97 protein-coding genes and 6 tRNA genes (2 of these 103 only partly in view) are annotated in these 115343 nt (G+C 57.5%); 64 read left to right on the forward strand and 39 right to left on the reverse strand.

Annotated features, from left to right (window positions below; all coding sequences use genetic code 11):
* The 3 genes from ADIMK_RS05160 to ADIMK_RS05170 all read right to left on the reverse strand — a co-directional run.
* Positions 1 to 1538, reverse strand: partial view of a hybrid sensor histidine kinase/response regulator gene (locus tag ADIMK_RS05160; protein ID WP_036184588.1) — the 5' portion only. The gene continues 1117 nt to the left of window position 1, outside the view; 1538 of the gene's 2655 nt are visible here — the first part of the coding sequence; it begins with the start codon at positions 1536 to 1538; its stop codon lies off the left edge, out of view.
* Between the two features lie 2 nt (positions 1539 to 1540).
* The gene (locus tag ADIMK_RS05165) at positions 1541 to 2449 is read right to left on the reverse strand and encodes an ABC transporter substrate-binding protein (RefSeq protein WP_036184589.1); all 909 of its coding nucleotides are present in this window, start codon (positions 2447 to 2449) and stop codon (positions 1541 to 1543) included.
* A 197-nt stretch (positions 2450 to 2646) separates the two neighbouring features.
* Positions 2647 to 4812 (reverse strand): TonB-dependent receptor plug domain-containing protein, encoded by a 2166-nt coding sequence (locus ADIMK_RS05170; protein WP_036184590.1) that lies wholly within the window; start codon positions 4810 to 4812, stop codon positions 2647 to 2649.
* A gap of 669 nt (positions 4813 to 5481) precedes the next feature.
* Here ADIMK_RS05170 and ADIMK_RS05175 point away from each other — a divergent pair.
* From ADIMK_RS05175 to ADIMK_RS05210, 8 genes are all read left to right on the forward strand, one after another.
* The gene (locus ADIMK_RS05175; RefSeq protein ID WP_051692487.1) at positions 5482 to 6009 is read left to right on the forward strand and encodes a GspH/FimT family pseudopilin; all 528 of its coding nucleotides are present in this window, start codon (positions 5482 to 5484) and stop codon (positions 6007 to 6009) included.
* Positions 6010 to 6035: 26 nt separating this feature from the next.
* Positions 6036 to 6473 carry a type IV pilus modification protein PilV gene (gene pilV / locus ADIMK_RS21235; protein ID WP_051692493.1) on the forward strand — a complete coding sequence of 146 codons (438 nt, stop codon included), beginning with the start codon at positions 6036 to 6038 and terminating at the stop codon, positions 6471 to 6473.
* Position 6474: 1 nt separating this feature from the next.
* Entirely contained in the window at positions 6475 to 7554 is a 1080-nt protein-coding gene (locus ADIMK_RS05185; protein WP_051692495.1) for a PilW family protein, read from the forward strand.
* Positions 7551 to 7982 (forward strand): pilus assembly PilX family protein, encoded by a 432-nt coding sequence (locus ADIMK_RS21240; RefSeq protein ID WP_051692497.1) that lies wholly within the window; start codon positions 7551 to 7553, stop codon positions 7980 to 7982. Before ADIMK_RS05185 ends, ADIMK_RS21240 begins: the two co-directional genes overlap by 4 nt.
* Positions 7983 to 7994: 12 nt before the next feature.
* On the forward strand, positions 7995 to 11927 hold the full coding sequence (locus tag ADIMK_RS05195) for a pilus assembly protein (RefSeq protein WP_051692499.1): 3933 nt from the start codon (positions 7995 to 7997) through the stop codon (positions 11925 to 11927).
* 11 nt (positions 11928 to 11938) lie between these two features.
* A complete protein-coding gene (locus tag ADIMK_RS05200; RefSeq protein ID WP_036184591.1) occupies positions 11939 to 12364 on the forward strand; it encodes a type IV pilin protein in 426 nt (141 codons plus the stop codon).
* A gap of 223 nt (positions 12365 to 12587) precedes the next feature.
* Positions 12588 to 14345, forward strand: a complete 1758-nt coding sequence (locus ADIMK_RS05205) for a diguanylate cyclase (RefSeq protein ID WP_156042807.1) — start codon at positions 12588 to 12590, stop codon at positions 14343 to 14345.
* A gap of 148 nt (positions 14346 to 14493) precedes the next feature.
* Positions 14494 to 14814: a hypothetical protein gene (locus tag ADIMK_RS05210; RefSeq protein WP_036184592.1), complete on the forward strand. Its 321-nt coding sequence runs from the start codon at positions 14494 to 14496 to the stop codon at positions 14812 to 14814.
* Positions 14815 to 15421: 607 nt separating this feature from the next.
* On the opposite strand, the gene ADIMK_RS05220 is transcribed toward ADIMK_RS05210, so the two are convergent.
* A tRNA-Leu gene (locus tag ADIMK_RS05220) sits at positions 15422 to 15508 on the reverse strand.
* Between the two features lie 156 nt (positions 15509 to 15664).
* On the opposite strand from ADIMK_RS05220, the gene queA reads away from it, so the two are divergent.
* The 6 genes from queA (at position 15665) to rnr (ending at position 23725) form a co-directional block, all read left to right on the forward strand.
* Positions 15665 to 16708, forward strand: coding sequence for a tRNA preQ1(34) S-adenosylmethionine ribosyltransferase-isomerase QueA (queA, locus tag ADIMK_RS05225; protein ID WP_036184594.1), 1044 nt, complete (start codon positions 15665 to 15667; stop codon positions 16706 to 16708).
* Positions 16709 to 16740: 32 nt separating this feature from the next.
* Complete coding sequence (tgt, locus tag ADIMK_RS05230) at positions 16741 to 17859, forward strand: tRNA guanosine(34) transglycosylase Tgt (RefSeq protein ID WP_036185264.1); 1119 nt, start codon at positions 16741 to 16743, stop codon at positions 17857 to 17859.
* A gap of 60 nt (positions 17860 to 17919) precedes the next feature.
* Positions 17920 to 18258: a preprotein translocase subunit YajC gene (yajC, locus tag ADIMK_RS05235; protein ID WP_036184595.1), complete on the forward strand. Its 339-nt coding sequence runs from the start codon at positions 17920 to 17922 to the stop codon at positions 18256 to 18258.
* 67 nt (positions 18259 to 18325) lie between these two features.
* The gene (gene secD / locus ADIMK_RS05240) at positions 18326 to 20179 is read left to right on the forward strand and encodes a protein translocase subunit SecD (protein WP_036184597.1); all 1854 of its coding nucleotides are present in this window, start codon (positions 18326 to 18328) and stop codon (positions 20177 to 20179) included.
* A gap of 11 nt (positions 20180 to 20190) precedes the next feature.
* Positions 20191 to 21114 carry a protein translocase subunit SecF gene (secF, locus tag ADIMK_RS05245; RefSeq protein ID WP_036184599.1) on the forward strand — a complete coding sequence of 308 codons (924 nt, stop codon included), beginning with the start codon at positions 20191 to 20193 and terminating at the stop codon, positions 21112 to 21114.
* Between the two features lie 157 nt (positions 21115 to 21271).
* A complete protein-coding gene (rnr, locus tag ADIMK_RS05250) occupies positions 21272 to 23725 on the forward strand; it encodes a ribonuclease R (protein WP_036184601.1) in 2454 nt (817 codons plus the stop codon).
* Here the strand turns inward: rnr and ADIMK_RS05255 are convergent.
* Positions 23722 to 25050 carry a VTT domain-containing protein gene (locus ADIMK_RS05255; RefSeq protein ID WP_036184603.1) on the reverse strand — a complete coding sequence of 443 codons (1329 nt, stop codon included), beginning with the start codon at positions 25048 to 25050 and terminating at the stop codon, positions 23722 to 23724. The two genes, rnr and ADIMK_RS05255, sit on opposite strands and share 4 nt — an antisense overlap.
* Before the next feature lie 170 nt (positions 25051 to 25220).
* Here ADIMK_RS05255 and serB point away from each other — a divergent pair, with 170 nt between their 5' ends.
* Positions 25221 to 26438 carry a phosphoserine phosphatase SerB gene (gene serB / locus ADIMK_RS05260; RefSeq protein WP_036184605.1) on the forward strand — a complete coding sequence of 406 codons (1218 nt, stop codon included), beginning with the start codon at positions 25221 to 25223 and terminating at the stop codon, positions 26436 to 26438.
* Between the two features lie 53 nt (positions 26439 to 26491).
* Here the strand turns inward: serB and ADIMK_RS05265 are convergent, their stop codons facing one another.
* The 12 genes from ADIMK_RS05265 to ADIMK_RS05320 all read right to left on the reverse strand — a co-directional run bounded on the left by ADIMK_RS05265 (position 26492) and on the right by ADIMK_RS05320 (position 35092).
* Positions 26492 to 28609: an EAL domain-containing protein gene (locus tag ADIMK_RS05265; protein ID WP_036184608.1), complete on the reverse strand. Its 2118-nt coding sequence runs from the start codon at positions 28607 to 28609 to the stop codon at positions 26492 to 26494.
* Between the two features lie 102 nt (positions 28610 to 28711).
* A tRNA-Gln gene (locus ADIMK_RS05270) sits at positions 28712 to 28786 on the reverse strand.
* 9 nt (positions 28787 to 28795) lie between these two features.
* A tRNA-Met gene (locus ADIMK_RS05275) sits at positions 28796 to 28872 on the reverse strand.
* A gap of 12 nt (positions 28873 to 28884) precedes the next feature.
* A tRNA-Gln gene (locus ADIMK_RS05280) sits at positions 28885 to 28959 on the reverse strand.
* Between the two features lie 25 nt (positions 28960 to 28984).
* Positions 28985 to 29061: transfer RNA gene (locus ADIMK_RS05285), tRNA-Met, on the reverse strand.
* Positions 29062 to 29165: 104 nt separating this feature from the next.
* Positions 29166 to 30257, reverse strand: coding sequence for a redox-regulated ATPase YchF (ychF, locus tag ADIMK_RS05290; RefSeq protein WP_036184611.1), 1092 nt, complete (start codon positions 30255 to 30257; stop codon positions 29166 to 29168).
* Positions 30258 to 30271: 14 nt separating this feature from the next.
* On the reverse strand, positions 30272 to 30865 hold the full coding sequence (gene pth / locus ADIMK_RS05295; protein WP_036184614.1) for an aminoacyl-tRNA hydrolase: 594 nt from the start codon (positions 30863 to 30865) through the stop codon (positions 30272 to 30274).
* Between the two features lie 24 nt (positions 30866 to 30889).
* Positions 30890 to 31480, reverse strand: coding sequence for a 50S ribosomal protein L25/general stress protein Ctc (locus ADIMK_RS05300; RefSeq protein ID WP_036184617.1), 591 nt, complete (start codon positions 31478 to 31480; stop codon positions 30890 to 30892).
* Between the two features lie 137 nt (positions 31481 to 31617).
* Positions 31618 to 32559, reverse strand: coding sequence for a ribose-phosphate pyrophosphokinase (locus tag ADIMK_RS05305; RefSeq protein WP_156042809.1), 942 nt, complete (start codon positions 32557 to 32559; stop codon positions 31618 to 31620).
* A gap of 75 nt (positions 32560 to 32634) precedes the next feature.
* Positions 32635 to 32709, reverse strand: a tRNA-Gln gene (locus ADIMK_RS05310).
* A gap of 98 nt (positions 32710 to 32807) precedes the next feature.
* Complete coding sequence (lolB, locus tag ADIMK_RS05315) at positions 32808 to 33374, reverse strand: lipoprotein insertase outer membrane protein LolB (RefSeq protein WP_036184623.1); 567 nt, start codon at positions 33372 to 33374, stop codon at positions 32808 to 32810.
* Positions 33374 to 35092: a tetratricopeptide repeat protein gene (locus tag ADIMK_RS05320; RefSeq protein ID WP_036184626.1), complete on the reverse strand. Its 1719-nt coding sequence runs from the start codon at positions 35090 to 35092 to the stop codon at positions 33374 to 33376. The genes lolB and ADIMK_RS05320 overlap by 1 nt, the downstream gene beginning before the upstream one ends.
* Positions 35093 to 35284: 192 nt before the next feature.
* Here ADIMK_RS05320 and hemA point away from each other — a divergent pair, with 192 nt between their 5' ends.
* From hemA to ADIMK_RS05350, 6 genes are all read left to right on the forward strand, one after another.
* Complete coding sequence (gene hemA / locus ADIMK_RS05325; protein ID WP_036184628.1) at positions 35285 to 36556, forward strand: glutamyl-tRNA reductase; 1272 nt, start codon at positions 35285 to 35287, stop codon at positions 36554 to 36556.
* Positions 36557 to 36567: 11 nt separating this feature from the next.
* Entirely contained in the window at positions 36568 to 37656 is a 1089-nt protein-coding gene (gene prfA, locus ADIMK_RS05330; RefSeq protein ID WP_036184631.1) for a peptide chain release factor 1, read from the forward strand.
* Positions 37646 to 38488: a peptide chain release factor N(5)-glutamine methyltransferase gene (gene prmC / locus ADIMK_RS05335; protein WP_036184632.1), complete on the forward strand. Its 843-nt coding sequence runs from the start codon at positions 37646 to 37648 to the stop codon at positions 38486 to 38488. Before prfA ends, prmC begins: the two co-directional genes overlap by 11 nt.
* A gap of 17 nt (positions 38489 to 38505) precedes the next feature.
* Positions 38506 to 39276: a HesA/MoeB/ThiF family protein gene (locus ADIMK_RS05340; protein WP_036184634.1), complete on the forward strand. Its 771-nt coding sequence runs from the start codon at positions 38506 to 38508 to the stop codon at positions 39274 to 39276.
* Complete coding sequence (locus ADIMK_RS05345) at positions 39266 to 39673, forward strand: CoA-binding protein (protein ID WP_036184637.1); 408 nt, start codon at positions 39266 to 39268, stop codon at positions 39671 to 39673. Before ADIMK_RS05340 ends, ADIMK_RS05345 begins: the two co-directional genes overlap by 11 nt.
* A gap of 101 nt (positions 39674 to 39774) precedes the next feature.
* Positions 39775 to 40152, forward strand: coding sequence for a DUF192 domain-containing protein (locus ADIMK_RS05350; RefSeq protein ID WP_051692501.1), 378 nt, complete (start codon positions 39775 to 39777; stop codon positions 40150 to 40152).
* Positions 40153 to 40175: 23 nt separating this feature from the next.
* On the opposite strand, the gene ADIMK_RS05355 is transcribed toward ADIMK_RS05350, so the two are convergent.
* From ADIMK_RS05355 to ADIMK_RS05425, 15 genes are all read right to left on the reverse strand, one after another.
* Complete coding sequence (locus tag ADIMK_RS05355; RefSeq protein ID WP_036184639.1) at positions 40176 to 40790, reverse strand: hypothetical protein; 615 nt, start codon at positions 40788 to 40790, stop codon at positions 40176 to 40178.
* Positions 40791 to 40826: 36 nt separating this feature from the next.
* Entirely contained in the window at positions 40827 to 41783 is a 957-nt protein-coding gene (locus ADIMK_RS05360; protein ID WP_036184641.1) for an AEC family transporter, read from the reverse strand.
* A gap of 80 nt (positions 41784 to 41863) precedes the next feature.
* A complete protein-coding gene (locus ADIMK_RS05365; RefSeq protein ID WP_036185268.1) occupies positions 41864 to 42358 on the reverse strand; it encodes a SixA phosphatase family protein in 495 nt (164 codons plus the stop codon).
* Positions 42359 to 42418: 60 nt separating this feature from the next.
* Positions 42419 to 43312 (reverse strand): DMT family transporter, encoded by an 894-nt coding sequence (locus ADIMK_RS05370; protein ID WP_051692503.1) that lies wholly within the window; start codon positions 43310 to 43312, stop codon positions 42419 to 42421.
* A 181-nt stretch (positions 43313 to 43493) separates the two neighbouring features.
* A complete protein-coding gene (locus ADIMK_RS05375) occupies positions 43494 to 44012 on the reverse strand; it encodes a DoxX family protein (protein ID WP_231517003.1) in 519 nt (172 codons plus the stop codon).
* Positions 44013 to 44023: 11 nt separating this feature from the next.
* Positions 44024 to 44788, reverse strand: coding sequence for an HvfC/BufC N-terminal domain-containing protein (locus tag ADIMK_RS05380; RefSeq protein ID WP_036184648.1), 765 nt, complete (start codon positions 44786 to 44788; stop codon positions 44024 to 44026).
* Positions 44785 to 45735, reverse strand: a complete 951-nt coding sequence (gene bufB / locus ADIMK_RS05385) for an MNIO family bufferin maturase (protein WP_081849673.1) — start codon at positions 45733 to 45735, stop codon at positions 44785 to 44787. The genes ADIMK_RS05380 and bufB overlap by 4 nt, the downstream gene beginning before the upstream one ends.
* A gap of 45 nt (positions 45736 to 45780) precedes the next feature.
* Positions 45781 to 46077: a BufA1 family periplasmic bufferin-type metallophore gene (locus tag ADIMK_RS05390; RefSeq protein WP_036184649.1), complete on the reverse strand. Its 297-nt coding sequence runs from the start codon at positions 46075 to 46077 to the stop codon at positions 45781 to 45783.
* A gap of 210 nt (positions 46078 to 46287) precedes the next feature.
* Complete coding sequence (locus ADIMK_RS05395) at positions 46288 to 47775, reverse strand: MFS transporter (RefSeq protein WP_051692505.1); 1488 nt, start codon at positions 47773 to 47775, stop codon at positions 46288 to 46290.
* Between the two features lie 163 nt (positions 47776 to 47938).
* On the reverse strand, positions 47939 to 48640 hold the full coding sequence (locus tag ADIMK_RS05400) for an ABC transporter ATP-binding protein (RefSeq protein ID WP_036184651.1): 702 nt from the start codon (positions 48638 to 48640) through the stop codon (positions 47939 to 47941).
* A gap of 2 nt (positions 48641 to 48642) precedes the next feature.
* A complete protein-coding gene (livG, locus tag ADIMK_RS05405) occupies positions 48643 to 49410 on the reverse strand; it encodes a high-affinity branched-chain amino acid ABC transporter ATP-binding protein LivG (RefSeq protein WP_036184653.1) in 768 nt (255 codons plus the stop codon).
* Positions 49411 to 50661 carry a high-affinity branched-chain amino acid ABC transporter permease LivM gene (locus ADIMK_RS05410; protein WP_036184655.1) on the reverse strand — a complete coding sequence of 417 codons (1251 nt, stop codon included), beginning with the start codon at positions 50659 to 50661 and terminating at the stop codon, positions 49411 to 49413. It abuts the gene before it with no gap.
* The gene (gene livH, locus ADIMK_RS05415) at positions 50661 to 51590 is read right to left on the reverse strand and encodes a high-affinity branched-chain amino acid ABC transporter permease LivH (protein WP_036184658.1); all 930 of its coding nucleotides are present in this window, start codon (positions 51588 to 51590) and stop codon (positions 50661 to 50663) included. Before livH ends, ADIMK_RS05410 begins: the two co-directional genes overlap by 1 nt.
* Before the next feature lie 84 nt (positions 51591 to 51674).
* The gene (locus ADIMK_RS05420) at positions 51675 to 52799 is read right to left on the reverse strand and encodes a high-affinity branched-chain amino acid ABC transporter substrate-binding protein (RefSeq protein ID WP_036184659.1); all 1125 of its coding nucleotides are present in this window, start codon (positions 52797 to 52799) and stop codon (positions 51675 to 51677) included.
* A 142-nt stretch (positions 52800 to 52941) separates the two neighbouring features.
* On the reverse strand, positions 52942 to 53883 hold the full coding sequence (locus ADIMK_RS05425; protein ID WP_036184662.1) for a LysR family transcriptional regulator: 942 nt from the start codon (positions 53881 to 53883) through the stop codon (positions 52942 to 52944).
* A gap of 202 nt (positions 53884 to 54085) precedes the next feature.
* On the opposite strand from ADIMK_RS05425, the gene aptA reads away from it, so the two are divergent.
* Complete coding sequence (gene aptA, locus ADIMK_RS05430; RefSeq protein ID WP_036184669.1) at positions 54086 to 55402, forward strand: omega-aminotransferase AptA; 1317 nt, start codon at positions 54086 to 54088, stop codon at positions 55400 to 55402.
* 186 nt (positions 55403 to 55588) lie between these two features.
* Positions 55589 to 56878 (forward strand): HD-GYP domain-containing protein, encoded by a 1290-nt coding sequence (locus ADIMK_RS05435; RefSeq protein WP_036184672.1) that lies wholly within the window; start codon positions 55589 to 55591, stop codon positions 56876 to 56878.
* Here the strand turns inward: ADIMK_RS05435 and csiR are convergent.
* Positions 56868 to 57560: a DNA-binding transcriptional regulator CsiR gene (csiR, locus tag ADIMK_RS05440; RefSeq protein WP_036184675.1), complete on the reverse strand. Its 693-nt coding sequence runs from the start codon at positions 57558 to 57560 to the stop codon at positions 56868 to 56870. The genes ADIMK_RS05435 and csiR overlap by 11 nt on opposite strands.
* A 180-nt stretch (positions 57561 to 57740) precedes the next feature.
* On the opposite strand from csiR, the gene glaH reads away from it, so the two are divergent.
* From glaH to ADIMK_RS05475, 7 genes are all read left to right on the forward strand, one after another.
* Positions 57741 to 58703, forward strand: coding sequence for a glutarate dioxygenase GlaH (gene glaH / locus ADIMK_RS05445; protein ID WP_051692507.1), 963 nt, complete (start codon positions 57741 to 57743; stop codon positions 58701 to 58703).
* Positions 58704 to 58794: 91 nt separating this feature from the next.
* Complete coding sequence (gene lhgO, locus ADIMK_RS05450; RefSeq protein WP_036184677.1) at positions 58795 to 59994, forward strand: L-2-hydroxyglutarate dehydrogenase; 1200 nt, start codon at positions 58795 to 58797, stop codon at positions 59992 to 59994.
* Between the two features lie 175 nt (positions 59995 to 60169).
* A complete protein-coding gene (locus ADIMK_RS05455; RefSeq protein ID WP_036184680.1) occupies positions 60170 to 61615 on the forward strand; it encodes an NAD-dependent succinate-semialdehyde dehydrogenase in 1446 nt (481 codons plus the stop codon).
* Positions 61616 to 62181: 566 nt separating this feature from the next.
* Complete coding sequence (locus ADIMK_RS05460) at positions 62182 to 63195, forward strand: TRAP transporter substrate-binding protein (protein ID WP_036185282.1); 1014 nt, start codon at positions 62182 to 62184, stop codon at positions 63193 to 63195.
* Positions 63196 to 63315: 120 nt separating this feature from the next.
* Positions 63316 to 63864, forward strand: coding sequence for a TRAP transporter small permease subunit (locus ADIMK_RS05465; RefSeq protein WP_036184688.1), 549 nt, complete (start codon positions 63316 to 63318; stop codon positions 63862 to 63864).
* Positions 63854 to 65170: a TRAP transporter large permease gene (locus tag ADIMK_RS05470; RefSeq protein WP_036185284.1), complete on the forward strand. Its 1317-nt coding sequence runs from the start codon at positions 63854 to 63856 to the stop codon at positions 65168 to 65170. The genes ADIMK_RS05465 and ADIMK_RS05470 overlap by 11 nt, the downstream gene beginning before the upstream one ends.
* 4 nt (positions 65171 to 65174) lie before the next feature.
* The gene (locus ADIMK_RS05475) at positions 65175 to 65594 is read left to right on the forward strand and encodes a universal stress protein (RefSeq protein WP_036184691.1); all 420 of its coding nucleotides are present in this window, start codon (positions 65175 to 65177) and stop codon (positions 65592 to 65594) included.
* A 48-nt stretch (positions 65595 to 65642) separates the two neighbouring features.
* On the opposite strand, the gene ADIMK_RS05480 is transcribed toward ADIMK_RS05475, so the two are convergent.
* Positions 65643 to 66404, reverse strand: a complete 762-nt coding sequence (locus ADIMK_RS05480; protein WP_036184715.1) for a FadR/GntR family transcriptional regulator — start codon at positions 66402 to 66404, stop codon at positions 65643 to 65645.
* A 169-nt stretch (positions 66405 to 66573) separates the two neighbouring features.
* On the opposite strand from ADIMK_RS05480, the gene ADIMK_RS05485 reads away from it, so the two are divergent.
* The 16 genes from ADIMK_RS05485 (at position 66574) to ADIMK_RS05565 (ending at position 86683) form a co-directional block, all read left to right on the forward strand.
* A complete protein-coding gene (locus tag ADIMK_RS05485; protein ID WP_036184718.1) occupies positions 66574 to 67761 on the forward strand; it encodes an acyl-CoA dehydrogenase in 1188 nt (395 codons plus the stop codon).
* Positions 67762 to 67809: 48 nt separating this feature from the next.
* Positions 67810 to 69021, forward strand: coding sequence for a CaiB/BaiF CoA transferase family protein (locus tag ADIMK_RS05490; RefSeq protein ID WP_036184720.1), 1212 nt, complete (start codon positions 67810 to 67812; stop codon positions 69019 to 69021).
* Positions 69022 to 69544: 523 nt separating this feature from the next.
* Complete coding sequence (gene cyoA / locus ADIMK_RS05500) at positions 69545 to 70462, forward strand: ubiquinol oxidase subunit II (protein ID WP_051692509.1); 918 nt, start codon at positions 69545 to 69547, stop codon at positions 70460 to 70462.
* Between the two features lie 2 nt (positions 70463 to 70464).
* Positions 70465 to 72438 carry a cytochrome o ubiquinol oxidase subunit I gene (cyoB, locus tag ADIMK_RS05505; RefSeq protein ID WP_036184722.1) on the forward strand — a complete coding sequence of 658 codons (1974 nt, stop codon included), beginning with the start codon at positions 70465 to 70467 and terminating at the stop codon, positions 72436 to 72438.
* Positions 72439 to 72441: 3 nt separating this feature from the next.
* The gene (gene cyoC / locus ADIMK_RS05510) at positions 72442 to 73059 is read left to right on the forward strand and encodes a cytochrome o ubiquinol oxidase subunit III (protein ID WP_036184723.1); all 618 of its coding nucleotides are present in this window, start codon (positions 72442 to 72444) and stop codon (positions 73057 to 73059) included.
* Complete coding sequence (cyoD, locus tag ADIMK_RS05515; RefSeq protein ID WP_036184725.1) at positions 73059 to 73388, forward strand: cytochrome o ubiquinol oxidase subunit IV; 330 nt, start codon at positions 73059 to 73061, stop codon at positions 73386 to 73388. The genes cyoC and cyoD overlap by 1 nt, the downstream gene beginning before the upstream one ends.
* 5 nt (positions 73389 to 73393) lie before the next feature.
* Positions 73394 to 74281, forward strand: coding sequence for a heme o synthase (gene cyoE / locus ADIMK_RS05520; protein ID WP_255344268.1), 888 nt, complete (start codon positions 73394 to 73396; stop codon positions 74279 to 74281).
* Between the two features lie 159 nt (positions 74282 to 74440).
* Positions 74441 to 75019 carry a hypothetical protein gene (locus tag ADIMK_RS05525; protein ID WP_036184726.1) on the forward strand — a complete coding sequence of 193 codons (579 nt, stop codon included), beginning with the start codon at positions 74441 to 74443 and terminating at the stop codon, positions 75017 to 75019.
* Positions 75020 to 75270: 251 nt separating this feature from the next.
* The gene (locus tag ADIMK_RS05530; RefSeq protein WP_036184727.1) at positions 75271 to 75789 is read left to right on the forward strand and encodes an Hcp family type VI secretion system effector; all 519 of its coding nucleotides are present in this window, start codon (positions 75271 to 75273) and stop codon (positions 75787 to 75789) included.
* A gap of 79 nt (positions 75790 to 75868) precedes the next feature.
* Positions 75869 to 77962, forward strand: a complete 2094-nt coding sequence (locus ADIMK_RS05535) for a type VI secretion system Vgr family protein (RefSeq protein WP_036184731.1) — start codon at positions 75869 to 75871, stop codon at positions 77960 to 77962.
* 14 nt (positions 77963 to 77976) lie between these two features.
* On the forward strand, positions 77977 to 78831 hold the full coding sequence (locus ADIMK_RS05540; RefSeq protein ID WP_197027483.1) for a DUF4123 domain-containing protein: 855 nt from the start codon (positions 77977 to 77979) through the stop codon (positions 78829 to 78831).
* Positions 78828 to 82133, forward strand: a complete 3306-nt coding sequence (locus ADIMK_RS05545; protein WP_036184735.1) for a toxin VasX — start codon at positions 78828 to 78830, stop codon at positions 82131 to 82133. The genes ADIMK_RS05540 and ADIMK_RS05545 overlap by 4 nt, the downstream gene beginning before the upstream one ends.
* A gap of 8 nt (positions 82134 to 82141) precedes the next feature.
* Positions 82142 to 83278, forward strand: a complete 1137-nt coding sequence (locus ADIMK_RS05550) for a DUF6708 domain-containing protein (protein WP_036184737.1) — start codon at positions 82142 to 82144, stop codon at positions 83276 to 83278.
* Positions 83278 to 84414 carry a DUF6708 domain-containing protein gene (locus ADIMK_RS05555; RefSeq protein WP_051692511.1) on the forward strand — a complete coding sequence of 379 codons (1137 nt, stop codon included), beginning with the start codon at positions 83278 to 83280 and terminating at the stop codon, positions 84412 to 84414. The genes ADIMK_RS05550 and ADIMK_RS05555 overlap by 1 nt, the downstream gene beginning before the upstream one ends.
* Positions 84414 to 85550 carry a DUF6708 domain-containing protein gene (locus tag ADIMK_RS05560; RefSeq protein WP_051692513.1) on the forward strand — a complete coding sequence of 379 codons (1137 nt, stop codon included), beginning with the start codon at positions 84414 to 84416 and terminating at the stop codon, positions 85548 to 85550. Before ADIMK_RS05555 ends, ADIMK_RS05560 begins: the two co-directional genes overlap by 1 nt.
* The gene (locus ADIMK_RS05565) at positions 85550 to 86683 is read left to right on the forward strand and encodes a DUF6708 domain-containing protein (protein ID WP_051692515.1); all 1134 of its coding nucleotides are present in this window, start codon (positions 85550 to 85552) and stop codon (positions 86681 to 86683) included. Before ADIMK_RS05560 ends, ADIMK_RS05565 begins: the two co-directional genes overlap by 1 nt.
* A gap of 26 nt (positions 86684 to 86709) precedes the next feature.
* Here ADIMK_RS05565 and ypfH read toward each other — a convergent pair whose 3' ends face one another.
* Both ypfH and ADIMK_RS05575 read right to left on the reverse strand, forming a co-directional pair.
* Positions 86710 to 87348 (reverse strand): esterase, encoded by a 639-nt coding sequence (gene ypfH / locus ADIMK_RS05570; protein ID WP_051692517.1) that lies wholly within the window; start codon positions 87346 to 87348, stop codon positions 86710 to 86712.
* Positions 87349 to 87350: 2 nt separating this feature from the next.
* The gene (locus ADIMK_RS05575; protein ID WP_036184739.1) at positions 87351 to 88151 is read right to left on the reverse strand and encodes a dioxygenase family protein; all 801 of its coding nucleotides are present in this window, start codon (positions 88149 to 88151) and stop codon (positions 87351 to 87353) included.
* 215 nt (positions 88152 to 88366) lie between these two features.
* Here ADIMK_RS05575 and ADIMK_RS05580 point away from each other — a divergent pair, with 215 nt between their 5' ends.
* From ADIMK_RS05580 to ADIMK_RS05615, 8 genes are all read left to right on the forward strand, one after another.
* Complete coding sequence (locus ADIMK_RS05580; protein ID WP_156042810.1) at positions 88367 to 88675, forward strand: hypothetical protein; 309 nt, start codon at positions 88367 to 88369, stop codon at positions 88673 to 88675.
* Positions 88676 to 88740: 65 nt separating this feature from the next.
* Positions 88741 to 89331, forward strand: coding sequence for a CBS domain-containing protein (locus ADIMK_RS05585; RefSeq protein WP_036184742.1), 591 nt, complete (start codon positions 88741 to 88743; stop codon positions 89329 to 89331).
* A gap of 138 nt (positions 89332 to 89469) precedes the next feature.
* On the forward strand, positions 89470 to 93087 hold the full coding sequence (gene nifJ, locus ADIMK_RS05590; protein WP_036184745.1) for a pyruvate:ferredoxin (flavodoxin) oxidoreductase: 3618 nt from the start codon (positions 89470 to 89472) through the stop codon (positions 93085 to 93087).
* A 2-nt stretch (positions 93088 to 93089) separates the two neighbouring features.
* On the forward strand, positions 93090 to 94091 hold the full coding sequence (locus ADIMK_RS05595) for a dihydroorotate dehydrogenase-like protein (protein ID WP_036184748.1): 1002 nt from the start codon (positions 93090 to 93092) through the stop codon (positions 94089 to 94091).
* A gap of 156 nt (positions 94092 to 94247) precedes the next feature.
* Complete coding sequence (locus tag ADIMK_RS05600; protein WP_197027484.1) at positions 94248 to 94787, forward strand: SiaB family protein kinase; 540 nt, start codon at positions 94248 to 94250, stop codon at positions 94785 to 94787.
* Between the two features lie 14 nt (positions 94788 to 94801).
* Positions 94802 to 95179, forward strand: coding sequence for a DUF1987 domain-containing protein (locus ADIMK_RS05605; protein WP_036184751.1), 378 nt, complete (start codon positions 94802 to 94804; stop codon positions 95177 to 95179).
* A 4-nt stretch (positions 95180 to 95183) separates the two neighbouring features.
* Entirely contained in the window at positions 95184 to 95981 is a 798-nt protein-coding gene (locus ADIMK_RS05610) for an HD-GYP domain-containing protein (RefSeq protein ID WP_081849674.1), read from the forward strand.
* A gap of 61 nt (positions 95982 to 96042) precedes the next feature.
* Complete coding sequence (locus ADIMK_RS05615) at positions 96043 to 101100, forward strand: transporter substrate-binding domain-containing protein (protein ID WP_036184754.1); 5058 nt, start codon at positions 96043 to 96045, stop codon at positions 101098 to 101100.
* A 9-nt stretch (positions 101101 to 101109) separates the two neighbouring features.
* Here ADIMK_RS05615 and ADIMK_RS05620 read toward each other — a convergent pair whose 3' ends face one another.
* Positions 101110 to 101529 carry an Lrp/AsnC family transcriptional regulator gene (locus tag ADIMK_RS05620; protein WP_036184757.1) on the reverse strand — a complete coding sequence of 140 codons (420 nt, stop codon included), beginning with the start codon at positions 101527 to 101529 and terminating at the stop codon, positions 101110 to 101112.
* 242 nt (positions 101530 to 101771) lie between these two features.
* Between ADIMK_RS05620 and yjeH the strand changes: the two genes are divergently transcribed.
* Positions 101772 to 103037: an L-methionine/branched-chain amino acid transporter gene (gene yjeH, locus ADIMK_RS05625; RefSeq protein WP_036184760.1), complete on the forward strand. Its 1266-nt coding sequence runs from the start codon at positions 101772 to 101774 to the stop codon at positions 103035 to 103037.
* A gap of 6 nt (positions 103038 to 103043) precedes the next feature.
* On the opposite strand, the gene ADIMK_RS22290 is transcribed toward yjeH, so the two are convergent.
* Positions 103044 to 103700: a TetR/AcrR family transcriptional regulator gene (locus ADIMK_RS22290; protein WP_036184764.1), complete on the reverse strand. Its 657-nt coding sequence runs from the start codon at positions 103698 to 103700 to the stop codon at positions 103044 to 103046.
* 123 nt (positions 103701 to 103823) lie between these two features.
* Between ADIMK_RS22290 and ADIMK_RS05635 the strand changes: the two genes are divergently transcribed.
* From ADIMK_RS05635 to ADIMK_RS05660, 6 genes are read left to right on the forward strand one after another with little or no spacing between them, the layout of a single operon-like run.
* Positions 103824 to 104840 carry an HlyD family secretion protein gene (locus ADIMK_RS05635; RefSeq protein ID WP_036184766.1) on the forward strand — a complete coding sequence of 339 codons (1017 nt, stop codon included), beginning with the start codon at positions 103824 to 103826 and terminating at the stop codon, positions 104838 to 104840.
* A complete protein-coding gene (locus ADIMK_RS05640; RefSeq protein ID WP_036184769.1) occupies positions 104840 to 106627 on the forward strand; it encodes an ATP-binding cassette domain-containing protein in 1788 nt (595 codons plus the stop codon). Before ADIMK_RS05635 ends, ADIMK_RS05640 begins: the two co-directional genes overlap by 1 nt.
* Positions 106624 to 107763, forward strand: a complete 1140-nt coding sequence (locus ADIMK_RS05645) for an ABC transporter permease (RefSeq protein WP_036184771.1) — start codon at positions 106624 to 106626, stop codon at positions 107761 to 107763. Before ADIMK_RS05640 ends, ADIMK_RS05645 begins: the two co-directional genes overlap by 4 nt.
* Positions 107764 to 107765: 2 nt before the next feature.
* Positions 107766 to 108884: an ABC transporter permease gene (locus ADIMK_RS05650; RefSeq protein ID WP_081849675.1), complete on the forward strand. Its 1119-nt coding sequence runs from the start codon at positions 107766 to 107768 to the stop codon at positions 108882 to 108884.
* Between the two features lie 17 nt (positions 108885 to 108901).
* Complete coding sequence (locus ADIMK_RS05655; protein ID WP_036184778.1) at positions 108902 to 110425, forward strand: efflux transporter outer membrane subunit; 1524 nt, start codon at positions 108902 to 108904, stop codon at positions 110423 to 110425.
* A gap of 15 nt (positions 110426 to 110440) precedes the next feature.
* Positions 110441 to 110845 carry a VOC family protein gene (locus ADIMK_RS05660; RefSeq protein WP_036184780.1) on the forward strand — a complete coding sequence of 135 codons (405 nt, stop codon included), beginning with the start codon at positions 110441 to 110443 and terminating at the stop codon, positions 110843 to 110845.
* Here the strand turns inward: ADIMK_RS05660 and ADIMK_RS05665 are convergent, their stop codons facing one another.
* Positions 110846 to 111412 carry an NADPH-dependent FMN reductase gene (locus tag ADIMK_RS05665; RefSeq protein WP_036184782.1) on the reverse strand — a complete coding sequence of 189 codons (567 nt, stop codon included), beginning with the start codon at positions 111410 to 111412 and terminating at the stop codon, positions 110846 to 110848.
* Between the two features lie 135 nt (positions 111413 to 111547).
* Here ADIMK_RS05665 and ADIMK_RS05670 point away from each other — a divergent pair, with 135 nt between their 5' ends.
* From ADIMK_RS05670 to casA, 3 genes are all read left to right on the forward strand, one after another.
* Entirely contained in the window at positions 111548 to 111910 is a 363-nt protein-coding gene (locus tag ADIMK_RS05670; RefSeq protein ID WP_156042811.1) for a hypothetical protein, read from the forward strand.
* 117 nt (positions 111911 to 112027) lie between these two features.
* A complete protein-coding gene (locus ADIMK_RS05675) occupies positions 112028 to 114760 on the forward strand; it encodes a CRISPR-associated helicase/endonuclease Cas3 (protein WP_036184787.1) in 2733 nt (910 codons plus the stop codon).
* Positions 114757 to 115343, forward strand: partial view of a type I-E CRISPR-associated protein Cse1/CasA gene (gene casA, locus ADIMK_RS05680; protein WP_036184789.1) — the start only. Its footprint extends 1009 nt past the window's final position; 587 of the gene's 1596 nt are visible here — the first part of the coding sequence; its start codon is at positions 114757 to 114759; the stop codon falls past the right edge of the window. The genes ADIMK_RS05675 and casA overlap by 4 nt, the downstream gene beginning before the upstream one ends.

The following is a 115343-nucleotide window of genomic DNA, read 5'->3' on the forward strand; positions in this document are numbered from 1 at the left end:
CCATAGCGTAAGGGCAGGTCCAGCTGGATTTCTGTACCGCTACCCTCGGCGCTATCCAGCGTTATATGCCCCCCCATCAGTTCGGTCAGTCGATGAGCGATGACAAGGCCAAGGCCTGAGCCGCCGAAGCGGCGGCTGATCGAGTTGTCACCCTGTGTAAAGGCGCTGAATAGTTGGCTGATACGTGATGCCGGTATACCTATGCCGGTGTCGCTGACGGTGATGTGCAGGCGTGGGTCTGTAAGGGGCAGGCGACAGAGTTCTACTTTGACACTGACTTCACCACGCTCGGTAAACTTCACCGCATTGCCAATCAGGTTGTTGAGTATCTGGCTCAGACGGGAGGGATCTCCAATCAGGCGCAACGGCAGGTCGGTCGGTAGGTCGACGGTTAGCTCAAGTCCTTTTCCGGCCGCAGCCGGAGACTGGGCCTCGATGACGTCGAACAGGCTTTCGGCAAAGTCGAAGCTAAGGCTTTCGATATGGATTGCGTTGGACTCGAGCCTTGAAAAGTCGAGGATGTCGTCGATGATCGTCAGCAGAAGACCGGAGGTGCGGGTGATGATCTCCAGGTAACGTTTCTGTTCGTTATCCAGCGTTGTCTGGCCCAGTAGTTCGGTAAAGCCGAGCACGGATGTCAGTGGCGTGCGCAGTTCGTGACTCATGCGCGCCAGAAACTCGTCCTTGGCACGGTTGGCGTCGTCGGCCCGTAGCCGTTCTGTCTGAAGTTCGCGGTTGCGCCGTTCCAGGTGGCGAAGGGTTTGGGTCAGGCGGCGGGTGGCGCTTTCTACGCGGTATTCGAACTGCTGGTTGGACTCTTGGACCCGTGCCGCGAGTCGGTTGATACCGCTGGCCAGCGTGCGCAGCTCTCCCGTATAGCTGATCTCGGCACGGGCATCGAGCTCACCGCGCTGAAGCCTCTCGATCAGCCGTGTAAGACCCATCACCGGGCGTGTGATGCGACGTCCGAAACGGTTGGCCAGCAGCAGGGTGACAAACAGACAGATCAGCGTCAGGCCGGCTCCGCGCAGGAGTATCTCTTGCTGGCGCTGCACGGTGGGCTGCGCGGAGATCAACACCACCACCCAGCCCAGCGTTTCGCTTGCGTCAGTAATCTGTAGCAGTTCCGGGTTGTCCTGTAGTGCTGGCGTGCGGGTCGTGATTGGCTGGATAAAGTGCCATGTGCCCTTGAATTCTCGCGGCAACAGCTGGTCGCGCTCGACCTCTATATCAAAATTATTACTGCGATAGAGCAGACGAAATTTGGCGTCATAGAACAGAATGTCGGCGACTTCGTCATTGGCGATGGGGGCATTGCTCAGACTGCGCAATAGGTCCCGGTTGCCGCTGAGTACCCCAAACTCGGCGGCCGACGACATCAGGCGGGCCATGGATTGACCGCGCTCAAGCAGATCCTCGCGAATTTCTGCAACGCGTGTCAGGGTGAAGTAGCCACCGAGTATCAGTGCCAGCAAAGTCATTGGTAGTAGCGATAACACCATGACGCGGGCGCGGATGCTGAGAGTTCTCTTGATCATGCTCAGCGCGCCTCCGTCTGCTCAAGCTGCATGATCAGCTTCTCGGTAGACGGAAGCAGTAGGTCCAGATTCTGGGCTGCCGTGTGGTTGACGCTTATGCTGAATTCACGGGGGTAGGCTGGAGCCTTCAGTGCTTCGCTGTCACGATAGTCGGTAATCCATTGGGCGCACTCCTGCGCTATTTGATCCACGGTGGTATGCAGCGCAACGACGGCCCCTGCATCGGCATACTTGCTGGAGAAACCGATCAGAGGAACCTTGTTGCGCAGTGATATATAGAGAATCCATTTGGCCGCGGCACGGTTGAATACCGAACGGTCTGGCAGGGGAAGGAACAGATCGCTGCGCTCGATGATAGGCGTCAGCACCTTGACGGGGTTGTCGTCACTGCCCAAGTGCCCAACCACAGGCTCAAGGCCGAGTGCCTGGGCGCTGGCTTTGAACTGAGCTGCCTGAGCCTCGCTGTCGGGGCCTAGCACCGTGCCGATCGATTTCATGGTCGGTAACAGCAGTTTTGCCAGTTGCATCTGACGTGACAGAGGCTGGTCGAGATACAGCGCGCTTAAGCGTTTTTGCGACAACAGGGTTTTACCCGGCGTAGTCGTGCTCAATCCTTCAAAGGTTTGTGCGGGTAGAAAGGTACAGAGTACACGGGTGTCAGGATCTGCGCTATTCATGGCGTGTTCGCATGCGCGTGCACCCAGACTGACGACGAGGCGATCGCCAAGAGGTGGGTTGGCGGGCAAGGCGGCGGACTCGAGTGTGCCGCCGTAATATTCTTTCAGCGCATCGAACATCAGTGTGTAGCTACCGGTCGAGTCACTGAGCAGGACGAGCGGCGCCGCCGCTCTGGCATTGAGCGGAAGCAGTAGCGCCAGGCCTATCAGGATCCATGACAGTAGTGATTTCACACGTGCTATCCTTGCCGGTGTCCAGTCATCAGTTTTTCGCCCTTTCTCAGCGGCTGTGCGCCGGGCAGGGTCGTTATGTCTCGAAAGTACGTAATCCAGTCGTACTCGCTTTGATGTGTTATCAGTAGAGCAGGTTCAATTACGGAGTCAAGCCAGGTGCATGGCTTGACTCCTCCCTCCGAGTGTCCGCCTGTCATTTAGTCAAACTTCAGTTTCAGTTGCAGGTAGGTGCGGCGATCGAATTCGTTATACCGGTAAAACTCCTCGTAGGCCGGACCGAAAGCATTCTGGATGATCAGCGCCGTCTCCAGTTCACTGCCGTTATCGAGGTGCCACTGTTTGGCAGCGCGCAGATCGGTGCGGTTGTAGGCTTCGCGATACCCTCCCTCGATCCACTTTACGCTGTCCATGTAAAAGTGCGTGGCGCTCAGTTGCAGATCAGGAACCGGCGACCATCCGATCAGCAGTGATGCTGTGTGCTCGGGCGTCATCGTATCCTCATGATCGAATAGCTCTTTTCGTGTACCTACATCTCCGGTTCGGAACTCGTTATATAGCGTGTTGATATAGCTGTAGCTGAGCACGGCCCAGAGGTCGTTGGTGGGTTGGTACTTGATCTGGAGCTCGGCACCTTCGTTTCGCCAGTTTCCTATATTTTTGTTCAGTCGCACGCGCTGACGGCTATCCAGTTCGTCGGTGTAGGTTTCGTAGTAGCTGAAGATCGCGTTATTGACGTGTTCGTTAAACAGGCGCAGGTCCACATAGCCTTTTTGGGCCGGCAGCGCCTGATAGAAGCCTAGTTCCCAACTGCTGATCGATTCTTCCTCCAGATCCGGGTTGGGGCTGGAGTTGTAGTCGTAAAGCACTGTGTCGCTAACGTAAGGCGCATAGGCCGGGAATACGATCCCCGATTCTCCATACCGCTCGAGCAGGGAAGGTAATCTCTCGCTTGAGGAGTAGCCCAGTCGGAAACTGCGGCCGTTATTGGGTTTGAATATCACCGCGTTTCGGTATGAAAAGCCTTCTGTACTTTCGCTGCTGTATTCGTACATCACCCCGGAGACCAGTTGCCACCGATCCGTAAGGTTGAAGTTGACGGTGCCGAAGGCGCGTGACCGCTCCTCGTCTACACCACCGCCTTGCAGCAGGATTTCGCTATCGGCCGACATGTAGCGATAGCCCATACCCGCCACAATATCAGCGCGGCCTATGCGATCGGTGATCTGCAACTCCAGATCGGTGGTTTCTGCTTTCCCGTCCTGCTCGATCAGGTGGTAGGCGTTGGCTTCGATCAGTGCCTGGACATAGTCCGGCACCTCATCAGCCGGGATGGGGGCCGCGAAGAAAGGTAACCATATAGGCGATCCAACCGGTATTTCAAAGTCGGTCAGCACCTCATCGATGGTTGCGCTGGGCGTGCTGAGTTCCAGTGCGTTGTGATAGGCACTGAGCTGGAGCGTACCGTGATCGGAATAGAGCCTATTGAATTTGACGCTCTGGAAGCTGCTGTCGTGATGCCGTTTGGCAAAATGCGGGCTTTCCACATCCAGTGCACCCGTCGTTGCGGCTCCGCGATCGACACCAAATTGGAACCAGAAACTGTTGATCAGATCCGGTGTCCAGGTGGTGCTGATATTTAGATAATCCCGCGACAGGTCGTCCTGCCACTTGCCGTCACTGCCATCGGCGGCAAACCAGTCACCGGTATAGAACTCGCTGTAATGGTCATTGCCGTCGTTTTGCTCATGACTGGCGCTGAGGCGGTAGCTGAATACGCCGTTACTGTCGGCGTAACTCATGTGTGCATTGCGTGTGTCCTGGCTACCGAACAGTGTGCTGAGGTTGATACCGCTGCTGGCTGTTGGTTCCCGGGTGATGATGTTGATCGAACCCAGAAAAGCGTTGGAGCCCTGCGTTGGAACGTTGGAGCCGCGGACGACCTCGATACGCTCTATATCGTCGAGGTTGATGCTCAGAGATTCCCAGATAACAGTAGAGAGCAAAGGCAGATAGACCGAGCGGCCATCAACCATCACTTCAAGCCGGTTGGGGTAGTCGTCCGATGCACCGTGATAGGTAGTGCCATAGCTGTTTGAGTTGACGAGATAGGTTTGGAAGCCCGGTACCAGGCGCATGAGATCCGGAATGGTCTGCAAGCCTGATGCCTCGATCATTTTTCTATCGATCACGGTCAGTGATGCTGGCGCTTCGGATATCTTTTGCGGCATCCGTGTGGCGGAGGTCACCTCCGGAATGTCGATAAAGAAGTCGGCTTCATCCAATAGCCCTTCGGCGCACAGCGGTTGTGCAACAGGGACCAGAAGGCAGAAAAGTGTTAGCAGTCGCAGATCTGTTCGATTCATTGCTCGGTGCAGGCTCATTGTGGCTATTTGATCTTGAGTCCGATGTAGACGACAACCGCGCCCATCAGCACGGCTTCCAATATGAAGCCATTGTTTTGCCATATCCATTCGACCATCGGTGCCCCAACGCATGTTTCATATAACTGTTTGGAAAGTCATTTTACATTGCGATCTGCTTTTTTCCGTATCGGTGTATAAAGTAGAGCGCGTTTCTTAACCGAATTTTAATTTTTGTTAAATGCCCTTATGGTTAATTGTCGGTTAATTTTGGCGATTATATCAACGGTTTTCTGAAATCAGTACATAAAATGTATGGTGCGTATCTCTTATTCATTTAACTATTTGAATTATAAGATTAGTTTCGTATGTTGGGCCGATGGCTGCGATGCCCATTGCTGAGCGGCATCTCTTTGTGACTACCGCTCTATACGGGTTTTGTGGTATGAATGCAGATCGCTTAAACATATGCTGGAAATCAGGTTAATAATATCCTCTGCATATATTTTTATAGCGCGTTTAATCTCTTTTGATATGTGTCAAAACGTCAGGTAAGTATTGTCCCAGGTATTAATGCCATGTGACGCGTGCCGGGCGTAATATGGTCGTTGATCATGCCTTGTTGTCTTGGGTTGGCGCGGGCAAGAGAAGGGTCATAGGAAGGATATGGATATGCCGTCCTCTATACCGGTAGCCGGTACTGCTTATCGGTCGCATTTGTCAGCTTTCGGTTTCACCTTGCTGGAACTGATGGTTGCGCTCGCCATTCTGGCCATCCTGCTCGCCGTCGGTGTGCCGAGTTTTCAGAGTTTTATCCAGCGTAGTCAGCTTGATGCCTCCAGAGAAGGGTTGGAGTCGGCGCTCTATTTGAGCCGGTCCGAGGCGGTTACCCGCGCGACCCGTATCGTTCTGTGTCGCCGCAACGGAAGTGGCAGTGCCTGCGCCGACGCGAACAACTGGAATAACGGTTGGCTGGTTGCCGTTAGTGGCGGTGAGGTATTGAGAACCTGGGATGCCCCTCAAGGGAGTGTAAGTCTCACGATCGCGCAGGCGGGGGGCGGAGGCAGCACGTCTATTACGTTTGAGGCCGATGGCTCGGTCAGCGGCGACAGTGCATACAGTTTTTCGTTATCAGGGCCTGGGAATGCCTGCTCATTGTCGGTGAGCCAGATCGGCACTTTCTCGTCGGTTAACTGCTAGCGGCGATAAATACAGGGGATAGCACTATGGGGGAGAGAGGCTCTTCGCTCATTGAGATATTGGTCGCACTACTGGTGATTTCTGTTGGTCTGCTGGGTGTGGCAGGCATGCTTGCCTACACAGTCAAGGGTAGCCAGAGCTCGTACCTGCGCTCCCAGGCCACATTTCTAGCCTATGAGCTCACCGATGCGATGCGCTCTGCACCGGACGATGCGCGTGCAGGATTGTTCGATGACGGCTGTGCGGATGCGGGTGTGGCCTGTAGCTTCCGGCAGGGGTGGAATGCCAGGGTCGTTGATTGGCTCGGCGATGGTGCAGCTGGCGCTGTGTCCTGGGACGATGATCGCCTGACGGTCAGGCTGACCTGGAATGATTACCGCGGTGAGGTTGTCGATGATCAGGGAAATGACAGCACGTCGATCGACTCAGTCAATCAAACGTTCGAATTCGAGACCGAGATTTGATATGCGCAGATACAGATCGACGGAACAGGGATTCAGTTTAATCGAGTTGATGATCAGCTTGACCATCGGGCTGTTCATTCTGCTTGGCGTCGTGATCGTCTATGTCGGCGCTGTGCGTTCTCAGTCGGCTACAAGCTCATTGGCACGTATTCAGGAGCATGGGCGTTTTGCCATTGAGTACATGTCCCGCGATCTGCGCCAGGCCGGCTATACCGGTTGCAGCGAGAATGACCAGATTGCCAACGTCCTCAACGGCACGCCCTGGTGGTCCAATCTCGCCAGCGGTGCATTGCGTGGATACGAAGGGGATGAGGTCTACGATGGTAGCGCATTCGGTACCGCCGATGGTGAGCGGGTAGCCGGTACGGATGCGATCTTCATGTTGGGCGGTGACGGTGCCTATTACGAGATCGAAGACAAGCCCTCAGGCGTGTCGGCCAACTTCAAACTGGCAGACCTTCATAACCTGACGAAAGGCTCGATCGTGCTGATTTGTGATCCGCAGCAGACCACGATACTGCAGGTGACAAACAGCAATACGGCGAACCGCACGATTGTTTACAACACAGGGACCGGTACGCCAGGCAACTGTACGCAGCGGGTTGGATATCCGGTCCCCGAAACCTGTACAGCTGCAAGCGGAAACTCCTACGAGTTTCTGGGCCTTGCGCGGCTCAGCGAGTTCAAGCCTTACGGATACTACATCGGGCGAGACAGCAACGAGAGCACGGGGCTGTCGCTGTATCGGACGCGGCTGAACGTCACTGATACCAGTACTGAAGCGGGTCCAGTCTCGGAGGTCCTTATACCCGGTGTCGAGGATATGCAGATCGTCTACGGCGTCGATACGGATGGCGACAACAACATCGAACTGTTCAAGGATGCAGACGCCGTATCGGATGATGACCAGTGGAGCCAGGTGCGAGCGGTGCGTATTTGGTTGCTGGTAGCAGGCGCCACCCAGAACGTTCTCGAATCAGCACAGACGCTCAGTGCGCCCTTTGCCGCTCATGACACGTCGGACCGACGTGTACGCCGAGTATTCACGTCAACCATCGGAGTTCGGAATCGCCTGCCATGAGAGATCAGAGAGCTGGAAAAGAGTCCGGCGCGGTGCTTATCGTCGCGCTGATCATGCTGTTACTGATCTCCATTATCGGTGTCAGCGCAATGCAGTCTACCTCGATGGAGGAGCGCATGGCGGGCAACCTGTACGACCGTCATACCGCGTTTCAGGCCGCTGAAGCGGCGCTCAGAGAGGGGGAGGCGCAGTTTGTCAGTGCCTATCCGGACCTGTCGGTCGTCAGTGGTGCCATCTCTTTGCAGATGAACGGCCGTGCGGTTGCGGCGACCTACCAGCTGGAAGAGCTGGAATCCTATGAAAGCTCGCTCGAAGCGGGTGCCGAGGTCGAAACGACCGGAATGGTGGTTAGAGTAGTGGCGCAATCCAATGGAGTATCAGGTGAGCGTCCTGTGGTGCTTGAGTCCACTTATGTCATTGAAGAGTGAAGTGGTGAAAGTATGAAACGCTGGTTAGCCCTTTCTTCCTTCCTGATCGCGTCGCTGGGCTTTGGGTCTGCCCAGGCCGAGGTGTCGCAGCAACCGTTGTTCCTGGGTGGCGGGGTGCCGGGAAACCTCGCCATCGTGCCGTCGGTTGAGTGGCCTACGATCAACAGCGTGGCCAATATCGGCGCCTTCGATCCGGACAAAACCTACGTTGGCTATTTCGATTCGTTCAAGTGTTACGACTACGTCGGCAGTCGCACCGAGTCGAATCGTCGTTTCGAACCCAAAACGGTGAATACGGATCGACTCTGTGACGGCGCGAGCTCCGGCTACTGGAGCGGAAACCTGCTGAATTGGGCCACAACCCAAACCATCGACCCGTTTCGCAAGGCACTGACCGGCGGCTTGAGAGCCAAGGATGATGCCGACGATACCTGGCTTGAAAAGGCCTGGCACGATGGGCAGGGCTGGACCTTTCATGACCGCACCATAACCCGTGCCACCCTGGGATCGGATATCGATGACCTCCTGCCGTTTGGATTTGATGTTGACTCCTTTACCGTGCAGGTGGGTGGTTACGGCAAGCAGATGTTGTTCTCTTTTTCGGCTGTCAGCGGCTCAAGAGTGAGCGTAGACCGCGATTACCGGAGCAACGGCTCGGGGGCGTACTACGCGAGTGTACGGGTGCAGGTGTGTGTGGATGGGCTGCTTGAGAGCAACTGTACCCAGTATACGGACAGCAGCGGCAATATCGTGTGGAAACCAGAGGGGTTGCTGCAGGAGTATTCCGACAAAATTCGTTACAGCGTGTTTGGTTATCTGAACGATTCGAATCAGCTTCGTGATGGCGGGGTGTTACGGGCGCGACAGAAGTATATCGGCCTTCAGGCGCTGGATCCGGCTTCGGGCTGGGGTGCCAACACGGCTGTCGAGTGGGATTCACAGACCGGGGTGTTCAAGCAGAATCCGGACAGTATTGATGCCAACGCAACCGAGAGTAACTTCGGAGTAACCGTCAATTACAGCGGTGTGATCAACTATATCAACCGGTTTGAAGAGCAGGTTGGCAGTGCCGGAGATAACTTCAAATCCCATGATCCTGTCAGTGAGCTCTATTATGCTGCCACTCGTTACTTCAGGGGCATGTCAGAAGTAAGTGCTTACTCAAGTTTTTCACCCTCCCATGATAGTAGTCCCTCCTCATCCACCAAGGAACGGTGGGCCGATGGTTTTCCCGTCATCGTCGACTGGCGCGATGAAAACGACGATAAAGACCCCATTCAGTACAGCTGTCAGAAGAACGCCATATTGGGCATTGGTGATGTTAACACCTGGCGTGACCGAAACCTGCCGGGCAACAACCTGTCAGCTTCGGGAGAGCCTAGCACGCCATCGGAAGTGAGCAGCGACAACGATGTGAATGTCGCCTCTCTCCTGTCCAAAATTGAATCGCTAGAGGGGATCAATTTTGCCGAGTCTTCAGGGCGCTTGAACTCGGCCTACATAGCAGGACTCGCCCTCGATATTCACACACGTGATATTCGAGATGATTTCGATGAGCGCCAGACGGTCGAGACCTACTGGGTTGACGTGCTGGAGGACCAAACGCTTCAGGGGCGCTCGGCCAACCAGTATTGGCTGGCGGCCAAATACGGCGGTTTTGAGCCTGCCTGTCCGGATAACAACCCCAGTTGTGATCTGCCTGAAATCACCGGACCTTACGATACCGATTTGAGTAGTATGACGGATGACTGGTGGTTCACGAATGGTGAAACGCTGACCCAATCGGGCCAGAACATGAAGCGGGCCGATCACTACTTTACCGCCGGTGATGCGGAGGACATGGTTGCAAGTCTTGAGCAGGCCTTTGCCGATATCGCAGCCAGCTTGCAGAGTACATCGACCTCCCTTGCATTCGATAGCCGCACCCTGGAATCCGGTAGTTTGGTCTTTCAGGCCCTGTTTGATAGCACGCACTGGAGCGGCGATCTGGTTGCACGGTCAGCAGATACCAGTTCAGGCGTCTCGACAACTCAAGTCTGGAGCACGGCCGATACATTGGATGCGCTCAGCGACAGCGATATGAGCAACCGCAAGGTGTTTACAGCGGGAGATTTTGCATCGATCGGTACAGGTCAGGATCAAAGTCTGGCGACGCGAGCGGGGCGTAATTTTCTTTGGGCGTCGCTGACCAGCGCACAGAAATCTTCCCTGAAAACCACGACTGACGGTACAGGTGTGACCGACAGTGTTGGCCAGAAGCGGCTTGAGTATCTGCGTGGCGTTCGTGCAAACGAACAAACGGCGACAGACACCACGAAGCTCTTTCGTCAGCGGGGCGGGCGTTTGGGTGATATCGTCAATTCAGACCCGCAGTATCTGCACAAAGCCAACTTCGGTTACGCGCTCCTGTCAGGCAGTGCTCAGTACAATGATCCAAGCGGCACCGATGTGGGGGCTGCCTATACCGAATACCGTGCAAGTGATGCCTATAAGAACAAGAGCCCTGTGGTCGTTGTCGGGTCAAATGACGGCATGTTGCACGGTTTCAATGCCAGTGAGACGGCGGCGGTCGGTGGTGGCACTGAGTTGTTTGCTTATGTACCTGTGTCAGTGATGGACGAGCTGTACAAGCTTACCGAGAGCGATTACGACCACCAGTATTATGTCGATGGTACGCCTCGTCTTGGCGATGCGTGGTTGGGTACAACACTGGGCTGGCGGGCACTGGCGGTTGCGACCACGGGGGCGGGTGGTAGCGGTGTATTCGCGCTCGATATCACCGATCCGGATCATATGGCCAGTGCGGATGTGCTTTGGGAGTACACCAACCCGTTGATGGGTAAACTGAAGCAGCAGCCAGCATTGGCGGCGCTGGCCAATGGACACTTTGGTGTTGTCGTTACCAGTGGCTACGACGCGCCTCAGGACGAGGGGTATGTGTGGATTCTGGATGCGGCGGATGGTTCCCGGATCAAGCGTATCGATCTGCCTGATGCGCGAGGGCTCGGATCACCGCTGTTGCTGGACCTCGATTCCGACCGTATAGCGGATCGCATCTACGTTGGTGATCTTCAGGGACAGCTCTGGCGAATCGATATCGACAGCAGTAATCCTGGTCAATGGGGTGTGCCGGTAGCGCTTCAGGATCAAGGGTCGGCAATGCCGCTATTTACGGCCGTCGATAGCGTAGGAACTGCGCAGCCGATCACGGCACCGCTGACCGCCGCCTTCAACGGCGACGGCAAGCTGACGCTGCTGTTTGGTACCGGTGCCTACTTCCGGGTCAACGATGATGTTGTATCGAATTCCCCGCAGGTGCAGAGTTTTTATGCGCTTTATGACGAGGGTGCGGCGATCGACTCACGCGATGATCTGCAGTCTCAGGAGATCGTCATCGAAACGACTGTTGGTGACTTCGGCGTGCGGGTCATCAGCGATAACGCAGTCGATAACACGAAATCAGGCTGGTACCTCGATCTTGCCTGGATGGTCGCAAATGGCGGGCCCGGGGCACAGGGTGAGCGCGTGATCTCGAAGGCGACCATTACCGGGGATCAGGTGGTATTCAATACCATGATTCCCTCGGATGATCCCTGCGCATCCGGCGGTGATAGCTGGATAATGGCGCTGGAGCTTTCAAATGGCGGTCGAAGCTCAACCAATCTGTTCGACTACAACGGTGATGGCGTGATCGACGACAAAGACAGCGTGACAGTGACAGTTCAGGATGCCGAGGGCAATGAAACGGAAGTACAGGTTCCGGGATCAGGTCTGAGCACCGATAAGGGTATTGTGGACTCCTCCACCGTGGAGGGGACCTCCTCAGGTAGCGGCTATCGTTATGTCTGCTTCGCCGGATCGAGCGATACCACGCCCGAGTGCGTATTGATGAATGGTTCGATGAAGCTGGGGCGTGTCTCCTGGCGAGAACTGACCACAAACTAGGAGATAACCGATTGACCGCCAAGCGTAACGCGGGATTTACCCTCATCGAAGTGATGATCGTGGTTGCGATCATCGGTGTGCTGGCTTCCATCGCTTATCCCTCCTATCTGGAGTATGTGCGTGAAGCCAGACGTACCGATGCCCGGGTTAACCTGTTGGAACTGTCGCAGTTCATGGAGCGTTACCATACCGGTAATGGAAGCTATCTTAACGCCAGTGATGCAGCGCCGACGTTGCCTTTCACTCAGTCGCCCAAGGATGGCAGTACCAAGTACTACAATCTGTCGTTCAGGGCGATCGACTCAGGTTCCTATACCCTGCAAGCGGTACCAAGAGCAGGGAGTGCCATGGAGGGAGACGCCTGCGGCACACTGACCTACACCTTCGCCGGCGTTAAAGGAGCAGGCGGCGATACGGACGACTGTTGGGGGCGATAACCAGCAAAGGGGTGTTTACCCGGCGTGATATTCGACTTCAGTCATCATATTCGATCGTATAGACTGGTTCGGGGCAGCAGCTCCGAAGGTATGGGCGAATTGAGTCTGTCGGCTTGATTTGCCGGCTGGGCGTTAGAGGGTTTCGGCCATTGCCCGCCATTGCCGCTAAGTAGGATTCTTGGCGGTCAGTCGTGTAAGGATACTGGAACAGAGTCTTCCGGTTATGATCGATAGGGTTGCGAATAGAGTGGGTGACAGTGTTCAGCGCCGTTGGATGGCGCTGGCCGTTTGTCTGATATTGATGATGCTAACGGCCATCCCCACCGTTGTTCGGGCTGCCGATGCTCCCTCTTTGTCTGTCGAGAGCATACACGGCGACATCGATCTGCGTCCTTACCTGGCACTTATGGAAGACCCGAGCGGCTCGCTGGGGTTTGATCAGGTGCGGGCGGCAGAGCGGCAGGGGGCTTTCGAGACGCTCGGCGATATGTCGCCCAACTTTGGGTTTACCCAATCGGCCTGGTGGGTTCGCCTGACATTATCCAATACGACCGATTCAGCACGGCAGTTCATCATCCGGCAAGATTATCCATTGATCGATCATATCGATTTTTGGGCACCGAGCTCTGACGACGGCTGGTCGCAGACATCCACGGGTGACCGAGTCCCGTTTGCGCAGCGCCCTCTGGATAACCGTCAATTCCTGTTTCCTGTCACGCTGCCCGCGCATAGCGAGGCAAGCTACTATCTGCGCTTCCAGACCGAAGGGTCGTTGAATATCGGCCTCTACGCCCATACTCCGGATAACCTGCTCGGGCGCACGGCAGAAGAGTATCTGGCATTGGGTATCTACTACGGGGGCTTCATCGTTCTGCTCGTGTATAACCTGATCATGTTCATGACGCTAAGGGAGAAAGCGTTCGCCTACTACACGCTATATGTACTGAGCTACGGCTTATACATGTCGGTGCACAATGGTCTTAGCTTCCAGTATCTCTGGCCGGATAACAGCTGGCTGGCCAACCAGAGCCTGATCGTATTACTGGCGCTATCTCTGTTCGGGGGGCTCAGGTTTACCCGCGAGATTCTATCCACAGCCCAACTCTGCCCACGCCTCGACAAGGTCGCTTATTTGACTGAGTGGGGCGTGCTGCTTTCGCTGCTGCTCAGTCCGGTCTTGTCGTACAAAGTTATGATCATCCCCATGGCGGGGCTGACGTCGGTTGTGTGTCTGGAAATGCTGGTACTTGGCGTACTGACGTTGTTCCGCGGCTCGAGCCCTGCGCGGTATTACTGCGCAGCCTTCGGTGCTCTGCTGGGAGGCGTATTCGCCTACATGTTGAAAACCTTCGGTTTGTTGCCCCACAACGCGCTGACTCAAAACGCTTTTCAGGTTGGATCACTGATCGAGATGGTGTTGCTGAGCTTGGCAATCGGCAGCCGGCTCAACGAGATCAAGCGACAGAACAACCTGGATGCGTTGACGCGTGTGTACAACCGCCGTTGTTTCAACGAACAGATAGACGGTGAATTTCAGAAGACAGTCAGGCGCAGTCAGGCGCTATCGCTTTTGGTGCTTGATATTGATCACTTCAAACGGTTCAACGACACCTATGGCCATGCGCGAGGCGATCATGTACTCAAAGTTGTCGCTCAGATTCTATCGCGCAGTGTGCGCAAACCGGGTGCGGTCTATCGGTACGGTGGTGAGGAGTTCGCGGTGATTTTGCCGGGTACAGGTGACATTGAAGCACATGCAGTCGCAGAGCGTATCCGCCAGAAAATCGAGTCCGAGACGGCTGATTCCGAGCGCATCACTGTTAGTATCGGATCAGCAACCCAGAGTGGAGACACCTTCTGTAACCCGCAGGCGCTGTTTGATGCGGCGGATAGTGCGTTGTATTCCGCGAAAGAACAGGGACGCAACTGTACAGTTCAGTATCAACATTCCGCATTCAAGGCCGAGATCGCGGCCGTTTAAAAGCAAAACCCCAGTCGCTAGAGTCGAGTTCGTACCAACGGTTACCTGTTGAAGGTCTACCGTTTTGGTGCGTTGGGTCAATTTGCCGATTGGAGATGAATTGATATATTTTGTCTCCACCTAATAACAAAAAAAAGGTTGTTGCGGCATGCGCCTTGTGAAGGATCTCGTTGACGCCCGAATTGTCTTTTACTGGATTGACGAGACGGACAAGCGGCTTAGTCCCGATCATGCTACTTTCCGGCTCGCGCAGGAGTGGTGGAAAAGCTATATGTTTTCCCGGTATGAGGGGGATGAGCGGCGTAAGTCGATCATCGATCGTCGCAGTGATGCCGAGAAACGTCGGCGCATGGAAGAGCGTGGCAATCTTTTGTCGATCAGCCCCTATGGCCGAAGACACACCGATATTCCCGTTGACGTGGATATCGATCTGGTCGCTGAGAAGCTCAAGGTGCTTAAAGCGCCCTAAGCGGTCCAAAGCCGAATTCCAAGCAGTAGGTGTCGAATATCATTGCGTTGGATTAATCAATCCATCGATATGGAAAATCGCTCTTTCGAATAATCCATCTGCTTTCAAAGAAAGATCGCTGAGTATCGCGTACCTGTACATCAGGGTCGTTATCTGGCGCATACGATTGTGGTCATACAATGAACAATGGACGTTCAGGTATGCAATAAAACCACAATTTGTAATCACCAGAGATGAATAGACGCAATGGACGGGATATTACTCTCAACAAGGACGGGAAGGTGAGCGAAAACGAACAATTGAAGATATTTCTCGCAAGAAGTGTTCCTGTTCTTGTAGCAGCTACAGTGACACTAATTTTCGGCGATAAGCTATTGTCAGGCTGGTTTGATGGGAAGACACCGTTAGCGTTGGATATGTTGATTTGGTCAACGTATACATGGGTTGTTGCTTACTATGGACTCAGGCCGCTAACCGGGTAAGTAGAACACTGGATCGGGTGTACTGCTGTGTACTGATTGAAATTAAGTGGACAGTTTGTGGACACTGGAGAGAATGTGGACGTTGTGAAGGCTTCGTGAAGTTAAGCTAACGCTTTGATTCTAAATGGTGCCGGTGGTCGGACTCGAACCGACACGCCCGTGAAGGCAACGGATTTTGAATCCGTCGTGTATACCAATTTCACCACACCGGCACAGTGCTATCGACGCGAGGAAGGGCGTCGATGGTGAAGCAGGCCGCCATTATAAGCGGTTGTTTCTCTTCGTCAATCGTGTAAGCGTCAAGGACTGCGAAAAAGGCGAGAATCTGCTAAACTTCGCGCCCCTTTAAAATTGATACTTCCCGCCCGATGCAGGTTAAAGACTTCTATTTCGAACTGCCCGATGAGCTGATCGCACGTTATCCGCTGGAACAGCGCAGTGCCAGCCGTCTGCTGTGTGTCGACGGTAACAGCGGTGCGCTCCATCATCGTGTGTTCAGCGACATACTCGAACTGCTTGACCCCGGTGATCTGCTGGTGTTCAACGATACCCGCGTGATACCCGCCCGTTTGTTCGGTCAGAAGGAGAGTGGTGGCAAGATCGAGTTGTTGATCGAGCGCGTGACCGGCGAACATGAGGCGCTGGCGCATGTGCGCTCCAGCCGCTCGCCCAAGCCCGGTGCGCGTCTGCTGCTGGAAGGGGGGCTGATCGCGCAGGTGACAGGGCGTCGGGAGAATCTTTTCGAGCTGCATTTCGAGATTGAGGGACACCTGGTTGAAGCGTTGGAACGCTTCGGTCACATGCCACTGCCTCCCTATATGAAGCGTGAGGATCAATCCTCTGACCGTGAGCGCTACCAGACTGTTTATAACCGTAAGCCGGGCGCCGTAGCGGCACCCACAGCGGGGCTGCACTTCGATCAGCCGCTGCTGGATAAGCTGGCGGAGAAGGGCATCGAGACGGCGTTTGTCACGCTGCACGTGGGGGCCGGTACCTTTCAGCCAGTGAAGGTTGATCGTATCGAAGACCACCATATGCACGCCGAGTATATCGAGGTGCCGCCGGCTGTATGTGAGGCGGTCAAGGCGACGCGTGCCCGGGGTAATCGCGTGATCGCGGTCGGCACAACCAGTGTGCGCTGTCTTGAGAGTGCCAGCCACTCCGGCGAGATCGAACCGATGTACGGGGATACCGATATCTTTATCTACCCGGGATACCGTTTTCGCAGCGTCGACGCGCTGATTACCAATTTCCATTTGCCGGAGTCGACCTTGCTGATGCTGGTCAGCGCCTTCGCCGGTTACGATCACATGATGAATGCTTACCGAGAGGCGGTGGCCGAGCGCTATCGCTTCTTCAGCTACGGCGATGCCATGTTCCTGACTCGCCGCGAAGCGCAGGAGAACGAATGAGCGACAACACTACTCAAGGCCGCGAATGTTTCATGAACTTCGAGCTGCTTGGCAGTGAAGGCAAGGCACGACGTGGCCGGCTGACCTTTCCCCGTGGCGTGGTGGAGACCCCGGCGTTCATGCCGGTGGGTACTTACGGCACCGTAAAAGGGATGCTGCCACGCGATATAGAAGGCATCGGCGCACAGATTATTCTGGGCAACACCTTTCATCTGATGTTGCGCCCGGGGACCGATATCATCGCTCAGCATGGCGATCTGCACGATTTCATGCAGTGGCAGGGCCCAATTCTGACCGACTCTGGCGGTTTTCAGGTGTTCAGCCTGGGCAAGATGCGTAAGATCACCGAGGAGGGGGTTTCGTTCCAGTCGCCGGTTGACGGCTCGAAGGTATTTCTGAGTCCCGAGGTATCGATGGAGGTACAGCGTGCGCTGGGCTCCGATATCGTGATGATCTTTGACGAATGCACGCCGCATCCGGCCACCGAGGTTGAGGCGGCGCAGTCGATGCGTCTGTCGCTGCGTTGGGCCAAGCGGTCGAAGGAAGCGCATGGCGACAGCCCATCGGCGCTCTTTGGTATTGTCCAGGGCGGCATGTACGAACATCTGCGCGATGAGTCGCTTGAAGGTCTGACCGAGATCGGCTTCGACGGCTATGCCATCGGCGGCCTCTCCGTGGGTGAGCCGAAGGAGGATATGATGCGTATCCTCGATCATCTGGCGTACAAGATGCCAGAGGACAAGCCCCGTTACCTGATGGGTGTCGGCAAGCCAGAGGACCTGGTCGAAGGTGTGCGGCGTGGCGTCGACATGTTCGACTGTGTGATGCCGACGCGTAATGCGCGCAACGCTTTTCTGTTTACCACCACCGGTGTGGTAAAGATCCGTAATTCCGCGAACAAAACCGATACCCGTCCACTGGATGAAACATGTGACTGCTATACCTGTCAGCACTTCAGCCGGGCTTATCTGCACCACTTGGACAAGTGTGGAGAGATCCTCGGGGCGCAGCTCAATACCATCCATAACCTGCACTATTATCAGCAGCTGATGGCTGGTTTGCGCGGTGCACTTGAACAGGGTAAATTGAGCGACTTCGTGGAGAACTTCTATGCGCTGCGAGGGCAAGAAGTTCCGCCTCTCAAGGGTTGAAAAACATATCCCTAGACCGCACATACAGATTTCATAATCAGTTATCAGGAGAATGCTTTAATGAGCTTCCTTATCGCCACCGCACAAGCCGCTGAAGGTGCCCCCGCAGCCGGTCAAATGGATCCGGGCTTCTTTAACATTATCTTCTTGGTCGGTTTTGGTTTGATCTTCTACTTCTTCATGTGGCGTCCGCAGGCCAAGCGTGCAAAGGCGCACAAAGCGCTGATTGGTGGTCTGGCCAAAGGTGACGAGGTTATTACTGCCGGCGGCATTATCGGCAAGGTAACCCGCCTGAACGAAGAGTATGTCGTTCTTGAAGTTGCTGAAGGTACCGAGATGAAGTTCCAGAAAGCCCATGTCGCGGCTGAACTGCCCAAGGGCACGATCAAGAGTATCTGATCGAATCCCATCTCCCAGCGCCACTGCCCAGTCAGTGGCGCTTTCGTTTTGCTGAGGACGGAGCCCGATGCTCAACCGCTATCCACTCTGGAAAAACCTCCTGATCATCTTCGTGTTGTTGGTTGCCGGTCTTTATGCCGCACCTAACCTGTATCCCGAAGACTATGCCGTACAGGTGTCGGGCACCCGAGAGGCCTATACCGTCGATCAGGCTTTGATGAAGCGTCTCGAAGAGGATTTGAATCAGTCTGGCGTTGAATTTAAATCGGCAGAACTGAACGAAGGCACCGGCCTTATCCGCTTCTCCGACAGCGACACCCAGTTGCGCGCCAAGGATCTGATCAGCAAGGAGCTGGGCACCAACTATGTTGTCGCTCTTAACCTGGCGGCAACGACACCCGACTGGTTGACCGAGATCGGGGCAGGGCCTATGAAGCTGGGCCTTGACCTGCGCGGTGGCGTTCACTTCCTGCTGGAAGTGGACATGGCCCAAGCGGTCGGTCAGCGTCTGGATGTGTATGTCAGTGACATCAAGGGCAAGCTGCGCGACGAGCGTCTGCGTTACCGCGAAGTCGAGCATCTGAGCGATGGTCGCCTGTCGGTACGTTTTGTCGATGCCCAGGTGCGCGATGACGCCCAGGCGTTGTTGCATACTAACTTCCCTGAATTCCTGATCGAAAGTGCCGACGAGGGTAGCGAGTACTTTCTGTATATCAATCTGACCGAGCAGACGATCCGCGAGATCGAGGATTACGCGGTCAAGCAGAACCTGACTACACTGCGTAACCGAGTCAACGAGCTGGGTGTGGCCGAGCCACTGGTTCAGCGTCAGGGCCGCAACCGTATCGTGGTGCAACTGCCGGGTATTCAGGACGCCGCTGCGGCTAAACGCATCATCGGTAAAACGGCGAATCTGGAGTTTCGTCTGGAGGCCAAGCCTGATGCGAGCCGTGTGACCACCGAATCCTACGAGTTCCGTAATGAGCCGGGCCGCAAGGCAACGCTGGAGAAAGATATCATCATCACCGGGTCCAATGTGGCCAACGCCCAGGCGTCCTTCGATGAGAACGGCATGCCGCAGGTGAATATCACCTTGGATGGCAAGGGTGGTCAGATGATGAGCCGTGTGACCCGCAACGCGATCCAGCGTCGCATGGCGGTACTCTTTGTCGAGCACAAGTCGCGCATTGTTCAGCAAAACGTGGACGGTGAAACAGTCGAGAAGCGTATTCCGTATACCGAAAAGGGCATCATCTCGCTGGCGACGATCCAGAGCACGCTGGGTAACTCATTCCGCATCACCGGCCTCGAGAGCTCGCAGGAGTCGTCCGAGTTGGCGCTGCTGTTGCGTGCCGGTGCGCTGGCTGCGCCGATCTACTTCGTAGAGGAGCGCACAGTGGGCCCGAGCATGGGGGCGGAGAACATCGCCATGGGTATCACCTCGGTGCAGATCGGTTTTGCACTGGTGCTGGCCTTCATGCTGCTGTACTACCGCGTGTTCGGGGTGTTGGCCAACATCGCCTTGACGCTGAACCTGGTGCTGCTGGTGTCGGTTATGTCGATTCTGTCGGCCACGCTCACGCTACCGGGTATTGCCGGTATCGTATTGACGGTCGGTATGGCGGTGGATGCCAACGTGTTGATATTCGAGCGCATCAAGGAGGAGCTGAGGAATGGCCTGCCGCCACAGTCGGCGATCCATGCTGGTTTCGAGCGCGCGTACTCGACCATTCTCGATGCCAATATCACCACCCTGCTGGCGGCCGTTATCCTGTTCGCCATGGGGACCGGTCCGGTCAAGGGCTTTGCCGTAACCCTGTCGGTGGGGATTCTGACCTCAATGTTCACAGCGATTCTCGTCACCCGCGGTCTGGTCAATCTGGCCTATGGCGGGCGTAAGCTGAATAAACTGTCGCTTTAAGGGGCGGGATGATGGCTAAGACACAGAAAATCTATAACTTCATGGGGCCGCGCAAGCTGATGGCGGCCTTCTCGCTCACGCTGCTGCTGATCTCCGTGGCATCGTTGGCGATCAATGGCCTCAAATTCGGCCTCGACTTTACCGGCGGCAGTCTGGTGGAGATCGGTTACGAACAGCCGGCCGATCTCGGTGTAATCCGCAATGCGCTGGAAGACGCCGGTTATGAAGATGTTACCGTGCAGACCTTCGGTGCGGCCACGGATGTATTGATCCGTCTGGGTGAAACGCACGATCCTAAGCTTGGCGACAATATCCTGCAGCAGTTGCAGTCTGCCGAGAGCGATCAGACGCTGACCCTGCGCCGTAACGAGTTCGTGGGTTCGCAGGTAGGTGAAGAGTTGCGAGAGCAGGGCGGTCTGGGCATGTTGCTGGCACTTGCCATGATCATGATCTACCTGGCGTTCCGCTTCCAGATCAAGTTCTCGCTTGGTGCCGTATTGGCCCTGGTGCATGACGTCGTCATCGTGCTTGGCATGTTCTCGATGCTACAGCTGGAGTTTGACCTGACCGTGTTGGCGGCGATTCTTGCGGTTATCGGTTATTCGCTCAATGACACCATCGTGGTGTATGACCGTATCCGCGAGAACTTCCGCATTATGCGCAAGGCCGATGCGATCGAGATCATGAACAGCTCGCTGAGCCAGACGCTGAGCCGCACATTGATGACCTCGTTCACCACGATACTGGTGCTGATTGCGCTGGCGGTGTTCGGTGGCAGCACCATCTTCGGTTTTGCCGTTGCGCTGCTTGCGGGTATCGGTGTCGGTACTTACTCCTCAATCTATGTGGCTGCGAACCTGCTGCTGATGCTGAAGGTGACGCGCGACGATCTGATACCGCCTCCAAAAGAGGATGTGGTTGACGAAATGCCCTGATTCTGAGGATAAAAGCCGGCTTTTGCCGGCTTTTTTGTTCCTGTAATGGGGTTTCGGTAGGCGTACGCTTGAACTGCCGCTATCCTAGAACGATCAATAATTGACCCCGAGCGTGTTTGACTGAGGTGTCGAACGCCGTGGTCCAGATGGAATACGAATGAGTAATAGTTGGAAAGATAAAGACCCCAATGCCCAGGACGAGGCACAGAAATACGAGAACCCGGTTCCCAGCCGCGAGTTCCTGCTCGAGTTCCTGCACAAGTGGGGCGCACCGATCAAACATCCGCACCTCTGCCGTGAGCTTGGTCTGAGTGATGAAGACGATATAGAGGCTGTGCGCCGACGTCTGATCGCCATGTGCCGCGACGGCCAGCTGATCTCCAACCGCAAGGGTGAGTTCGGCCTGATTGAAAAAATGAACCTGATCGCCGGCCGTGTCATTGGACACCGTGACGGTTTTGGTTTTCTCAAACCTGATGCCGGAGGCGACGATCTTTTTCTCAGCCCCCGCAACATGCGTGAGCTGTTCGACGGTGACCGCGCGCTGGTGCAGGAGATCGGTGTCGATTTCAAAGGGCGCCGCGAAGGCAAGATCGTCGAGGTGCTCGAGCGTAACACCCGTAAACTGGTTGGCCGTTTCGACGGTGAAAATGGTTTCGGCAGTATCATTCCGGAGAATCAGCGTATCACCAATCAGGTGATGGTGATTCCCGACCCGAGTACCGGCCTTAAGTATGAGAACGGCCAGCTGGTTGTGGTCGAGCTGATTCAGCAGCCCAGTCGCCGCCAGCCCGCGCGCGGGCGTGTTATCGAGGTGCTGGGCGAGCATCTGGCGCCGGGGATGGAGATCAAGGTAGCGATCCACAGCTATGACATCCCCAATGAGTGGCCTGATGCTGTGCATCAGCAGATCGGTGAGCTGACGCCCGAGGTGCGTGAAGAGGACAAGGCCAATCGCGTTGATCTGCGTGAGCTGCCGTTTGTCACCATTGACGGTGAGGATGCCCGCGACTTCGACGATGCCGTGTACTGCGAGAAGAAGCGGTTCGGTGGATGGCGGCTGTGGGTCGCCATCGCTGACGTGTCATATTATGTCCGCCCGGATTCGGCGCTGGATGTGGAGGCGGTCAAGCGCGGCAACTCGGTCTACTTCCCCGAGTATGTGGTGCCGATGTTGCCGGAGCTGCTCTCCAACGGTCTGTGTTCGCTAAATCCTAAGGTCGACCGTCTGGCCATGGTGTGCGAAATGACGCTGACCCGTGCCGGAAAACTATCCGATTTTAATTTCTACGAAGCGGTTATCAACTCCAAGGCGCGTCTGACCTACACCAAGGTTGGCACTATGCTGACCGAGGCTGATAGTGAGCAGGGTGTGGCTTGGCGACGCGAGTACGCTGATGTGGTGCCGCATCTTGAGCAGCTGCATGCTCTGTACAAGAAGCTGCGTGCCGCGCGTGAAGAGCGCGGTGCAATGGATTTCGAGACCACTGAAACCCGTATCCTGTTCAGTGACGAGCGCAAGATCGAGCGACTGGTGCCGGTACACCGCAATGACGCCCATAAGCTGATTGAGGAGTGCATGCTGGCCGCGAACGTGGCGACCGCCCAGTTCCTTAACAAGCTTAAGAAGCCGGCGCTGTTCCGTATCCATGAAGGTCCCAAGGAGCAGAAGCTGGAAAACCTGCGGGCGTTTCTGGGTGAACTGGGGCTGAACCTTCCCGGTGGCGACAAGCCGGAACCCAAGGATTATCTGCGCCTGTCCGAGACCATTGCCGGACGGCCTGACCGTCACATCATCGAGACGATGATGCTGCGCTCCATGCAGCAGGCGGTGTACAGCCCGGACAATCAGGGACACTTCGGTCTGGCATATGATGCCTATACACACTTCACGTCGCCGATTCGCCGTTACCCCGATCTGCTGGTTCACCGCATCATCCGGGCGGCGATTCACAGTGACAAGAAGCTGAAGAATGTAGAACGTCCCAAGGGCTTCAAACCGAACTCGTCGTTCAACGTTGGCTACAGTATGGAGCAGATGCTGGCGTTGGGTGAGCACTGCTCGATGACTGAGCGTCGTGCCGACGAGGCAACCCGCGATGTGGTGGCGTGGCTCAAGTGCGAATACATGCAGAGCCAGATCGGCGAAGAGTTCGATGGCGTCATCTCGGCTGTTACCGGCTTTGGGGCATTTATCGAGCTGGAAGACCTCTACGTCGAAGGGCTTATCCACATTACCGGCCTGCCCAGTGACTACTATCACTTCGAGGCGGCCAAGCAGCGCCTGATCGGCGAGCGTACCCGCAAGGTGTTCAAGCTGGGCGATCCGCTGCGGGTCAGGGTTGTGCGTGTCGATCTCGACGAGCGCAAGATCGACTTCGAGCTGGCCAGTACATCAGGTGGTGAGCCGGCAAAAAAGCCCAGTAAGCGGGAGCTGCTTGCTGCGGGCAAAATAGGGCCGGGTACTGATCGACAGGACGACAAGGGCCGGCCGGGCAAGGCGCGTGCACGTGTAGCGGGGCAGGATGACCCTAAGCACAAGACGGCTAAACGAAAGGCTGCGCACAAACCGAAACACCCGCCCCGTGCGCGGCGCCGGAAGTCGAGCTAAATCAATGTCCGGACAAGGCTGTACGCCAGTGCAGCCAAGAGCAGCAGTGCCATGACCGGCACTGCTGCAATCGCTTTCCGGGGCGTCCATACAAGCAGGGCGTAACGGTACAGCGCCGCAATCAAGACCCCCTCCATCAGCCCCGCGAGTATATCCAGCGGCCAATGCACCCCGAGTAATACCCGCGACAAGGCGATCAGCAGAACGAGCCCCAGTGTGGCCACGTAACCAGCATGACGGCTGGTATGGCTTTGGTTGTGCAGCAGCCAGACGGCGCACAGGGTGTAGAATGCGGCGGCCCCACTGGCATGGCCGCTGGGGAAACTATAGCTTTCGAGAAGTGCCTGCCCGGCGCTTGGGCGTGGTATCGCCAACGCCTCTTTAAGCAGATGGTTGATTACAATCGCCGCCGCCACGCCCAGGGTTACACCCCAGCCCGCCTTTTGGCCGAAACGCCAGTGTCCAATCACCCCGCAGGTCAGTGCCAGTGTCATCACCAGCGGTGGATCACCCAGGTGAGTGACGAAGGTGCTTAATAAGGGTATCTCTTGGCCAAGACTGTAGAGCTGCGCATACAAACTGCTATTCATCTGCGCAAAACGCCCTGATAGCTGAGCGGCAATCGTCAGCAGGAAAAGTAGCGCGCTGCCGCCAAGGAGTATGTGAACACCCAGTCGTTGAGGGTCGATTCCGTGTCGGCTGATCCAGTTCCACAGGCCTGCATCGGGATACAGTCGCATATGCAGCTGCTGGAACGCGAGCCCCAGCGCAAACAAGCCGATCAGCATCTCCAGTACAGGGCTTGCCAGGAGGGGGAGCTGTTTTGCGCCCATCCCGGTCAGATAGCCCGGCAGCAGGTAGGCCGGCGACCAGGCAATTGCCGAGAGGGTGTTAAAGAGGCTGAAGCGTAGGGGCGACATGCGGTAGCTGCCCGCCACAAAGGGCATCAGCGGGCGGAAGGGGCCGACGAATCGACCGATCACGACACTGAGGCCGCCATAACGATTGAAAAACTGCAGGCCCCGCGCTTGCAGTTGTGGGTAGCGGTTGAGCGGCCAGCGTCGTTCAAGCCAGGGGGCGGCGAAGCGGCCCAATAGGAAGCTGGACTGATCCCCTATCAGCGCGCCCAGAAAGCCTGCAATCAGTAACGGATGCAGCGGTAGCGCTTGGCTGCCAGCCAGTGCCGAGAGGGCAAACAGCAGTGCGATGCCGGGCACTACTATGCCAACGAATGCAACGCTTTCCAGAAAGGCGACCAGCGCAACCATCAGCGGCAGCCAGGTGGTATGGTGGTGAACGAAGTTGAGCCAGAAGGATTCAGTCACATCGAATGTATCAATGGTTCATAAAGTGCTGACTATACTGGATTTGCCAGAGGACTGCGTCGTCTGCATGAACAGGGTATAATGCCGGCCACTTTTCCCAGGCCACCCTCGACAGCTGTGGCACTTTCTTGAAGCGATCAAGTCTCAAGCGACGGACGGATCTTTACGCGATGCACGAAATTATCCTGCTCACCCTTACCGGCGAAGACAAGCCGGGTGTCACCTCCGCCATCACCGGTATCCTGGCCAATTACGAGATCTCGATTCTCGATATCGGCCAGGCGGTTATCCACAACACCCTGTCGCTTGGTATGCTGATTCAGGTGCCGCAGGAAGCTGAGTCCTCGCCGTTGATGCGCGATCTGCTGTTCAAGGCGCATGAACTTAACCTGCAGGTGCGGTTCGAGCCGGTCAGCGATGGCGACTACGATCACTGGGTGGAAGGGCAGGGTAAGTCCCGCCATATCATTACGCTGTTGGCGCGCCGGATCAGCTCGGCGCATATCGCCCGGGTAACCGATATTGCCGCGAAGCACGGCCTCAACATCGACAATATCAGCCGACTGTCCGGACGGGTGGGGCTCGATTCCAAGGTGGAGTCGAGCACCAAGGCCTGCGTCGAATTTTCGGTGCGTGGTATGCCGGAGGATGCCTCCGAGTTGCGTGAAGCGTTCCTCAAGGCCGCATCAGAGCTGGATGTGGATATCGCCTTCCAGAAGGATGATATCTATCGCCGTAACCGTCGTCTGGTGGTGTTCGATATGGACTCCACATTGATCGAGGCGGAGGTGATCGATGAACTGGCCAAGGAGGCCGGTGTCGGCGATCAGGTGGTGGCGATCACCGAGGCGGCGATGCGGGGCGAGATCGATTTCAACGAGAGCTTCAAGCGTCGCGTTGCCCTGCTTAAAGGTCTCGATGCATCGGTGCTTGAGCAGATCGCCCAGCGTCTGCCGATGACTGAAGGCGCCGAAGAGCTTGTTTCCAATCTCAAGTCGCTGGGCTTCAAGACCGCTATTCTTTCGGGCGGGTTTACCTACTTCGCTCGCCATCTCCAGCAGAAGCTGGGCTTTGACTATATCCACGCTAACGAACTCGATATTCGTGATGGCAAGGTGACTGGAGAGGTTGTCGGAACGGTGGTTAATGGTGAGCGCAAGGCGCAGCTGTTGCGCGAAATTGCCGACAAAGAGGGTGTGCGTCTCGAGCAGACCATCGCGGTCGGTGACGGCGCCAACGATCTGCCGATGCTGTCCATCGCAGGGCTGGGTATCGCGTTCCGTGCCAAGCCGCTGGTGCGTCGTAGCGCCAAGCAGGCGATCTCCACTCTGGGGCTGGACGGTATTCTCTATCTGATTGGGTTCCGCGATCGTGATCGTGCCGGTTAAGCCGACGCCATCAGAATGAAAAAAGCCGGTCTGAGTGACCGGCTTTTTTATGTTCAGCGCTCTTCGAAGTAGTCGTAGTCCATCGACTCGCGTGGTGGCTGCAGGTAGTAGCCCTGTATGCGCTGGACACCACAGCGAAACAGCTTGCTGATCACACGGTTGTTTTCGACAAGCGGGGCGATCAGGATCAGGCCGCGGTTCAGCGCGGGTTCGAGCTGTTGCTGCAGGGCTGCGATACTCAGATCACCGCTTTCCAGATCCTGGACGTAGGCGCCATCCAGCTTCAGATAGTTGGCCTCGATCTCATCGAATACCCGGTATGAGTTCGGTGAGCTGCCGAAATGCTTGATGCAGAGGCTGCACTCCAGTTCGCGCACCTTGCTGGCGAAGTTCTTGGTGTATTCGAACTCCGTAGCAGCATCGGTTTCGCTGATCTGAAAGACGATCAGATCCGGTGGTACGCGCAGCTCGTCGAGCATGCCGGCAAACCAGGTCAGCAGTGAGCGGCTGCGTAGGGAGCGCCCGGCAATATTGATGAACAGGCGGTTGCGGTGGCCCTTCTCCAGCTCTTCGTGCAGGAGCTGAAGGGAACGTTCCAGCACCCAACGGTCCATCTTGACCATGACGTCGCTCTGCTCGACCGCGGTGAGGAAGGTGTTTGGCCGCATGGCCGCATCGTTCTGATCGAGCATACGAATGAGCACTTCGTACTCGTGCTCATCCTCTTCTCCTAGCGAAACAACCGGCTGGAACAGCATCTTCAGGCGGCATTCGGTGATGGCGTGAAGCACGCGTTTCACCGCATCGTCATCCTGTTGCTGAAGCGGGTTATAGGCATGATAGAGGCTGCAGCCGTTGCCGTCGGTCAGCTCGTCGGCCGCCTTGTGGGCGCGCTGAATGATTTCGCTTGCCGGCGGGGCGCTGTCGTTGATCGTGACAATGCCGATGGAGCAGGTACTGGAGACGGCACTCTGCTCGTAAGGAACCTCCAGTTCGGCGATTTGGCGGTAAAGCTTGCGGCTGATTTTCTGAGTGGCTTCAGGATCGGCGTGCTGCAAAAGCACGATGAAGCTGTCGTCCTCGAATCGGCAGGCCAGATGTGGGTCGCTAAATGCCTTGTCCAAACGGCCAGCGATCGCCTTGAGCAGCGTGTGCGCTGCATCCGCACCATGTTCGGTAATCAGCTGGTGGTATTTATCCAGACGAATATACAGCAGGTGGGCATCGTGACCGCCGCTGAGTGCGCGCTGTGTGGTATCGTCCAGTCGCTGCATCAGGTAGGTGCCGTTCTTCAGGCCGGTGAGTGCGTCTTCGTCGTGGTGTTTGGCAATCTCGCCGAGCAGATCATGGTCCGGTCGTATCGTCATCGACAGGCAGGTGTGGCCGAGGAAGCGGCTTGTCTGTAGCTGCACTTCGGCGCTGAACTGGCTGTTGTCAGAGTGGTTGATACGCAGGCCCAGTTTCAGGTCGACCGGTTCATGTTGTTCGGCAAGAGCGCTGAGTTTCTCATTCACTTCACGGCGTTGCTCGGCGGGCAGCAACTCGTCGAGGGTTAGACCCTTGAGCTGGGACGCGCGGTCGTATCCCAGCAGTTCCACCATGCTGTCGTTGGCGAACTCCAGTTTACCTTCGTGCAGATAACCAATCGCGGTGCGGGAGCTGACGACCTGGTCGTGTACATGCCGCTCGGTCACCTCAAGCATGCTCTCGGTCTGGCGCAGGCGTCTGCGGGTATCCAAAGCCGAGAGTTGTTGATGCACCACATGCAGCAGTAGCTCACCGGGCTTCTCGGACAGCAACGCCTGAATACCCTCTTTGTAAGCGCGCAGTTGGGCGCTCTCTGAGGTATCGGCACTGAGTTCGATGACCGGCACGTCCTTATCCTGATGATGCAGGATCTGTACAACGGTGTGGGGTCTTAACTCATGATTGGTGTGGGTGCTGCAGAGCAGCAGATCCCAGGAGCGCTGACTCAGTGCCTGGGTCAGCTCGTCGCGGCTTTCCACGCGGCGCCCTCGAGGGGAGAGTCGGCCTGTGCGAATAAGGGATAGTAGCGGGTCGACCTCGTCGCTCTCGAAGCCAACGAAGATGATATTGATTGTGCTGCGCTTGTGTGTGCCGGCGGCAAGTTTGTCGATAAGACTGTACGCCGACTCTGATCCAGTGATCATGTTGCTGGGTGACTCCGGTCCGTCTGAATCTTGCCCTACATACTAACTCGGCGTTAACCGGCTGTCAGGCTGGAATGCTCAGGAATTGGACAAGAATAGAAGTGGCAGGGGTAGTAGGATTCGAACCTACGCATACTGGAATCAGAATCCAGTGCCTTACCGCTTGGCGATACCCCTGCAAAGGAATGGTGGCAATAGCGGGACTCGAACCTGCGACCCACGCATTATGAATGCGTTGCTCTAACCAACTGAGCTATATTGCCACACTGGAGAGTTGGCTGGGGTAGCAGGATTCGAACCTGCGCATGACGGGATCAAAACCCGTTGCCTTACCGCTTGGCGATACCCCAGCAACAGTTCTAAAGCGTAATAAGATGGTGGCAATAGCGGGACTCGAACCTGCGACCCACGCATTATGAATGCGTTGCTCTAACCAACTGAGCTATATTGCCACGCTTTAGAGGCGCGCATTATTCTTTGTTTATCCTTTCCTGTCAACTGGTTGAAGCGTAAAAATAAAGCCCGCCGATTGGCGGGCTTTATATGACAATGGCGATCAAACGTTAAAGCGAAAGTGGACTACGTCACCGTCCTTGACGATGTATTCCTTGCCCTCAAGACGCCACTTGCCCGCATCCTTGGCACCTTGCTCGCCCTTGTAAGCGATAAAATCGTCATAGGCGATGACTTCAGCACGGATAAAGCCTTTTTCGAAGTCAGAGTGGATGACACCTGCTGCCTGCGGCGCGGTGGCGCCCAGCGGAATAGTCCAGGCACGTACCTCTTTAACACCCGCCGTGAAGTAGGTGTGCAGTCCCAGCAGTGAGTATCCGGCACGGATAACGCGATCTAGGCCGGGTTCTTCCATGCCCATCTCGTCGAGGAACATCGACTTCTCGTCATCTTCGAGCTCAGCGATCTCGGCTTCCAGCTTGTTGCAGACCGGTACGACACTGGCGCCTTCGCTGGCGGCAAGTTCGCGTACCTTGTCCAGCCAGGGGTTGTTCTCGAACCCGTCCTCGGCCACGTTGGCGATATACATGGTCGGTTTGGTGGTCAGCAGGTGGAAAGTGCGAACCAGCTTCTGCTCCTGCTCATCCAGCGGCAGGCCGCGTACGGGCAAGCCTTCCGACAGGTGGGGGATCAGTTTTTCCAGCAGGTTTTTGGCCGCTACTGCATCCTTGTCGCCACCCTTGGCGGTACGCTGCACGCGCTGGAGCTGCTTTTCGCAGGACTCGAGGTCGGCCAGTGCCAGCTCAAGGTTGATTGTCTCGATATCCTCGATCGGGTGGATACGGTTGGCAACGTGGATGACGTTGTCATCTTCGAAGCAGCGCACAACGTGGGCGATAGCGTCGGTCTCGCGAATATTGGCGAGAAACTTGTTGCCCAGGCCTTCACCCTTGGACGCGCCTGCCACGAGGCCGGCGATATCGACAAACTCCATGGTGGTCGGCAGTACGCGTTCCGGGTTGACGATTTCGGCCAGTGCATCAAGGCGCGGGTCCGGCATAGGAACGATACCGGAGTTGGGCTCGATGGTGCAGAACGGGAAGTTCTCCGCTGCAATACCCGATTTGGTCAGTGCATTGAACAGAGTGGACTTACCGACGTTAGGCAAGCCGACGATGCCGCATTTGAATCCCATGATGAAAATCCTGTTTAACTGGATGCGTTAAAGCTGTGCAGATGGTTCATGGCGCGCGGCCAGTCACCTTTGACCGCCAGTGGTAGCTGGCGCAGTGCCTCATCGATTGCTGCCTGAGTCAGTTCACGCTCTTTCGCCGGTGCTTTGCCCAGTACGAAGTTGGAGACCTGACTGGCGTGCCCCGGATGTCCGATACCGATGCGCAGGCGGTAAAAGTCACGATTGTTTCCGAGCTGGCTGATGATGCTGCGCAGGCCGTTGTGACCGCCATGGCCACCGCTTTTCTTCAAGCGGGCAGTGCCGGGCGCGATATCGAGCTCGTCATGCGCCACCAGAATGGCGTTGGCGGGGATCTTGAAAAAATTGGCGAGCGCGGCGACTGCTTGGCCGCTCAGGTTCATGAAGGTGGTCGGGATCAGAAGATGCACCGGCTGGCCTTCAATCAGAATCTTGCCGTACAGGCCGTGGTAACGCTTATCGGTCTGCAGGGAGGTGTGCTGGTGGGCAGCAAGCTGCTCCACCAGCTCGGCACCGGCATTGTGGCGGGTATGTTCGTACTGAGCCCCGGGGTTACCGAGGCCGACGATCAACTGTATCCGATCCTGCATGCCAGTGCCTTTTGCGGCAAACGATTACTTGCCGGCTTTAGCGCCACGCGGAGCGTAGCAGTAGCCGATACCCTGGTCGTGGTCTTCGCCGCGACGCAGAGCAACGATCTCAACACCTTCCGGCAGGGAAATGTCGGAAAGGTGAGCGATCTGGCCCATTTCGATCTTGGACAGGTCAACTTCCAGAGCTTCCGGCAGATCCTTCGGCAGGCAGAGGATCTCGGCAGTAGCTGCTTCAGCTGCGAACTTGCCAGAAGCCTTGGATGCAGCAGACTTCTCGAAGTTTACAAACTTCAGCGGAACCTGAATCTTGATCTTCTTGCTGTCGTCCAGACGCTGGAAGTCAGCGTGCAGGATGACCGGCTTGGCCGGGTGGCGCTGCAGATCCTTGATGAAGACGGACGTTTCCTTGCCATCCAGAGTCAGAGTCAGCTTGGATGAGTAGAAGGAGTCGTTCTGCAGTGCTTTAGCCAGTTCGTTAGCCTGGATAGAGATAGCCACCGGAGTTTCGGTACCGTAGACGATGCCCGGTACTTTGCCTTCACGACGCAGGCGGCGGCTCGCACCTTTCCCCTGATCGTTACGGGCTTCGGCGTTGATTACGAATGTAGACATTGTAGTTACCTTATATAGTTCAAAAGCTGCAGACCCCCGCGACCAGGAGTGTGCAGCATTTTATATCCCTTTCGGGTCATGTTGCCGGCCATTGCCGGCGCGTTCAGAGCATGTTGTCGATTAGTCGAGAGTCTCGATTACCGGAACATGGCGCTGATCGATTCTTCGTTGCAGACGCGACGTACCGCTTCTGCCAACATCGGTGCCAGAGTGAGCTGGCGGATCTTCTCGCACTTCTGGGCCGCTTCGGACAGCGGAATCGTGTCGGCAACGACCAGTTCGTCCAGTTCGGAGTTGCTGATGTTGCTGATCGCAGGGCCAGACAGTACCGGATGCGTAACGTAGGAGACCACGCGGGATGCCCCCTTGTCTTTCAGTGCCTTGGCCGCCTTGCACAGGGTGCCAGCGGTATCGCACATGTCATCGACGAGGATGCAGGTGCGGCCGGCTACGTCACCGATGATGTTCATGACCTGTGCTTCGTTGGCACGCTCGCGACGCTTGTCGATGATTGCCAGATCGCAGTCCAGCTGCTTGGCCACGGCGCGGGCACGGACTACGCCGCCGACATCCGGCGATACTACGATGGCGTCTTCGTAGCTCTGGTCCATAATGTCGTCGAGCAGAACAGGTGAGCCGTAAACGTTATCCACCGGGATATCGAAGAAGCCCTGAATCTGGTCGGCGTGCAGATCGACGGTCAGTACGCGGTCGATGCCGACGTTGGAGATCATGCTCGCTACGACTTTGGCGCTGATCGGTACGCGTGCAGAACGCGGACGACGATCCTGACGGGCATAGCCGAAGTAGGGGATAACCGCTGTTACGCGGGTAGCCGATGCACGGCGCATCGCGTCAGCGAATACGATCAGCTCCATCAGGTTGTCGTTGGTCGGTGCGCAGGTGGACTGGATAATGAACACATCCTTGCCGCGCACGTTTTCCTGAATTTCGACGCTGACCTCACCGTCGCTGAAGCGTGAGACGTTGGCCTTTCCCATCGGGATGTCGAGTCGCTCAACCACTTTCTGCGCAAGTGCAGGGTTAGCATTGCCGGTGAAGACCATCATTTTAGACACGGCGAGTACCTTCTTGATTGCATCAGGGTTAGCGGATGAGGTCGCTGAAAGGGAGTCAGTCATCGATAAAATGTTTGGCAGGGGTAGCAGGATTCGAACCTGCGCATGCTGGAATCAGAATCCAGTGCCTTACCGCTTGGCGATACCCCTGTATCTATAGGTGGCAAGCCACCGATCCAAGAAGGCGCGTATTTTCGGTAAACAGGCATGGAAAATCAACCCCTTTGGTGTGAAGAAACGGTATTTGGTTAATCTGCAGGGATCCAGTTGCGGATTACCAGTCGAATGCTCAGGTCTGAATAGCGGAATTCAAGACGTCCTGGCAGCACCAGATTTTCGTTGATCGGGGTCATTCGCTGGATCTCGATTCGCCAGCCTGACTGCTCGAAACCCTCGGTGTCGGACAGTAGCTGGTAGGGGATGTTCGGATCGGGGCGGCCCTGAACCCAGTAACGTGCCTGGCTGACGGGCAGGTGCCAGCCCAGCGCCTGCTGCATGACCGCCTCAGGTGTGTCCGCTTGATAGGGCTCGGGCTCTCCGGATACCTGCATGGTAACGCCGGTATCGTCGCCGACAATCTGCATGCCGCCCTGTCCGAGGGGGCCGCTCAGGCGAATATCGAAGTGGTCGCCTTGCTGCTCCCAGTCCACATTGGCGCTATTGGCATGCTCGCCCTGTCGGATGCCGGCCTTGCCTTCGAACTGCCAGTCATCGCCGAGTGATCCCCGCAAACTGCCCTCTGGTGCCTGAGAGGGGGGCTGAAGAGTGGAACATGCGCTGAGCAGGAGCGCTGCCAGAAGCAGTAATCCTCGCATCAGGAGGCTCCCAGCTTCTCGGCCAGCTTTTCAAGTCGCTCGTCATCGGGGGCGTTTTCCCGGCTCGACTTCAAAAGCTCCAGCGCTTCCTGCGTCTGGCCATCGGCCCAGAGCACTTCAATCAGGTGGCTGGCGACCTCCGGATCAGCAAAGAGATCATGGGCACGACGCAGAAAGTTCAAGGCTTCGGAAGTGCGGCCTAGCTTGTATAGGACCCACCCCATAGAGTCCAGTACCGCGGCATCGTCAGGGTGCTGCTCCAGCGCCTTGGATATCAGTGTGTGTGCCCGCTCAAGATCATCACCGTAGAGTGTCAGTGAATAGCCCAAAGCATTGAGCAACATGCCGTTATCCGGCTCCAGCTCAAGCGCACTTTCCAGGTCGCTCAGCATACGTGCAGGGTCGTCCGGCTCGATCATCAGTGCGTGGCTGTATAGCAGACCCACGTTATTTGGATGTTTGGCCAGGGCGTTTTCCACCAGCTGCAGGGCCTCATCGCGCTGATCATGACCGTTCAGCCAGTCGGCGAGCATCAGCGTCAGTTCTACGGTCAGCTGAGGATGATCGGCGATGCTCTGGTCGATAATTTTGCGCACTCGGCTCTCCTGCTCTGGTTGATCGAGCAGGTTCAGAGCCCTGTTGAGGGCCTGTTGCAGGTTGGAGCCGCTCTTCACTTTCAGATAGTGCTCGATGGCGCGTGGGTGGTTGCCCGCGCCCTCTTCGACGATGCCCAGATAAAAGTGCAGATTGGAGTTGTTCGGGCTTTTGGCCAACAGGGTGTTCAGCAGTTCGCGGCTGATGTCGTACTGCTGATGATCCAGCGCCAGCAGTGCGAAGTAATAGTGGAGCTGATCGTCTTCCGGATAAGCTTGCGCAAGTTCCAGCATGGCCTTGCGTGCGCGCTCGGGGTTGGTATCAATCTGAAGCTGAACGTACTGCACCTTGAGTGGTTTGGCGTCGGGATTCATCCGCAGCGCACGATTGACGATCCTCAGGGCTTCAGCGGTATCGCCCCGACTTCGCAGAATCTCGACCTTCTGCTGCAGCAGGTCGGTCTGAGTCGGTTCCACGGCCAGTCCCTGGTCGATCAGCGTTAATGCACCGTCTTCATCGTTCATGCGGCGCTTGAGCAGGGCGCGTGTCAGCAGAATATCCAGCCGTTGTGGATCCTGCTCGGAATAGGGGGCGAGCAGTTGTTCATACAGGCGTGCGGTATCCTCCGGCATCTGCTGGCTGTGGCCACCGATCATCAGCACCGCTTCTGTACTGCCGTCATCGAGAATCTGTTCAAGAACCGGCAGGGCCTCGTCGAAGCGACCTTCGCTGATCAGAATGTTGGCCAGTATGTGGCGGGGCTCCTGATCCTCTGGGGTAACCTGGGCCCAGACAGCGGCCGCTTCAAGCACGGCTGGGCTGTTGCGCAGGAACTGGGCAATGCGAGTCGCGCGTTCAGCTACCGCCGGATCACGGGTCATTTGCGCCTGGTGCAGGTAATACCCCAGCGCCTGATCGAACTGCCGGCGCTGGCCGGCGATTTCGGCAGCCAGTAGTTCATAGACCGACTCCTGGTTCAGCTCTCCCGGCTGGTAGTCCACCGCTGCATCGGGTGCTGGTGATGTATCGTGCACGGCCGCTGTGCCTGAACCGTTTAGAGCCTGTCCGGCGCAGCCGCCAAGAAACAGCGTGCCGAACAGGATGGCGAGCCCGGTTTTTCTCATCTTTGCTCAGATCCTGGAGACAAAGAGCCACTATAGATGATGCGTGCAGCGTTTGTCATCGCTGAGGCGTTGCGTCGGTGGGCCGCTCGGTTTGACCGGCGGCAAGGGTCTGCTCTTCGCCTGCTTAATCCGGCGCGCGTAAAGGTGTATGATGTCGCGCTTGTCTAATCTGGGTGGTGCAAAGCAGAAGTTATGGCGTTGCTGGCATTGGGGATCAATCATAAGACCGCATCGGTTGAGGTGCGCGAGCGCGTTGCGTTTGCACCTGAACAGATCGGTGAGGCGATGTCGAACGCCCGTGAGCAGGCGCGTCTGCATGAGGTTGCCATCCTCTCTACCTGTAACCGTACCGAGCTTTATTGCGCAACCGAACTGACTGATACCGGTGAGGTGCTGTCGTGGATAGGCCGATATCACGGTCTTGATCCGCAAGAGCTGGCCAAGTGCTGCTATATCTACCGTGATGAAGAGGCTGTTCGTCACATGATGCGGGTGGCCTGTGGTCTGGATTCGCTGGTGCTCGGTGAGCCCCAGATACTGGGTCAGCTCAAGAGCGCATTCAGTGTGTCGCAGGATGCGGGAATGATCGGTGCTGAGCTCGGCCGTTTGTTTCGTCATACCTTCTCTGTCGCCAAACAGGTGCGTACCGAAACCGCTATCGGCCAGAATCCGGTCTCTGTGGCTTACGCAGCAGTCAGCTTGGCACAGCACATTTTTGCCGATCTGGGCGAGAGCAATGCCCTGCTGATCGGCGCCGGTGAAACCATCGAGCTGGTGGCCCGACATCTCAAGCAGGCCGGTGTACGCTCCATTACCGTTGCCAACCGGACGCTGAGTCGTGCCCAATCGCTGGCCGACGAAGTGGGGGGCGAGGCGATCGAGCTTGCCGCCATGCCTGCAGCGCTGCCCAAGGCCGATATTCTGATCTCCTCTACCGCCAGCCAGTTACCGATTCTGGGTAAGGGCGCGGTGGAATCCGCGTTGAAAAAGCGCAAACATCGGCCCATGTTCATGGTCGATATCGCGGTACCGCGCGATATTGAACCGCAGGTAGCCGAGCTCAATGATGTTTATCTCTACACCGTCGACGATCTCACCGAAGTAATTGAGGAAAATCAGCGCTCGCGGGAATCTGCAGCGGCTGATGCCGAGGCGATTATCGAAGCCGGTGCCCACGCTTTCCTCGGGCAGCTGAGGGAACTTGAGGCGGTCGATACCCTCACAGCCCTGCGTCAACAGGGTCAGGAGATCGCCGATGCCGAGCTGGACAAGGCCTTGCGATTGCTGGCTCAAGGGCGCGATGCCGAACAGATCCTGCGCCAGTTGGCGCGCGGTATTACCAACAAAATGTTGCATCAGCCGACAGTCCAGTTGCGCAAGGCGTCTGCCGAAGGGCGCACCGATCTGGCAGCGCTGGTGCACGAGCTCTATCAGCTATCCGGTCCGGCTGAACGCTCCAATTAACAGGCCCTGCCATGAAAGACTCGATTCAGAACAAGCTCGAGAAGCTTAGCGATCGTTATGAAGAGCTCGCTGCCCTGCTGAGCGAGCCGGAAATCATCTCCAACCAGAACCGTTTTCGCGATTACTCGCGGGAATATTCCGAGTTGGAGCCGGTTGTAAAAGCCTTTGGCGACTGGCGTCAGGCGCAGGATGATCTGGCGGAAGCGAAGTCCATGCTGGAGGACGCCGATCCCGACCTGCGCGAGATGGCCAAGGATGAGATCGATTCCGCGAAAACGCGAATCGAAACCCTCGAAGCCGAGCTTCAGATCCTGCTGTTACCGAAAGACCCCAACGATGGTCGCAACGTGTTTCTTGAGATTCGCGCCGGTACCGGTGGCGATGAGGCTGCGATTTTCTCGGGAGATCTGTTCCGCATGTACTCCCGTTACGCAGAGACGCGTGGCTGGCGGGTCGAGGTGATCAGTGCCAGCGAAGGCGAACATGGCGGCTACAAGGAGATCATCACCCGCGTTGCCGGTGAGGCGGTCTATTCACGGCTGAAATTTGAGTCCGGCGCCCACCGAGTACAGCGTGTTCCGGAAACCGAATCTCAGGGGCGCATCCATACCTCTGCCTGTACGGTAGCGGTGATGCCGGAGCTGGATGAGTCCGCCGCCATCGAGATCAACAAGGCAGACCTGCGTGTCGATACCTTCCGCGCTTCGGGCGCGGGCGGTCAGCACATCAATAAGACCGATTCCGCGATTCGCATCACCCACATCCCGACCGGTGTGGTAGTGGAATGTCAGGAGGAGCGATCCCAGCACAAGAACCGCGCTAAGGCGATGGGATTGCTGGCGTCACGTCTGCAGCAGGCCGAAATGGACCGCCAGCAGGCGGCGCAGGCGAGCACACGCAAAAGTCTGGTTGGCTCGGGCGACCGCTCAGAGCGTATTCGCACCTATAACTTCCCGCAGGGACGCGTCACCGACCACCGTATTAACCTGACCCTGTATAAGCTCGGTGAGGTGATGCAGGGGGATCTGGATGCTGTGATCGACCCGCTGTTGCAGGAGCATCAGGCCGAGCAGTTAGGCGCCCTGTCCGATGCCGACTGAGTCAGCGTTTAGCATCCAGCAGGCGCTGGCGGAAGGTATCAACCGAATCGACAGCGACAGTGCGCGACTGGATACCGAGCTGCTGCTGTGTCATGTGCTGGGCAAACCGAGAAGTTACCTGTTTACCTGGCCAGAGCGTGAATTGACCGCCGAGCAGCGTCAAGCCTTCGGCGAGCTGTTGGCGCGTCGCATCGCCGGAGAACCCGTTGCGCACCTCACCGGCTTGCGCGATTTCTGGACGCTGACCCTTGAGGTGACGGCGGATACGCTGATCCCACGCCCTGATACCGAGACACTGGTTGAGGCGGCACTGGAGCGCTTGGGTGACGGCCCCTACCGCGTGGCCGATCTCGGGACCGGAACCGGTGCGATTGCATTGGCGCTGGCCAGCGAGAGGCCGCGCTGGCAGGTGATCGCCACCGACCGCGTGCCGGAGGCTGCCGAGCTGGCCAGACGCAATCGCGACAGAGTTGAGCTTCACAATGTCGAGGTGTTGACCGGCAGTTGGTGCGAACCGCTCGGCGGCCTGTTCGACATGATCCTGTCCAATCCCCCCTACATTGACGAACACGACCCGCATCTGGCCGAGGGCGATGTACGCTTTGAGCCGCGCTCGGCACTGGTTGCTGATGAATCCGGGTTGTCCGATATCCGGCAGATAGCCGAACAGGCGCGGAACTATCTGAAACCGGAGGGCTGGTTACTGTTCGAACATGGTTACGACCAGGGTGAGCCGGTGCGGGCGCTACTCGCCGGACTGGGGTATGCTCAAGTCACAACCCTGAACGATTTAGGCGGGCGGGCGCGTGTAACCCTTGCCCGCATGCCCTGATTGAAAAAGGATACAAGGTGTTATCGGATCAGCAGTTACTGCGTTATAGCCGTCAGATCATGTTGCCTGAGGTGGATATAGACGGTCAGCAGGCCTGGCTCGACAGTCGGGTCCTGGTCATCGGGCTCGGTGGTCTGGGAAGTCCGGCAGCGATCTACCTGGCCTCTGCCGGTGTCGGGCATCTGGTACTGGTGGATGACGACGCGGTCGATCTGACCAACCTGCAACGCCAGATCGTGCACACGACCGAGCGTGTCGGGCAGCCCAAGGTGGAGTCGGCCCGCGAGACGCTCAAGGCGCTCAACCCTGATATCCGTATTGAGACGCTGGCACGCAGGCTTGAGGGCGAGGAGCTGGCCGAGCAGGTCGCGGCGGCTGATCTCGTACTGGATTGCTCTGATAACTTTACCACCCGTTTTGCTCTGAACCGTGCCTGCGTTGCGGCAAAGACGCCGTTGGTGTCAGGGGCTGCCATTCGCTTCGATGGTCAGATCAGTGTTTTCGATCCGCGTATTGACGGAGCGCCCTGTTACCAGTGCCTGTACCGCGAAGGTGAAGATGAACAGCTAAGCTGTTCTCAGTCAGGCGTTTTTGCACCGCTGGTCGGTATTATCGGTGCAATGCAGGCAGCGGAGGGGTTGAAGCTGCTTGCCGGGGTCGGTGAGCCGTTGGTCGGTCGGTTGCTGCTGCTCGACGGTAAGCGGATGGAGTGGCGGATGCTGAAGCTCAGGCGTGATCCGGCGTGTCCGGTGTGCGCAGCAAAGGTGGAGAGGGATAATGGCAAGTGAACAGGCTCTGATCGAAAAACTGGAACGGGAGGTCAAGCTGATCGCCCTCGTAGGTGCCAGCCACAAGCCCCATCGGGCCAGCTATCGGGTGATGGAGTTCCTGCTGCGCCATGGCTACATCGTCATACCGGTTAATCCGCGGTTGGCGGGGCAAAGTCTGCACGGCCAGCTGGCGGTGGCATCCCTGGCCGATATCAAAGTGCCGATCGACATGGTCGATATCTTCCGCAACTCCGAGGCGGCCGGTGAGGTGGTTGACGAGGCGATCGCTGTTGGTGCCAAGGCCGTCTGGATGCAGCTCGGTGTGATCAATGAGTCAGCTGCTGAACGGGCGCGTGCGGCTGGACTTGAAGTGGTCATGGACCGCTGTCCTGCGATCGATTGGGGGCGTCGCTGAGCACACGGCTCACTGCCCCGTCACTCGGACGGCAGCTGTATAGGCTGGCGCTGCTCTTGGTTTTCTCCGTTATCTCCCTTGCGTGCAGCGGCCAGAGCACAATGGTGCGCACGCTTCAGGTTGGCCCGGCCAGCTTTCGCACCGAGATCGCTGCCACGCCCGAGGCCCGCCAGAGGGGGCTGATGGGGCGTGCGGATCTGAGCGACGACATGGCGATGCTGTTCGTGTATCCGGATGAGCAAATTCGGATGTTCTGGATGAAGGATACACCGACGGCGCTGTCGATTGCCTATATCGACCGCCGGGGCGTCATCCGTCAGATACTGCCGATGCAGCCGTACAGCCTGGAGTTGGTCCCCAGTCAGACTCCGGTCATGTATGGACTGGAGGTGAAGCAGGGGGCTTTTGAGCGCTTGGGTGTCAGGGTTGGCGATCAACTGGATCTGGAATCCCTGCACGGAGTAACGGCATCTCACTGAATTATGACCGATCTCTCTGCCGCTCAGCGGTTGCCCAACATCATCTCTCTGATTCTCTTGTCGTCGGCACAGCGTTTGGCATAGTCGCGCATGGCCTCGCTGCAATCGATCCGATCGAGCGCTTCCGGCAGCGGGGCGCCGGAGTGAATCAGAAAATGTACCGTGGCCTGGTCATTCTCAAGCATCGCCAGGCTGACCAGCTCGTCCCCGTGACTTAGGTCGGCACCGTGCTGTACCAGTCGGCTTAGGTGCAGCATTAGCTGCTCCGGCTTGACGCAATCGAAGCACCAGTGCAGCAGCGAGCGGCCCTCGAAGTGTGCGTTGGCATCGGCCCCGGCCTGCAGCAGTGCGTTCAGCAACCCCAGACTATGCTCGGCATGACGTAGCGCGATCAGCGTGTAAGGAGCACCATTTGCATCCAGGCTATTGGCCGACTCGGTGCGCTCAAGCACCCAGGTCAGCGCGTCGGGCTGTCCGGCTCGCAGAGCTAGCTCAGCTGCATTCAGGCCCTCGCTTAGTGGTGTACTCAGCTGTTGTTTATCCACCTTGGCCGCCAGTTTGGCCAGCGTGTCGCGATCACCGCTGCTGAGGGCTGCAACCAGTTTGGCGGTACGGGCATCGCGAAAAATCTTCAGCATGACATGGTTTCCAGAGGCGCGTTGGCAGACTTCAATTTAAATGACGCCCATCAGCTTGACCAGGTAGATGGCACTGCTAAGAGTGATGACGGAACCGAGTGTAGTGGTCAGGATTACGTTGGCTGAGAGCTCTGCATTGGCACCCATCGCCTTGGCCATGACGAAGCTGGCCGCCGCTGTAGGACTGGCGAACAACACCATCAGGATGACCAGCTCTTCACCGCGGAATCCGGCCAGCCAGGCCACTGGGGTGACCAGACCAGGGAGCAAGACCAGTTTGATCAGGGTGGCCCAGAACGCGGTACCGGAGCTGTTGCGCAGGCTTTTAAGATTCAATGTTCCACCGATAGCCAGCAACGCCAGAGGCAGTGTTAAATCGGCGAAGTAGTCGCCGGTGCGCGCAATCAGCGCCGGCAGCCCGATATTGAAGTAAGAGAAGGGAAGGGCCAGTACAACGGCCAGTATCAGGGGGTTACGCGCCACCTCCAGCGCAATGCGCCCCAGTCGCAGTCCGTCCGCCCGTTTCAGTGGCAGGGTCAGGCAGATGATAGCCAATACGTTGTAGAGCGGAATGATCAGCGCCAGCAGCAGTGATGCCTGGGCCAGCCCGGACTGGCCAAACAAGTTATAGGATACCGCCAGGCCAATAATGCCGTAGTTGCTGCGATACGCGCCCTGGATAAAGGCGGCCAGGTCCGAGGGCTGACTGATCCAGCGACTGCCCAACCACCAGATCAGCGCATAGGTGATCAGCGTGGCGATTAGCACATAACCCAGCAGTTCGGGGTTGAACGTGGCGTGGAAGTCCATCCGGGCGATGGCTAGGAACACCAGCGCCGGAAGCGTGAGCGTGAAGACTAATTTGGACGCGGTGTTGACGAAATTCTCGTTGATCACGCGCAGGCGTAGCAGAAAAAAGCCGAGAAATAGGATGAAAAAGATCGGTGCGACAATGGTGCCGGTGAACGCTAGGGTTTGCAGGTAGAGATGCACAGGTGCCTCAGTTGCGTCTGAGTGAAAGAGGCAATTTTATCGGAAAACGCGGGTGCCGCGCAGAGCAGTAACGGAACTGTTCAGGTATGCAGTTTGGGATAATCGAAGATCTGGGTGCTGCCGCAGCTTTCGGCCAGTTCGGTCCAGCTCAATACATTGAGCATCAGGTGGTGTACAGCCGAGGTCGGGAAGTGGTGCAGAGTCTGTCCGCTCAGGTAGGCACCCAGGTCAGCAATACCCGGATTGTGGCCAACGAGCATGATGCTGTCGAGGTGGTCCGGTTGCCCCTGCAATACGTTAAGTAGGGTCTCCCAGCATGCTTCATACATTTCGGGGATCGCCATGCAGTTGCGATCCTCCAGCGCGAGCGTCTGCGCCAGTGTTCTGGCGGTGACGGCTGTCCGGGTTGCGCTGCTGTACAGAAGCCTTTGAGGTATGAGGCCAAAGGCTTTCACCCGCGCCGCCATCAGCGGAAGGTCGCGCATGCCGCGTGCATTAAGTGGCCTGTCGAAGTCGCGCAGCCCCGGATTATCCCAGCTGGATTTTGCATGACGGATCAGGGTCAGCTGTTTCATGGTCATCGAATTCCCGGCGGGTTTCATAGCAGTATTGTTCTCCCCGGCGGGAAAGGCAATTTACCCCTGTATTCTCACCTTGCGCGGAGAGAATAGTGAGCCGCCAAAGAAGAAGCTCGCCAATCCACCGAGAATGACCACCGATCCGATGTACAAGCGTTCGCTCAGGGGCTCATCGTTGAACAGATGGCCCAGCAACAGTGCGAATATAGGCGTAATCAGTGTCACCAGCGCGACGGTGCTCGCGCTCAGATGCTTGAGCACGAAGTAGTACGAGGCGAAGCCGAGCAGCGATCCGACCAAGGCTAGATAAACGATAGACCAGAACGAGCGCGTAGCCGGATCCAGCGGTTGCCAGCTGCCGTCCAGCAGGTACCAGGTCAGGGTATAGCAAGGCAGTGACAGAATCAGCGAACCGAGCGTTTGTACCAGCGGGTCGAGACCAGCGGCTTGCTGTTTCACCATGACACCGCTAAGGCTGAAGAAGCTCACACCCATCAGCAACAGCCCTATGCCTGTCCAGCTCTCAGGGCCCAGGGCCACATCATCCATGAATACGATAGCAAGGCCCAACAGCGCGATCAGGCATGAAAACCAGCGATGTGGCGGAAAAGCCTCGCCATCAAACACGAACCGGCTGAACAGCGCTGACAGCATCGGAGCCAGGCCGAAGAGCACCGAAATCAAGCCGGATGGAATGTAGCGGGCTGACAGGTAGACGCAGCACATGGCGCCGAAAGTGCCAAGCGTTGCCGCGACATAAGACTTGATCGCCAACGAGTCGAGCCGGAGCTTGATGCGGCGAACGGCTAGAATCAGCATGCCGACCACGGCCGCTATTGCCATGCGGATGCCTGCGGCGGCGACCGGGTCGACACTTTCGCCGCTCCAGGCAACGGTGATGGGGGTCGTCGACCAAATAAGGACGACGAGCAGATAAGCGGCCGGTATCACGCTTTTAGCTCCAGCAGGCAGTGTTGGGATCAACAGATGAGAAAGGGCCTCAGCGTAACTGAGGCCCTTCGTGCATGTGCGACTTGATGTCACTCGCTACGGTGATGACGAATACCGCAGTACTTAAGTTGGACTTTGTTGACCTATCCGTCAAGTCGGCAACAGAGAGTTGCGTGTTTTATCAAGAGAAGTGGCGTTTTATCCAGTAATCGATCGACAAACGGCCTGGGCCGCGCACCATCAGGTAAAGCAGCACCGCGGCCCAGACGCCATGTGTCGGGTAAGCACCGGGATAGACAAACAGCTGAATCACAATGGTCATGATCAGCAGGGCCAGTGCTGAGAAGCGAGTAGCCAGTCCTGCCAGAAGCAGCACGGGAAAGAGGTGTTCGGCGATGGTTGCAAGCGTTGCCGCGAACTCGACTGGTAGCAGCGGCAAGGCATACTCTTCGCGGAACAGGTAAAGGGTCGAGCCTGCAAAGTGCGGCCAGCCCAGTTCAAAGGTGCCGTCGATGAAATTCACCGCGAAGCCCTCGATCTTGGTCTGGCCGGATGTCCAGAAGATTGCGGCGATGGAGAAGCGTGACAGCAATATGATCAGCGTTTCGGGAATGTGGCTGAGGGCGGCGACCGCTTGCTGTACACACCGAACCACGGGATTGGGTTTGTGTCGGGCAGATGGCATGACGGATGTATTCATGATGGTGGTCCTTAATAGCTCAGCACGTGCAGTGCCTGACGCTGAAGCAGCAAGGCTAGAGCGGCGTTAAGATCAAAATCGCTGTGTGTGTTCAGTGTCTCGTCCACCGCAGCGCCCAAAGTCAGTCCGTCAATCAGGCAGGCGGTGAAGGCTGCTGTCGCTCTATCGAGAGGGATAACCTCGACTTCCAGTTGAGGGCGCAGGATCAGTGCTTGCTCCGGCTGCCAGGGATCGACTTGACTCAGGGGGATCAGATCCTGATGGGCGGCCCAGAGGGACACCGCGGCATATTGCGAGCGCAGCAGGTGAGCGGATGGGTGAAGACTGATCCTCAGCTGGGGCAGGCGCTCGGGTTCTGACAATGCCACTTGCAACGTTTCAGCGGAGAGTGGTCCGGCGTCCATCGCGTGGTATGCCTGTACCCTGGCCCATTCCAGTCGAGCAGTATCCGCCAGATAAGGCAGCGATGACGCTGGCTCGAATTCGGCTATGAAGCCGGGGAAGCTGTCGCCGAACCGGGCAAGAACGGGATGATTGGGCATATGCTCGCGAAGGTATTCCCGTGCCATGGCTCGGAAGAACTGTTCGCCCACCAGACGTTGTACCACCGAAAACGTACTCTCCAGCGCCTCGATCAGCGACACGATAACGTTGTTGCGGTAGACATCGAAGCGCGTGGTGGGGTCGGAGCCGTTCCACGCCCACAATCCCGCTGGTGCGCTCAATTCCGGGTTAAGCAACGCTTGCCGAAAGTCAGCTTCAGGCGTTCTGTTCATAACATGGGCTCCTCAATGGCAGCGTCCACCCGAGACAGCAGCAGGTTTTGTGCTCTCAGCGCTTCGCCTACCAGAATCGGTAGCGGGGGGATGTTGTTGTCCCGCTCGATAAGTGTGGCAACTGGCCCTGTCAGCTCAAGTGCATAAGCGTAGAGGTTCCAGACCGCATCAGCGACAGGGGCGCCGTGGCTATCGATCAGCAGTGGAGCGCCCGCGGCGTCAGTGTCACGGCTGAAGCCCGCCAAATGGATCTCGCCCACACGGTTGCAGGGCAGTGCGCTGATGTAGTCACGGCTGTTAAGGCCATGGTTGATGCAGCTGACATAGACGTTGTTTACATCCAGCAGCAGGCCGCAGCCGGTACGCTCGACCACCGCCGAGAGAAATTCGGTTTCCGGAATGGACGAGGCGGCAAACTGTACATAGGTGGCGGGGTTCTCCAGCAGAATCTGGCGCTTGAGCCGTGTTTGCACCTGATCGACGTGTTCGCAGACGATCTTGAGACGCTCCTCGGTGTAGGGCAGTGGCAGCAGATCGTTGAAAAACTCTCCACTATGGCTGGACCAGGCCAGATGCTCCGAAAAGCGCTCGGGCGGGTGGCGATCCAGTAATGTAACCAGCCGGCTCAGGTGGTGTTCATCGAGCGGCGCATCGCCCCCGATAGATAAGCCGACACCGTGAATCGACAGTGCGTAGTGTTCGTGCAGGCGAGAGAGGTAATGGTGGTAGGGGCCGCCCGCGACCATATAGTTTTCGGCATGCACCTCAAGAAAGCCTATTTCCGGCAGCTGATCGAGCAGTGCCTGATAATGCTCCGGCTTGAGGCCTATGCCGGCCGAAACCGGCAGGGTGTTAAACCGGCTAGGTGCCTTTAAATTGTGGTGCGCGGCGGTCTCACCGGCCGGTGTAGCCAATCGAGTGGGCACTAAATTGGGCTGTGTCTTCATATCGGTTACTCCGGTGAGTTGGGTGAGACTGCCGCGACTTATGCGTTACATAGTCTCTTCGAAGGCTTCCAGCTGGCCGTGGCCTGTCGGAGAGGTCGGGGACTCCATCTGGGTGCAGGTGCCGGCAGGTACGGCCTTGAAGGCATTGCCCTGATAGTCTTTCTTGGCGGTGCCTGCGCAGGTGGTGCCGGGGCCAGCCTTGCAATCGTTCTGGCCTTTAAGCGCCACGCCGTAGCATTTCTCCATTTTCATCTCGTCGGCGGAGGCCGGCAGAGATGCGACGCTGATTGCAGTACCCAGAGCCAGTGCAAGAGCCGCAGCAGTAGTAGTCGTTTTAGCCATTTTGTGTATCTCCAGTTTGTGATTTGTCGGCCTCTGTGTGGCCTGTTTCTGTGCGTGAAATCTGTCGGAAGAGTGAGTGCGTCATCCCTTCTTGCTGCAGTAGTCGGGGGAATCGCAGATTCCTTACACAGGCGGAGAAAAAAATGAAAAATTGATAAACAGAAAACGAAAACGCCGCTGATGGGGCAGCGGCGTTGGTTGGGCGTAACTTTACGGGGCGGGTTTTTCAGGGGGCGGTGGAGACGTTTCCTCCTCCTTGGCCGGTTCCGCGTCATGGGTGGGTGCGCTCTGGTCGTGGGCGCTCAACTCCTTGATGTCCTCAAACGGATGTACCTCCATGCCAATCATTTCGCCGCCAACCTCTATGCCGGCACTGACGGCGGCAGGCTCGGGTTCGTTCTCTTTTTTGGCATCGTCCCCCCAGGCGTCTACCCACTCGTCAGGGAAGATGTCCTCAATGTTGCTCTCTCCCTCGACCTCATAACGCGGGTCGAATTCGTTGGAGAGTTGGCTCTCCGGCATACTGGCCACATACTGCTCCTGCGCAGTAATCGGCAGTGGCGGCATGCGGTTTTGGCGGTAACGTACGTAGAGTGCCAGAGCCACTAGCAGAGTGGCGAAGCCAATAAACATGGCCGACGGTCTGAACGCTTCCATCAGCATTGAGCCGCTGATCGGTCCGATGATGCTCCCCGCGCCGTAGCTGAGCATCAACGCCGAGCTGGCGGCGACGCGAGCGCTACTGTCGATGCGGTCGTTGGCAAGCGCCACGCCGAGCGAGTAGACCAGTGACATAAGGCCGAGCAATACAGCGGTAACAAACAGACGGATCGTAAACGCCATCTCTACCGTCATCGACACAGCACTGCTCAGCATCGCCGCAACCAACAGTACGACCAGTAATACCTTGCTGCGCTGGATACGGTCGCAGATCCAGCCGATGGGCCAGGCCAGCAGAACCGCCATCAATACCGATACGGTCATCAGCTGAGATACCTGTTTTACAGTCATCGCGGTCAAGCTGCCAAACAGCGGTACCAGTGCGTAATAGGCACCGAGCAGTATGCCCGCGGTGAACGCGCAGGTGAGCCCGAGCGGCGCTTCTCTGTAGAGAGAGAGTAGCGACATCTTGGCGCCTTGCTCAATCACCGGTGACTGCATGCGCGACAGTGATAGCGGGATGATAGCGGCAAGCAATACCAGACCTGCGCCGGTGAACGGTACGGCACTGAGCGGGTCGGTGTAACCGACAGTGAGCTGTGCCGAGGTGGACGCGCCGTACGCCGCGATCTGATAGAGCGCGAACAGCGTTGCCCGGTTGTTGTTGTTCGCGACCGCGCCAAACCAGCTTTCGATAATCACAAACAGCCCCGCGGCGGTGATGCCACCGACAAAGCGCAGTATGGCCCAGAAGTACACCGACTCCAGCAGCGGATAACTGATCGAGGCCATGGCCGTCAGCGAGGTCAGGGCGGCGAATGTGCGTATGTGGCCGACCTTGGCAACCAGATTGGTACACCAGTGAGAGCCGATCACAAAGCCGATGGAGTAGCACACCATGACGAAACCGACTTGCGTCGGCGGAACCCCTTCGGCACCCAGCCGAATGCCCAGATACGTCAGCAGGAACGCATTACCGGCGTTCATCAGCATCAGGCTTATAAACAGGGCTGAGAGGGAAATGATGATCAGTCTCACGGTCTGGCTCCATCCATGCCGGGTATTCGGGCCGTTAACAGGCGGCTCTGGGTTGCGTTAAACATCTGTGAATCTCAAGTCTAGCAGCCGTCCTCTGACGACAAAAAGAAGAGCGGCACCGTTTCCGGTACCGCTCTGTTGATTGAGTGGCGAGCTTGCCGGATTAGCCGCCCAGATAGGCCTTCCTGACAGCATCATGCGTCAAAAGTGCCTCGCCGGTATCACTCATTACGACACGGCCGTTCTCGAGTACGTAGCCCCGGTCGGCGATCTTCAGCGCCTGGTTGGCGTTCTGCTCAACCAGGAAGATTGTGACACCCTCTTCACGCAGGCGTTCGATAATCTCGAAAATCTGCTGGATGATGATCGGAGCCAGACCAAGGGACGGCTCGTCGAGCAATAGCAGGCGCGGATGGCTCATCAGCGCCCGGCCAATGGACAGCATCTGCTGTTCGCCACCGGACATGGTTCCACCGCGCTGATGGTAACGCTCCTTCAGGCGTGGAAACAGCCCCAATACATGATCGAGTTGGGCTTCGTAGGCATCCTTGTCACTGAAGTATGCGCCCATGTGCAGGTTTTCGGCCACGGTCAGCCCCGAGAAGATCCGACGACCTTCGGGAACCACGGCCAGTCCCTTGCGCATGATCAGTGACGTGGACATCTGGCGAATTGATTCGCCCTCGAACAGAATCTCGCCGGAGCTTGCCTGCGGCGAGCCGCACACCGTCATCATCAGCGTGGTCTTGCCGGCACCGTTGGCGCCGATCAGGGTGACGATCTCACCCTTGTTGACCTCGATGGAAACATCGTGAAGGGCCTGAATCTGACCGTAGTGAGTGTTCACATTTTTGAGTTCAAGCATGCTTAGCTCTCCCCCAGGTAAGCTTTGATGACATCGGGGTTCTGCTTCACCTCATCGGGTGTGCCGTCGGCCAGTGGTGTGCCCTGGGCGATGACGTAGATGTGATCGGAGATACCCATGACCAGCCCCATATCGTGCTCGATCAGCAGCACCGATATTTCATGCTCGTCGCGCAGACGGATGATCAGCTGGTCCAGCTCCTTGGTTTCGAAGGGGTTCAGGCCAGCTGCCGGTTCGTCGAGCAACAGCAGTTCCGGCTGAGTCGACATGCAGCGGGCGATCTCCAGCTTACGCTGTTGACCATAGGCGAGATAGCCCGCCTCACGGTTGGCATGCTGCAACAGGTCGACCTCTTCGAGCCAATAGATAGCGCGGTCCATCGCTTCCTGTTCCAGACGGCGATAGCTCGGTGTTTTGAACATGCCTGCGAACAGGTTGGTATTCAGATGGCGGTGTTGAGCCACCAGCATGTTTTCGATCACGGTCATCTTCGAGAACAGCCGCACGTGCTGAAAGGTGCGTACCAGTCCCTTGCGCGAGATCTGGAAGTCTTTCAACCCGGCCAACTGATCACCGTTGAACAACACACTGCCGTCGGTGGGTATATAGAACCCCGACAGACAGTTGAACACCGTGGTTTTGCCGGCCCCGTTTGGGCCAATGATCGATACGATCTGTCGGTTCCTGACTTTCAGGTTGACCGCATTTACCGCGAGCAGACCACCGAAGCGCATGGTCAGCTCGTTTACATCAAGCAGCAACTGACTCATTTATTTCAACTCCAGGTGGGGGCGTTTCATCGGTACCAGTCCTTCCGGGCGCCAGCGCATCATCACGACCATCAGCAGGCCGAACATCAGCATGCGGTAGTCGGAGAACTCGCGCGCCAGTTCCGGCAGGATCGTCATCACGATGGCGGCCAGAATTACACCGATCTGGGAGCCCATTCCGCCGAGTACCACTATTGCCAGAATGATCGCCGACTCGATGAAGATGAACGACTCGGGACTGATAAAGCCCTGACGTGCAGCGAAGAAGCATCCGGCGAATCCAGCGGTCGATGCGCCAAGTGTAAACGCCGACAGCTTGATGACCGTACGGTTAAGACCGAGCGAGCGGCAGGCGATCTCATCCTCACGCAACGCTTCCCAAGCGCGGCCAATCGGCATGCGCATCAGGCGGTTGATCAGATAGATCACGATAATGACCAGCAGTACGGCGATCAGGTAGAGGAAGATAACCTTGTGCCCGCTGCTGTAATCGATGCCAAAAAACTCGTGGAAGGTCTGGTTGCCCTCGCTGGCGCGACGACTGAACTCAAGGCCGAACAGGGTCGGTTTCTCGATACCGGAAATCCCATTGGGGCCGCCGGTGATGCTGGTCCAGTTGTTAAGCAGGATACGGATCATCTCACCGAACCCAAGCGTCACAATCGCCAGATAGTCACCACGCAGGCGCAGTACCGGAAAGCCCAGAATGAACCCGAATGTTGCTGCCAGCAGGGCGGCGATCGGCAGGCACATCCAGAACGAAAAGCCGAAATATTCCGACAGCAGGGCATAGGTGTAGGCGCCAACGGCGTAGAACGCCACATAGCCAAGGTCGAGAAGACCCGCCAGCCCGACCACAATGTTCAGGCCAAGACCGAGCATGATGTAGATCAGTGTCAGGGTAGCCAGATCGACGGCCCCGCGTGACACCATGAAGGGCCACACCAGCAGCCCGACCACCAGTGCAGACAGCAGCCAGGGCTTGAGCGTGTTCCAGCTCGAACCTTGGGGCTTGAGTGCGCTCAGATTGGGCTTGGGGATGCGACCGAACAGGGCGTCGACCTGATTGGCAAACAGCTGGCCGAAGAATACCACCCCTACGCCGGCCAGAATCCAGCCCCAGCGGTCGGCACCGGCACCGGTCACGGCCAGTGTGGTACCCTCGGCCCCCAGACGTACGCCCAGCATCAGGCAAGCCAGTACCAGTGTGATACCGGCGGCGAAAATTGCGTTGTAGAGTGAACCGCGCATCAGACTTTCTCCACCTCCGGTTTACCCAGAATGCCGGTGGGTCGGAACAACAGGATGGTGACCAGCAGTCCGAATGCCACCACATCCTTGTATTCCGACGGGAAGTAGGCAGCGGTCAGTGCTTCAGTAACACCCAGGATCAGCCCGCCAAGCATGGCGCCGGGAATCGATCCGATACCGCCGAGCACCGCAGCGGTAAACGCTTTGAGCCCCGCCATGAAGCCAATGAACGGGTTGATGACACCGTAGTAGAGGCCGAGCAACAGGCCGGCGATCGCCGCCAGCGCCGCGCCGATGACGAATGTCAGCGAAATGATGCGGTTGGTGTCGATACCCAGCAGGTTGGTCATGCCCAAGTCCTCAGCGCAGGCGCGGCAGGCGCGTCCCATGCGTGAGCGCGAGATGAACAGTGTCAGGGAAGTCATGGTGACCAGGGTGACAACCCAGATCAGCAGCTGCATCCAAGACAGGGTAACCTCGAAGGTATCCAGTGAACCCAACTCAAGCACACTGCCGGAGATCAGCGGTGCCAGGGCAACATCGCGTGAGCCTTGGGCCAGAGCGACATAGTTTTGCAGGAAAATGGACATACCGATCGCCGAAATCAAGGCAATCAGGCGGTTCGATCCGCGCAGCGGTCGGTAGGCGACACGCTCGACCGTCCAGCCATAGGTGCTGGCGATCAGCATCGCAACCAGAAGTGCGATAAACAGGACCAGTGGCAGGGCAAAACTGCCCATGGCCAAGAGGCCTGTGATCACGATAAAGGAGACGTAGGATCCGATCATATAGATTTCGCCGTGGGCGAAATTGATCATGCCGATAATGCCGTACACCATCGTGTAGCCGATGGCGATCAGGGCGTAGGTCGAGCCGATAGTCAGTCCATTGATGATCTGCTGCAGAAGGTAGAGGCTGGCTTCAGTCATCGATACTTACCAGATAGATAAAACGATACCCCTGCGCTGTTGGCACAGGGGTATTCGGGTTCAGGGTTTAAACGCGACTCAGGATCACTGAGCGGGCGTTTTGGATCCGTCGGCGTGCAGCTGGTACACGAGGAAGGTGGACTCGGTCAGGTCGCCCTTGTCGTCATATTTGACGGTGCCGATTGCCGTATCGAAGCTGTTGGCCTTGATGTATTCGGCCATCTTGACGGAATCGGTGCTGTCGATAGCCTTGACGGTGTCAGCCATGATCTGAACGGCAGCGTATGCCGGGAAGACGAACGGACCGGTGGGATCTTCACCCTTGGCCTCGATCGCTTTTACGCGCTCGGCGTTTTCCGGGTTCTGATCGAACGCTTTCGGTGCGGTCGCCAGTACGCCTTCTACAGCATCACCTGCGATCTTCGCCAGATCGGAGTTGACGATACCTTCAGGGCCCATGAACTGTGCTTTCAGGCCTTTCTCGGCTGCCTGGCGCAGGATCAGGCCCAGTTCCGGGTGGTAGCCGCCGTAGTAGACGAAATCCACATCGGCTTTCTGCAGCTTGGCGATCAGCGCGGAGAAGTCTTTATCACCGGCGGTAACACCTTCGAACATCACCGGTTCAACGCCGGCTGCTACCAGACCATCGCGCACGACGGTTGCCAGACCTTCGCCATACTGCTGCTTGTCATGGATAACCGCGATAGTTTTCGGCTTGGCGGTATCGAGGATGTACTGTGTTGCCATTGAGCCCTGCAGGCTGTCCAGACCGATGGTACGGAAAATCATGCCGTAGCCTTTTTCGGTGATGGTCGGCGACGTGGACGCCGCGGTAATCATCAGGACGCCTTCCTCTTCATAGATGTCAGAGGCCGGTTCAGTGGAGCTGGAGCAGAGGTGACCGACAACGTGGGTGATACCGTCGTTGACGATTTTGTTGGCCACGGCCACGGCCTGTTTCGGATCGCAGGCGTCATCGTAAATAACGCCTTCCACATCCATGCCGTTGATGCCGCCGTTGGCATTGAGGTAGTCGATAGCGGCCATAACGCCGATTTTCTGCATGTCGCCGTACTGGGCAACTGGGCCGGTCGCCGGACCTGCCAATGCGATCTTGAACGTGTCGGCCTGCGCTGTGCCGACAATTGTCAGTGCGGTGGCCGCTGCCAGCAAGGTCTTGCTAAAGCGTTTCGTGTAGCTGTTCGCCATCTTATTGTCCCCTTCGTCCATTGTATGCCGAGCCAAAAACAGTTCGGCTAATGGTTAGCAAGTTAGTCAAAACTTTTCGATTATCACAGAAAAAAATAGCCGGTAAAGACAAACGTTGTCGTTTTGGTCAAAAAACCGAGTTTTATCCTGCTGAAGTCAAGGGAAGGTTGAGCCTTTCCCTCAATAGCGAGATAAACAGTTCGCGCGCCTTGTTTGGGCGCGCCGATTTGCGAACGATTGCCCCAAGGGGCAGGCCGTAATGATTCTGCTCCGGTTTAAGCGCGCGCAACTCGCCGGGCTGGGTCGAGTTGGCAACGTAGTACTCCGGCAGGAAGCCGATGTACCGTCCAGAGCGGATAAGCGCCAGGCGGGTCTCGTAATAGTAGGCGGTGGCGCGCAGGTCCATCTGCTCGATCAGGCTTGCGGCGTCCTTGTGGGGCTTGAGCCCAGCCTGCACGAACGGTTGGCGGTCGATCAGCTCTTCGCTGAGTTCTGCATCCGGACGATCGAACAGCGGATGGCTTTTGTGGCAGTAGAGTCGGCAGGTGTCGGTGAATAGATGGATATAGTCAAGGCCCTCGATCTGCCGATGAATCGGTACGAAACCCACCTCTGCCTGACCGTTGATAACCATCTGCTCGATCTCCGACATGGAGGCGACATCTACGGTGATATACACATCAGGAGCCCGTTCAGCCACGGCATTGATCAGTTCGGGCAGGCAGACGCGGGGGTCTCCGCTGACGGTGTCGGAAAAGATCAGGCGCAGATCACCGGACAGTGTGGCATTCAGGTTGTTTACCGTGGCTCGGAACTCCTCGACAGAGTCGAACAGTTTCTGCGCCGATTCGTAAATGATGCGGCCTTCGTCCGTCAGTGCAAAACCGGCTCGGCCGCGGTGGCACAGCTTGAGGTTCAGGCGTGACTCAAGGTTGGCGATATGGATGCTGATGGTCGAGCGGGTGATATTGAGCTCCGCTTCGGCTGCCGAGAAACCGCCGCACTGTACGACGGTGGTAAACACCCGCAACTGCTTGATCTCAAAATCGCCAACCTGTCCGAGCCAGTATTTGCGTGTGTTCATGGTTGATCGGTTCCTGCACGACGTTTCTTGTGCATGTTAATCAATCCGACACGGATTACCCAAGGCTACTTAAGCAGGAGGCGGCAAAAGTTTGATCAACATAAACCTGGGCTTTTAATCGCCGGCATTTTCCGCCACCGGTTTTCGGACCTAGACTGAATCGCATCTGGCTAAACGCGTAATCCAACACGGGTCTGCACACATGAAGAACTATTCAAGCATGGATCATTTCTGGATGCCGTTCACGGCAAACAGAGCTTTCAAAGCGGCACCGCGCATTATCGAGCGCGCCGAGGGCATGTGGTTGTACAGCGATGACGGCCGTAAGATTCTCGACGCCACCGGTGGACTTTGGTGCGTCAATGCCGGCCATGGCCGTCAGAAGATCGCCGATGCCATCGCCCAGCAGGCGATGAAGCTGGATTACAGCTCGCCGTTCAACCTCGGCCACGACATCGGCTTCGAATTCGCCGAGCGCCTGGTGAAATACACGCCGGAAAACCTGAATCGCGTGTTCTTCACCAACTCGGGCTCCGAGGCGGTCGAGAGCGCACTGAAGATTGCGCTGGCCTACCAGAATGCCCGTGGCAAGAAGGGCAAGTACCGCTTCATCGGTCGTGAGAAGGCCTACCACGGCGTCAACTTCGGCGGTATCTCCGTTGGTGGTTTGACGTATAACCGCAAAGGCTTCGGGCCGTTGCTGCCGGTCGACCATCTGCCGCATACGCTTGATCTCAAGCGCAATGCATTCAGCAAGGGGTTGCCGGAGCAGGGCATCGAACGAGCTGACGAGCTGGAGAACCTGCTGCAGTTCCACGATCCGGACAGCATCGCTGCGGTCATCGTTGAGCCGGTTTCCGGTGCCGGTGGCGTTATCCTGCCGCCGATCGGTTACCTGAAAAAGCTGCGTGAGCTCTGCACCAAGCATGACGTACTGCTGATCTTTGATGAGGTCATTACCGGCTGGGGCCGCTTGGGTGCTTCGTTTGCGTCTAACCGTTTCGAAGTAGAGCCGGACATGATCACCTCCGCCAAGGGCATCACCAACGGTACTGTGCCACTGGGTGCGGTGTTCGTGCGCGATGAGATCTGCGACACGGTGATCAACGCCGGAGCCGAAGGGGCTATCGAGTTCTTCCACGGCTACACCTATTCAGCGCACCCGATCGCCTGTGCTGCGGGCCTTGCGACCATGGATATCTATGACGAAGAGGGGCTGCTGGAGCGCGCAAGCGGCGAAATCGGTGACTACTGGCAGTCCTCGCTGCACTCCCTTAACGGCGAGCCGGGCATTGTCGATGTGCGTAACTATGGCCTGATCGGTGCGGTGCAGTTTGCAGCGCCGGATGGCTCGCTGGTGGGCTCGAAGATCATGCAGCGTTGCTACGAGAAGGGGATGTCCGTGCGTGCGGTCGGTGACATCATCGCCTTCTCACCGCCACTGACCATCGAGAAAGCGCATATTGATCAGATCGTCGAGACCCTCTCGTCCATCGCGCGCGAGATGTTCGCCCGCTAACGGCTGCTACACGCATCTCATCACCCCGGTACGATTGATCGTCGTGCTTTCCGGGCCGCCCCATAAAGGCGGCCCTTTTTTATCTGACCGTCATCAAGGCATCCGCTGGCATCGATGGTGCCTGACCGGGTTATTGTCTATGGTTGGTGCAGGTGCCCGATTCCCGGACTGAGGCCAGACGAGTCAATGAATCCCGATACGTCGTTACACGTCGATTTGAGGCAGATGATTCTCGCCATCGAGACCGCCGTGTCGCTGGTGGGGATGAACGATACCAATCACGGCAAACGTGTAGCCTTTATTGCCAGTCAGCTCGGACATCAGCTGGGATGGGGTGAAGAGGATCTGGAGTATCTGTTTGAACTGGGTCTGCTGCATGACTGCGGTGTCTCGACCGAGCAGATGCACGCAGGGCTTGTAAACCATTTCGATTGGGAAGAAGCGGATCTTCACTGCCAGATCGGCTATCGGCTGCTGAGCAGCTTCCAGCCGCTGTCCCGATACGCGGTGCCGGTGCTGCATCACCATACGCGGTGGGATGAATACCCCAAGGAGGGTGTCGGAGCGCGCGAGACGCGTATGGCCAACCTGATCTTTCTGGCCGATCGTATCGATGTGGTTGCGGCGCCCCATTACGGCGTCGATATCCTGCTGGCCCGTGAGGGGGTGCTGGCGACGATTGAGCAATACACCGGACACTACTTCGCACCCGAGTTTATTGAGGCCTTTCGACGCCTCCAGCGCTTTGAAGCGTTCTGGATCGCACTCGAAGATCGACATGTCACCCGCTACACCTGGGATATGGGCGCCAGGGCTCGACGGGAGACGCTGTCGCTGGAGCAGCTCAAGCAGCTCTCATTGATTCTGGCCTACATCGTTGACCAGAAAAGTCCCTTTACCGCAGAGCACTCGTTGCGTGTGGCGGATCTGTCCCGTTATCTGGCGACGACACTGAATCTATCCCCCGTACAGTGCGACAAGATCGAGATTGCGGCGCTACTGCATGATCTGGGCAAGCTGCACACCCCGGACCAGGTGCTGGAAAAGCCCGGGCCGCTCAGCGATATAGAGCGTGCAATCATGAATCAGCACAGTTTCGAGACCTATGAAATCTTGCGCCATATCGAGGGGCTCGGTGATGTAGCGCGTTGGGCCGCCTTTCATCATGAGGGTGTTAACGGAGGCGGCTACCCCTTCCACCCCAGTGAGCGGGATCTGAGTATCGAGGCCCGTATTGTGGCGGTGGCGGATATATTCCAGGCCCTGGTGCAGGCCCGTCCCTATCGCCCGGGCATGACGCTCTCCGAAGTGCTGGACCTGCTCGATGCCAAGGTGACGGCCGGTCAGCTCGATGCCCGGGTGGTCTCGATAGCCAAGCGTCATGCCTGCGAGTGTTTCGAAATTGCCAAGGGAAACGATGCCCAGTACAACCATCCCTATACCGATTTTTCCTCGCCAGAGCCGGTCAGCCAATAAGCCCGCGGCTGGCCAGTATCTCGGTGATGATCGGGATCGGGTTCATCATGTGTTCAAACATAATGTGACGCGCTTGGACGCTGTCGCGCGAAAGCAAAATCTCCAGCAGTTCCTGATGTTCTCTGCGCTTGGTTTCCAGCGCCTCGGCGGAAAACACCGTCTGCCTCAACCATAGCTGCCGGTAACGCTCGGCCTGATCGAGCATGGTCATGCGCAGCTCCATCAGCTTGGCGGATCCGCAGCCGCTGGCGATGGCGCGGTGGAAAGCCTTGTGTCGGCTGTCCCACAGACCCAGCATCTCGTCGGCGTTATGCACCTCGGTCACTTTGGAGAGCGTATGGGCACTGGCGACGATGCCGGCCTCCCAGTTCTCGTCGCCGTTCTGGACGGCGAGCTCGGTGATCAGCGCTTCAAGCTGTGCCCGCGCGAAGTAGATATCCTTCAGTTCCGCCAGTGACATGGGCGCCACACGAAAACCCTTTTGACTCTCCGCCGTGACCAGACGGTCCGCCACCAGACGTGACAACGCCTCCCGCATGGGGCCTGCGCCAATTTCATAGCGCTCGCGCAGGGCGCTCATTAGCAGTTTATCGCCGGGTTTGAAGATCCCTTCGGTCAGATCCCGCTTGAGCAATCCGTAGGCGACATCCGCCAGATTGCTTTTCTCGTCGTTGCCGCTCATCCACTCGCTGCCTTGCTTTGCACGGAGTCGCGATTATAGCGGCAGGGGGAATATCGTCGCAAAAGAGAAGTTTTGTTGACGTTATTTAAAAATGTAGATATTTTTATTAAACGTAAATATTAAGCAAATATCTAGATAGTAGCCCATAACGACAGCAACCCAACTTCAAGAGGTAGAGCAATGTCCCTCGTAGCCGAAAAGATCGAAACCGCCGATAGCTGTGGCTTTAGCCTTTCGCCCTCCGCCATCAACCCACGTTTGCTGGAGCTGCGTTTCGAGCGCGAGGTGGTATCGGCATTCCTCAACGCCATTGCCGAATGGCCTGTGCAGGCGCTGGAGTACAAGTCGATGCTGCGTTTCCGCGTCGGCAAGGTTCTGGATGATCTGTGCGGCAACAAACTTCAGTCGCTGCTGGTGAGTACGCTGGTGGACCGTAATACCGGTGCGTTGCTGATCACGCCGGAAGGACTGGACAGCGTTGATCAGGCCGAGGATATGGTGCGCTTCACCACGGCAGTGGCACATCTGTTTGGCCGCTCCAACTTCGATGCGATGAGTGGCCAGTACTATGCCCGCTTCGTGGTGCAGAACGACGACAACTCCGATAGCTATCTGCGTCAGGCCCACCGTGTGATGGAGTTGCACAATGACGGTACCTTTGTCGAGCAGGACACCGATTACGTGCTGATGCTCAAGATCGACGAGCAGAACATGGTCGGCGGAAACTCGTTGCTGCTGCACCTGGACGACTGGGAAGATCTCGAGCGTTTCAGCCGTGATCCTATTGCCTATCGCGAGATGCGCTGGGCGGCGCCGCCGAGCAAAAACACCCGTCAGGATGTATTTCACTCGGTTTTCGATATCGATCGCAGCGGCAAGCCAATCATGTCCTACATCGACCAGTTCGTGCAGCCCAAGGACGACGAAGAGGGTAACTGGCTTACAGACCTGTCCGAGTCACTTGAGGGCAGCAAGGCGATTCTGTCGGTGCCGGTGCCGGTGGGCAGCTTCCTGCTGATCAATAACCACTTCTGGTTACATGGTCGTGACAAATTTACCGCGCACCCGGGACTGCGCCGTGAGCTGATGCGTCAGCGTGGCTACTTCACCCGCGCGAAGACTCTGCGCAACCCGAAACAGTAAGTTGGCGGGTCACACTTGCGCCAAACTCAGGATATCATCAGAAACCACCGGCCATTAAGCCGGTGGTTTTTTCTGTCACACAGAGGTCAGAATGTACGATTTTCTCATTATCGGCGGCGGTATCGTCGGCATGTCCACCGCCATGCAGCTTTTGGGGCGTTTCCCGGATAAAAAGGTCGTGGTGCTCGAGAAGGAGTCTGGGCCTGCCCATCATCAGACCGGGCACAACTCCGGTGTCATTCATGCCGGTGTCTATTACACCCCGGGCAGCCTGAAGGCGAAGTTCTGCCTGGAAGGTAACCGCAATACCAAAGAGTTCTGCCAGGAAAACGGCATCCGTTACGACGAGTGCGGTAAGCTGTTGGTGGCCACCAACGCGTTGGAGATGGAGCGCATGAAAGCGCTTTGGGAGCGTACCGAAGCCAATGGTCTGGAGCGCTACTGGCTGTCGGCCGACGAGCTGCGCGAGCGCGAACCTAATATCACCGGTATTGGCGGCATCTTTGTCCCCTCCAGTGGCATCGTCAACTACAAAGAGGTGACCGAGGCGATGGCCCGACGTTTTGTCGAGGCCGGCGGCGAGGTGCGGTACTCGACAGAAGTCACGGCGTTGTACGAGAGTGCCAGCGAGGTGAGGGCACACACCAGCAGCGGTGAAGTCGAAGCCCGCTATCTGATCTCCTGCTCAGGGCTAATGGCCGACAGGGTGGTGAGCATGCTGGGGCTTGAGCCGGAGTTCCGGATCTGTCCTTTCCGGGGTGAGTATTATCTGTTGCCTGCCGAGCACAACCAGATCGTGAATCACCTGATCTACCCGATTCCCGATCCCTCAATGCCGTTCCTCGGCGTACATCTGACGCGGATGATCGATGGCACCGTGACTGTGGGGCCTAATGCGGTACTGGCCTGGAAGCGTGAAGGCTATAACAAGACCGATATCTCGCTCAAAGACAGCATCGAGACATTGGCGTACCCCGGTATTCGCAAGGTTTTGCAGAAGAACCTGAAGCCCGGACTGATCGAGCTGAAAAACTCGCTGTTCAAGGGCGGCTATCTTAAAGAGGTGCAGAAATACTGTCCGAGTCTGACTAAGGCGGACCTGACACCCTATCCGGCCGGCGTGCGTGCTCAAGCGGTATCCCGCGATGGCAAACTGGTGGATGACTTCCTGTTTGTGAAGACCGCGCGCACTATCAATGTCTGCAACGCGCCTTCGCCGGCGGCCACATCGGCATTGCCGATTGGGCGCTATATCATCGCCGAGGCCAGTGCCCAGTTCGATCTGGCCTGAGATCGCCTGTGACCTCTTGCAAGCGTCTATAGTTTGAGGTGGATGAAACTTAACGTTTACAGGCGGTCAACCGAACCGGCAGATAGCGGTGCTAGACTGCCGGTCACTCGCAGCCATTTGGGCTGCCCAACGCGACCCGTTCGGGACAATCGAATCAACCCGCTGAGAGAAGAGTATGCAGAGCACCATTATCCGTACCCAGGCTTATGTTGATGGCCAGTGGGTCAGCGCGGCCTCCGGCAAGACGCTGTCAGTTACCAATCCTGCTACCGGCGAGCATCTGGCCGATGTGCCGGATATGAGCGCCGAAGAGGCAAGCGCGGCGGTCGAGGCGGCGGATCGTGCCTTTATCGGCTGGAAGAAAACCACGGCTAAGTCGCGTGCCCAGCTGCTTAAGCGCTGGTATGAGCTGATCTTGGACAATCAGGAAGCCCTCGCTCAGCTGCTGACTGCCGAGCAGGGCAAACCGCTGGCGGAAGCCCGTGGCGAAGTGGCCTATGGCGCCTCATTTGTTGAATGGTTCGGTGAAGAGGCCAAGCGCGCCTATGGCGAGCACATCCCGTCGCCGTCCCCGACCTCGCGTTTGGTGACCATCCGCCAGCCGGTGGGTGTCGTGGCCGCGATCACGCCTTGGAACTTCCCGGTGGCGATGATTACCCGCAAGATCTCACCGGCACTGGCGGCGGGCTGCACCGTGGTGCTAAAGCCAGCAGAAGATACGCCTCTGTGCGCGCTGGCGCTGGCCGCACTGGCTGAAGAAGCAGGCTTCCCGGCAGGTGTCATCAATATCGTGACCACGGCCAACCCGGTGGCGGTGGGTGACACGCTTACCTCGCATCCGCTGGTACGCAAGGTTTCGTTCACCGGCTCTACTCCGGTCGGCAAGCACATCCTGCATCAGGCGGCCGACACGGTTAAGAAGGTATCGCTGGAACTTGGCGGTAACGCGCCGTTTATCATCTTTGACGATGCCGATCTGGATGCGGCGATCAAGGGCCTGCTGATCTCCAAATACCGTAATGCCGGTCAGACCTGTGTCTGCACCAACCGTGTTTACGTCCAGCGCAGTGTGATGGACGCCTTTATTGGCAAGTTCAAAGCGGCGGTAGCCGGGCTGAAAGTCGGTGCCGGTGATCAGGAAGGAACCGAAGTGGGTCCGTTGATCAACCGCAAGGCGATCGATCGCGTCGATCAGGTGGTCAAGGACGCGGTCGGCGAGGGTGCCGAACTGCTGCTCGGTGGTCAGCGTTCCGATCAGGGTGAACTGTTCTATCAGCCGACGCTGCTTGGCGGTGTCAGCGAAACGATGGCGATTGCCAACCAGGAGTTGTTCGGCCCGATCTCGACCATCTTCGTCTTTGATGAAGAGGAAGAGGTGATCGAGCGCGCCAATAACACTCCGTTCGGTCTGGCCGCTTATTTCTACTCCCGTGACATCGGCCGTTGCTGGCGTGTGGCCGAGGGGCTGGAATACGGTATGGTCGGCATCAACGAGGGGATCATCTCCAATGAGGTCGCCCCGTTCGGTGGTGTGAAAGAATCCGGCACCGGCCGCGAAGGTTCCAAGCACGGTATCGACGACTACCTGGAGATCAAGTATCTCTGCATGGGCGGTATCTGATTCTGCTCTCTGGCTGTCGCTGCCCCTTTCAAGGGTGGCGGCAGTGACCTCCCTGCACGCCTTTAGCCTCCCTTTCTAAGTGATTTGTTCTGTCTTTTTGTGAAATCTTCAAAAATATTTTTCATATGACTTTTTGTAAGCAATAAAAAACAGCTGTTCAGCCCGCGGAATATTTTGTGCTATTTTGGTGCGCCGAGATTGATCCAAGACGCCGATGGCCGGTTCTCGACCCTTTTTGTATGCGGATGTCGGCGGTTGCCGTCAGCGTAAGTCCCTTCCTATACCGGTTTCAGCCGGTTCCGATGATCCCGTTTGCTGTGTGCCGAATTAGTGCGTTTTTCGGATAAGAGAGTCCGGATTGATGCACGCAAAATACCCCTCTGGGGATATTGATTTAGTTTGATAGCCCTCAAAGTGAACGTAAGGCGTACAGCGTTTAACCACTTGTGCCCCTTTGCGATAGTCGCATCACCGGCTGTAGCGGAAAAAACTGCTCCGCTGCCAAAAACCAAACAAATTAGCCGGCCAGATAACTATGCGAGGGGAGACAAGACAATATGAAAAGAATGCTGAGCAAAATGTCCCGTCGAATTGCGACTGGAGCCGTGGCGCTGACGCTGACTGCAGGCGCAACAGCCAATGCGGTCGCTGCCGAATTCAACTGGCGTTTTGCCAACCTGTATAGCCGTGGTACCGCCTTTGGCGAGGTGTATCAGAGTCTGGCCGATAACATCGAGACGATGTCTGGTGGACGTATCGCGGTAAAAATGATGTATGCCGGTGAAGGTATCAGCACCAACGGTATCTTCGGTGCGGTGAAAAACGGCCTGATCACCATGGGTGCTCCGTTCCAGCCGATGCATGCCGGAGAGATGTCCGAGGGTATCATCGAGGTCGGTCTGCCCGGCGGCACCGACAACCCCGCCGAGCTGATGGACCTGTTCTACGAGAAAGGTTTTGGTGATGTGCTCTCTGAGGCTTATGCCGCACACGGGATCAAGTATCTCGATCCGTACATCCAGCCGCCTGTCTACATCATCACCAAAGAGCCGATCAACTCCGTTGAAGACTTCAAAGGTCTGAAAATACGTGCGCCGGGTGCCTACGGTAAGTTCCTGCGTAACCTCGGTGCTTCTCCTGTCAACCTGACCTGGAGCGAGATCTACACCGCACTGTCGACCGGCGTTATTGATGGCTCTATCGGCTCCAACCTGATCGACCATCGCGACGGCAACCATGTCGAAGTGGCCAAGTACATGTACCGCCTGCCGCTGGCCGGTGCGCAGGTGCTGCCGGTTATCGTGAACCAGAAAGCCTGGGATGCGCTGCCGGCAGATCTGCAGGCGATCGTAAGTGCTGCAACCGTCGTGCATGCCAAGGATCAGCTGACCAAATCCCGTGCCTGGGAAGCTCAGGCTATCGCCGATATGGAAGCGAAGGGTCTGCAGTGGAGCCCGGAGCCGAGCGCAGCTGACCGCGAAGCCTGGAAAACCGCTGGCGCAGGACTGTGGGATGACTACGCGAAAGAGAGCGATTTCAGCGCTCGCCTGATCGACGTGCTCAAGAAGGACGCCAACTGAGCCAACGCTGTTACCGGGGCGGATTGAATCTGCCCCTCTTCAGCTCACCCTGATTCTGCGGGCGCCGGAGTGCGCCCGATCCGTATCGGCGTGGGCTGATCCTTTTTCAGGAAGTTCATTATGGTAGCAACACTGTTCAGAGCCTACTGCCTGAGCGTGCAGTTCGTCGTCCGCTTCGTCGGTCGCTCGGTCTCCTACCTGGTACCGCTGCTGGCGTTTGTCGTCGCTTTCGAGGTATTTGCGCGCTATGTGCTGAACCAGCCGACCATCTGGGCCTATGACCTGTCGCTGTTTCTTTTTGCCTATATCGCTGCACTGGGCGGTGCCTATGCCCAGCAAAAGCAGGCGCATATCAACGTCGACATTCTCTATCTGAAAGTGTCGGCACGTACCCGGCGCCTGTTCAATCTGGTGACCTATGCGCTGGCGATCTATTTCATGCTGGTGCTGATCGATATCAGCGTCGACAAGCTGATAGAGGCACTTAAGTTCAACTACCGCCGCCAGAGCGAGTGGGCCCCGCACATGCATCACTTCTGGGTGATGATGATGACTGCGGCCGGTCTGATGGCGGTGCAGCTGCTGGCACAGTGGCTGGAGGATATCTACGCGCTGATCAGCGGTCGCGAGCTGTTTGAAGAGCGGGAGAGCAACAATGATGAGTATTGAGCTGCTGACCGCTGTATTGCTGGTCTGCCTGTTGGTGGCGTTTGCCTTTGGCGCGCCTGTGGGGCTTGCCCTTGGCGGCATCGCGATGGCGATCGGTTATCTGACCTGGGGCGAGGGGATCTTTAACATTATCCCGTCCACCATCGACTCCACCTATTTCAGTTTTATCCTGTTGGCGATTCCGCTCTATATCTACATGGGGCAGCTGCTGACCCGCTCCGGTATCGGGGATGCGATGTTCAATGCCAGTCAGCTGATTATCGGCAGGGTGCGCGGTTCGCTGGCGATCAGCGTGATCGGCGTCTGCTCAATGATCGGCGCCATGGTCGGTATCATCGGTGCCGGTATCATGACCTCCGGCAGTATCGCGCTGAAACCGATGCTGGAGCGTGGTTATGATCGCCGTCTGGCGCTGGGGGTGATTATGGCCGGGGGTGGCCTGGGTATTCTGATCCCGCCGAGCGTCCCGATGATCATGTTTGCCTCTGCCACTCAGAACTCGGTCGGTCGCATGTTTATCGCCGCGCTGGTGCCGGCGCTGATTTCAGTGGTCTCGCTGGCGCTCTATGTGATCATCAGCTGCCGGTTGAACCCGGAACGCGCGCCGATGGGCACCGGCGACGAAGCGGTGATGACGCCGCGACAGAAAGTGATAACACTGCGTGATGGCCTGTTTTCGGTACTGCTGATCTTTGCCGTACTGGGCAGCATCATCTCCGGTATCGCCACACCCACGGAGTCCGGCGCCATCGGCGTCATGGGGGCGATCATCCTGGCGATCCTGTTCAAGCGCTTCAAACTGTCGATGTTCCAGGCCGCCGGTTTCGAAACCTCGCTGCTGATCAGCGTGGCGATGTGGATCATCTTCGGCGCGACCCTGTTCAGCAACTTCCATCTGTTGATGGGCGTGCAGGATATGGTGGCCTCCTTTACCGAGGACCTTGGTCTGCCGCCGCTGGGCGTGATCATCATGATGCAAGTGATCATGATTCTGCTCGGTTTCATCATCGACGAGTTCATTATCGTCCTGATGTGCGCGCCGCTGTTCACACCCATCGCGGTATCGCTGGGCTATGACCCGATCTGGTTCGGCATTCTGATGATTCTCAACATCGAGATCGCGGTTCAGACGCCGCCTTACGGCTTTGCGCTGTTCTACCTCAAGGGGATTGCGCCGCCGGGGGTGACCATGTCCGACATCTACCGTTCGGTGCTGCCATTCATCTGCATCAAGGCGGCGGTGTTGATTCTCTGCATGCTGGTGCCGGAGATTGTGCTCTGGCTACCGAACAAGATCATGGGGTGAGGCGATGTACAGCAATATTCTGATACCGATGGATCCCGATCATGCTGATCTGTTCGATGCCCAGGTCAAGGCGGCGCAGCGACTGCTGGCAGACGGCGGCACCATCTCGACAATCTACGTCAACCAGAACTACGTGCATCATGTGCTGGCGGCAACCTCGTCTGATAGACCCACGGAGATCGAGCAGGCGATCCTGAAGCAGGTGAAGGCGCTGTTTGAAGCCGAGGTGCCCAAGGAGCAGCGCGGGCATGTTTACTCGCGCCGTGGCGTGGTGCATGACGAGATCATCAAGAAGGCGAAGGCGATCAAGGCCGACCTGATCATCATGGCCGCGTGCAAGAAGCCTCTGGAGCGCTATTTCCTGGGCTCCAATACGCGCAAGGTGATGATGGACGCCAGTTGCTCGGTGTTCGTTCAGCGCTGATACGCGATACAGGTGCGGTGGCGGGTTGCCCGTCGCCGCACTCCCGTCTTAACGAGGCGTCAGGAAGTGCTGGTGAAGCTGGCCTTCTAGCTCCCGATTGAAGTGTTCGGCCGAGTGCATATGGTCGAGCATAAGGGTGCGGGCGCGCTCGGCATCCCGGTCATAAAAGGCCTCCAGCAGTCGCTGGTGATACTCCAGATTGGCGCAGGAAAACTCGTGCTGCTCCGGTAGTGCTGACTTTTTGAAGATCACCAGATCGCGGATCATGTCGTTCACGAAGCGGCCGATGAATGCCAGCATGGCGTTACCGCAGCGACTGGCCAGCACCACATGAAACTCAAGCTCGGCAATACGCTGCGCCATGCGCTCTTCGAAGGTCTGCGGCGGTACTTCGCACTGCTTGACCAGTGCCGATAACCTATCCAGATCCTCGTCATTGAGATTGGGGGTGGCCAGTGCCGCTATCTCTGGCTCGATCAACGTACGTAGGGCATAGATCTCAGGGCCTGAGGGCTGCTCAAAATGCAGAAAGTTGCGCAGCAGCTGGCTGGCCTTTTCGTAGGGCACCCGCTCCAGAACGGCGCCGCCGTTGGGGCCGGTGCGGATCGAGATCAGCCCCTGTACCTCAAGCGACTTCAACGCCTCTCGTACAGTCCCTTTCGAGCAGTCGAACTGCTCCATCAGCTCCCGTTCGTTGGGTAGTCGTTCACCCGGCTGTTTGCCGTTGATGGCCACCCAGCGCTTGATCGATTCGACGATCTGGTCGGCGCGCTTGATCCGTTTGGGGCTGACGAGCTCTTTGTCCTGCATGGCGGTTTCGTGGCGTCTGTGGGGAGCGACATCCTGCCATAGATCAACGCCGATGGCGATGTCGGTTGAACTATTATATTTATTAGTATAAATATCACAAATACGTATCGCATGCAGTCGCCGATACCCATCAACCGTTCGAGACTCAAGGTTCAGGGAGACTAGAAAAATGTCGCACGCTTCACGTTTCAACTGGGAAGACCCGCTACTGTTCGAGCAACAGTTGACCGAAGAAGAACGTCAGATCAGCGATGCCGCGCGTGCTTACTGCCAAAACGAACTTCAGCCGCGGGTGCTGAGTGCCTATCGAGAGGAGCGTTTCGATCGCGAGATTATGAACGAGATGGGCGAGATGGGCCTGCTCGGCGCCACTGTGGCGGAGGAGTACGGCGGTGCTGGCCTTAGCCACGTGGCTTATGGCCTGATCGCCCGCGAGGTTGAGCGGGTCGATTCCGGTTACCGTTCCGCGATGAGCGTCCAGTCCTCTCTGGTGATGTACCCGATCGAAGCCTACGGCTCCGAGGAGCAGAAGCGCAAATTCCTGCCGCGTCTGGCCAGTGGCGAGATCGTTGGCTGCTTCGGTCTGACCGAGCCGGATCATGGTTCGGATCCGGGCTCGATGATCACCCGAGCCAAGAAAGTGGATGGCGGTTATCTACTCAATGGTCAGAAGATGTGGATAACCAACAGCCCGATAGCCGATATCGCGGTGGTCTGGGCGAAATCCGAAGCGCACGAAGGCAAAATTCGCGGCTTCATCGTCGAGCGTGGCACCAAAGGGTTCTCCACACCCAAGATCGAAGGCAAGCTCAGTCTGAGAGCGTCCATCACCGGTGAGATCGTACTCGATGAAGCCTTTGTGCCTGAGGAAAACCTGCTGCCCAATGCCAGCGGCTTGGCCGGCCCGTTCGGTTGCCTGAACAAGGCGCGCTTCGGTATCGCCTGGGGTGTACTCGGTGCCGCCGAGTTCTGCTGGCACGCGGCTCGTCAGTACACCCTTGATCGAAAGCAGTTCGGTCGCCCGCTGGCAGCCAACCAGCTGATTCAGCTCAAGCTGGCCAACATGCAGACGGAGATTACGCTGGGTCTGCAGGCGGTGCTTCAGGTTGGCCGTCTGATGGACAGCGGTAACTGGGCTCCGGAGATGGTTTCGCTGATCAAACGCAACAACTGCGGCAAGGCGCTGGAGATTGCACGGATCGCCCGCGACATGCATGGCGGTAATGGCGTGGCAGACGAGTTCGGCGTCATGCGCCACATGGTCAATCTGGAATCGGTGAACACCTACGAGGGTACGCACGATGTGCATGCACTGATTCTGGGGCGGGCCCAGACCGGTATTCAGGCATTCTGTTGATCGACCAGCGGCGCCCACGGGCGCCGTTTGCGGCTTTGGAGGTTCAGGATGGACAAGCCATTAAGCGGAATCCGCGTGCTCGATCTGTCACGTATTCTTGCCGGTCCCTGGTGCACCCAACATCTGGCGGATCTAGGCGCCGAGGTGATCAAGATCGAACACCCGGTGCGCGGGGATGACACCCGCGGCTGGGGACCGCCCTACCTGGGTGATACACAGGAGGCGGCCTACTATTTGGCGGCCAATCGCGGCAAACAGTCGGTGGCGATCGACATGGCGCAGCCCGAAGGGCAGGCGCTGATTCTCGATCTTGCACGCAAGAGCGACGTGGTGCTGGAAAACTTCAAAGTCGGCGGGCTCAAGCGCTATGGGCTGGACTATGAAAGCCTCAAGGCGGTGAAGCCTGACCTGATCTACTGCTCGATTACCGGTTTTGGCCAGGATGGGCCCTATGCCAACCGCGCCGGTTATGACTTCCTGCTGCAGGGTATGGGCGGTTTGATGGGCATCACCGGTAAGCCGGATTCCGAGCCCGGCGGCGGGCCTGTCAAAGTGGGGGTGGCGGTCACGGACCTGTTCACGGGCATGTATGCAGCAACCTCCATTCTGTCCGCCTTGATCGGGCGGGATCGCACAGGGGAGGGCGCTCATATCGATCTTGCGCTGCTTGATGTGCAGCTTGCCATGTTGGCCAATCAGGCGATGAACTACCTGACCTCGGGACGCTCTCCTGGGCGCATGGGCAATGCCCACCCCAATATCGTGCCCTATCAGGCGTTTGCCACCGCCGATGGCCATATCATCCTGGCCGTGGGCAACGATGGCCAGTTCCGGCGCTTCTGTAACGTAGCGGGTGTAGCCTCACTGGCCGATGACGAGCGATACGCCACCAATCGTGCCCGGGTGGAGCACCGCGCTGAGTTGGTGCCGAAGCTTGAACGTCTGATTGCCGAACAGACGTCTGCGTTCTGGCTTGAGTCGCTAGAGCAGGAGGGGGTGCCTTGTGGCCCCATCAACTCGATTGAGCAGGTATTTGATGATCCACAGGTGTGTCATCGCGGCATGAAGATCACGTTGCCGCACGAAGAGGCTGGAGAGGTCAATCTGGTGAGCAACCCGGTGCGGTTCGACAATCGTGCGCAGAACGCTGGTACCGCACCTCCGCGTTTTGGCGAACATACCGATCAGGTGATCGAGAGGTTATTGCCGGAGCAGTGCGATCGGCTTGAGGCGCTCAGGGCCAAAGGTGTAATCCGTTAGCACTGGGTGTTCTGAGGTTATTTCAGTGGGTTATAGGTGGTTGCTTTATATTCAGATAATTTATCGAACACTCAGTTTCGATAAATATTTGTACAAAGTCGGGCTGGGATTTTAATTGTTTGAAAAATAAGGGCTTGTGAGCCAATGCCAATCCTTTGTTGCTGTTTTCGCAACAAAGGGTTTCGTTCGGTTTGCAGGTCCACTGCTGTAGCGTTCGCGCATTGTTGATCTGGGTCAATGTTTTGAAGTCGTCGACCTGACCCGCAGGCGTTGGACGTTCCGGCTCATTGCCTCTCTGCCGGTTCATCTTTCATGCACCCGTCCTCGCAAGGGACCGAGCCTGCCCGGGCGCTATCGACCGGCCTTTCCTGCATTGATCCATTTCCGCAATACGGCGCTTCGCGTCATTCCGGGAGCTATCCCGGCCAGGGTTCATGCAGTCGTGAGACCCCACGACCTGCATGAGGTTTCGGCCCGGGACGGCTCCTGCTCGTTTCAGCCCCTTTCACGTTGAAGGTTTAAGATGAAAGACAGAGCTTTCTCTCTCTTGCGAGGCGGAATCTCGTTGTTGCTGGTGGCACTGCTCACCGGTTGCAAGGAGGGCATTCTGGCTCCAAAAGGGCAGGTGGCCGCCGACGAAAAATCGCTGATCATCACAGCCACGTTGCTGATGCTGATTGTGGTGATTCCCGTCATTGTGCTGACCCTGTACTTTGCCTGGCGATACCGGGCAAGCAATACGCGCGCAACCTATACGCCCAAGTGGGCGCACTCCAACCGGATCGAGCTGGTGGTATGGCTGGTGCCCTGCCTGATCGTCTCTATCCTCGGCGTCATCACGTGGCGCACCACCCATGAACTGGATCCCTACCAGCCGCTGGCCGGCGAAGCCGACCCGATCACCGTAGAGGTGGTATCGCTGGACTGGAAATGGCTGTTCATCTACCCGGAGCGGAAGATCGCCACCGTCAACGAGCTGGTGTTCCCCGCTCACCGTCAGGTGCGTTTCAAGATCACCTCCGACTCTGTGATGAACTCCTTCTTCATCCCCCAGTTGGGTAGCCAGATCTACTCCATGGCGGGCATGGAAACAAAACTCCATCTGATCGCTGACGAACCGGGCGTCTATGACGGTTTCTCTGCCAACTACAGCGGCGGCGGCTTTACCGGTATGTCGTTCAAGGCCCGTGCAACGGCCTCCGAAGCGGACTTCGATACCTGGGTAGAACAGGTGCGCGCCGGCGACAAAACCTTGGATCAGCAGAGCTACAAAGTGCTGGCCCAGCGTTCGGAGAACCACCCGATCGAACACTATGCACATGTGTCCGAAGGGCTGTTCGACACCGTTCTGAAGCAGTACATGCGCCACCACCACGACCAGCAGATGAGCCAGTTCGACGCCGAGCACGGTGCGCTGGAACACAGTCTGGCCAAGGAGTAATCATGTTCGGAAAACTGACGCTCGACGCCATTCCCTTTCACGAGCCGATCATCATGATCACGCTGGCCGTGGTGGGTATAGTGGCTGCCTTCATCGCTTACTACCTCACGAAAACCCGTAATTGGGGCTATCTCTGGCGCGAATGGATCACCTCTGTCGACCATAAACGCCTGGGTATCATGTATATCATTCTGGCGTTGGTGATGTTGGTCCGCGGCTTTGCCGATGCGATCATGATGCGCACCCAGCTGGCCATGGCAACCGACGGGGCGCCGGGCTACCTACCGCCGGAGCACTACGACCAGATCTTTACCGCCCATGGCATGATCATGATTATCTTCATGGCGATGCCGTTCATGATCGGTCTGATGAACATCGTCCTGCCGCTGCAGATCGGCGCGCGCGACGTGGCGTTCCCGTTTCTCAACAATTTCAGTTTCTGGCTTGCCGCCGGTGGCGCCATCCTGGTCAACATCTCATTGGGTGTGGGTGAGTTTGCGCGTACCGGGTGGGTCGCTTATCCGCCGCTGTCGGAGCTCTCGTACAGTCCCGGTGTCGGTGTCGATTACTACATCTGGGCACTGCAGATCTCGGGGCTTGGTACGCTGCTCACCGGTGTCAACTTCCTGGTGACCGTGTTCAAGATGCGCACGCCGAGCATGAAGCTGATGGAGATGCCGGTGTTCACCTGGGCCTGCACCTGGGCCAATATCCTGATTGTGGCCTCGTTCCCGATCCTGACCGCCGTATTGGCGATGCTGACTCTCGACCGTTACCTGGACTTCCACTTCTTCACCAATGAAGGCGGTGGTAACGCGATGATGTATATCAACCTGTTCTGGGCCTGGGGCCACCCCGAGGTATACATCCTGATCCTGCCGGCATTCGGCATTTTCTCCGAGGTGATCTCCACCTTTACCGGCAAGCGCCTGTTTGGCTACACATCGATGGTCTGGGCCAGCGGTGTTATCTCCGTACTGGGCTTTATCGTCTGGCTGCACCACTTTTTCACCATGGGCTCCAGCGCCAACGTCAACGCCTTCTTCGGCGTGGCGACCATGATTATCTCGGTACCGACAGGGGTGAAACTGTTCAACTGGCTGTTCACCATCTATCGCGGCCGCCTGCGCTTCACCACGCCGGTGCTGTGGACGCTGGGCTTCATGGTCACCTTTACCATTGGCGGTATGACCGGTGTACTGCTGGCCGTGCCGGGGGCGGACTTTGTGCTGCATAACAGCCTGTTCCTGATTGCGCACTTCCACAACACCATCATCGGCGGTGCCGTATTCGGGTATCTGGCAGGCTTTGCCTATTGGTTCCCGAAAGCGACCGGCTTCAAGCTGCATGAGGGCTGGGGTAAGGCATCGTTCTGGTTCTGGCAGGTCGGCTTCTACGTCGCCTTTATGCCGCTTTACGTGCTGGGCTTCCTGGGCATGACCCGTCGTCTTAACCAGACCAACAACCCGAACTGGGATCTCTGGCTGTACATCGCCGCCGTGGGTGCCGTGCTGATTCTGGCCGGTATCCTGTGCCAGGTGGTGCAACTCTACGTCAGTATCCGTGACCGCGAGCAGAATGCCGCCGAAGGCGATCCGTGGAATGGCCATACCCTTGAGTGGTCGACTACCTCTCCGCCGCCGTTCTACAACTTCTGTGCGCTGCCTGCCGTAGAGGGTCTGGATGCCTTCACCACCGCTAAGGAGAAGGGGTACGCCGGTCGCAAGCCTGCGTTCTACGCCCCGATCCATATGCCGCGCAATACCGCAGCCGGTGTATTCATGGCCGGATTCATCACCCTGATGGGCTTTGCCCTGATCTGGCATATCTGGTGGCTGGCCGGTGCCGGCTTCCTTGCAACCATCGCGACATTGCTGCTTCGTGCCTATGACGATGACACCGACTACTACGTGCAGCCGGAAGAGATCGAGGTGATCGAAGGTGTTTCCGATGAACAGTTAGCGAGGACGGCGTAATCCATGACAACACAAGTAACTTTCCCGACAGACGCCTACCCCTACCACGAGGAGGCGCACCACGACAGCGGCGGTAACACCCTGTTCGGTTTCTGGCTCTACCTGATGACCGACTGCCTGCTGTTTGCATCCGTGTTTGCCACCTACGGCGTGCTCTACTTCGCCACCGATGGCGGGCCGACACCGAAGGAGCTGTTCGAGCTGGATTATGTGCTGGTGGAAACCTTCGCACTGCTGTTCTCGAGCATCACCTACGGCTTTTCCATGATCAACGCCCATGCCGGTCGCCGCGGCGCGACGCAGTTCTGGCTTGCCGTGACCTTTGCCCTGGGCGCTGTGTTCATCGGCATGGAGGTGAACGAATTTGCTCACCTGATCGCCGAGGGTGCAGGTCCTCAGCGCAGCGCCTTCCTGACCGCGTTCTTCTCGCTGGTCGGCATGCACGGTCTGCATGTAACCGCGGGTCTGATCTGGATGGCGGTGATGATGCTGGAGGTGTCCAAACGCGGACTTGGCGGTAAGACGCTGACCCGTCTGGGCTGCCTGAGTCTGTTCTGGCACTTCCTCGATGTGGTCTGGATCTGTGTGTTCACCGTGGTTTATCTGATGGGGGCGATGTAATGGAACATTCCAATCATGATGCTCATGGCAGTGGTTATCACGGCTCGGTGAAGTCCTACCTGATCGGCTTCGTACTGTCAGTGATCCTTACCGTGGTGCCGTTCGGCATGGTGATGGTCGGCGGGTTCGATCCGAAGCTGATTTTCTGGAGCATCAGCCTGCTGGCGGTGGTGCAGATAATCGTTCACCTGAAGTATTTCCTGCATCTGGACTTCTCGGTGGAAGGACGGCCGAACACCTTCACCTTCCTTTTTACCGGACTGGTGATCGTGATGGTGGTGGGGCTGTCGCTGTGGATCATTTACGCATCCAACGACATGATGATGTGATCGCCATGCTGAAGCTCAAACGCTACCTGCTGGTGGTCAAGCCCGGCATTATCTTTGGCAACCTGATTGCGGCGGCGGGCGGTTTTCTGCTCGCCGCCCAGGGCGAGGTGGACGGCGTGTTGCTGCTGGCCACGCTGCTCGGGTTGTCGTTGGTGGTTGCCTCGGGCTGCGCCCTGAATAACTGTATCGACCGGGATATTGATGGTCGCATGGAGCGTACCTGCAACCGTGTCACCGTAACCGGTGTGATCTCGGTGCGCGCCGCGCTGATACACGGCGTGCTGCTCGGGTTGGCCGGGTTCTCGCTGCTGGCGGTGTGGACCAACGCGGTCACGCTGTTTTTCGCGGCTTTCGGGTATGTCATCTATGTCGGCGTCTACAGCCTGTGGATGAAGCGCAGCTCGGTGTACGGCACGCTGGTCGGTAGCCTCTCGGGGGCCGTCCCGCCGGTGGTGGGCTACTGCGCTGTCACCGGCCGTTTTGACGCCGGCGCTGCCATTCTGCTGCTGATGTTCTGTCTCTGGCAGATGCCGCACTCGTACGCCATTGCGATCTATCGCTACCGCGATTATGCCGCCGCCAACATACCGGTACTGCCGGTGGTCAGCGGTGTCATGCGCACCAAGCGTCAGATCGTGCTCTACATCATCGCCTTTGCGCTGGCGACGCTGATGCTCGCCATCGGCGGTTATGTGGGGTACGGCTATCTGGGCGTTGCGGCGGTCACCAGTGTCTGGTGGTTGGCCATGGCGCTTCGAGGCTGGCGTGTCGAGATGGATGATCGCGGATGGGCGCGGGGCGTTTTCGCCTTCTCCATCGTCACCATTACCGCCTTGAGCATCGCCATGGCGGTTGATTTCCAGCACCCGGTGAACTGGTTGGCGATGAGCTGAACCGGGCCCTCACCGAGCTTTTTCTCCCCCAAACCCCGGCCTGCGTGTCGGGGTTTTCTTTTTCAGCGAGAGTATTTTTCAGGGATCGCTTAAGGGGTGCCGCTGTCTCAGTATCGAACGGCGGGATAGAATGTCGCCATACCGGAAGGGGGAAGAATCATGTTGAAGAGCAGTGGTGGGGTGTTGTCCCGAGTGGTGTTGGTGGGTGTGTTGTGCCTGACCTCCATGAGTGCACTGGCTGAACTGGCACCGGCCCGTATCGAAGCCTATATCGCCAGCCTTGCCGAGGTAAGAGCAATGGGTGATCAGCTAAAGGCAGAGGGCAAGCAGGATCTGCTGGCGCGCCAGATCATGCCGCGCGCCGGTGAAGCCTTTGATCCCCATCAGCGTGCAATCCGCGCGCTGAAGCGGGATGAACCGGCTTACTTTGCGCGTCTGGAGAAGAGTGTGCTGACGCAGGGGTTTACCAGCGCCGACAGCTGGGCCCACACCGGCGATCAGATCGTGCTGGCCTACGGCGCGGTGAAAGTCTCGGCCGAAAGTCCGCAGATGCTGGCGCTGGCCGCACAGGGCGGCCCGGAACAGGAGCTGCTGTTGCAGACACTGCCTGCCCAGCAGCGTGCACAATTGCAGCAGGCACTGGTGGTTGCCAAGGCGCTATCCAAGGTGCCCGAGGCCGACAGGCGTGCCGTGCGGCCCTACGTTGGCCAGTTGGATAAGCTGTTTAGTCAGAACTGATAGTCCTGGGAGTACAGGAATAGATGCGTTGACGGTATCCTCTTGAGGGTAACCGGATGGCCCGGGCAATTTTTTGCCCGCTGGGCAATATCTTGCTCAATCTCGGGCAAGATTTTGCTCGATGAAATCGTATGTGATAGAAACCGCTTTAGAAACAATGCTTTGTGGTCTGGCATGCCCCTTGCTTTAACAGGGGCGGGGTTTGGGGATGCAAACCTCGATCACATCCATATCGGAAAAGGAATTTTTCAATGCCTACACCCTGTTATATCTCTATCGAAGGTCAGACTCAGGGCCACATCACTGCTGGCGCCTTCACCGCTGAATCCGTGGGTGACATCTTCGTTGAGGGACACGAAGACCAGATGCTGGTACAGGAGTTCAACCATGTCGTCACCGTGCCCACCGATCCTCAATCCGGTATGCCTTCTGGGCAGCGCGTCCACAAGCCGTTCAAGTTCACCGTAGCGCTGAACAAGGCGGTTCCGCTGTTGTACAACGCGCTCTCCTCCGGCGAGAAGCTGACCAAGGTTGAGTTGAAGTGGTATCGCACCTCCATCGAAGGCAAGCAGGAACACTTCTTCACCACCAGTCTGGAAGGCGCCACTATCGTCGATATCAACTGCAACATGCCGCACTGCCAGGATCCGGCAAAAGCGGATTTCACGCAGTTGATCGAGGTTTCCATGGCGTATCGCAAGATCGATTGGGACCATGTCAGCGCCGGTACCTCGGGTTCGGACGACTGGCGTAAGCCGATCGAGGCCTGATAGGCGCCAGATTCACCTGACCCCGGTATCTGAACAGGTATCGGGGTTTGGTCGTTTTGCCAGATGACAGGGAGGTTCGATGGCAAGATTGAGCTTTGAAATACGCGTCGATGGATTACCGGACGACGCTCTGATCCTGCGTGAGTACAAGGGGTGGGAGTCGCTATCCAGTGAACCGCTGGATATCAGGCGTCCGTGCCATGGCTTTTATTATCAGATCGACCTGGCCAGCCGACGCGCTGATATCAAGCCCGATGATGTCGTCGACAAACGTGTCAGTCTGCTGATGCTGAGTGATGGACATGAGGTTCAGCGGGTAAACGGAATTGCACGCAGTTTCAGCCGCGGTGATAGCGGGCATGCCCATACCTTTTACGCCCTGGAGCTGGTGCCGGCTCTTGAGCGGCTCTCCCTGAGGCAAAACAGCCGAACGTTCCAGCACAAGAACGTACCTGAGATCGTCTCCATACTGTTGCAGGAAATGGGGATCGAAGACTATGCGTTTGCCCTGAAACGCGAAGGCTCCCCGCGTGAATTCTGTGTGCAGTATCGGGAGACCGACTTGGATTTCCTGCACCGGCTGATCGCGGAAGAGGGGATCATCTACGCATTTGAGCATCGGGGCGACAGTCACACACTGGTGTTTACAGATGACAGTGCAGGTCTGCCGTTGTTGGCACACCCCCTCGCCTATAACGCGCAACCCGGTGGTAGCGATGACCGGCCATATGTCAGTGCTCTGACCCGCAACTCCCGCGCAGACGTCAGCCATAGTCAGCTCAAGGATTACAGTTTCAAAAAGCCGGCCTACCGCTTTTTACACACGGCTCATGCCAGCGAGATCGACTATCAGATTGCTGATCGCTATGAACATTATGATTACCCCGGTCGTTACAAGCAGGATGTCAGTGGCAAGGTGTTTAGCCGTATCCGCCTCGAGTATCTGCGCCGCGAGTCCGAAACTGCGCTTGGCAAAAGCAATGCACCGAATGTGCGGGCCGGCACGCGCTTTAAGCTGGCGGATCACCCTGATACCGCAGCTAATCGTGATTGGCTGGTGGTGTTTATCGAACATCAGGGGAGCCAGCACCAAGCGCTGGAAGAGGCGGGCGGACAAGGCATGACCCGCTATACCAACCGTTTTACGCTGATTCCGGCTCATCGTCGCTGGCAGGGGTGTCCACAACCCAGGCCTCAGGTCGATGGGCCGTGTGTTGCCGTGGTTGTGGGGCCGCCGGGTGAAGAGATCCACTGCGATGAGCATGGTCGGGTCAAGGTTCATTTTCACTGGGATCGCTACAGCAACGGAGATGATCGTTCCAGCTGCTGGGTGCGTGTTTCACAGGGATGGGCAGGTGCGCAGTACGGCACCATGGCGATCCCGCGGATAGGGCATGAGGTGATTGTCTCTTTTCTGAATGGCGATCCGGACCAGCCGATTGTGACCGGCCGCGTTTACCATGCGGCCAACCGGCCACCCTATCCATTGCCGGAGCACAAAACCAAAACCGTCATTCGCACCGAAACCCATGGAGGACAGGGGTTTAACGAGCTGAGCTTCGAAGATCAGGCCAGCCGGGAGATGATCTATCTACATGCGCAGAAAGATTATGAAGGGCGTATCGAACATGATCACAGCACCAGTGTCGGTCACGACCAACATCTGAATATTGAGCACGACCGGTTCAGCCGTGTACAGGGCAATGACCACCTCAGCGTAGACGGGGAACAGCGCCTGCATGTTAAACAGAATCGCAGCGTGGAAGTCGACAGCTCTCTGCATCAGAAGGTCGGCAATAAAACCAGTCTGGTCAGTGGCAGTGAGATTCATATCAAGGCGGGCAGTAAAGTCGTGCTGGAGGCCGGGGCTGAAATCACCCTAAAGGCTGGTGGTAGCTTTATCAAGATCGACCCGGCCGGCGTTCATCTGGTTGGGTCTGCGATTAATCTCAACTCCGGCGGCAATCCGGGAAAAGGGGCTGGTTACGGCGGACAGACCGCCTTGTTACCCAACGGTGTAGGTGCACCGGATACACCGGGCGAACTTCAGGTGGCGGACATTCTGGCCTCCCAAACCGCCATGGATCCACTGTTGAAAAGCCGACAGCTTGAAGCGTTGAAAGGTAAAGAGCCCGTATGCGAAGTGTGTGATACAGCAAACAGCTCGAAGTAATGGAGTTCAGTCTGATGGAAGGGAATCTTATCAGTACGGTGCCAGCGTTCGATCGGGCACACACGCAGCAGCTATACCTGATCGTTGATGGTGGGCAGATCGAAGACCTTGCTCCACAGCTCTACGCGCTGGAGGGTGAACTGGAGATGGAGTTCATCTACCTCAAGGCCCCTTACGACCATCTGATGGAGGTATCTCCCTGCGTTATTCGTGCCACTGAGCCGGTCAAAGAATGGTTTCTTGAGCAGAACGCGCCGACGGCAGGCTACCTTTTTGCCTCCAGCCAGACGCTTGAGGCTGTAGCGTCATTGTTTCGCGCGATCATCGAAGTGGAGTCACCGCTGGGCAGCAACGTGTTTCTCAAAATGGCGCACTCCGAAGTAGCACATATTCTGCTGGAAACCCGCACTCCAGCCCTCTGGATGATCGTTGAGACTGGGTGGCTGCCCACCCGTTACGGCTGGCAATATGCTGAGCGTCCAACGGACCTTGCACTCGACGTATCGCACCCTATCAAACTGACAGACGATCAGTGGCAACGCTTCGGAGCAATCAGCTGGCGTAATCGCCTGGAAGAGGTTCAAGCGCACCTGCGGCACTATTTCCCCCAGTGTCTGGATAGGGTTGCAAGACCGGAGAGTTGGATAGCACACCATGCAGAGACAGCCTACAACAAGGGCTTCACCACCCTGCAGGAGCAGCTGATCTACTTCAACATCCTGGGTTGGCTTGGTGATGACGCCTTCACCGATCGTTACCCCGACATTCAGGACCTGATCGAAACCCGCTCAGCACGTACGCCCGGTCAGCGCCTGGAACAGGCTGCCATACTTGCCGAACGCTATACGCATAAGGAAATGCACACATGAATACGTCCGTCAGCGGCCCCATCGCTGCCGCCCTCAGCGCCTCAATACGGGATGTGAAAGATCCTCTCCAGCCGTGCCCGTTTAAGAAAAAGACCATCCAGCTGCTACCGCTGCGTTACGGTTTGGTCGAGTCTCCCGTGTCGCAGCAGGCTGTTGTTCTTCCATATGAGACCCAATCCAAACCGTTGGGGATACGCCTTCTCAGGGATGGTTGGTTGTATGTGGTGTTGTCTCACGGTGACCAGCAATGGCTGATGCACGAATACCGTGTGGAGAAGGGTTTGGTAAGCAAGCTGCTGTGGAAAGATGCAGAGGTTGCCGCGGATATTCGCACCCATTCAGTCGGTGAAGCGAAACTGATTTTCCCGGCTAACACCACACTGTATGTCACCTACTCGGAGGTGCAGTGGACGGCGGCGAAGTGTTCACAGGTGATCGGCAGCGCCCGCGACCGGGAGGCCTTCATGCAGCGGGTCAGTCTTTCATCCATCAACGCTAGCAGCGGTGGCAAAGACCTCCTTACAGAACAGCAAGCACGGAACGTCATTGCCGAGGTCGCCGAAGCCGAAGGCGACAATAAAACTAACGATGACGTTACCCCCTACGTCTGGGAGCACACACCTCTGTATCGGCATGTCGGCTTCGAGCAGATCCGCCAACAGGCATCGACACATCCTGACGATCACCTCTATCTGGTACTTGAAGACGACATCGGCGTACTGCGTGATCTCGCCGCCTACCAGGACAAGGTCGTGGAGTGGATAGGCGACTGGCAATCCGATGACACCCGCCACCAGAAATATGTCGAGGGCTGCTATATCGAATCCCAGCTCGATCTGGCACCTGATCGTATCGACAAACTTGCCCTGGCGTTGGGGGATCAATCGTTCGTCAAGGATCTCGACGCCCGGCAGAAACAGGCGCTGGAGGACTGGATAGAGGCTTGGGATAAATACAGTGACGACATGAGCCGGCCGGTGGTGGGAGAAAAGTTCCGCGAGATGGAACGGCTGCTTGGTCCCGAATTGATGAGCAAGCATGAGGGTACGCTGTTTGCCATCAAGGATCGGTTCTTGGAGCAAGCGGAAGGCGTCTCATGGTGGAAGGCGCTCTGGAGCGGCAATGCCGGTACTGACGGTATCGAAGACCTGATTGATCGCGAAGCGATGGAAGCTTTCCTTGCCGAGGAGCGCAAAAAGCTTCAGCACTGGCACCGGTTGCTCGACAGCATCAGCGACGATCGCACCGCGCTGTTCAGCCGCTTCTACACCGCCGCTTGGTACTTCGACCCAAGCAGCAGCGAACAGATCCAGGCGGCACTGGCCGCGGAGTACGGCTGCATCAAGGATATCTGCCGCAGCGACAAGGCCACGCAGCAGGTCGCTGACACCCTGAACCGCATGCCCTGGGTGCTCTACTCGATGCTCTATACCCTGCCGAAAGCACAGCTGGACAAGACGACCAAGGATATCGGGGAACGGCTCAAGGGCGTTGGCGACCTGATTGAGCGCGATGAGTCCCGACAGGCGCTCGCCGATATCAGCGCTCAACTCAACAGCCTGGTTCGTACGCTCCAACCGACGTTCGACATCATCGCCTTCGATGCGCAACTGTCCGCGTTCAGCGAACTCAACGACTCCGCCTATGCACCGGCGAACACCGTCGGCATGGCGGAAAAGGCGCAAAAACTGCTTGGCGAGCTGTCGACCGAACGCCAGTTCGATCCCTCCAACGTACTGCGCAATCTCAAGGATGCCGAGTGGCTGTCGATCCTTAAGGCGTATGACAGCAGTGGCATCACCATCGAGTTGGCTACAGAAGCCGAGGTCAAGATCTTCAAGGACCGTGTCGATGAAGCCGGCGCTATCAGAAACACCAACCGACGGCTGAAAAACAGATTGAGGGAGCTCAAGATTCGACTGCGACGCGAAGGTGGAATCGACGTGCGAATTGCGCAGATGGAGAGCGAGTTTCGCGCCAATCAGCAACGGCTGAGTGAGCTGGAACCGAAGATCGCTGCCGGCATGAGTCCCTTTGGCACCGAAGCCGGACGAATCGGCTACCGGATACAGGGCCTGACCCCACATCAGCATCAGGAGCTGGAGAAAATCAGCACCGGCGAACGGGTGAATCCGAATCAGCGCCTGTTGCAACCGGGCGTGCTGGATGGGCTGGCGGTGATCATTGCGGTGTGTCAGATATGGATCGCGGTAAGAACTTTTAACGAGTTCGGGAATGATAGTTTGACCGCGAGAACGTCTAAATTGGACGTAGTACGAGATATCACCAATGCATTGGGTGCTAGCTTTGCCGCTGGCTATGGCCTATGGGCCGGTCGCAATATGAACGCAATCAAGGAGTTCACTTCCGCCACGCAGAAACTGGTCTATGGCGTTCAGTTAGGGCGCATGGCGACCTACTTGGGAGGATCCGCTTACTTTTTCTCACTCGCGTCATCGGGGATAAAAGTGTGGCAAGCCTACGCGGCCTATCAGGACGCCCTGCGACGCGGCGATCGACAGGCCCTGATTAAGGCCGGGATGGCGATCGGCACCGAAGGAACGCTGACAGCGATGAACGGCTACGGCCTTGGGCGCAGTCTGGTCACAGTGATGCGTGTCACCCTTGCCAGCCCGGGCAGCAAGGCGGCGATCTGGGCAACGGAGGGGATGAGACTGCTCTCGCTCGGCGCCCGCCTCAACCTGATCGGCATCGCCGTAAGCGCCGTGCAGCTGGGGACGACGGTCTGGATCAACCATAACCACCTCACGCCCTATATGCAGTGGTTCAAGCAGAGCCGTTGGGGCCAGGAACCGATGGCACGCACGTTACCGCAGAGCAATCTGGCGCTGGCACGAATCACAGCGCGTCCCAGAGTTGATATCGAGGCACTGACCAAAGGTCATGTACTCACGTTCGAACTGCCCGCCATCCCTTTCGAAGAGCTGGACCGGGCGGAGGTGAAAATCGCGCTCTACTGGTTGATTGATGCCCAACGCAACGACTGGCAGCCCTGGACACAAAAGTTGCAGCAGCAGTGGCTATTGCTGAGCGGACCGGGGGAAGGGCTGAAAATGGGCTTGGCGCTCTATCCCGAGGAGGTCAACGCCGGCCACGGTATCGGCATCGAACTGCACTATAAGCCTGTGCCGGAGGCAAGTGCGGACGACGTGCTGCGCTTTCAGACCGACAGCCTGAACCGGATCGGACAACTGCAGGAGGTTGCCCTGCTCAAGGTGCGCGACCCGAGCAGCACCAACCTGCTGCCGCTGACAACGCAGACGATCACCCAAGTCATTTAGGAAAGATCATGAGCAGACAAAAACCAGCCGCCCCGGACAGCGATGCGCTGGAGCTGAAGGAGCGCCCGCCCCACGCCGGCGAGGTCCGCAAGCACATCTGGGGCGAGGCGATGTTCTTCTCCCCCCGCCCCCTGCCCACCTGGGCGCCCAAGGAGGGGCGCATGGCCGCCGGCGAGGTGATGGCGGTCAACGACACCTATATGGATATCGGCCAGAGCAACTATGGCAAGGCGTTTCAAGTGCAGGTGGGCATTGGAATATTGATGACCGGGTTCTGGGTGTTTTTTCTGATTATTGTCGCCATGAGTCTGAAGCTCGTGGCTGCACATAACCATGAGCACCGTTTCTTTTACTATTTCCGGGAAGGAGTGGAAGAGCTCTATCTCCCCCTCGGATCCATTTTTCTGCTTGCTGGTGCCATCGTCCTATATGCCATCCTCTACACCACCTTCCGCAAGTCCCGCCAGCGCCCGCTGCGCCTGAACCGCCAGCGCCGTGAGGTGTGCTTTTTCCCCAAGGGCAGCGACGAACCGGTCATCTGCCCCTGGGAAGAGGTGGTAGCCTGGGTCGCGCTGAGCACCGGCTCTACCGGCACCAACCTGATGCAAAGCATCACCTTCGGTATGGCGCTGCCCTACGACAACGGCGAGAACTACTGGTTGCTGCATCAGGACGTCATGTTGGTGACCCAGGCGCAGGAGGCCTGGGAGACGATGCGCCGCTATATGGATGAAGGCCCGGAGTGCTGGCCGCGTCCCATGCCGCCCGAGACCCGCGCCACCTTCGATGCGGAACGGCGCAAGCGGCATGAGATGTACCGTCGCGGTGAAAAAAGCTGGTTCCGCTCAAGACGCGGCGATATCGGCTACTCCCGGCTGAGCATGGTCTGGTTCTATTTCTATAACCTGTTCTGCTTCTGGAAGTTTCCGTATTGGGTGGCAGAGTGGGATCAGAAGTACAGTATGAAGCCGATGCCCGCGAGCATCGATGAATGGTCTGCACCACTGCCGGAAGAGCAGTGGACCAAGCCCAGCCCGGAACTGCTAAAGGAGAAGGCTGCGCTGGAGCGGTTCTACCGCGAGGCGCGCGGGACTATCCATGATTTCTACCGCGCCCGACAGGTGGCGGATGTGGAGCCGGTCTGATGCGCCGAAAAAAAACGACCGTCCCCGACAGTGGGTCGCTGGAACTGAAGGAACGCCCGCCCCGCGCCGGCGAGGTTCGCAAGCACCTCTGGGGTGAGGCGATGTTCTTCTCTCCCCGCCCCATGCCCACCTGGGCGGCCGGGGAGGGGCGCATGGCTGTGGGCGAGGTGATGGAGGTCAACGACACCTATATGGATATCGGACAGAGCAACCACGGCAAGGCGTTTCAGGTGCAATCGTGTATAGGGATTTTGATGGGCGTGTTCTGGGTGTTTGCCCTGATTAACGTCGCTTTGAGCCTGAAGCTTGTATCTATACACATCTATGAGCAGAGTTTTTCCTACTATTTCTGGGACGGAGTGGAAGAGCTCTACCCCGTTCTCGGACCCATTCTCCTAATATTGGCGGGCATCTATCTGTACGCCATCCTGTACACCACCTTCCGCAAGTCCCGCCAGCGCCCGCTGCGCCTGAACCGCCAGCGCCGTGAGGTGTGTTTTTTCCCCAAGGGCAGCGACGAACCGGTCATCTGCCCCTGGGAAGAGGTGGTGGCCTGGACGGCGCTGAGCACCGGTTCTACCGGCACCAACCTGATGCAAAGCATCACCTTCGGTATGGCGCTGCCCTACGACAACGGCGAGAACTACTGGTTGCTGCATCAGGACGTCATGTTGGTGACCCAGGCGCAGGAGGCCTGGGAGACGATGCGCCGCTATATGGACGAAGGCCCGGAGTGCTGGCCGCGTCCCATGCCGCCCGAGACCCGCGCCACCTTCGATGCGGAACGGCGCAAGCGGCATGAGATGTACCGTCGCGGTGAAAAAAGCTGGTTCCGCTCAAGACGCGGCGATATCGGCTACTCCCGGCTGAGCATGGTCTGGTTTTATTTCTATAACCTGTTCTGCTTCTGGAAATTTCCGTATTGGGTGGCGGAGTGGGATCAGAAGTACAGCATGAAGCCGATGCCCGCCAGCATCGATGAATGGTCTGCACCACTGCCGGAAGAGCAGTGGACCAAGCCTAGCCCGGAACTGCTAAAGGAGAAGGCTGTGCTGGAGCAGTTCTACCGCGAGGCGCGCGGGACGATCCATGATTTCTACCGCGCCCGACAGGCGGCGGATGTGGAGGCGGTCTGATGCGCCGCAAAAAAACGACCGTCCCCGACAGTGGGTCGCTGGAACTGAAGGAACGCCCGCCCCGCGCCGGCGAGGTTCGCAAGCACCTCTGGGGCGAGGCGATGTTCTTCTCTCCCCGGCCCATGCCCACCTGGGCGGCTGGGGAGGGGCGCATGGCCGCCGGCGAGGTGTTGGAGGTCAACGAGACCTATATGGATATCGGCCAGAGCAACTGCGGCAAGGCGTTTCAGGTGCAAGCGGGTATTGGGATCCTTATGGGCGGGTTCTGGGTGTTTTTTATGGCCGCTATTGCAATGGGGTTTGGGCTCCAATACAAAAACTACTACGACCAAAGTTTTTTTTATTATTTCAAAGAGATAGCGTCGGAAATTTCCCCCCCTCTCGGATACATTTTTTTAATTGCTGGCGGCATCTACCTGTATGCCATCCTGTACACCACCTTCCGCAAGTCCCGCCAGCGCCCGCTGCGCCTGAACCGCCAGCGCCGGGAGGTGTGTTTTTTCCCCAAGGGCCGCGACGAACCGGCCATCTGCCCTTGGGAGGAGGTGGTAGCCTGGGTCGCGCTCAGCACCGGTTCTACCGGCACCAACCTGATGCAAAGCATCACCTTCGGTATGGCGCTGCCCTACGACAACGGCGAGAACTACTGGTTGTTGCATCAGGACGTCATGTTGGTGACCCAGGCGCAGGAGGCCTGGGAGACGATGCGCCGCTATATGGATGAAGGCCCGGAGTGCTGGCCGCGTCCCATGCCGCCCGAGACCCGCGCCACCTTCGACGATATACGTTACAGGCGGCGCGAGATGTTCAAGCGCGGCACCAAGCGCTGGTTCTGGTCCAGACAACAGGATATCGGCCCCTCTTGGCTGGGGTTGTTCTGGTTCTACTTCTGGAACCTGTTCTGCTTCTGGAAGTTTCCGTACTGGGTAGCGGAGTGGGATCAGAAGTACAGCATGAAACCGATGCCCGCCAGCATCGATGAATGGTCTGCACCGCTGCCGGAAGAGCAGTGGACCAAGCCCAGCCCGGAACTGCTAAAGGAGAAGGCTGAGCTGGAGCAGTTCTACCGCGAGGAGCGCGGGACTATCCACGATTTCTACCGCGCCCGACAGGCGGCGGATGTGGAGGCGGTCTGATGCGCCGAAAAAAAACGACCGTCCCCGACAGTGGGTCGCTGGAACTGAAGGAACGCCCGCCCCGCGCCGGCGAGGTTCGCAAGCACCTCTGGGGTGAGGCGATGTTCTTCTCCCCACAGCCTATGCCTTCTTGGGCACCTAAGGCGGGGCGCATGGCCGCCGGCGAGGTGATGGCGGTCAACGAGACCTATATGGATATCGGTCAGAGCAACTATGGCAAGGCGTTTCAGGTGCAACTGGGTATTGGGATGCTGATGGGAGTGTTCTGGGTGTTTTTCCTCGTGCAGGTTTTGGATGGTTTTCTTCTGGAACACCGAGATGGTTATGATCACAGCTATTATTACTACTTTTTGCAGTCAGGGGAGGGTACCTATGCCACCCTCGGCTCCATTTTCCTGATTTTGGCGGGCATCATCCTGTATGCCATCCTGTACACCACCTTCCGCAAGTCCCGTCAGCGCCCGTTGCGTCTGAACCGCCAGCGCCGGGAGGTGTGTTTTTTCCCCAAGGGCAGCGACGAACCGGTCATCTGCCCCTGGGAAGAGGTGGTGGCCTGGACGGCGCTGAGCACCGGCTCCACCGGCACCAACCTGATCAAGAGCCTCACCTTCGGCATGGCACTGCCCTATGCAAACGGCGAGAAGTACTGGCTGCTGCATCAGAAGGTGAGTCTGGTAAACCAGGCGCAGGAGGCCTGGGAGACGATGCGCCGCTATATGGATGAAGGCCCGGAGTGCTGGCCGCGTCCCATGCCGCCCGAGACCCGCGCCACCTTCGATGCGGAACGGCGCAAGCGGCATGAGATGTACCGTCGCGGTGAAAAAAGCTGGTTCCGCTCAAGACGCGGCGATATCGGCTACTCCCGGCTGAGCATGGTCTGGTTCTATTTCTATAACCTGTTCTGCTTCTGGAAGTTTCCGTACTGGGTGGCAGAGTGGGATCAGAAGTACAGTATGAAGCCGATGCCCGCCAGCATCGACGCCTGGTCCGCGCCACTGCCCGAGGAGCAGTGGACCAAGCCCAGCCCGGAACTGCTAAAGGAGAAAGCTGAGCTGGAGCAGTTCTACCGTGAGGAGCGCGGGACGATCCATGATTTCTACCGTCAGCGTCATGCTGATGGTATGGCAGTATAACTTGGGGCTGAACAGCCCCGGTGTGGTTAGCTCGCCAAAGACTCAGCCAGCCGCTGCACGGCCATCTCCAGTAGCAGCGGCGTGATTTCATGATCGGTGCCTTTTTCAGTATCCAGCGTGACGGAGGCACCCAGGGACACCAGTCTCTCGTGTGCGGCGCGGGCGTGGCTGACCGGAATTACGCCATCATTTTCACCGTGCAACAGGTGAATCGAGGTTTTCTGGGGCGCTTGTTCCGGTAGCGAGGCGTAGCGGCCGGAGAAGCCCAGTACCTGACCGGCCAGACCGTCTTTAGCCTTGATCGCTTCCAGTGACATGATGGTGCCCTGAGAAAAACCGACCAGTACGGTATGTGCAGCATCAACGCCGTAGCGTTGCTTGAGCGTTTCCACCAAGGTGAGGAACGCAGGCAGTGCCGCGGCGACCCGCTGAGGGCGGGTTTCTTCGGTGATCCCCGCAAGCGAGAACCACTGGCGTCCGCCGAATCCGCCGTCAAACGGCTCGAATCCGTCTACAACCAGCGCGCAGGCGTGGGGAAAGGCCGCGTGCAGGGCGTGGCCCAAGGGTTCAAGGTTCTCCTTGTTGGCCCCAACGCCATGGGCAAGGATGAAGAGATAACGGGTTTCGCCCGCGGCTGGAATTTCGATCATCTGCGGTAGTGTCATGTTCAGTCCTCTTGTGCCGCACCGCTGGTTTCGGCAAATAACCAGGCGTCCATCGACAGAACGCCGTGTGTGATCTGTCCCGTTAATCGACGGGCGTGGCTCCACTCTTCACCGGCGGCACCGATGGCGAAGTACAGCGGCAGTAGATGCTCTTCTGTTGGATGTGCCCGCACGCCGGCCTGACTCAGTCGACGGTAATCCAGCAGCGCTTCGATATTCCCGTGCTTGATCTGATCGTCGGTCCAGTCTGTGAACTCGGTGACGTAGGGTTCGGCAGGCCCCATCGAGCGTTCATACAAATTGTGGGTGATGCTGCCGGAGCCGATGATCAGGATACCCTGATCCCGAAGGGCCGCACAGGCCCGGCCCAGCATCCAGGTTTCGCGGGTGCTGTAGAACGCCGGTAACGAGAGGGCAATCACCGGGATGTCGGCGTTGGGGTAAAGGTGCAGAAGAGGCACCCAGACGCCGTGATCAAACCCTCGCGAAGGGTCTGCAAGCGTGGCAAGACCCTGTTCGTTGAGCAGGTCGACGACCGACTGTGCGATTTGCGGCGCGCCAGGCGCCGGGTAGCGCAGCTCGTACAGTGGCTGGGGAAAACCACCGAAATCGTGAATCGTCTCGGGCTGAGGGTGTGTTGTCACCCTTAAGCCCCGGGTCATCCAGTGTGCCGATAGCACCAAGATGGCTCGCGGGCGGGGCAGGGTTTGACCCAGGCGCGAGTAAGTTTCGCCAATCTGGCCAGGCTCCAGCGCAAAGGTTGGAGAGCCGTGAGAGACGAACAGGGTAGGCATAGTGGACATCGTGTTTCCTCAATTCATGTGCCCGAAGTCACCGGGAGGTTATACGCATAAGTTTAAGGTGTTCAGGCCATCGATAAACTGCATTTATCTGCGCGATTTATACAATTTTCTAGATATGAACGCTGGGTTTTTGAGACAGTTGGAGAATACCGAGCTTTCCACTAATCTAGAGGTATGGATCCAATCTGTTTGGATTGGACGGTTGCGGTGAAGATATGACGCAGTACAACCGAACACTGTTCTCTTTGCTGGGCGTAGGCCTGATGGCCCTGCTGTTGTTGCAGGTTCCGCAGAGTTATGCGCTGGAAAAACGCAACCTGAATCAACCAGCCCTGGTGGAAGGGCTGTTTAATCTGGAACTGTCGGACAGTACGACGCTGGATCCAGATCATAGTGCCGCCGTATTCGATGTTTTCAGACTACCCGAACCGGGCGTTTCGATAACGCCTACCGCTCATTCAGTTCAGTCCGTCGCTGTCAGCCCGGCAAAACTGCCGCCCTCACGCGCACCACCGATCGACTGAATCCCCGCGTTCGGAATTCCACCCATAATTACCCATTCTGCCCTAAGGCAGGAGGAGTCTGTTCTATGCATCGTTATCATGAATTGAAAACCGTCAGCCTGAGCGAATATCCATCGGTTATCGAATCCGATCAGGTTGAAAGCTTCGATCTCAACAGCCCGGCACGTCTGGTCATGACCGACTTTCTTTACCACCGTCCGCTCACCATGCAGCCGGATGTCAGCATCGATGAAGCGATCTCGGCCATGCGCAAGGCGCACGTGCGTTCAATCCTCGTTACCGATACGTCGGATGCGTTCCGCGGCATCGTCACCGTGGCGGATCTCGAAAGCCGCAAGGTGTTGAGTCTTGCCACCAGCTCCGGTCAGTCGCGCAGTGATTTGACCATTGGTGATCTGATGACGCCCAAGGAGAAACTCAAGGGTGTACTGATCGGTGCTGTTGAGAGGGGCACCATCGGTGATCTGCTGGAAACGCTGAAGAACGAAGGGCAACCGCACATGCTGGTGGTCGACTCCGATAGCCACCGTATCCGCGGCATTATCTCCTCGAGTGATATTGCAAGACGTCTGCGTATCGCTGTGGAACTTAACCTGCGTGCCACCAGCTTCCGTGAGCTGGTTGATATTATCTCGTCAGGACGCGAGGTAAGCTAAGCCAAGCGCTATTCGGCGTCTATCCTGTTAGTGGCACAGACCTTTTTCCACCCGGAAGTTGGTCTGTGTCAGTTTCTCTGCACAGTGCAACTGCGATACTCGAAGTCGCAATGTGCCGGCGGATAGAAGGAGACCCGAATGGCGCCCGAATACCGCATGATGGACGGCAACGAAGCGGCCGCCACCATCGCCCACCAACTCAACGATGTGATCGCGATCTACCCGATCACGCCCGCCTCGCCTATGGGTGAGCTCTGTGATGCCTGGAGTGCAAGCGGCCGGGCCAACCTTTGGGGTGCTGTCCCCGACGTTATCGAACTCCAGAGCGAAGCCGGTGCCGCCGGTGCTGTGCACGGCTCTCTACAGGCCGGTGCCAAAACCTGTACGTTTACCGCGTCTCAGGGGCTGCTGCTCAAAATCCCCAACATGTTCAAGATCGCCGGTGAACTGACGCCGACGGTCTTTCATGTCGCGGCACGTTCAGTGGCCACGCATGCACTGTCCATCTTCTGCGATCACTCCGATGTCATGGCGGCCCGCACCACCGGTTTCGCACTGCTGGCCTCTAACTGTGGGCAGGAGGTGATGGATTTTGCCTGTATAGCCGAGATGGCGACGCTGGAGGGACGGGTGCCGGTGCTGCATTTCTTCGACGGCTTTCGTACCAGCCATGAGGTCAGTAAGGTTCAGGTTGTTACCGATGAGCAGCTCAGAACGCTGATTCCGGCGCATCTGGTACAAGCCTGCCGTGATCGCGGCATGTCGCCCAACCGGCCTCAGGTCAGGGGCACATCGCAGAATCCGGATGTGTTTTTCCAGTCGCGAGAAGCCACCAACCCGTTCTACGATGCTTTTCCCGCCATCGTGCAGTCAGCGATGGACCGTTTTGCGGCGGTCACCGGCCGTCAATACCGGCTCTATGAGTACGTAGGCGACCCTGATGCTGAACGGGTCATCATGCTGATGGGCTCAGGCGCAGAAACCGTCGAGGAAACGGTCAGTCACCTCAATGCCAGCGGTGAAAAAGTCGGCGTGCTGAAAGTGCGCCTGTTCCGCCCCTTTGACGGCGCCCGCTTACTCGCTGCACTACCGGAGAGTGTCAGATCAATCGCCGTGCTCGATCGTACCAAGGAACCCGGTGCCAACGGCGAGCCTCTGTACAAGGACGTGGCGACCGCACTGATGCAGGCAACGGTCACGGGCGAGTGGACGGGGCGCGCAATGGCGCGGGTGATCGGTGGGCGCTTCGGGCTGGGCTCGAAAGAGTTTACGCCCGCAATGGTCAAGGCGGTGTTTGACCACCTTGGCAGTGACAAGCCCCGTGTCCAGTTTACGGTGGGTATAGCCGATGATGTCAGTGGTTTGAGTCTGGATTACGACCCGGCTTTTCGCACCGATGCCTGCGCGCAGTGGATGCAGGCGGTTTTTTACGGTCTGGGTGCCGATGGCACTGTCAGTGCCAACAAGAACAGCATCAAGATCATCGGCTCCGAGGCGGGTCGGTATGCCCAGGGGCACTTCGTTTACGACTCGAAAAAGTCCGGTGCGGTCACCGTCTCGCATCTGCGCTTTGGGCCAGAGCCCATTCATGCCGCTTATGAGATTCAGCCCGCTCAGGCAGATTTTGTGGCCTGTCATCAACCCCAGTTTCTCGATCGCTATCCGATGTTCGAGCTGGCGAAAGAGGGTGCCTGCATACTGATCAATACACCACTTGAAGGCGATGCGTTCTGGCACAGCCTGCCGGGCGAAGTTCAGCGGTTGATGCAAAATCGCAGGCTCAAGGTGCATCTGATCGACGCTTACAAGGTTGCTGAAGAGGCGGGGCTGGGCAAGCGCATAAACACCATCATGCAGACCTGCTTTTTTGCGCTGACCGATGTGTTGCCCAAAGCGCGCGCCATCGCCGAGATCAAGACGGCGGTGGACGCCACCTATGGTAAACGCAGCCGCCGTATCGCCGATATGAACATTGAAGCGATCGATAACGCGCTGTCGCATCTGAAACCGTTCACTGTTCCGGCAAAGGCCGAAGGTCAGATAGCCATGCGGGTGATCGACGTGGCTGAAGACCCCTTCCTGAAGGGCGTTACCGCCGAGCTGATCGCCGGTCGTGGGGATGCTCTGCGGGTCAGCCAGCTGCCGCCGGACGGGGCTTGGCCCTCGGCAACGGCGCAATATGAAAAACGTGATCTGGCGTTGCAGATCCCCAGCTGGGAGCCTGACCTGTGCACGCATTGCGGCAAGTGCGTCTTGGTCTGCCCCCACAGTGTTATTCGCTCCAAGGCCTTTGATGCCAGCGAAATGCAGGGGGCGCCTGATGGTTTCAAGGCGGTGCCAATCAAGGGGGCCAAGGATTTTCCACCCGATACCCTGATCAGTTACCAGCTGTCGCCTGAGGACTGTACCGGCTGCACCCTCTGTGTCGAAATCTGTCCGATCACCGACAAGAGCAATGCCAGCCGCAAGGCGATCAACATGGTGCCCAAGGAGCAGACGCTGGCGCAGGAGAAGGCCAACTGGGCGTTTTTCAACGCCCTGCCCGAGTTTGACCGCACACAGGTGAAGGAGACGACGCTCAAGGGCGCGATGCTGTACCAACCGCTATTCGAGTTCAGCGGTGCCTGCTCAGGATGTGGCGAAACACCCTATGTCAGGCTGCTGAGCCAGCTTTGTGGCGATCACATGTTGGTCGCCAATGCGACCGGATGTTCATCGATCTACGGCGGCAACCTGCCCACCACACCCTGGAGTGTGAACGCCGAAGGCAAGGGGCCGGCTTGGAACAACTCCCTGTTTGAGGACAACGCCGAGTTCGGGCTGGGGATGAGGGCTGCACTGGATGCGCAAACCGCCTATGCCCGGGCGCTCTTGCAGGGACTTGGTGATCGTCTTGAAGGTGGTCTGGCCGAGGCGATACTCAACGCCGACGAAAGCAGCGAAGCGGGGCTCAAGGCCCAGCGTGATCGCATCGCTGTGCTGCGCCCACAGCTGGAGGTGCTGGATGATCCCTGTGCTAAAGCGCTACTGGCCGTGTCCGACAAGCTGGCGCGACACAGTGTCTGGATCGTCGGTGGCGATGGCTGGGCCTACGACATCGGCTACGGCGGCCTGGACCATGTGCTGGCCTCGGGGCGTAACGTCAATATTTTGGTGCTCGATACCGAGGTCTACTCCAATACCGGCGGCCAGACATCCAAGGCGACGCCGCGTGCGGCAGTAGCCAAGTTCTCAGCCGGCGGGAAGGCGGGGCCGAAGAAGGATCTTGCGCGGCTGGCGATGGACTACGAGCATGTCTATGTAGCGCATGTGGCGTATGCCGCGAAGGATGTGCATACCCTGCGTACCTTCCTCGAAGCCGAGAGCTATGACGGCCCGTCGCTGATCATCGCCTACTCACCCTGTATTGCGCACGGCTTCGATATGGCCGACAACCATGAGCATCAGCGGCTGGCGGTGGATTCCGGTCATTGGCCGCTGCTGCGCTACGATCCGCGTCGAGCGGCACAGGGGCAGAACCCTCTGCGGCTTGACTCCAAGCCACCCTCGATTCCCTACACCCATTTTGCCCGCACCGAGGCCCGTTTCAGCATGCTGATGCGCACCCACCCGGAAGCCGCCAAAGCGTTTCTCGATGCGGCCCAACATGAGGTGACAGAGCGCTATCACCGTTATGCGCAGCTGGCCGAACTGAGTTGGGAAGAGGTTGAGTCACCGGCCGACACGGCAGGGGAATCGGAAGTGGAGGAGGTGTAATCATGAACAATCGACTAGAAGCGCGTTATCTGGGGCTGGCACTTAGCAGCCCCCTTGTCCCCTCGGCCTCGCCGCTGACCGCGACCCTCAGTGGCGCGCGAACGCTGGAGGATGCAGGTGCGGCGGCTATCGTCATGCACAGTCTGTTCGAAGAGGAGTGTCAGCAGGATCAGCAGATGCTGCATCAGTTTCTTTACGACCGTGAGCAGGGACATGCCGAGTCCGACGGTTATCTGCCTGAGCCCGATGGCTTCAAAACCGCCGAAGAGCGCTATCTGGAAACCGTGCGGCAGATGAAAGAGCATCTGGAGATCCCGGTGATCGCCAGCCTCAACGGCGTGACCCGTCGCGGCTGGTCCGAACACGCCCGGCAGATCGCCGAAGCCGGAGCCGATGCGCTGGAGCTTAATATCTACTATGTCGCTGCCGACGGTGATGAGGCGGCGCAGGATGTGGAGAGGCGCTATCTCGATATTCTCCACGCCGTGCGCTCCAGCGTGCCGGACCTGCCATTGGCTGTGAAGATCTCGTCTCAGTTCACAAGTCCCGTGCATTTCGTCAAGCAGCTCAAGCAGATCGGGGCCGATGCCGTGGTGCTGTTCAACCGCTTTCTGCAGCCGGATATCCATCTTGAGTCCCGTCGGCTGCGTTCGCTGCTGGAACTTTCGCGTTCAGAGGAACTGCGCGAGCGATTGCGCTGGATCGCCATTGTCCGTGCCCAGGTAGCCGTGGATATCGCGGTGACGGGAGGTGTTCACACCGCTGAAGATGTGATCAAGGCGCAGATGTGTGGTGCCGACATTACCCAGATGGCCAGCGCACTGATGCAGAGAGGGCCTGGCATCCTGCCCGAGATAAAGACAATGCTGCTGCACTGGCTGGACGAGCATGAGTACGACAGCCTGCTGCAGCTCAAAGGCAGCGTGTCATACCGCAATGCGGCCGACCCTTCAGGCTTTGAGCGTGCCAACTATCTCGAAACGCTGGACAGCTGGCGGCCTTGAGCGCCTATAGGAGGATGACAAAGCGGGTTCTGGTGTTAGTATGCGGTTTATAGGGATGCGACCGTTTCGGGTAATGTCGGCTGTAATCGTTGTGAGGCATTCGCACTCGGCTAGCGGGATAGCTAACTAAAACGCCGATGACCAAAGGGTTTTGGAATGGACATTCAAGCGATTGAAAAGATCTTGGACGCAGACGGCATCGTCTTTCTCACATACGGTGGTTTCATTACCCAGTCCCTGATCGCGGGTATGACCGATGCGCTTGAGCGCGAGAGTGAAAAAAAGGATTTAAATCAGGGGCTTGCCAACAATATTTTTGTCATATTCATCGAGCTGTCTCAGAATATGATGAACTACTCCAAAAGCCGGGAAGTGGAAGGCGATACGTTCGACCCCAAGGGCCTCATTATGGTCGGAAAAGGGGAGAACGACGCCTACTATGTCCTGAGTCAGAACATCCTGAACGATTCAGACAAGAACAAGATCCTGCCCAAGCTCGAGGAGATAGGGCAACTGGATAACGATGGACTCAAGAAGCGCTATCGCGAGCTGAGAAAAACTGGTCGAGACAGCCATGGTCAAGGGGCTGGCATCGGCTTTTATGAGATCGCCAAGCGCTGTGAATCAATCAGCTACGAGTTCATCCCGATTGGTGAAGGCAAATACTATTTTCAGTTTAAGGCGATAGTGAAATGACCCGGAGTGCTGTTATGGAAACACTGCGACTGGAAGCGACTCAGTACACACCGGAAATTGTCTTGGACCCCGCTGGCGTTATCGCATTTTCCGGAAAGTCCTATCCGGAGAACACCTTCGATTTCTATCAGCCTGTCATGGACTGGCTCGAACAGTATTTTTCCAGCGAGTTGCCAGAGCGAACGGTGGTTAATATGGAGATCATCTATTTCAACTCCAGCAGCTCGAAACTGTTCTTCGATATGTTCGACCTGATGGAAGAGGCAAGTGCCGAGCACGCCCTGGAGGTCAACTGGATTTACGATCCCGAGAACGAGAGTGCGCGTGAAGCTGGCGAGGACTTTATCGAGGACTTCGACAGCCTGACCCTTAACCTCGTTGAGAAGGGATGAGCGAATGAGCAAGAGTCCTGACGACAAGCTCATCGAGGAGCTGGAGGGATTACGAGAGCGGTTCAACCGAACGACCGATCGTATTGTGAAAGATATCGGTCGGCAGAAGAAAATCATGGAGCGCAGCGACAAGCGTCAGCGCCAAGAGTATGACGAGCTTCAGCGCCGGTTCGATGAGATCGAAAGACTCAACAAAGAGATAGAAGAAACCCAGCGTGAAGTGGTCTTCACCATGGGGGCCATAGGCGAGAGTCGCTCAAAGGAGACCGGCAACCACGTTCGGCGTGTGGCCGAATACTCAAAACTGTTCGCGCTTTACTATGGGCTAGCAGAAGAAGAGGCTGAGCTGCTCAAGCAGGCTTCGCCGATGCATGACATAGGCAAGGTGGCTATTCCCGACAGCATTCTCAACAAGCCTGGTCGGCTGGACGAGCACGAGCGCGAGGTTATGAATACTCATGCTCAACTCGGCTACGAAATGCTCGCCTACTCCACTCGGCCGCTTCTTAAACTGGCTGCGACCGTGGCGTACGAGCACCATGAAAAGTGGGATGGTAGCGGGTATCCGCGAGGCTTGAAGGGCAAGGATATCCACATCGGCGGAAGAATTACGGCATTGGCCGATGTATTTGATGCGTTGGGTAGCGAACGCTGCTACAAAAATGCGTGGGACGACGCACGCATATTCGAGCTTTTCAGAGAGGAAAAAGGGAAGCATTTCGATCCCGATCTGATCGACATTTTTTTTCAACATATCGACGAATTTCTCGAGATTCGGGACCGTCTGAAAGACGATCTCTGATTGTCCGTCCGGCCGATGGTCCGGTAGAGGGATCGGTTCACGGGGGCTAAAGGATCTGCCGATGAGAAAATGGGTTGCACTGCTGTTGTTCCTGTTCAGCTCCTTGGCCTGTGCAGGTCCCGAATGGATAGAGTCCACGCTCAACGACGAACAGAAGGCGTGGATCGGTGCCCACCCCCGTATAGATATTGGGGCCATGGACGCCTGGCCACCGATGAACTTTGTCGATCAGCGGCAAAGGCCCCAGGGTATAGGCGCCGACCTTGTAGCGGCGCTTAACCGGCGACTGGATGGTCGGTTACATATCGTCTCGGGTGCCTGGCAACAGGTGTACGAGCAGACGAAACAGGGCGAGCTGGATGCGCTTCTTGATATAACGCCCAAGCCTGAACGCGAAGCCTATTTCAACTTCACCGACCCTTATCTTCGAATCCCGCACGTCATCGTTGCCCGCCGTGATGCCGATTATATTGCTGACCTGAATGCATTACGCGGTAAGACAGTGGCCCTCGAGTCCGGTATTGGCACGGTCAAATATCTGCGAGAACACTTCCCGGAAATAGTTATTCGTGAGTATCGCGACACATCACACTGCTTGGGGGCCGTGAGCAGTGGTGAGGTTGATGCCTATGTCGGCAACCGTGCAGTGGCGGACTACCTGATCACACAGGAACTGCTCAACAACCTGAAGATTCATGGTCGCGACTCTACCCGGGCCGGCTCTGTGCTGGCCTTGGGTACACCGAAAAACAACCCTATCTTGCGGGATATATTACAGCTGGCGCTGGACGATATCGGGCAGCAGGAGTTCAACGAGCTATTGGAGCCCTGGACCGGGGTTCGCACAGGCAATATAGGATTGACGCTTCAAGAGAAGGCATGGATCGCTCAGCACGGGGAGGTCAAGGTAGGAGGCGAACTGGACTGGCCGCCCTTTGATTTCGTCGGCCAGGATGGACGTTATAAGGGTATAGCACGCGATATCATGGACCTTGTCGCGCGCAAAGCCGGGCTTCGGCTGCACTACGAGACCGGACTGAACTGGTCGGCGATGCTGAAAGCCTTTCAGAATGGCGAGTTGGATATTCTGCCAGCCATGTACGAGAGCCCCACTCGGGCTGAGTTTACAACGTTCACCGCGCCCTATTTCGAGATCAAGGACTATGCGTTCATGCGTCAGGACGCTTCGCCGCCGACGTCGATAGAAGCGCTGGCCAAGTTAAGGGTTGCCGTGATTGACGGCTATCAGATCGTCGATCACCTGACTCGCCGGTTTCCCGACATTCAGCTGGTTAGGGTGAACACCCTGCAGGAGGGGCTGGACGCGGTTCTGCTTGAGCGCGCAGATGCTTATATCGACGGCTATGCCGTGGTGAATTACCAGTTGTCTCACAGCATGCAAACCGGGATTAAACCGGTTTTGCCGGTGGATTTTTACACCAATCAGCTGCGTGTCGGCGTGCGCAAGAGTGCACCGTTATTGGCCGGTATCGTGCAGAAGGCCGTTGCATCGATCAGTGACGAGGAGAAAAACGCCATTTTTCTGAAATGGTTCGGTGAGCAGCGAGATGGTGCACCGACAACTGCGGTCGTGCTGTCGAAGGCTGAAACGTCGTATCTGTCGAACCATCCGGTCATTAAGGTTCATCTCGACAAGAACTGGCCGCCATTTAGCTATGTAGAAGCGGGCCAGCCCAGGGGGCTGGGGATCTCGCTTATGAACCTGATTGGTGAGAAAACCGGCGCTAGAATTGAGTATGAGTCCGAGCCGACATGGGATGAAGCGCAAAAGTTGATGAAGCAGGGCGAGTTGGATGTGTTGCTCAATGTGACGCCGTCGGCTGAGCGTGCCCAGTATCTGGATTTCACCGAGCCCTACCTGAATGCGTTGCGCGGCATCGTCATGCGTGAGTCTGATACGCCGGTGCAAAACCTGAATGACCTGCTCAAGAAAACCATCGCGTTACCAAAAGGCTTCTACTACACCGAGTATTTCAAAAAGCACTACCCTGAAACGTCACTCTTTCTGGTCGATTCAGATCTGGATGCTCTACAGGCCGTTGCATACGGCAAAGCGGATATCACCATCGGCATAATGGCTGCCCATCAGTATTTGATGGAGAAGAACTACATCAGCAATCTGAAAATTGTCGGCCTGCCGAAAGAGAAACTGTTCGACCCCTCGCCTCTGGCGCTGGCTTCGCGCCGTGATGCTCCCGAACTCAATGGTATTTTAAGCAAGGGGTTGGCTGCCATCAGTACCGACGAAATGCGGGCGATGATTCAGTTCTGGCTTGGTAACTCCAATCGCTATCCGGACCCCGCCGATCTGGAGGCGCTCAACCTCACTGAGAAGGAGAAGGCGTGGCTGGGGTCGCACCAGGTGATCCGCTATAGCGAAGTGAACTGGAAACCGCTGTCGGTCATTGATGAGCGTGGTATGACGGGCATCATGGGGGAATACCTGGCGCTGGTGTCCAAGCGAACAGGTATAGAGTTTCAATATGTGCCGTCAAAGTCCTGGCCTGAAGTTCTCACTCAGTTCCAGAATGGCGTTATCGACATGGTGCCGGGTATTGGCGATAGCCCTGAGGAAAAAGCGCTGGGTTTGCTCAGTGACCGCTTCGCGTCATACCCGATGGTGATTGTGACCAACAGCGATATCGCGTATGTGCGCTCGCTCGATGAGCTGAAAGATCGCACGTTCGCTCTGCCCAACGGCTATACCAGTTACAACTATCTCAGGAAGGCACTTCCCGGGGCGAATATTATCGAGACCCGGGATATACCTGAGGCGCTGGTACAGGTCTCCAGTGGCAAGGCCGATGTATTTCTCGGCCACCTGGCGCCCGTGCTTTATTACATGGGGCGGATGCCAGGCGCGGAGCTGAGGGTTGCCGGCAACACCGACTTTCAATTCAACCACCATTTCCTGATTTCGCCGCGTTATCCCGAGCTGCAATCGATCGTGAACAAGGTATTCGCAACCTTGACGGAGAAGGAGCGGGAGCAGTTTTACCACGACTGGGTGCAGGTCAAAGTGCAGCAGGGTTTCGACTATTCCCTGTTTTGGAAAGCCTTGGCGGTAGTGATGGCGCTTACGGCCATTATGGTTTATTGGAACCGGGCACTTAAAACCAGGGTGCGGCGAGCGACCGCTGAGCTTACCGCCTTGCTGGAATCGTTCAATCGACATGTCATCGCATCCAAGACCGATCTCAATGGCCAGATTACCTACGTCTCCGATGCCTTTTGCTCGATCAGTGGGTATCGACGCAGCGAGTTGCTGGGGCAGAACCACCGCCTGATAAAACATCCGGAGAACGATCCCGAACTGTACCGTGAAATGTGGCGCACCATAGCGGAAAAGCGTGAAACCTGGCGAGGGGAGATCAAGAATCTCAGGCGCGATGGAAGCCATTTCTGGGTGGACGCAATCATTCAGCCAGAGTACGACCTGAACGGGGAACACATTGGCTATAGCGCCATTCGCCAGGATATAACCGCGAAGAAAGAGGTTGAGGAGCTAAGCAGTTCACTGGAGCGCAAGGTTGAAGCACGTACCGAGGAGCTGCGGGAGAGTCAGGAATACCTTGCCGAGGTGCTGGATTCACAGCCAAGTATCGTATTGACCACGGACGGGCGTCACATCAAGACCGTCAACCAAGCATTTCTGGCTTTGTACGGCCTGCAATCATTGGATGAGTTTCCGCACGACTGTATATGCGACACCTTCGAGCAACGTGAAGGGGAACATTATCTGCAGCGAATGATGGGCGAGCACAACTGGATCGAGTACCTGCGGCTCCATCCTGGGAATACCCATGTGGCCTGTATAGCCGGTCATCTGTTTACGGTGAGTGCCACAGCCGTGGATATTGGCGACGAGGCGATTTATCTGGTGGTGTTAACCGATATTACACAGTTGCAGGCCGCACAGGAGGAACTCAACAGAAGCCGCCGTTTGATGCACGATCTGATCGACAACACAGACGCGGTGATTCACGTGATGGATCTGAGCGGAAACTATCTGCTGGTCAATCGAGGCTGGCGCACCGTGTTTGGCATGGACAGTGAGGTTATTGGGCTGGATAGCCCGACAACAGATCAGACGGCTCCCACCACGATCGACCCGGATCAGCTGCCGGACGAATACAAGGAGCTGACCATTCGCGAAGTGACGGTACCGGTGGATGACCAGGATAATATTTTCCTGTCGTATCGGTTCCCGCTGCACGATCACCGTGGCCGGCTTTATGCGACGGCGGGGGTGGCGATCAATATCACCGAACGCAAAGAAACTGAACGTCAGCTGGAGGCGTTCAACCGAAAAATTTCGGATTCAATCGAGTATGGCTCGTTGATACAGACTGCACTGCTGCCCGAGCCCGATACCCTGCAGGCATTCTTCGATACCCATTTCACGGTCTGGCAACCCAAGGATGTGGTCGGAGGTGATATCTTCCTGTTCGATCCGCTACGTAATGACAGCGAAGCGCTGCTGATGGTAATTGACTGCACCGGTCACGGCGTCCCGGGAGCGTTCATGACCATGCTGGTCAAGGCGGTGGAGCGAGGGATCGTCAGCGACCTGCGGGCAGGGCTGCAAGAGGTACATCCTGCCGAGATACTGCAGCGCTTTAATCGCACCATTCGAACACTGTTGCGTCAGGACAATCCGGGCTCTGCAAGTAATGCCGGGCTGGATGGTGCGGTGCTCTATTTCGACAAGGCGCGCGATATCCTGCGTTATGCAGGGGCTGAGACCCCTCTGTTCTACTTTGATCAAGCCCGCGAACTGAACGTCATCAAAGGCGATCGACAGGGTATTGGTTACCGAAGCTCGGACCCCCACTACGTGTTCACCGAGCATGAGTTGAGCATCAGCTCACTGCACAGTCTATTGGTCACGACCGATGGCTACATCGACCAGAACGGGGGCAACAAGGGGTTCCCGTTCGGCAAGCGCCGCTTGAAAGAGCTGTTGATCGAGTATCGCGACCAACCGCTCTCTGAGCTGAATGACGTGCTGCTGGGCCGCCTGGCGGACTGGCAAGGTCAGGAAGAGCGCAGCGACGACGTTACCCTGGTCGGAATCGGATTTTCAGCGCCTGACTGAGCGGCGTGCTTACATCTCCCACTCTTTCATGATGATATGGGTTTTCACCCGTATCATCTTGTGGAAGTCCTCGATGGCGGCGCGGATCTCAATCAGCCGTTCCATGCTGGCCGCTTCGATGTAGATCAGCATGTCGGTTTCGCCGCTGATGCCGCAGCAGCGTTTAACCTCGGGAAAGGCGCGGATCTGTTCGACGTAGTGTTCGCATCGGCTCTCATTGTAGAACAGCTCGAGAAACGCTTTCACGGTGGGTGTCTGGGGGGCGGCGATGCGGGCGTGATACCCCTGAATAATCCCCTGCTGTTCGAGGTGGCGTATACGCTCGCTCACAGCGGTTCGCGACAGATTGACCGCGCGGGCGATCTGCGTGACCGGTGCGCGCGCATCGTTGCGTAACAGGGCCAGTATCTGCTGGTCGAACTTGTCCACGGTGCTCCTTCGTTAAGCTGCGTGCGCGGTGCTTCCGCGCTCTGGCGTCTATGATCGCTCTTTTTTTGTCCCTGTGGCAGATCGCCATGCATATCCGACGATGCGCAGGTGAAATCCGCCGCTTTGTCAGCTACCGCCGTTTCGGCGGCGCCTTACTATAGCAACAGCTGTATCAACCACCTATCGCGCTATAGGGGGTGCCTTGGGCGCCACCTGCACAGCCGCCGTTCGAGTTTGCCGTTATGAGTCGCTTAACCCAAGATTTGAGCCTGTCCCAAGGGGTTGGCTTGTTGACCACTTCACTGTTGGGCACCGGTATCTTCATTGTACCGGCGGTCGCCGCGTCCCAGGCCGGTGAGGCCTCACTCTGGGCCTGGCTGCTGTTGATTCTGATGGTGCTGCCAATCGCCTTCACCTTTGCCCAACTGGGTAAGCGTTTTCCCCACGCTGGCGGTGCGCCGTCGCTGATCGGCCGTGCGTTCGGTCCGCGCATGGAGCGCGGAATCGCGTTCATGTTTCTGGCCGTGATTCCGGTAGGGTTGCCCGCCGCGCTTAAAATGGCCAGTGGATTCTGGCACGCGCTGACCGATCTCACGCCGGGTGAGGAACTGATCATTCAGTTGCTGAGCCTCGGCCTTATGCTGGCGCTGGGGCAACGACCTGCGCGGGCATCGGGCAAGATCCAGACCGGCATTGCGGTGTTGATCATCGCCACGGTGGCGGCGATCTGGTGGGCCGGTGATCTGCCCTCGGCGGAGGTGCCGGTGTTGAGCCTGGCAGATTTCAGCTGGGGCGCGCTCCCAGCGGCGCTGGCGGTGATGTTCTGGTGCTTTGTCGGTATCGAGGCGTTTACGCACCTCGGCGAGGAGTTCCGTAATCCTCAGCACGATTTCCCGCTGGCGTTGTTGATCGGTGTGGTACTGGCAGGGTTGGTGTATTGGGCCTTCTCGGTCGCGGTGCTCAGCTTCGGTGTGTATGGCGATGCGCAGACCAACGGTGCATCCCTACCGCTGCTCATCGGGCAGTTGTGGGGGGTAAAGTTAAGCGGACTTGCGGCGATGATCGGGTATCTTGCCTGCTTTGCGTCGATCAATATCTATGTACAGGGGTTTGCACGGCTGGTTTGGAGCCTCGCGGACGAGGGCAAGCTTCCCTCGGCGCTTGCCCAGCGCAACGGCCATGGCATGCCCGGTCGTGCGCTGAATTTGGTGATTGCCGGATGTGTAATTTCGGTGGTGCTGGCGTGGTGGAACACGGTGCCCGTTGACGAGCTGATCCGCTATGCCAACGGCATCTTCGTGCTGGTGTATCTGTTCAGTATGGCGGCGGGATGGATGCTGCTGCGCGGTGTCTGGCGCTATCTGGCAGGGCTGAGCACACTGCTCTGCGCCGTCACAATGCTGACGCTGGGGATGCAGATGCTGTACGCAATCGCCGTGCTGTTGGGGTTCCTGCTGCTAGGACATCTCAGGCGTCCGCTGATCCTGAAACCACGGCGCCCGTTGTAAGCGGTGTTAACGTTCTTGCGTTGACAATGCATGCAGACCTGACATCACAAACCGCTTGATATAGTCGGACACCTCCGCGGCTGGCCGCTGGTAGATCGCTTGAATCGGTGTCGGAAGATCGGGGTTGATGATCATCAGCATCAGGCAGGGCGACATAAGCCCGAGCAGGCCGTACTTCAGTTTCGGGTCGTCGATGGCGATGCCGGTGATCTCGGACAGAATCGGCATCGCGAGATCTACGCGTGGTAGCGTCTCGGTTTCGAGGATGCGGTCGTTTAGGGGCGAGGGTGTCAGGATCTCCCGGGCCCAGACCCGCGGGTGCCAGCTGCGCTCGTCGATCAGGCCCTGTACCAGGCCGTCGATCATCAGCCCCAGCTTCTCCTCTGGTGGTGCGTTGCTACTGGCGACCTGCGTCAGATACTCGAGATTGAGCAGGTGACACATCACCTCGCTCATCACTGCCAGATACAGCCCATCGCGGCTGCCGAAGTGGTAGTTCACGGCGGCGATATTGGTGCCGGCCTTGGCGCAGATCGCCTTGCTGGTCGTATCCAGATAGCCTCGCTCGGCAAACAGTTGGCCAGCGGCTTCCAGAATCAGTGCGCGGGTGGCGTCGCCATCGGTGCGCCCACGGCGGGCTGGCGTTTTCTTCTCTGTACTCATCTGCTCTCTAGTGCGTAATGCGGTTGTACGCTTAGCTATGATTTAGTTGTAATTTAAATTTGAATTTAATATTGTGCAAGTTAATCTACTGATTAAACGGTATACAACTGCAGGGAGCAGTCGATGCGCAAGCTAGTCGTTCTGGTTCTGATCCTGGGGCTGGCCACAGGATTTGGCTGGTGGCACTACAACGAGCCCAATCAAGAGGACGGCTCTCTGGTGCTGCATGGCAATGTGGATATCCGTCAGGTATCGCTGGCCTTCACGCTGAGCGAACGGATCGTCGAGATGAGTGTGGAGGAGGGCGATCGGGTACAGGCCGGGCAGGTACTGGCCCGGCTCGACACCGATACTTTGTCGCTGCAGATTGCCCGGACCCGCGCCGCTATTAGCGCCCAGCAGCAGCAGGTGCAAAAGCTGCACAAGGGCTCACGTCGTGAAGAGATCGCTCAGGCCCAGGCGCTGGTCGAAGCTGCCAGAGCCGATGTGGAGCTTGCCCTCAGTCGCCTTAACCGGGTGAAGGATGTCGAGCGCGCAACACAAGGGCGGGGTATCAGCGCTCAGGATATCGATACGGCCAGCGCACAGCTCAAGGCAGCTCGCGCCCAGCTGGCTAATCGGGAACAGACACAGGCACTGGCCAAGGCAGGTCCGCGCGTCGAGGATATCGCGCAAGCCGAAGCCCAGCTCAAGGCGCTGCAGGCCGATCTGGCCCTGCAGCAACATCAAGTAGCGCTATCCACACTCAAAGCGCCGGTGGATGCCGTGATTCGCTCCCGCCTTCTGGAGCCCGGCGACATCGCCTCGGCACAACGGCCTGTGTATACGCTGGCCTTGAGTGATCCCAAGTGGATCAGGGTGTATGTGTCAGAGCCTGATCTGGGGCGCATACGCCCAGGCATGACGGCACAGGTGTTTACCGATACCGATCCCGAGAATCCGGTGACCGGTCAGGTGGGTTATATCTCCTCGGTGGCCGAGTTTACGCCGAAAACGGTGCAGACCGAGTCGCTGCGTACCGCTCTGGTGTACGAGGTTCGTATACGGGTGAAGGATCCCGCAGATCGCCTGAGGTTGGGGATGCCTGCCACGGTACGTATCGAAACGGACGCCAGCGCGGACGACAGCGGACACTCCTGATGAACAGGCCAGAGCTGGCAATCGAAGCCCGCACGGTCCACAAGTCGTTTCGCGACAAGCAGACCGGCAAGACCGAGGACGCCCTGAAATCGGTAGATCTGCAGATCCCCATGGGGTCGCTGACGGCGCTGGTCGGGCCTGATGGCGCCGGTAAAACCACGCTACTGAGGTTGTGTGCAGGTCTGATGCGACCGGATCAGGGCGAGTTGAAGGTGCTCGGTATCGATGTCGCGCAGCACCCGCAGCCGGTGCAGGACCGTATCAGCTATATGCCTCAGCGCTTCGGTCTGTATGAAGACCTCAGTGTGCAGGAAAATCTGGATCTCTACGCCGACCTTCACGGCGTACCGGCTGCCGATCGCATCGAGCGTTACCGGCGCCTTTTGCATATGACCGATCTGGCCCGTTTCACCGAGCGCCCCGCCGGAAAGCTCTCCGGTGGCATGAAACAGAAGCTGGGACTGGCCTGCACACTGGTGCGCTCACCCGATCTGCTGTTGCTCGATGAGCCGACAGTCGGGGTCGATCCGCTGTCCCGCCGTGAGCTGTGGCAGATCATCCAGCAGTTGGTTGAAGAGGAGTCGCTGAGCGTCGTTGTCAGCACCGCCTATCTTGATGAGGCCAGTCGCTGCGACGAGGTGTATGTGCTGCATGAGGGTGAGTTACTGGCGCAGGGAACTCCCGATCTGTTGTGCGAGCGCGCACTGGGCTGCTGTTTCACCGCCGTACCCGGTAAAGGCGAGTCACCGCGGCAGCTTCAGTCGCGCCTGATCGACCATCCGGACCTTATCGTCGATGCGGTCCCCCACGGTGGCGAAGTGCGCTTTGTGACCCAGGCGAATGTCACGCAGGAAGCGCTTGAGCCGCTGTTGCGTGGTGCGCGCACCCAGGCTGTACCACCGCAACTGGAAGACGGCTTCATGGTGCTGCTGCGCAAGCGCTTGGGCGCGGCCAGCCCGGATGTTGACTCGCTGGAGCGACAGCGGTCCATCGCCGGGCCGCCAGACGAAGTGGTCATAGAGGTGCGCGATCTGGTGCGTACCTTCGGTGATTTCACCGCGGTGGCCAGTACCAGTTTTGATGTTCGGCGTGGTGAGATCTTCGGCCTGCTCGGGCCCAATGGCGCGGGCAAGACCACCACCTTTCGCATGCTCTGTGGGCTGTTGCCCTCATCCAGTGGCTTTCTTCAGGTGGCCGGTGTGAATCTGCGCACGGCGAGGGCGTCGGCGCGTCGGCGCATCGGCTATGTGTCACAGAAGTTCTCGCTCTACGGCAACCTGACTGTATTGGAGAATCTGCGCTTCTTCGGTGGTGCCTACGGGTTGCACGGCAAGCGCTTGAGTGCGCGCATCGTGCAGGTGATGGAGCAGTTCGACTTGTCAGGGCAGGCGCGTACCCGCAGCGGTGAGCTGCCGGGCGGTTTCAAGCAGCGGCTGGCGATGGCGGCCGGACTGATTCACGAGCCAGAAATCCTCTTTCTTGATGAACCGACCAGTGGTGCCGATCCGCTGGCGCGGCGGGCGTTTTGGCGTCGCATCACCGCGCTGGCCGAGGGCGGTACGACCATCATCATCACCACCCACTTCATGGAGGAGGCCGAGTATTGCGATCGCATCATGATTCAGGATGCGGGCAAGCGCCTTGCAATGGGCACGCCCCAGCAGGTGCGCGAGCTGGTGTCCACGGCTGATCCTGCGCAGGGCCGTTTAAGCATGGAGGACACCTTTATCGGCATTGTCGAGCACAGCCGTAACGGCAGCGCCGGTCATTCGGAGGTGAACCCATGAGCAGTGCACGTCAGGGCGGGTTCTGGTTGCGACTGTTTTCGCTTATCCGCAAGGAGACGCGTCAGCTGTTGCGCGACAAGAGCAACCTGATGATCGGCATCGGCTTGCCGATCGTGCTGATCCTGATCTTCGGCTATGGCGTGTCGCTCGATGTGCGCAATATCCGTCTGGCACTGGTACTCGATGACCACTCGCCGGTGGGTCAGGATTTTGTGTCGGGCCTTACCCTCTCGCGCTACTTCGAGCCGCTCTCTGCCGACTCTATGGTCGATGCCGAGCAGATGATGAAGGTCGGTACGGTGGAGGGGATACTGCACTTGAGCAGTGATTTCGCCCGTCAGCTCAGTGCAGGTCACGCGCAGGTGCAGCTGATCGTGTCAGGTACCGAAGCACCCCGTGCCGGACCCATCGTCAACTATCTCAATACTCAGGTCGCCTTGTGGCAGCAAAAGCGCGCCGACCGGGCGGGGATCGATCCGAGCAGTGGGGCGCGTGTCGAGTTGGTCGAGCGGATCTGGTTCAACGATGCCAACACCAGTACCTGGTTTCTGGTGCCGGGCTTGATCGTGCTGATCATGACGCTGGTGGGCACGTTTCTCACCGCGCTGGTCATGGCGCGGGAGTGGGAGCGCGGCACGCTTGAAGCGCTGTTTGTCACCCCTGTGCGCCCAACCGAGGTGCTTCTGGCGAAGGTGACGCCCTATTTCGGCGTCGGCATGCTGGGGCTGGCGCTGTGCATGATTGCCGGGCGGGTGCTGTTTGATGTGCCGATCAACGGCTCGCTGCCGGTGTTGCTGTTTGCCTCAATGCTCTACCTGCTGGTCGCGCTTGGTATCGGTCTGTTGATCTCGTCAGCGACGAAAAATCAGTTTCTGGCCAGCCAGATCGCAATTCTTGCCAGTTTTCTACCGGCGCTGATGCTCTCGGGCTTTGTATTCGATCTGCGCAATCTGCCAATCGGCATACAAGTGATCAGTTATGCGCTGCCGGCGACCTATTTCATCGAACTGATCCGTACGCTGTTTCTGGCCGGTAATTTCTGGCCGCTCATCATCAAGGATTGCCTGATCCTCGGTGCTTACGCGGTGGTATTGCTGAGCCTTGCACGCGTTGTGACCCGTAAGCGACTGGACTGATAATGAACTGGCTACTGGCGTTTTTCTATCGGCTTATCAACATCTGCACCAAGGAGTTGCTGGCGGTGCTCAAGGATCCGTCCAGTCGCGTGATTCTGATCGTGCCGCCGCTGATGCAAAGCCTGCTCTTCGGCTATGCTGCCACCTATGACCTGACCGACGCCCCATATGCGGTGCTTGACCAGAGCAATACACAGGTCAGCCGTGAGCTGCTGGCACGTATCGACGGCACCGGTGTATTCCACCGTGTGGCGACACTGAACAGCAGTGATCAGATCGCCAGCGTCATCGGTAATGGCGAAGCGCTGCTGGCGATTCAGATCCCCGCGGATTTCGATACCCGCCTTGCCCAGGGTCAGAGCGCCCCGGTACAGATGATTCTGGATGGTCGCAACTCCGCGACCGCCAATTCGGCTGCGGGGTACATCAGCGCGATTGTGGCCAGTTACAACCGTACGCTGAGTCCGGATGCCGGGCCTTTAGTCAGTGTTGAATCCCGCGCCTGGTTTAACGATAACCTGCAGACACGGTGGATCATCCTGCCGGGGATGATCGCTGCACTGAGCATGATTCAGACGATGATGCTCACGGCGCTCTCCGTGGCCCGGGAGCGTGAGCAGGGCACCTTCGACCAGCTGCTGGTGACACCTCACACGCCACTTGAGATCCTGATCAGCAAGGCGGTGCCGTCGATCCTGATCGGGCTGGTTCAGTCGACGCTGGTTCTGCTGGTGTCGCTGTTCTGGTTTCAGATACCTATGGCCGGTTCGCTTGTGACGCTCTATATCGGACTGCTGATGTTCACCATTGCCAGTGTTGGTATTGGGCTTTCGATCTCGGCGCTCTCGGCCAATATGCATCAGGCGATGTTGTATACCTTCGTGCTGATCATGCCGCTGATGCTGCTTTCGGGGCTGGCGACGCCAGTGGAAAACATGCCCGATATTTTGCAGAGCGCCACCTACCTCAACCCCCTGCGTTTTTCGATCCATCTGGTAAGAGCGGTCTATCTCGAAGGGGCGCAGCTGGCCGATGTGGTGCCGGATCTGATTCCGCTGATCATTATCTCGATCGTTACCCTGCCACTGGCGGCCTGGCTTTTCCGCCACCGGCTGGTGTAGCGAAAACGGAGCGTTTCATGTTGTCGATACTGCCTTCCCCATCCCATTCATCCCGCCAGTTGCTGCTACTGGCGATGGTTGTACTGCTGCCCGGCTGTGCCATGCTAGGGCCGGATTTCACCGCACCCGAGCAGGAGGCGCCTGCTGACTGGAGTGCTTGGCATAGCGGCCCTGAGCGGGCCAGCGCACCGGGTATCGATACCGATACGCAGCCCGCTGAAAAATGGTGGCTCGAGTTTGACGACCCGGTATTGAACCAGTTGCAGCAGCGCCTTGCAGAGGCCAGCCCCGATCTTAGAAGTGCAGTGCTCAACTTCGCAGGAGCCCGATTACAGCGGCAGATCGTCGCCAGTGAACGCGGTGTCGATGTACAGGCCAGCGGTGGTGTCAGTCGTCAGAAACTCAGCGAATATGGCACGTCGATGCGCATGGCCGCGATCTCCTCTCCGGCCAACAGCGATGCCTTGATTGGCGCACTCGCCGAGCCCTTTACGCTGTACCAGGCCGGTTTTGACGCCAGTTGGGAGCCTGATTTTTGGGGGCGTATCGGCCGCAGTATCGAAGCGGCCGAGGCTGGCAGTACAGCCAGTGCAGCGCTGCTGGATCAGACCCGCCTTGGGCTTAGCGCCGAGCTGGCTCGCGCGTACTTCGAGCTGCGCTCGCTGCAACAGCAAGTAAGACTTATGCAGCGTGATATCGGGCTAAAAGAAGATCAGCTGGCGCTGCTTGAAGCCAATCGCGCGGCTGGGCTGGTCAGCGATGTGCAGGTGGACAGCCTGCGTATGCAGCTCAGTGAGCAGCGTGCCGGGTTGCCGGCTCTGAACACGGGTGTCGTGGCATCCATGAACGCCATTTCGACCCTGCTCGGTGAGCATCCCGGGGCGCTGGATGCGCTGTTGCAGAGCGATGCTGTGGACACGTTCGATAGCATCCACAGCGCTGATCTTGCGTTGGGTGTGCCATCCTCACTGGCGAGGCGGCGACCGGATATTCGGGCCGCCGAGGCGCAGCTGCATGCCGCTACTGCCGAGATCGGTGTGGCGACGGCCGATCTCTACCCGCGTGTGACCCTGCATGCCGGTTTCGGCGTTGAGTCATTCCTGCAAAGCGCCTTTGGCAAGGGCGGCAGCGAATATTGGAGCATCGGCCCCGGCTTTTATCTGCCAATATTCAATCAAGGGCGGCTGAAAGCACGTGTGGAGCTCACCAAGATGGATCAGCAGCAGGCTGCTGTTCACTACCGGCAGACGGTGCTCAGAGCTTGGCAGGAGATCGACAACGCCCTGACGGCATACGCAGCAGAGCAGACCCGGTATCACCAGCTGCAGCAGAAGCTCGCCAGTGCCCGCAGTCAGCTTGAGATTAATCGGGCCAACCGCGCGGCGGGACTGAGCGACAGTAGTGTCGAAATAGCCAGTGAAAGCCTGATGCTGGGGGTTGAGCGACAGCTGGTCGACAGCCGGGCAACAATGAATATTCAACGAGTGGCGGTGTACAAGGCGGTCGGCGGAGGCGTTGACTCAGCCGGCGTCACTGAATAAGGGGAGGTTTTAAGGATGAAAGCCAAGATCAGTATGATTACCCTGGGTGTGGATAATCTGGAGCGGGCTACGCGGTTCTACCGCGATGGACTGGAGTTGCCACAGTTCGAGTTTGACAGTGAGGGCGTCGCCTTTTTTGATCTGGAAGGAACCTGGCTTGGCCTGTTCCCACGCGAGGCGCTGGCTGATGATATCGGCTTGGACAGCGCGCAACATAGTGGCTTCAGCGGTATCACGCTGGCTCACAATGTCGCGTCGAAGGCAGAGGTGGATGCCGTGCTGGAGCAGGCGGTCAGCGCCGGTGCAACACTGATTAAACCGGCGCAAGAGGTGTTCTGGGGTGGATACTCGGGTTATTTTCAGGATCCTGAAGGGCACTATTGGGAAGTCGCGTATAACCCCTTTATGGATTTGACCTGATTACTTGGCGCTTGTCTTGCGTGCCCAGTACAGGGCATTGCCCCACCAGGCGAGCTCGTCCAGCGTCTTCTCCAATTGGGCGTCGTCGCGCTCGTCGCCGGTGAAGGTGCCGTTTTCCAGCTTGCTTCGCACAGCGGCAATGTGCACCGCGCTGCTAAGAGGGGCCATCTGCAGCGTTACCAGCACCTGACGCAGCTGCTCCACGGCACGGGCGCCCATGGCTCCGCCATAGGAGATCACGCTGGCGGGCTTGCGGCCCCACTCGGCATAGACGTAGTCCAGCGCATTCTTGAGTACGGCCGGATAACCGTGGTTGTACTCGGGACAGATGAACAGAAAAGCATCGGCACGCTCGACGCTTTTGCCCCAGCGCTGCTGCTGTTCATCCTCGTATTCGCCCGCCGAGGGGCTTTTGGGCAGGTTGAACATCGGCAGCGGCCAATTTTTGAGGTCGACCAGTTCCACCGTCATGTCAGAGCGCTGCTTCGCCTGAGTGAACGCCCAGTCGGCAACAGGTTTGGCAACCCGGCCTTGGCGTACACTGCCGATAATGATTTGAAGATGCATGGCTGGCTCCGCGGTATGTGGCGATTATGGGAAGGATAGCACTCGCCTAGTAGGGTAATGCGTGATGCTGCGAAGCACAAATTGTGTAATTTGATTACACTGTCGCGGTCACTGTTCAAGCAAATGGAGTGCATGATGAATGACGATATGGAACATTGGAATGTTCAGGACAATATTCGCGATCTGGTAAGACGTCATCAGAATCAAATGGATGACTGCGTTGTTAGTGGCGCTAAGGATAAGGCCACGCAGACTATCAAATCAGAGCTCGATAGTATTTGTGACGCTCTCTCAGAAGAGCAGCAAGAAGCGTTCTGGAGCGCCTACCGCGAGGAGCAGGAGGCGTTAGCAGATGAGAGGCTGGAAGAGGACGCGTTGATCACGCAGAAAGGCTCAGCTGACGGCGTTGAAAAAGTATCCTCTGGAGGCCGAGTGTTGGCCTTTGCCTTACTGATTGCTGTAACCATTGCCTGTGCCATGTTCTTTGCGAACGGCTGAGTGTGACAACGGGCGTCACAGACAAGGCATCGATAGGGTGTTGTCGATGCCGTTTCGAACCTACGATCACCGGTTTAGACTAGTGCATGCGATAAGAACAAAGGGATAAGGTTCTGTATGCGACCGAGCTATTTTGGTTATTGGGGCAAAGCCAGAAAATCGGACGATCAAGCAGGTGATGAGTATCATCTGCTGCCTTATCATTGTTTGGATGTGGCAGCGGTTGGCTGGTGGATGCTGGCGCCGGGCAGGGCGCTGAATGAGGATCTGGCGCAGTTTCTGACGATCTCTCCCGAACAACTCCAGAAGCTGTTCGCATTTGTGTTGATGCTGCATGATCTGGGCAAGTTCGCATCGGCGTTTCAGAACCTCGTCATTATCGACGACTCTCCGTTGTGCCGAAATCCCGTCAAGAGTCCCTACGATTCCGGGAAGGCCCGTCATGACCGTATGGGCGCGCATTTCTGGCTGATGATGACTCAGGGGAAGTCATTATCGGCTTCGAGCCTGGGTTTCAAGGACACCGATTTCGGTGCCATGAATCAGTCACTCGAAAGCCTGAATATGCTGTTGGACAGCGTGTTTGGTCATCACGGTAAACCCGTTTCCCGCGAGTATCTGAAAATCCTCTCTTGTTATCGCCATCCGCTGGACGTCGAAGCCGCGTCCATGTTTGTGCGTGACTGTGCTCGATTACTGGAGCTGGAATGGCCTGAAGCGCAGTTGGCAGATAGGGACTGGTTTGCACGATTGCGTCAGGCAAGCTGGCATTTGGCGGGGCTGGCGATCCTGTGCGACTGGATCGGTTCGAATCAGGGCTATTTCCACTACTGTGCGGACGATGAGATCGAACTGGCCGCCTACTGGGAGCGTGCGAAAAGGCAGGCACTCGACGCACTGGCTCTGACCGAGCTGGGCAAGTCGATACAGGTGCAGCCTTTCGTGTCCGTGCAACAGCACTTCGGCTTCTCGCCAACCCCGTTGCAGAGGTGGGCCGAGACGGTCCCACTGTCTCAAGGCCCTCAGCTTTTCATCCTTGAAGATGTAACCGGCGCGGGTAAGACCGAAGCAGCTCTGACGCTGACGCACCGGCTGTTGGCGGCGGGAGAGGCCGATGGTTTTTACTTCGGGTTACCCACCATGGCGACCTCAAATGCGATGTTCGGACGGGTGGCCGACCACTATCGACAGATGCTCACCTTTGAGGATGGCGTGCCCAGTATTGTGCTGGCTCACGGTGCCCGGCAGATGCACGACGGTTTCCGGGAAGCGCTGTCGGAACGCAGCCCGCAAGATCGTCCCTATCTAGATGAAGATGAAACGGCGAGTCTGCACTGCAACCAGTGGCTAGCCGACTCCCGCAAGAAGGCCCTGCTTGCTCCCGTCGGTGTGGGAACGATTGATCAGGCCCTGCTTGCCGCGCTGCCGCGGAAGCATCAGCCGCTGAGGCTGCTTGGGTTGCACCGCAAGGTATTGATCTTTGACGAAGTCCACAGTGCGGACAGCTTCATGCTGGAGCTGTTGGAAGATCTGCTGACGGCGCATCTGCGACAGGGCGGCAGTGCCATCCTGCTTACCGCGACTTTATCGCAGAGTCAGCGTCGGCGACTGTGCAGGGCATGGCAGAAGGGGGCGGGATTGTCCCTCGAAGAGCGGCCGTTAAAGCGGGACTTCCCGCTGGCCACTCATCTCGATAGTTGCGGCAGGTTCGATGAAACAACACTGGAGAGCAGGCCGGAGGTCAGCCGGTCACTCAAGGTGGCGTTTCTGGCGGGCGAGCAGGCCTGTGTTGACGAGCTGATATCGGCCAGAGAGCGGCAGCAGTGTGCCGTCTGGATTCGAAATTCGGTGGATGACGCCATAGATGCCTATGACCAGTTGGTGCAGGCGACTGGATCCGAGCAGGGGATAACCCTGTTTCACAGCCGTTTTACGCTGAAGGATCGAAAGTCGATAGAGAATGGAGTGCTGGCGACCTTCGGCAAGCGTTCGACATCCGATGATCGAAAAGGACAGATACTTATATCGACCCAGGTGTTCCAGGAGAGTCTGGATGCCGATGCTGATTTGATGATCAGCGATATCTGTCCGATAGATGACCTGATACAGCGTGCCGGTCGATTGCACCGGCATCGACGGGACGCCGCAGGGAATCCGTCATTCACGGGAGAAGATGGGCGACCCGAACCGACGCTGCTGGTTCATGCGCCGGTTTGGCAGGAGACGCCGGATGGCAACTGGTTGCTGTCGGCGATGCGCAATACTGAGTATGTCTATCGCTCCCCCGGCAAGCTGTGGCTCGGGATGCGAGTGTTGCGCGACAAGGGTGAGATTCTCATGCCGGAAGGCGCGCGTGATCTGATCGAAGCCGTTTATGCGCCGGATGCACAGAACAATATCCCCGAAGCGCTTCAGGGCAAGCACCAGGGCTATTGTGGCGAAGAGCGCCACAAGGCATCTCAGGCGCTTAACCAAACCCTGGAGTGGGAGCAGGGTTATAGCTGGAAAAGCTCCCCCGTCTGGCTCGACGATGATGTGGAGATCAGCACTCGCTTTGCAGACAGAGAGATGGTGCAGGTGCTGGTGCTGAAAAAATCGGACGATGGCCAGTTACTGTTGTGGGCCGAGGGTGAGCCGTTCGCGTTGCAGAACAGTATCGTGAAACTGGCGAAAAACAGTATCGCCGATCATCTCGCGCCGCTGCCGGAAACAGAGAGGGTTGGCTATCAGGCATTGCTTGGGCGGCATCAACAAGCCAAGTATTTGCAGCCTTGGCTGGCTGAAGTGGATAAAGGTTTCGCTTACTCTCCTGAAAAGGGAGTTATCAGACAGAATAAGGAGGTTGAATGAATTTACTCACCGACCCCTGGCTCAGCTACCGCCTGACCGACGGTAGCGAGCGGGATCTACCTCTGGCCGAAGCGCTGGCCGATCCGCATGTGGTGGATTTTGCGTTACCGCGGGCAGACTTTCATGGGGCTGCCTATCAGTTGGCCATTGGCGTGTTGCAGACCGCGATGGCACCCGGCAATGTGCATCAATGGAATATGCTGTATCAACAGCCGCCGGCGCTCGATACGCTTCAGCAGGCAATCTCTCGGATCAGTCATGCTTTCGAACTGGAGGGTGAGGGCCCGCGTTTCATGCAGGATTTCGATGCGCTGGCCGACGCCAAACCTGCTCCCATCTCCGGTTTGTTGATTGAGGCTCCGGGGGAAAACACGGTTAAGCAAAACACCGACCTCTTTATAAAACGTGGTTTGGGGGATGCTCTTTCGCCGGGGATGGCGGCACTGGCACTGTTCACTTTACAGATCAATGCGCCGTCGGGAGGTCAGGGTCATCGTACGGGACTACGCGGCGGCGGTCCGCTGACAACTCTGGTGCTCCCACATGAGAACGATGTCTCTCTGTGGCAGAAACTGTGGCTCAA

The organism is Marinobacterium lacunae (assembly GCF_000705555.1).
Lineage (GTDB): Bacteria > Pseudomonadota > Gammaproteobacteria > Pseudomonadales > Balneatricaceae > Marinobacterium_D > Marinobacterium_D lacunae.

Coding starts and splice junctions, on each gene's coding strand:
- ADIMK_RS05660 (WP_036184780.1), top strand. CDS start 110,441: ATGAAAGCCAAGATCAGTATGATTACCCTGGGTGTGGATAATCTGGAG.
- ADIMK_RS05410 (WP_036184655.1), bottom strand. CDS start 50,661: ATGCGCGGTTCACTCTACAACGCAATTTTCGCCGCCGGTATCACACTG.
- ADIMK_RS05490 (WP_036184720.1), top strand. CDS start 67,810: ATGGACAAGCCATTAAGCGGAATCCGCGTGCTCGATCTGTCACGTATT.
- ADIMK_RS05575 (WP_036184739.1), bottom strand. CDS start 88,151: ATGTCCACTATGCCTACCCTGTTCGTCTCTCACGGCTCTCCAACCTTT.
- ADIMK_RS05205 (WP_156042807.1), top strand. CDS start 12,588: ATGATCGATAGGGTTGCGAATAGAGTGGGTGACAGTGTTCAGCGCCGT.
- ADIMK_RS05555 (WP_051692511.1), top strand. CDS start 83,278: ATGCGCCGAAAAAAAACGACCGTCCCCGACAGTGGGTCGCTGGAACTG.
- ADIMK_RS05470 (WP_036185284.1), top strand. CDS start 63,854: ATGAGTATTGAGCTGCTGACCGCTGTATTGCTGGTCTGCCTGTTGGTG.
- queA (WP_036184594.1), top strand. CDS start 15,665: ATGCAGGTTAAAGACTTCTATTTCGAACTGCCCGATGAGCTGATCGCA.
- ADIMK_RS05195 (WP_051692499.1), top strand. CDS start 7,995: ATGAAACGCTGGTTAGCCCTTTCTTCCTTCCTGATCGCGTCGCTGGGC.
- ADIMK_RS05670 (WP_156042811.1), top strand. CDS start 111,548: ATGAATGACGATATGGAACATTGGAATGTTCAGGACAATATTCGCGAT.
- ADIMK_RS05645 (WP_036184771.1), top strand. CDS start 106,624: ATGAGCAGTGCACGTCAGGGCGGGTTCTGGTTGCGACTGTTTTCGCTT.
- prfA (WP_036184631.1), top strand. CDS start 36,568: ATGAAAGACTCGATTCAGAACAAGCTCGAGAAGCTTAGCGATCGTTAT.
- ADIMK_RS05530 (WP_036184727.1), top strand. CDS start 75,271: ATGCCTACACCCTGTTATATCTCTATCGAAGGTCAGACTCAGGGCCAC.
- rnr (WP_036184601.1), top strand. CDS start 21,272: ATGAGTAATAGTTGGAAAGATAAAGACCCCAATGCCCAGGACGAGGCA.
- ADIMK_RS05300 (WP_036184617.1), bottom strand. CDS start 31,480: ATGTCTACATTCGTAATCAACGCCGAAGCCCGTAACGATCAGGGGAAA.
- prmC (WP_036184632.1), top strand. CDS start 37,646: ATGCCGACTGAGTCAGCGTTTAGCATCCAGCAGGCGCTGGCGGAAGGT.
- ADIMK_RS05535 (WP_036184731.1), top strand. CDS start 75,869: ATGGCAAGATTGAGCTTTGAAATACGCGTCGATGGATTACCGGACGAC.
- cyoB (WP_036184722.1), top strand. CDS start 70,465: ATGTTCGGAAAACTGACGCTCGACGCCATTCCCTTTCACGAGCCGATC.
- yjeH (WP_036184760.1), top strand. CDS start 101,772: ATGAGTCGCTTAACCCAAGATTTGAGCCTGTCCCAAGGGGTTGGCTTG.
- hemA (WP_036184628.1), top strand. CDS start 35,285: ATGGCGTTGCTGGCATTGGGGATCAATCATAAGACCGCATCGGTTGAG.
- ADIMK_RS05365 (WP_036185268.1), bottom strand. CDS start 42,358: ATGAAACAGCTGACCCTGATCCGTCATGCAAAATCCAGCTGGGATAAT.
- yajC (WP_036184595.1), top strand. CDS start 17,920: ATGAGCTTCCTTATCGCCACCGCACAAGCCGCTGAAGGTGCCCCCGCA.
- ADIMK_RS05400 (WP_036184651.1), bottom strand. CDS start 48,640: ATGCTTGAACTCAAAAATGTGAACACTCACTACGGTCAGATTCAGGCC.
- ADIMK_RS05465 (WP_036184688.1), top strand. CDS start 63,316: ATGGTAGCAACACTGTTCAGAGCCTACTGCCTGAGCGTGCAGTTCGTC.
- ADIMK_RS05595 (WP_036184748.1), top strand. CDS start 93,090: ATGAACAATCGACTAGAAGCGCGTTATCTGGGGCTGGCACTTAGCAGC.
- ADIMK_RS05560 (WP_051692513.1), top strand. CDS start 84,414: ATGCGCCGCAAAAAAACGACCGTCCCCGACAGTGGGTCGCTGGAACTG.
- ADIMK_RS05675 (WP_036184787.1), top strand. CDS start 112,028: ATGCGACCGAGCTATTTTGGTTATTGGGGCAAAGCCAGAAAATCGGAC.
- ADIMK_RS05640 (WP_036184769.1), top strand. CDS start 104,840: ATGAACAGGCCAGAGCTGGCAATCGAAGCCCGCACGGTCCACAAGTCG.
- cyoA (WP_051692509.1), top strand. CDS start 69,545: ATGAAAGACAGAGCTTTCTCTCTCTTGCGAGGCGGAATCTCGTTGTTG.
- glaH (WP_051692507.1), top strand. CDS start 57,741: ATGTCCCTCGTAGCCGAAAAGATCGAAACCGCCGATAGCTGTGGCTTT.
- ADIMK_RS05425 (WP_036184662.1), bottom strand. CDS start 53,883: ATGAACACACGCAAATACTGGCTCGGACAGGTTGGCGATTTTGAGATC.
- secD (WP_036184597.1), top strand. CDS start 18,326: ATGCTCAACCGCTATCCACTCTGGAAAAACCTCCTGATCATCTTCGTG.
- ADIMK_RS05435 (WP_036184672.1), top strand. CDS start 55,589: ATGAATCCCGATACGTCGTTACACGTCGATTTGAGGCAGATGATTCTC.
- ADIMK_RS05485 (WP_036184718.1), top strand. CDS start 66,574: ATGTCGCACGCTTCACGTTTCAACTGGGAAGACCCGCTACTGTTCGAG.
- ADIMK_RS05175 (WP_051692487.1), top strand. CDS start 5,482: ATGCCGTCCTCTATACCGGTAGCCGGTACTGCTTATCGGTCGCATTTG.
- csiR (WP_036184675.1), bottom strand. CDS start 57,560: ATGAGCGGCAACGACGAGAAAAGCAATCTGGCGGATGTCGCCTACGGA.
- ADIMK_RS05615 (WP_036184754.1), top strand. CDS start 96,043: ATGAGAAAATGGGTTGCACTGCTGTTGTTCCTGTTCAGCTCCTTGGCC.
- ADIMK_RS05525 (WP_036184726.1), top strand. CDS start 74,441: ATGTTGAAGAGCAGTGGTGGGGTGTTGTCCCGAGTGGTGTTGGTGGGT.
- ADIMK_RS05545 (WP_036184735.1), top strand. CDS start 78,828: ATGAATACGTCCGTCAGCGGCCCCATCGCTGCCGCCCTCAGCGCCTCA.
- ADIMK_RS22290 (WP_036184764.1), bottom strand. CDS start 103,700: ATGAGTACAGAGAAGAAAACGCCAGCCCGCCGTGGGCGCACCGATGGC.
- ADIMK_RS05475 (WP_036184691.1), top strand. CDS start 65,175: ATGTACAGCAATATTCTGATACCGATGGATCCCGATCATGCTGATCTG.
- pilV (WP_051692493.1), top strand. CDS start 6,036: ATGGGGGAGAGAGGCTCTTCGCTCATTGAGATATTGGTCGCACTACTG.
- ADIMK_RS05665 (WP_036184782.1), bottom strand. CDS start 111,412: ATGCATCTTCAAATCATTATCGGCAGTGTACGCCAAGGCCGGGTTGCC.
- ADIMK_RS05355 (WP_036184639.1), bottom strand. CDS start 40,790: ATGCTGAAGATTTTTCGCGATGCCCGTACCGCCAAACTGGTTGCAGCC.
- serB (WP_036184605.1), top strand. CDS start 25,221: ATGCACGAAATTATCCTGCTCACCCTTACCGGCGAAGACAAGCCGGGT.
- ADIMK_RS05655 (WP_036184778.1), top strand. CDS start 108,902: ATGTTGTCGATACTGCCTTCCCCATCCCATTCATCCCGCCAGTTGCTG.
- secF (WP_036184599.1), top strand. CDS start 20,191: ATGGCTAAGACACAGAAAATCTATAACTTCATGGGGCCGCGCAAGCTG.
- ypfH (WP_051692517.1), bottom strand. CDS start 87,348: ATGACACTACCGCAGATGATCGAAATTCCAGCCGCGGGCGAAACCCGT.
- ADIMK_RS05390 (WP_036184649.1), bottom strand. CDS start 46,077: ATGGCTAAAACGACTACTACTGCTGCGGCTCTTGCACTGGCTCTGGGT.
- livH (WP_036184658.1), bottom strand. CDS start 51,590: ATGACTGAAGCCAGCCTCTACCTTCTGCAGCAGATCATCAATGGACTG.
- tgt (WP_036185264.1), top strand. CDS start 16,741: ATGAACTTCGAGCTGCTTGGCAGTGAAGGCAAGGCACGACGTGGCCGG.
- cyoC (WP_036184723.1), top strand. CDS start 72,442: ATGACAACACAAGTAACTTTCCCGACAGACGCCTACCCCTACCACGAG.
- ADIMK_RS05550 (WP_036184737.1), top strand. CDS start 82,142: ATGAGCAGACAAAAACCAGCCGCCCCGGACAGCGATGCGCTGGAGCTG.
- ADIMK_RS21240 (WP_051692497.1), top strand. CDS start 7,551: ATGAGAGATCAGAGAGCTGGAAAAGAGTCCGGCGCGGTGCTTATCGTC.
- ADIMK_RS05585 (WP_036184742.1), top strand. CDS start 88,741: ATGCATCGTTATCATGAATTGAAAACCGTCAGCCTGAGCGAATATCCA.
- ADIMK_RS05565 (WP_051692515.1), top strand. CDS start 85,550: ATGCGCCGAAAAAAAACGACCGTCCCCGACAGTGGGTCGCTGGAACTG.
- ADIMK_RS05610 (WP_081849674.1), top strand. CDS start 95,184: ATGAGCAAGAGTCCTGACGACAAGCTCATCGAGGAGCTGGAGGGATTA.
- ychF (WP_036184611.1), bottom strand. CDS start 30,257: ATGGGATTCAAATGCGGCATCGTCGGCTTGCCTAACGTCGGTAAGTCC.
- ADIMK_RS05420 (WP_036184659.1), bottom strand. CDS start 52,799: ATGGCGAACAGCTACACGAAACGCTTTAGCAAGACCTTGCTGGCAGCG.
- ADIMK_RS05540 (WP_197027483.1), top strand. CDS start 77,977: ATGGAAGGGAATCTTATCAGTACGGTGCCAGCGTTCGATCGGGCACAC.
- ADIMK_RS05265 (WP_036184608.1), bottom strand. CDS start 28,609: ATGATCACTGGATCAGAGTCGGCGTACAGTCTTATCGACAAACTTGCC.
- lhgO (WP_036184677.1), top strand. CDS start 58,795: ATGTACGATTTTCTCATTATCGGCGGCGGTATCGTCGGCATGTCCACC.
- ADIMK_RS05460 (WP_036185282.1), top strand. CDS start 62,182: ATGCTGAGCAAAATGTCCCGTCGAATTGCGACTGGAGCCGTGGCGCTG.
- ADIMK_RS05635 (WP_036184766.1), top strand. CDS start 103,824: ATGCGCAAGCTAGTCGTTCTGGTTCTGATCCTGGGGCTGGCCACAGGA.
- ADIMK_RS05580 (WP_156042810.1), top strand. CDS start 88,367: ATGACGCAGTACAACCGAACACTGTTCTCTTTGCTGGGCGTAGGCCTG.
- lolB (WP_036184623.1), bottom strand. CDS start 33,374: ATGCGAGGATTACTGCTTCTGGCAGCGCTCCTGCTCAGCGCATGTTCC.
- ADIMK_RS05185 (WP_051692495.1), top strand. CDS start 6,475: ATGCGCAGATACAGATCGACGGAACAGGGATTCAGTTTAATCGAGTTG.
- ADIMK_RS05455 (WP_036184680.1), top strand. CDS start 60,170: ATGCAGAGCACCATTATCCGTACCCAGGCTTATGTTGATGGCCAGTGG.
- ADIMK_RS05380 (WP_036184648.1), bottom strand. CDS start 44,788: ATGAACAGAACGCCTGAAGCTGACTTTCGGCAAGCGTTGCTTAACCCG.
- ADIMK_RS05210 (WP_036184592.1), top strand. CDS start 14,494: ATGCGCCTTGTGAAGGATCTCGTTGACGCCCGAATTGTCTTTTACTGG.
- ADIMK_RS05320 (WP_036184626.1), bottom strand. CDS start 35,092: ATGAGAAAAACCGGGCTCGCCATCCTGTTCGGCACGCTGTTTCTTGGC.
- ADIMK_RS05350 (WP_051692501.1), top strand. CDS start 39,775: ATGGTGCGCACGCTTCAGGTTGGCCCGGCCAGCTTTCGCACCGAGATC.
- aptA (WP_036184669.1), top strand. CDS start 54,086: ATGAAGAACTATTCAAGCATGGATCATTTCTGGATGCCGTTCACGGCA.
- ADIMK_RS05480 (WP_036184715.1), bottom strand. CDS start 66,404: ATGCAGGACAAAGAGCTCGTCAGCCCCAAACGGATCAAGCGCGCCGAC.
- bufB (WP_081849673.1), bottom strand. CDS start 45,735: ATGAAGACACAGCCCAATTTAGTGCCCACTCGATTGGCTACACCGGCC.
- ADIMK_RS05170 (WP_036184590.1), bottom strand. CDS start 4,812: ATGAATCGAACAGATCTGCGACTGCTAACACTTTTCTGCCTTCTGGTC.
- cyoE (WP_255344268.1), top strand. CDS start 73,394: ATGCTGAAGCTCAAACGCTACCTGCTGGTGGTCAAGCCCGGCATTATC.
- cyoD (WP_036184725.1), top strand. CDS start 73,059: ATGGAACATTCCAATCATGATGCTCATGGCAGTGGTTATCACGGCTCG.
- nifJ (WP_036184745.1), top strand. CDS start 89,470: ATGGCGCCCGAATACCGCATGATGGACGGCAACGAAGCGGCCGCCACC.
- ADIMK_RS05650 (WP_081849675.1), top strand. CDS start 107,766: ATGAACTGGCTACTGGCGTTTTTCTATCGGCTTATCAACATCTGCACC.
- pth (WP_036184614.1), bottom strand. CDS start 30,865: ATGCAGGATCGGATACAGTTGATCGTCGGCCTCGGTAACCCCGGGGCT.
- livG (WP_036184653.1), bottom strand. CDS start 49,410: ATGAGTCAGTTGCTGCTTGATGTAAACGAGCTGACCATGCGCTTCGGT.
- ADIMK_RS05375 (WP_231517003.1), bottom strand. CDS start 44,012: ATGAATACATCCGTCATGCCATCTGCCCGACACAAACCCAATCCCGTG.
- ADIMK_RS05600 (WP_197027484.1), top strand. CDS start 94,248: ATGGACATTCAAGCGATTGAAAAGATCTTGGACGCAGACGGCATCGTC.
- ADIMK_RS05345 (WP_036184637.1), top strand. CDS start 39,266: ATGGCAAGTGAACAGGCTCTGATCGAAAAACTGGAACGGGAGGTCAAG.
- ADIMK_RS05605 (WP_036184751.1), top strand. CDS start 94,802: ATGGAAACACTGCGACTGGAAGCGACTCAGTACACACCGGAAATTGTC.